The sequence below is a fragment of the Neobacillus ginsengisoli genome (assembly GCF_030813055.1).
Genome location: NZ_JAUSTW010000001.1, coordinates 115,041 through 230,383 on the forward strand (window position 1 = coordinate 115,041; position 115,343 = coordinate 230,383).

At 37.9% G+C, this 115,343-nt stretch carries 107 protein-coding genes, 2 tRNA genes, 1 other RNA gene, 3 pseudogenes, 1 riboswitch and 3 other annotated features (2 of these 117 cut by a window edge); of the genes and pseudogenes, 99 read left to right on the forward strand and 14 right to left on the reverse strand.

Translation table 11 applies throughout. From position 1 onward, the window contains the following. Positions 1-629: the 3' portion of an alanine dehydrogenase gene (gene ald / locus J2S10_RS00645; RefSeq protein ID WP_307403629.1), read on the forward strand. It extends 493 nt beyond the left edge of the window; 629 of the gene's 1,122 nt are visible here — the last part of the coding sequence; its start codon lies beyond the left edge, outside the window; its stop codon occupies positions 627-629. Positions 630-723: 94 nt separating this feature from the next. Here the strand turns inward: ald and ssrS are convergent. Beyond that, a non-coding RNA gene (ssrS, locus tag J2S10_RS00650) (6S RNA) lies at positions 724-919 on the reverse strand. Positions 920-982: 63 nt separating this feature from the next. Next, on the reverse strand, positions 983-2,080 hold the full coding sequence (locus J2S10_RS00655; protein ID WP_307403631.1) for a M24 family metallopeptidase: 1,098 nt from the start codon (positions 2,078-2,080) through the stop codon (positions 983-985). 196 nt (positions 2,081-2,276) lie between these two features. Here J2S10_RS00655 and J2S10_RS00660 point away from each other — a divergent pair, with 196 nt between their 5' ends. The 3 genes from J2S10_RS00660 (at position 2,277) to J2S10_RS00670 (ending at position 4,686) form a co-directional block, all read left to right on the forward strand. Next, on the forward strand, positions 2,277-2,957 hold the full coding sequence (locus J2S10_RS00660) for a metal-dependent hydrolase (protein WP_307403633.1): 681 nt from the start codon (positions 2,277-2,279) through the stop codon (positions 2,955-2,957). 81 nt (positions 2,958-3,038) lie between these two features. Continuing rightward, on the forward strand, positions 3,039-3,275 hold the full coding sequence (locus J2S10_RS00665) for a hypothetical protein (RefSeq protein ID WP_307403635.1): 237 nt from the start codon (positions 3,039-3,041) through the stop codon (positions 3,273-3,275). A 91-nt stretch (positions 3,276-3,366) separates the two neighbouring features. Beyond that, the gene (locus J2S10_RS00670) at positions 3,367-4,686 is read left to right on the forward strand and encodes a CBS domain-containing protein (protein WP_307403637.1); all 1,320 of its coding nucleotides are present in this window, start codon (positions 3,367-3,369) and stop codon (positions 4,684-4,686) included. A gap of 45 nt (positions 4,687-4,731) precedes the next feature. Here the strand turns inward: J2S10_RS00670 and J2S10_RS00675 are convergent, their stop codons facing one another. Next, on the reverse strand, positions 4,732-5,040 hold the full coding sequence (locus J2S10_RS00675; protein ID WP_307403639.1) for a YtpI family protein: 309 nt from the start codon (positions 5,038-5,040) through the stop codon (positions 4,732-4,734). 102 nt (positions 5,041-5,142) lie between these two features. Here J2S10_RS00675 and J2S10_RS00680 point away from each other — a divergent pair, with 102 nt between their 5' ends. After that, positions 5,143-6,084, forward strand: a complete 942-nt coding sequence (locus J2S10_RS00680; protein ID WP_307403641.1) for a DHH family phosphoesterase — start codon at positions 5,143-5,145, stop codon at positions 6,082-6,084. Positions 6,085-6,110: 26 nt separating this feature from the next. Here the strand turns inward: J2S10_RS00680 and ytrI are convergent, their stop codons facing one another. After that, a complete protein-coding gene (gene ytrI, locus J2S10_RS00685) occupies positions 6,111-6,635 on the reverse strand; it encodes a sporulation membrane protein YtrI (RefSeq protein ID WP_307403643.1) in 525 nt (174 codons plus the stop codon). Further along, positions 6,632-6,970, reverse strand: a complete 339-nt coding sequence (locus J2S10_RS00690; RefSeq protein ID WP_307403645.1) for a YtrH family sporulation protein — start codon at positions 6,968-6,970, stop codon at positions 6,632-6,634. Before J2S10_RS00690 ends, ytrI begins: the two co-directional genes overlap by 4 nt. Positions 6,971-7,196: 226 nt before the next feature. On the opposite strand from J2S10_RS00690, the gene dnaE reads away from it, so the two are divergent. The 8 genes from dnaE to J2S10_RS00730 all read left to right on the forward strand — a co-directional run bounded on the left by dnaE (position 7,197) and on the right by J2S10_RS00730 (position 18,164). Further along, the gene (dnaE, locus tag J2S10_RS00695) at positions 7,197-10,559 is read left to right on the forward strand and encodes a DNA polymerase III subunit alpha (protein WP_307403647.1); all 3,363 of its coding nucleotides are present in this window, start codon (positions 7,197-7,199) and stop codon (positions 10,557-10,559) included. A gap of 128 nt (positions 10,560-10,687) precedes the next feature. Next, the gene (locus J2S10_RS00700; protein WP_307403650.1) at positions 10,688-11,926 is read left to right on the forward strand and encodes an NAD(P)-dependent malic enzyme; all 1,239 of its coding nucleotides are present in this window, start codon (positions 10,688-10,690) and stop codon (positions 11,924-11,926) included. 56 nt (positions 11,927-11,982) lie between these two features. Next, positions 11,983-12,561, forward strand: coding sequence for a FadR/GntR family transcriptional regulator (locus J2S10_RS00705; protein ID WP_370876148.1), 579 nt, complete (start codon positions 11,983-11,985; stop codon positions 12,559-12,561). 209 nt (positions 12,562-12,770) lie between these two features. Next, positions 12,771-13,646 (forward strand): acetyl-CoA carboxylase, carboxyltransferase subunit beta, encoded by an 876-nt coding sequence (accD, locus tag J2S10_RS00710; protein WP_307403654.1) that lies wholly within the window; start codon positions 12,771-12,773, stop codon positions 13,644-13,646. Beyond that, a complete protein-coding gene (accA, locus tag J2S10_RS00715) occupies positions 13,640-14,617 on the forward strand; it encodes an acetyl-CoA carboxylase carboxyl transferase subunit alpha (protein WP_307403656.1) in 978 nt (325 codons plus the stop codon). The genes accD and accA overlap by 7 nt, the downstream gene beginning before the upstream one ends. Positions 14,618-14,929: 312 nt before the next feature. Next, positions 14,930-15,889: a 6-phosphofructokinase gene (pfkA, locus tag J2S10_RS00720; RefSeq protein WP_307403658.1), complete on the forward strand. Its 960-nt coding sequence runs from the start codon at positions 14,930-14,932 to the stop codon at positions 15,887-15,889. A 34-nt stretch (positions 15,890-15,923) separates the two neighbouring features. Beyond that, positions 15,924-17,684, forward strand: a complete 1,761-nt coding sequence (pyk, locus tag J2S10_RS00725; RefSeq protein ID WP_307405106.1) for a pyruvate kinase — start codon at positions 15,924-15,926, stop codon at positions 17,682-17,684. A 93-nt stretch (positions 17,685-17,777) separates the two neighbouring features. Further along, positions 17,778-18,164 carry an FxsA family protein gene (locus J2S10_RS00730; protein WP_307403660.1) on the forward strand — a complete coding sequence of 129 codons (387 nt, stop codon included), beginning with the start codon at positions 17,778-17,780 and terminating at the stop codon, positions 18,162-18,164. Between the two features lie 41 nt (positions 18,165-18,205). Here the strand turns inward: J2S10_RS00730 and ytvI are convergent, their stop codons facing one another. After that, positions 18,206-19,321 carry a sporulation integral membrane protein YtvI gene (gene ytvI, locus J2S10_RS00735; protein WP_307403662.1) on the reverse strand — a complete coding sequence of 372 codons (1,116 nt, stop codon included), beginning with the start codon at positions 19,319-19,321 and terminating at the stop codon, positions 18,206-18,208. A 245-nt stretch (positions 19,322-19,566) separates the two neighbouring features. Between ytvI and J2S10_RS00740 the strand changes: the two genes are divergently transcribed. From J2S10_RS00740 to J2S10_RS00850, 23 genes are all read left to right on the forward strand, one after another. Next, positions 19,567-20,028, forward strand: coding sequence for a DUF441 domain-containing protein (locus tag J2S10_RS00740; RefSeq protein ID WP_307403664.1), 462 nt, complete (start codon positions 19,567-19,569; stop codon positions 20,026-20,028). Between the two features lie 380 nt (positions 20,029-20,408). Further along, positions 20,409-21,527, forward strand: coding sequence for a citrate synthase (citZ, locus tag J2S10_RS00745; protein WP_307403665.1), 1,119 nt, complete (start codon positions 20,409-20,411; stop codon positions 21,525-21,527). Positions 21,528-21,680: 153 nt separating this feature from the next. Beyond that, a complete protein-coding gene (gene icd / locus J2S10_RS00750; RefSeq protein WP_307403667.1) occupies positions 21,681-22,949 on the forward strand; it encodes an NADP-dependent isocitrate dehydrogenase in 1,269 nt (422 codons plus the stop codon). A gap of 46 nt (positions 22,950-22,995) precedes the next feature. Then, on the forward strand, positions 22,996-23,934 hold the full coding sequence (gene mdh / locus J2S10_RS00755; RefSeq protein ID WP_307403669.1) for a malate dehydrogenase: 939 nt from the start codon (positions 22,996-22,998) through the stop codon (positions 23,932-23,934). Positions 23,935-24,015: 81 nt separating this feature from the next. Further along, positions 24,016-24,492: a MaoC/PaaZ C-terminal domain-containing protein gene (locus J2S10_RS00760; protein WP_307403671.1), complete on the forward strand. Its 477-nt coding sequence runs from the start codon at positions 24,016-24,018 to the stop codon at positions 24,490-24,492. A gap of 152 nt (positions 24,493-24,644) precedes the next feature. Then, complete coding sequence (locus J2S10_RS00765; protein WP_307403673.1) at positions 24,645-25,361, forward strand: response regulator transcription factor; 717 nt, start codon at positions 24,645-24,647, stop codon at positions 25,359-25,361. After that, entirely contained in the window at positions 25,358-26,758 is a 1,401-nt protein-coding gene (gene pnpS / locus J2S10_RS00770) for a two-component system histidine kinase PnpS (protein WP_307403675.1), read from the forward strand. Before J2S10_RS00765 ends, pnpS begins: the two co-directional genes overlap by 4 nt. Positions 26,759-27,034: 276 nt before the next feature. Beyond that, complete coding sequence (polA, locus tag J2S10_RS00775) at positions 27,035-29,671, forward strand: DNA polymerase I (RefSeq protein ID WP_307403677.1); 2,637 nt, start codon at positions 27,035-27,037, stop codon at positions 29,669-29,671. 13 nt (positions 29,672-29,684) lie between these two features. Beyond that, positions 29,685-30,512 (forward strand): DNA-formamidopyrimidine glycosylase, encoded by an 828-nt coding sequence (gene mutM, locus J2S10_RS00780; protein ID WP_307403679.1) that lies wholly within the window; start codon positions 29,685-29,687, stop codon positions 30,510-30,512. Between the two features lie 114 nt (positions 30,513-30,626). Further along, positions 30,627-31,265 (forward strand): sporulation membrane protein YtaF, encoded by a 639-nt coding sequence (gene ytaF, locus J2S10_RS00785; RefSeq protein ID WP_307403682.1) that lies wholly within the window; start codon positions 30,627-30,629, stop codon positions 31,263-31,265. Positions 31,266-31,283: 18 nt separating this feature from the next. Further along, positions 31,284-31,895, forward strand: coding sequence for a dephospho-CoA kinase (coaE, locus tag J2S10_RS00790; RefSeq protein WP_307403683.1), 612 nt, complete (start codon positions 31,284-31,286; stop codon positions 31,893-31,895). Positions 31,896-32,087: 192 nt separating this feature from the next. Next, the gene (locus J2S10_RS00795) at positions 32,088-33,119 is read left to right on the forward strand and encodes a glyceraldehyde-3-phosphate dehydrogenase (RefSeq protein ID WP_307403685.1); all 1,032 of its coding nucleotides are present in this window, start codon (positions 32,088-32,090) and stop codon (positions 33,117-33,119) included. A gap of 401 nt (positions 33,120-33,520) precedes the next feature. Further along, positions 33,521-33,895, forward strand: a complete 375-nt coding sequence (speD, locus tag J2S10_RS00800; protein ID WP_307403687.1) for an adenosylmethionine decarboxylase — start codon at positions 33,521-33,523, stop codon at positions 33,893-33,895. Positions 33,896-34,006: 111 nt separating this feature from the next. Next, positions 34,007-34,405, forward strand: a complete 399-nt coding sequence (locus J2S10_RS00805; protein ID WP_307403689.1) for a hypothetical protein — start codon at positions 34,007-34,009, stop codon at positions 34,403-34,405. 101 nt (positions 34,406-34,506) lie between these two features. Continuing rightward, complete coding sequence (nrdR, locus tag J2S10_RS00810) at positions 34,507-34,968, forward strand: transcriptional regulator NrdR (protein WP_307403691.1); 462 nt, start codon at positions 34,507-34,509, stop codon at positions 34,966-34,968. 49 nt (positions 34,969-35,017) lie between these two features. Next, on the forward strand, positions 35,018-36,415 hold the full coding sequence (locus tag J2S10_RS00815; protein WP_307403693.1) for a replication initiation and membrane attachment family protein: 1,398 nt from the start codon (positions 35,018-35,020) through the stop codon (positions 36,413-36,415). A 13-nt stretch (positions 36,416-36,428) separates the two neighbouring features. After that, positions 36,429-37,358, forward strand: coding sequence for a primosomal protein DnaI (dnaI, locus tag J2S10_RS00820; protein ID WP_307403695.1), 930 nt, complete (start codon positions 36,429-36,431; stop codon positions 37,356-37,358). Between the two features lie 127 nt (positions 37,359-37,485). After that, complete coding sequence (ytxC, locus tag J2S10_RS00825; protein ID WP_307403697.1) at positions 37,486-38,367, forward strand: putative sporulation protein YtxC; 882 nt, start codon at positions 37,486-37,488, stop codon at positions 38,365-38,367. A 98-nt stretch (positions 38,368-38,465) separates the two neighbouring features. After that, positions 38,466-38,723, forward strand: a binding site (T-box leader). An 82-nt stretch (positions 38,724-38,805) separates the two neighbouring features. Continuing rightward, positions 38,806-40,740, forward strand: coding sequence for a threonine--tRNA ligase (gene thrS / locus J2S10_RS00830; protein WP_307403698.1), 1,935 nt, complete (start codon positions 38,806-38,808; stop codon positions 40,738-40,740). A gap of 173 nt (positions 40,741-40,913) precedes the next feature. Continuing rightward, positions 40,914-41,046: a sequence feature (ribosomal protein L20 leader region), on the forward strand. Between the two features lie 148 nt (positions 41,047-41,194). Then, positions 41,195-41,698, forward strand: coding sequence for a translation initiation factor IF-3 (gene infC / locus J2S10_RS00835; protein ID WP_142292242.1), 504 nt, complete (start codon positions 41,195-41,197; stop codon positions 41,696-41,698). A 16-nt stretch (positions 41,699-41,714) separates the two neighbouring features. After that, a complete protein-coding gene (rpmI, locus tag J2S10_RS00840; RefSeq protein WP_307403700.1) occupies positions 41,715-41,915 on the forward strand; it encodes a 50S ribosomal protein L35 in 201 nt (66 codons plus the stop codon). A 36-nt stretch (positions 41,916-41,951) separates the two neighbouring features. Continuing rightward, on the forward strand, positions 41,952-42,311 hold the full coding sequence (gene rplT, locus J2S10_RS00845) for a 50S ribosomal protein L20 (protein ID WP_307403702.1): 360 nt from the start codon (positions 41,952-41,954) through the stop codon (positions 42,309-42,311). A gap of 57 nt (positions 42,312-42,368) precedes the next feature. Beyond that, complete coding sequence (locus tag J2S10_RS00850) at positions 42,369-42,638, forward strand: DUF1294 domain-containing protein (protein WP_307403704.1); 270 nt, start codon at positions 42,369-42,371, stop codon at positions 42,636-42,638. Positions 42,639-42,655: 17 nt separating this feature from the next. Here the strand turns inward: J2S10_RS00850 and J2S10_RS00855 are convergent, their stop codons facing one another. Beyond that, a complete protein-coding gene (locus J2S10_RS00855) occupies positions 42,656-43,036 on the reverse strand; it encodes a sigma-w pathway protein ysdB (protein ID WP_307403706.1) in 381 nt (126 codons plus the stop codon). A gap of 103 nt (positions 43,037-43,139) precedes the next feature. Here J2S10_RS00855 and J2S10_RS00860 point away from each other — a divergent pair, with 103 nt between their 5' ends. Together J2S10_RS00860 and J2S10_RS00865 are read left to right on the forward strand one after the other, a co-directional pair. Continuing rightward, entirely contained in the window at positions 43,140-43,631 is a 492-nt protein-coding gene (locus tag J2S10_RS00860) for a dUTP diphosphatase (RefSeq protein ID WP_307403708.1), read from the forward strand. A 70-nt stretch (positions 43,632-43,701) separates the two neighbouring features. Beyond that, entirely contained in the window at positions 43,702-44,787 is a 1,086-nt protein-coding gene (locus J2S10_RS00865; protein WP_307403710.1) for a M42 family metallopeptidase, read from the forward strand. A 180-nt stretch (positions 44,788-44,967) separates the two neighbouring features. Here J2S10_RS00865 and sspI read toward each other — a convergent pair whose 3' ends face one another. Continuing rightward, positions 44,968-45,177 (reverse strand): small acid-soluble spore protein SspI, encoded by a 210-nt coding sequence (sspI, locus tag J2S10_RS00870; RefSeq protein WP_307403712.1) that lies wholly within the window; start codon positions 45,175-45,177, stop codon positions 44,968-44,970. A 114-nt stretch (positions 45,178-45,291) separates the two neighbouring features. On the opposite strand from sspI, the gene J2S10_RS00875 reads away from it, so the two are divergent. From J2S10_RS00875 to pheT, 3 genes are all read left to right on the forward strand, one after another. Next, complete coding sequence (locus tag J2S10_RS00875; RefSeq protein ID WP_307403714.1) at positions 45,292-46,044, forward strand: TrmH family RNA methyltransferase; 753 nt, start codon at positions 45,292-45,294, stop codon at positions 46,042-46,044. A 61-nt stretch (positions 46,045-46,105) separates the two neighbouring features. Next, positions 46,106-46,347, forward strand: a binding site (T-box leader). Positions 46,348-46,440: 93 nt separating this feature from the next. Continuing rightward, entirely contained in the window at positions 46,441-47,478 is a 1,038-nt protein-coding gene (gene pheS, locus J2S10_RS00880) for a phenylalanine--tRNA ligase subunit alpha (protein ID WP_307403716.1), read from the forward strand. Positions 47,479-47,496: 18 nt separating this feature from the next. Beyond that, on the forward strand, positions 47,497-49,911 hold the full coding sequence (gene pheT / locus J2S10_RS00885) for a phenylalanine--tRNA ligase subunit beta (protein WP_307403719.1): 2,415 nt from the start codon (positions 47,497-47,499) through the stop codon (positions 49,909-49,911). Between the two features lie 529 nt (positions 49,912-50,440). Here pheT and rnhC read toward each other — a convergent pair. Next, positions 50,441-51,388: a ribonuclease HIII gene (rnhC, locus tag J2S10_RS00890; RefSeq protein ID WP_307403721.1), complete on the reverse strand. Its 948-nt coding sequence runs from the start codon at positions 51,386-51,388 to the stop codon at positions 50,441-50,443. Between the two features lie 126 nt (positions 51,389-51,514). Here rnhC and zapA point away from each other — a divergent pair, with 126 nt between their 5' ends. From zapA to J2S10_RS00955, 13 genes are all read left to right on the forward strand, one after another. Continuing rightward, a complete protein-coding gene (gene zapA, locus J2S10_RS00895) occupies positions 51,515-51,775 on the forward strand; it encodes a cell division protein ZapA (RefSeq protein ID WP_307403722.1) in 261 nt (86 codons plus the stop codon). 6 nt (positions 51,776-51,781) lie between these two features. Next, positions 51,782-52,336: a CvpA family protein gene (locus J2S10_RS00900; protein WP_307403724.1), complete on the forward strand. Its 555-nt coding sequence runs from the start codon at positions 51,782-51,784 to the stop codon at positions 52,334-52,336. Between the two features lie 74 nt (positions 52,337-52,410). Continuing rightward, positions 52,411-54,129, forward strand: coding sequence for a DNA polymerase/3'-5' exonuclease PolX (gene polX / locus J2S10_RS00905; protein ID WP_307403726.1), 1,719 nt, complete (start codon positions 52,411-52,413; stop codon positions 54,127-54,129). Positions 54,130-54,146: 17 nt separating this feature from the next. Next, entirely contained in the window at positions 54,147-56,504 is a 2,358-nt protein-coding gene (locus J2S10_RS00910; RefSeq protein WP_307403728.1) for an endonuclease MutS2, read from the forward strand. Between the two features lie 19 nt (positions 56,505-56,523). Next, positions 56,524-56,931 (forward strand): DUF350 domain-containing protein, encoded by a 408-nt coding sequence (locus J2S10_RS00915; protein ID WP_307403730.1) that lies wholly within the window; start codon positions 56,524-56,526, stop codon positions 56,929-56,931. Positions 56,932-57,170: 239 nt separating this feature from the next. Further along, positions 57,171-58,874, forward strand: coding sequence for a long-chain-fatty-acid--CoA ligase (locus J2S10_RS00920; RefSeq protein WP_307403732.1), 1,704 nt, complete (start codon positions 57,171-57,173; stop codon positions 58,872-58,874). Between the two features lie 192 nt (positions 58,875-59,066). Then, positions 59,067-59,657 carry a TetR/AcrR family transcriptional regulator gene (locus J2S10_RS00925; protein ID WP_307403734.1) on the forward strand — a complete coding sequence of 197 codons (591 nt, stop codon included), beginning with the start codon at positions 59,067-59,069 and terminating at the stop codon, positions 59,655-59,657. 24 nt (positions 59,658-59,681) lie between these two features. Further along, positions 59,682-60,455, forward strand: a complete 774-nt coding sequence (locus J2S10_RS00930) for an enoyl-CoA hydratase (protein ID WP_307403736.1) — start codon at positions 59,682-59,684, stop codon at positions 60,453-60,455. 110 nt (positions 60,456-60,565) lie between these two features. Next, positions 60,566-61,339, forward strand: a complete 774-nt coding sequence (locus J2S10_RS00935) for an electron transfer flavoprotein subunit beta/FixA family protein (RefSeq protein WP_307403738.1) — start codon at positions 60,566-60,568, stop codon at positions 61,337-61,339. Positions 61,340-61,378: 39 nt separating this feature from the next. Further along, positions 61,379-62,356: an electron transfer flavoprotein subunit alpha/FixB family protein gene (locus J2S10_RS00940; RefSeq protein ID WP_307403739.1), complete on the forward strand. Its 978-nt coding sequence runs from the start codon at positions 61,379-61,381 to the stop codon at positions 62,354-62,356. Between the two features lie 223 nt (positions 62,357-62,579). Next, a complete protein-coding gene (trxA, locus tag J2S10_RS00945; protein ID WP_307403740.1) occupies positions 62,580-62,894 on the forward strand; it encodes a thioredoxin in 315 nt (104 codons plus the stop codon). Positions 62,895-63,039: 145 nt separating this feature from the next. Beyond that, positions 63,040-64,812, forward strand: a complete 1,773-nt coding sequence (gene uvrC, locus J2S10_RS00950) for an excinuclease ABC subunit UvrC (protein WP_307403743.1) — start codon at positions 63,040-63,042, stop codon at positions 64,810-64,812. 70 nt (positions 64,813-64,882) lie between these two features. Then, positions 64,883-65,060, forward strand: a riboswitch (Lysine riboswitch). 115 nt (positions 65,061-65,175) lie between these two features. Then, positions 65,176-66,396, forward strand: coding sequence for an aspartate kinase (locus J2S10_RS00955; RefSeq protein WP_307403745.1), 1,221 nt, complete (start codon positions 65,176-65,178; stop codon positions 66,394-66,396). A 114-nt stretch (positions 66,397-66,510) separates the two neighbouring features. Here the strand turns inward: J2S10_RS00955 and J2S10_RS00960 are convergent, their stop codons facing one another. Beyond that, the gene (locus J2S10_RS00960; protein ID WP_307403747.1) at positions 66,511-66,963 is read right to left on the reverse strand and encodes a YslB family protein; all 453 of its coding nucleotides are present in this window, start codon (positions 66,961-66,963) and stop codon (positions 66,511-66,513) included. 454 nt (positions 66,964-67,417) lie between these two features. Between J2S10_RS00960 and J2S10_RS00965 the strand changes: the two genes are divergently transcribed. From J2S10_RS00965 to J2S10_RS00990, 6 genes and pseudogenes are all read left to right on the forward strand, one after another. Then, positions 67,418-68,026 (forward strand): succinate dehydrogenase cytochrome b558 subunit, encoded by a 609-nt coding sequence (locus tag J2S10_RS00965; protein ID WP_307403749.1) that lies wholly within the window; start codon positions 67,418-67,420, stop codon positions 68,024-68,026. A gap of 62 nt (positions 68,027-68,088) precedes the next feature. Further along, positions 68,089-69,840 carry a succinate dehydrogenase flavoprotein subunit gene (gene sdhA, locus J2S10_RS00970; RefSeq protein WP_307403751.1) on the forward strand — a complete coding sequence of 584 codons (1,752 nt, stop codon included), beginning with the start codon at positions 68,089-68,091 and terminating at the stop codon, positions 69,838-69,840. Positions 69,841-69,861: 21 nt separating this feature from the next. After that, a complete protein-coding gene (sdhB, locus tag J2S10_RS00975) occupies positions 69,862-70,623 on the forward strand; it encodes a succinate dehydrogenase iron-sulfur subunit (RefSeq protein WP_307403753.1) in 762 nt (253 codons plus the stop codon). 244 nt (positions 70,624-70,867) lie between these two features. Next, positions 70,868-70,966: pseudogene (locus J2S10_RS00980) on the forward strand (class D sortase); the annotation flags it as partial. Between the two features lie 246 nt (positions 70,967-71,212). Continuing rightward, on the forward strand, positions 71,213-71,368 hold the full coding sequence (locus J2S10_RS00985) for a helix-turn-helix domain-containing protein (RefSeq protein WP_307403754.1): 156 nt from the start codon (positions 71,213-71,215) through the stop codon (positions 71,366-71,368). A 472-nt stretch (positions 71,369-71,840) separates the two neighbouring features. Continuing rightward, on the forward strand, positions 71,841-72,374 hold the full coding sequence (locus J2S10_RS00990) for a hypothetical protein (protein WP_307403756.1): 534 nt from the start codon (positions 71,841-71,843) through the stop codon (positions 72,372-72,374). Positions 72,375-72,401: 27 nt separating this feature from the next. Here the strand turns inward: J2S10_RS00990 and J2S10_RS27365 are convergent, their stop codons facing one another. Next, a complete protein-coding gene (locus tag J2S10_RS27365) occupies positions 72,402-72,722 on the reverse strand; it encodes a GIY-YIG nuclease family protein (protein ID WP_370876149.1) in 321 nt (106 codons plus the stop codon). A 170-nt stretch (positions 72,723-72,892) separates the two neighbouring features. Between J2S10_RS27365 and J2S10_RS00995 the strand changes: the two genes are divergently transcribed. From J2S10_RS00995 to J2S10_RS01020, 6 genes are all read left to right on the forward strand, one after another. Next, positions 72,893-73,099, forward strand: a complete 207-nt coding sequence (locus J2S10_RS00995; protein WP_307403758.1) for a hypothetical protein — start codon at positions 72,893-72,895, stop codon at positions 73,097-73,099. A gap of 218 nt (positions 73,100-73,317) precedes the next feature. After that, a complete protein-coding gene (locus J2S10_RS01000) occupies positions 73,318-74,109 on the forward strand; it encodes a LysM peptidoglycan-binding domain-containing protein (RefSeq protein WP_307403760.1) in 792 nt (263 codons plus the stop codon). Positions 74,110-74,150: 41 nt separating this feature from the next. Further along, a complete protein-coding gene (locus J2S10_RS01005) occupies positions 74,151-74,579 on the forward strand; it encodes a hypothetical protein (protein ID WP_307403762.1) in 429 nt (142 codons plus the stop codon). Between the two features lie 172 nt (positions 74,580-74,751). After that, positions 74,752-76,524, forward strand: coding sequence for a DUF4209 domain-containing protein (locus J2S10_RS01010; protein ID WP_307403764.1), 1,773 nt, complete (start codon positions 74,752-74,754; stop codon positions 76,522-76,524). Between the two features lie 1,096 nt (positions 76,525-77,620). Next, positions 77,621-78,934 (forward strand): tyrosine-type recombinase/integrase, encoded by a 1,314-nt coding sequence (locus J2S10_RS01015; RefSeq protein ID WP_307403766.1) that lies wholly within the window; start codon positions 77,621-77,623, stop codon positions 78,932-78,934. A gap of 301 nt (positions 78,935-79,235) precedes the next feature. Next, the gene (locus J2S10_RS01020; protein WP_307403768.1) at positions 79,236-79,682 is read left to right on the forward strand and encodes a MerR family transcriptional regulator; all 447 of its coding nucleotides are present in this window, start codon (positions 79,236-79,238) and stop codon (positions 79,680-79,682) included. A gap of 48 nt (positions 79,683-79,730) precedes the next feature. Here J2S10_RS01020 and J2S10_RS01025 read toward each other — a convergent pair whose 3' ends face one another. Next, positions 79,731-79,901, reverse strand: coding sequence for a hypothetical protein (locus J2S10_RS01025; protein WP_307403770.1), 171 nt, complete (start codon positions 79,899-79,901; stop codon positions 79,731-79,733). 215 nt (positions 79,902-80,116) lie between these two features. Here J2S10_RS01025 and J2S10_RS01030 point away from each other — a divergent pair, with 215 nt between their 5' ends. The 3 genes from J2S10_RS01030 (at position 80,117) to J2S10_RS01040 (ending at position 83,144) form a co-directional block, all read left to right on the forward strand. Beyond that, a complete protein-coding gene (locus J2S10_RS01030; RefSeq protein WP_307403772.1) occupies positions 80,117-80,494 on the forward strand; it encodes a hypothetical protein in 378 nt (125 codons plus the stop codon). 206 nt (positions 80,495-80,700) lie between these two features. Then, positions 80,701-81,237, forward strand: a complete 537-nt coding sequence (locus J2S10_RS01035) for a tyrosine-type recombinase/integrase (RefSeq protein ID WP_307403774.1) — start codon at positions 80,701-80,703, stop codon at positions 81,235-81,237. 77 nt (positions 81,238-81,314) lie between these two features. Next, positions 81,315-83,144 (forward strand): hypothetical protein, encoded by a 1,830-nt coding sequence (locus tag J2S10_RS01040; RefSeq protein ID WP_307403777.1) that lies wholly within the window; start codon positions 81,315-81,317, stop codon positions 83,142-83,144. A gap of 117 nt (positions 83,145-83,261) precedes the next feature. Here J2S10_RS01040 and J2S10_RS01045 read toward each other — a convergent pair whose 3' ends face one another. Further along, positions 83,262-84,248: a restriction endonuclease PLD domain-containing protein gene (locus J2S10_RS01045; RefSeq protein WP_307403779.1), complete on the reverse strand. Its 987-nt coding sequence runs from the start codon at positions 84,246-84,248 to the stop codon at positions 83,262-83,264. Between the two features lie 166 nt (positions 84,249-84,414). Between J2S10_RS01045 and J2S10_RS01050 the strand changes: the two genes are divergently transcribed. The 11 genes from J2S10_RS01050 to J2S10_RS01100 all read left to right on the forward strand — a co-directional run bounded on the left by J2S10_RS01050 (position 84,415) and on the right by J2S10_RS01100 (position 97,081). Further along, positions 84,415-85,602, forward strand: coding sequence for a DNA cytosine methyltransferase (locus J2S10_RS01050; RefSeq protein ID WP_307403781.1), 1,188 nt, complete (start codon positions 84,415-84,417; stop codon positions 85,600-85,602). A 174-nt stretch (positions 85,603-85,776) separates the two neighbouring features. After that, a complete protein-coding gene (locus J2S10_RS01055; RefSeq protein ID WP_307403783.1) occupies positions 85,777-88,512 on the forward strand; it encodes an AlwI family type II restriction endonuclease in 2,736 nt (911 codons plus the stop codon). A gap of 131 nt (positions 88,513-88,643) precedes the next feature. Then, the gene (locus J2S10_RS01060) at positions 88,644-91,214 is read left to right on the forward strand and encodes a Z1 domain-containing protein (protein ID WP_307403786.1); all 2,571 of its coding nucleotides are present in this window, start codon (positions 88,644-88,646) and stop codon (positions 91,212-91,214) included. A gap of 1 nt (position 91,215) precedes the next feature. Next, positions 91,216-92,232 (forward strand): PD-(D/E)XK motif protein, encoded by a 1,017-nt coding sequence (locus J2S10_RS01065; protein ID WP_307403788.1) that lies wholly within the window; start codon positions 91,216-91,218, stop codon positions 92,230-92,232. 190 nt (positions 92,233-92,422) lie between these two features. Beyond that, complete coding sequence (locus J2S10_RS01070) at positions 92,423-92,845, forward strand: very short patch repair endonuclease (protein ID WP_307403790.1); 423 nt, start codon at positions 92,423-92,425, stop codon at positions 92,843-92,845. 76 nt (positions 92,846-92,921) lie between these two features. Next, positions 92,922-93,239 (forward strand): hypothetical protein, encoded by a 318-nt coding sequence (locus J2S10_RS01075; RefSeq protein ID WP_307403792.1) that lies wholly within the window; start codon positions 92,922-92,924, stop codon positions 93,237-93,239. A gap of 152 nt (positions 93,240-93,391) precedes the next feature. After that, the gene (locus J2S10_RS01080; protein WP_307403793.1) at positions 93,392-93,640 is read left to right on the forward strand and encodes a hypothetical protein; all 249 of its coding nucleotides are present in this window, start codon (positions 93,392-93,394) and stop codon (positions 93,638-93,640) included. Positions 93,641-94,244: 604 nt separating this feature from the next. Further along, positions 94,245-94,448, forward strand: a complete 204-nt coding sequence (locus J2S10_RS01085) for a hypothetical protein (protein WP_307403795.1) — start codon at positions 94,245-94,247, stop codon at positions 94,446-94,448. A 374-nt stretch (positions 94,449-94,822) separates the two neighbouring features. After that, a complete protein-coding gene (locus tag J2S10_RS01090; RefSeq protein ID WP_307403796.1) occupies positions 94,823-95,923 on the forward strand; it encodes a GmrSD restriction endonuclease domain-containing protein in 1,101 nt (366 codons plus the stop codon). Further along, positions 95,920-96,432 (forward strand): HEPN domain-containing protein, encoded by a 513-nt coding sequence (locus J2S10_RS01095; protein WP_307403797.1) that lies wholly within the window; start codon positions 95,920-95,922, stop codon positions 96,430-96,432. The genes J2S10_RS01090 and J2S10_RS01095 overlap by 4 nt, the downstream gene beginning before the upstream one ends. Before the next feature lie 118 nt (positions 96,433-96,550). Beyond that, positions 96,551-97,081 carry a hypothetical protein gene (locus J2S10_RS01100; protein WP_307403798.1) on the forward strand — a complete coding sequence of 177 codons (531 nt, stop codon included), beginning with the start codon at positions 96,551-96,553 and terminating at the stop codon, positions 97,079-97,081. 344 nt (positions 97,082-97,425) lie between these two features. On the opposite strand, the gene J2S10_RS01105 is transcribed toward J2S10_RS01100, so the two are convergent. Beyond that, positions 97,426-97,872 (reverse strand): helix-turn-helix domain-containing protein, encoded by a 447-nt coding sequence (locus J2S10_RS01105; protein ID WP_307403801.1) that lies wholly within the window; start codon positions 97,870-97,872, stop codon positions 97,426-97,428. 181 nt (positions 97,873-98,053) lie between these two features. Between J2S10_RS01105 and J2S10_RS01110 the strand changes: the two genes are divergently transcribed. The 19 genes and pseudogenes from J2S10_RS01110 to lon form a co-directional block, all read left to right on the forward strand. Further along, positions 98,054-98,203 (forward strand): hypothetical protein, encoded by a 150-nt coding sequence (locus J2S10_RS01110; RefSeq protein WP_307403803.1) that lies wholly within the window; start codon positions 98,054-98,056, stop codon positions 98,201-98,203. A gap of 37 nt (positions 98,204-98,240) precedes the next feature. After that, positions 98,241-99,863, forward strand: coding sequence for a recombinase family protein (locus tag J2S10_RS01115; protein WP_307403805.1), 1,623 nt, complete (start codon positions 98,241-98,243; stop codon positions 99,861-99,863). Positions 99,864-99,889: 26 nt separating this feature from the next. Continuing rightward, a pseudogene (gene gerE / locus J2S10_RS01120) lies at positions 99,890-99,973 on the forward strand (spore germination transcription factor GerE); the annotation flags it as partial. Between the two features lie 181 nt (positions 99,974-100,154). Next, entirely contained in the window at positions 100,155-100,604 is a 450-nt protein-coding gene (locus J2S10_RS01125; RefSeq protein ID WP_307403807.1) for a MarR family winged helix-turn-helix transcriptional regulator, read from the forward strand. A gap of 15 nt (positions 100,605-100,619) precedes the next feature. Beyond that, on the forward strand, positions 100,620-101,414 hold the full coding sequence (gene racE / locus J2S10_RS01130) for a glutamate racemase (RefSeq protein WP_307403809.1): 795 nt from the start codon (positions 100,620-100,622) through the stop codon (positions 101,412-101,414). A gap of 147 nt (positions 101,415-101,561) precedes the next feature. Further along, positions 101,562-102,608: a GerMN domain-containing protein gene (locus J2S10_RS01135; RefSeq protein WP_307403810.1), complete on the forward strand. Its 1,047-nt coding sequence runs from the start codon at positions 101,562-101,564 to the stop codon at positions 102,606-102,608. A gap of 140 nt (positions 102,609-102,748) precedes the next feature. After that, positions 102,749-103,501, forward strand: coding sequence for a ribonuclease PH (gene rph / locus J2S10_RS01140; protein WP_307405107.1), 753 nt, complete (start codon positions 102,749-102,751; stop codon positions 103,499-103,501). A 12-nt stretch (positions 103,502-103,513) separates the two neighbouring features. Continuing rightward, a complete protein-coding gene (locus J2S10_RS01145) occupies positions 103,514-104,125 on the forward strand; it encodes an XTP/dITP diphosphatase (protein ID WP_307403811.1) in 612 nt (203 codons plus the stop codon). Then, positions 104,122-104,640, forward strand: coding sequence for a metallophosphoesterase (locus J2S10_RS01150; protein WP_307403813.1), 519 nt, complete (start codon positions 104,122-104,124; stop codon positions 104,638-104,640). Before J2S10_RS01145 ends, J2S10_RS01150 begins: the two co-directional genes overlap by 4 nt. A 99-nt stretch (positions 104,641-104,739) precedes the next feature. Then, positions 104,740-104,813 (forward strand) — tRNA-Arg (locus J2S10_RS01155). A gap of 363 nt (positions 104,814-105,176) precedes the next feature. Next, the gene (locus J2S10_RS01160) at positions 105,177-105,368 is read left to right on the forward strand and encodes a hypothetical protein (protein ID WP_307403815.1); all 192 of its coding nucleotides are present in this window, start codon (positions 105,177-105,179) and stop codon (positions 105,366-105,368) included. An 885-nt stretch (positions 105,369-106,253) separates the two neighbouring features. Next, positions 106,254-107,096: a polysaccharide deacetylase family protein gene (locus J2S10_RS01165; RefSeq protein WP_307403817.1), complete on the forward strand. Its 843-nt coding sequence runs from the start codon at positions 106,254-106,256 to the stop codon at positions 107,094-107,096. 154 nt (positions 107,097-107,250) lie between these two features. Next, positions 107,251-107,322 (forward strand): annotated as a pseudogene (locus J2S10_RS27370) (excalibur calcium-binding domain-containing protein); the annotation flags it as partial. Between the two features lie 366 nt (positions 107,323-107,688). After that, positions 107,689-107,762 (forward strand) — tRNA-Arg (locus tag J2S10_RS01170). A gap of 180 nt (positions 107,763-107,942) precedes the next feature. Beyond that, entirely contained in the window at positions 107,943-108,968 is a 1,026-nt protein-coding gene (locus J2S10_RS01175; protein ID WP_307403819.1) for a tetratricopeptide repeat protein, read from the forward strand. A gap of 165 nt (positions 108,969-109,133) precedes the next feature. Then, the gene (tig, locus tag J2S10_RS01180; RefSeq protein ID WP_307403820.1) at positions 109,134-110,411 is read left to right on the forward strand and encodes a trigger factor; all 1,278 of its coding nucleotides are present in this window, start codon (positions 109,134-109,136) and stop codon (positions 110,409-110,411) included. 386 nt (positions 110,412-110,797) lie between these two features. After that, positions 110,798-112,063 carry an ATP-dependent protease ATP-binding subunit ClpX gene (clpX, locus tag J2S10_RS01185; RefSeq protein WP_307403822.1) on the forward strand — a complete coding sequence of 422 codons (1,266 nt, stop codon included), beginning with the start codon at positions 110,798-110,800 and terminating at the stop codon, positions 112,061-112,063. Between the two features lie 216 nt (positions 112,064-112,279). Then, positions 112,280-113,947, forward strand: coding sequence for an ATP-dependent protease LonB (gene lonB / locus J2S10_RS01190; RefSeq protein WP_307403824.1), 1,668 nt, complete (start codon positions 112,280-112,282; stop codon positions 113,945-113,947). Positions 113,948-114,145: 198 nt separating this feature from the next. Then, positions 114,146-115,343, forward strand: partial view of an endopeptidase La gene (lon, locus tag J2S10_RS01195; RefSeq protein WP_370876137.1) — the 5' portion only. It continues 1,148 nt past the right edge of the window; only the first 1,198 of its 2,346 coding nucleotides appear in the window; its start codon is at positions 114,146-114,148; the stop codon falls past the right edge of the window.

Here is a 115,343-nt window from a genome sequence, read left to right on the forward strand (position 1 = left end):
TACAAAGAGGAATTGTTACCATTATCGGGGGCGGGGTAGCAGGCACAAATGCAGCAAAAATGGCAATTGGCTTAGGAGCTAAAGTTACCATTATTGATTTAAATCCGGATCGCCTTCGTCAGTTAGATGATATTTTCGGATCAGATGTTACAACATTGATGTCAAATCCTTATAACATTGCAGAAGCAGTTAAAGAATCAGATTTAGTAATCGGTGCTGTTCTCATCCCTGGAGCCAAAGCACCAAAACTTGTGACCGAAGCGATGATACAATCAATGACACCCGGAAGCGTGGTCGTAGATATTGCGATCGACCAAGGCGGAATATTTCATACGACTGATCGGATTACCACACATGATAATCCAACCTATCATAAGCATGGGGTAGTCCATTATGCTGTTGCCAACATGCCTGGAGCAGTACCAAGGACCTCGACGATTGCCTTAACCAACGTCACTGTTCCATATGCCATACAAATTGCCAATAAGGGCTTTAAGCAAGCATGTCTGGCGAATGATGCCTTATTAAAAGGTATTAATACCCTCGCTGGCTTTGTTACCTATGAAGCAGTAGCAGAAGCACACGGTCTGGAATTCTTAGATACAAGGACACTGCTGGAAAAAATATAAACAAAAAGAGGAAGTGGATTTCAGGATCCGCTTCCTCTTTTTTGCTAAGAGAAATCCGGCTTCCAATGGAAGCCGGTTAAATATTCATTAATTTTAAGAAGCCGCATTTGCCGTATACATATAAGAAAGTTTTAAACCACCACTCCTCAAAGTGGGTGTTCGCAGAAACCTTTCTGCATGTCCTCCACGTCTTATAGACAGAGGCTTGTCATTCCAGTTTCGATAGTAAAACTCCCTTTTACAGCTTAAAGGTTAAAACTTTATTATCATTACGTACAACGCAGCCTGTATAAGTATCATACTGCATGTAACCTATTTATTCAATGTCAAAAGTAACCAAAGTAACTAAAAATTTATTTGACAATTTGAAGTTCTTTAGGGAACTTAGTCAATATCTTTACGCCATCGGCTGTAACGAAAACATCGTCTTCAATCCGTACACCGGCAACTTCCGGAACGTAAATACCAGGTTCAATCGTATAAACCATTCCTTCTTCTAAGACCAGTTGATTTTTTTCTGTCATTGATGGATATTCGTGAACACTAATTCCAAGTCCATGACCAAGACGATGAGGGAAGTATTCTCCGTATCCTGCATCTGCGATAATTTTACGTGCAGTAAGGTCGACTTCTGCTGCCGTTGCTCCGGGCTTGCTTGCTTCTAATGATGCCAATTGGGCTTTTAAAACAGTATCATAAATTTCTTTTTGCTTATCGTTAATGTCTCCATAGGCAACTGTTCTAGTGATATCAGAACAATACCGGTCTACAACTACTCCTAAATCAAATAAGACCAAGTCCCCTTTTTGAACCCTTGTTAATCCCGGATTCCCGTGCGGGGAAGCCGCGTTTGCTCCAGTCAAGACCATTGTAGCAAATGACATTTCGGATACGCCTTTTTTCTTTAGAGCGTATTCAATTGCCGAGAGAATTTCTAATTCCGTTTTACCTTCTTTAATTTCACTTACACCCACTTCAACAGCATAATCTGCAAGAGCACAGGCTTCTTCAATGATTTTTAATTCTTTTGCATCTTTAATCATCCGAAGCTTTCTTAATTTTTCTTCAGCTGAAACAAATACAGCACCTGAGAATAAGGTTGTAAGCTGTTCATAACGTTCCACATTCATATGTTCTTTTTCAATTGCAACCTTAGATACACCATTAATTCTTTTATTAATGGAATTCGAAACCAAGTCCCACGGATTTTCAATGTCGCTAAAACCGATGATTTCATGTTCCCAGCCGGAACGCTTTGCATCATGCACTTCCATACCAGGACAAACAAGAAACGGATCTTTCTCTTGAAATACCGCCAGTGCGAGTAACCTTTCATGAGGATTGGTATAAAACCCGCTTAAATAAAATACATTTTCAGAAGAGGTAACGAAGCTTACTTCAATATCATTTTCCTTCATCCATGCTTGAAGCTTTTCAACTCGTTGAGTCATATTTTCTCCCCCTAATAAATTAAATCCTATGAAGAGATTATCAATTTAAACCTGAATTGTAAACAATCTTATCTCTTGTACTTCATTAACAAAAGCAATGTATCCATTTGTTGGGTATAAGATAATTGGAAGAAGGAAATCTATCATTTGTATGGAAATAATAATTAAACAAATCGTTTTGAGAGGAGCTATTATAATGAAAGTTTCATATCACGGCCATTCCGTTGTCCAAATCAATACGAATGGGAAAACAATTTTAATTGATCCATTTATTAGCGGAAATTCGTTGACGGATCTTAAAGTGGAGGATGTTAAACCAGATGTGATTATATTAACGCATGGTCATGGTGACCATGTGGGCGATACAGTGGAATTAGCGAAAAAGAACAATGCACTAGTCGTTGCGAATGCTGAACTTTCTGCCTTCTTAAGCTGGCAAGGGGTAAACACCCATGCTATGCATATTGGCGGTGCCTATCAATTTGAATTTGGAAAGGTTAAATTGACACAAGCATTCCACGGCTCAAGTTTCATCACCGAAAATAACGAGATCATTTATTGCGGCATGCCAGCGGGAATTCTGTTTATGAATGAAGGGAAGACGATCTACCATGCGGGAGATACGGCGCTTTTTTCAGATATGAAGCTGATTGGCGAACGGCACCCTATTGATCTGGCGTTCTTACCAATTGGTGATAATTTTACAATGGGCCCTGAGGATGCAGCTTATGCAGCAAAGCTCTTAAATTCAAAAACGGTTGTGCCAATTCACTACAATACATTCCCGCCGATTAAACAGGATCCAACTAAATTTATAGATTTGCTTGAAGATAGCAATGGGAAAATCCTAGAGCCAGGTCAAGCTATAGAATTGTAAATGTTCTTGGGTTTTTATCTACTTTTTTTTCTTCCTTCCGCATAAAAATGAAACAAGCAGTTTAATAAGGAGGATAAAGAATTGAAAAAGAACCGATATTTACTATGTTTATTGCTTTGTGGATTCATGCTTTATTTTGCTGTTCCAAGATTATCCGTTACAGCTGAAGGTCCGCAAGGGATTTTTTCACTGTGCTGGCTGGCTTTTGCCCTGATTGTAATCGCCGGGAATTTAACCGGATTGCTTTATAGTCCTAAAAAGTCAATTCAAAAGGTTCAATCAGAGAGAGTAAAGAAGAAATCCCGTTCATTTCATTGATTATTCACGACAATTAAAGAATCCGCATTGTATCAAGGCTTTTAACTCTTTATAATGAAATTTAGGAATTCGAAAATAAAGGGTGAAGCTATTGGCTACAAAGCATGAACAAATCTTGCAATACATTGATGAACTCCCAATCGGTGAAAAAATTTCCGTCAGGCAAATCGCCAAGGCGATGAACGTAAGTGAAGGGACAGCCTATAGAGCCATCAAGGAAGCTGAAAATAAAGGATATGTCAGTACCATTGAAAGAGTCGGTACGATTCGAATTGAACGGAAGAAAAAAGAAAATATTGAAAAGCTTACATTTGCTGAAGTCGTAAATATTGTAGACGGTCAGGTTTTAGGTGGAAGAACCGGTTTGCATAAAACCTTGAATAAATTTGTTATTGGGGCCATGAAATTAGAGGCAATGATGCGTTACACAGAGGCAGGTAACCTTCTGATTGTCGGAAACCGGACGCAAGCACACGAGCTTGCATTGAAAGCAGGTGCTGCCGTACTTATTACCGGTGGTTTTGATTCAGAAGATCATGTAAAGAAACTTGCAGACAAGTTAGAACTGCCGGTAATTTCTACTTCCTATGATACTTTTACTGTTGCAACGATGATTAACCGGGCAATTTACGACCAATTAATAAAAAAAGAAATTATTCTTGTCGAAGACATCTTAACACCCCTGACGGATACCTTTTTTTTAAAAACGTCCGATAAGGTGTTAAAATGGCATAAATTTAATACAGAGACAACACATAGCCGTTATCCTGTGGTCGATCAAAATATGAAGATTCAAGGAATGGTTACGTCAAAAGATATTTTGGGACAGGATGCCGACACCTCCATCGACAAGATTATGACGAAAAACCCAATGACCGTTAATGGCAAAACAAGTGTCGCATCAACGGCACATATGATGGTTTGGGAAGGCATTGAAGTCCTTCCGGTTGCAGATGACTCTAACCGATTAGAAGGTATTATCAGCAGGCAGGATGTTTTAAAGGCTTTGCAAATGAACCAGCGTCAGCCTCAGGTAGGCGAGACTCTTGATGACATTGTTACCAATCAGATGGTACTAATGCGCGGGCGGGCAAAAGGCGAAGAAGTATACTCCTGTGAGGTTACCCCTCAAATGACAAACCATCTTGGAACCATCTCTTACGGTGTATTTACAACAATCGTATCTGATGCTGCCAACCGGGTACTCAGAAGCTATAAAAAAGGTGATCTTGTCGTTGAAAATATGACAATCTATTTTATTAAACCGGTTCAAATGGAAAGTACTTTAGAAATCTTTCCAAAGGTGCTTGAAGTAGGACGGAAGTTTGGGAAAGTAGATGTAGAAGTCTTTAATGATGGAATTCTTGTTGGTAAAGCAATGATGATGTGTCAACTGATAGACCGAAACTGATGGAATAAAGAAAGCCGCTTCCCATATGTGAAGCGGCTCAAGTTATTATTTTTGTGCCTCATACAATTCGGCTTCCTGGATTGCAAAGGGAAGGTAATGTTTGTATTTTTTGAAACCGATCCAGGTAAAAAAACCACCGTAAATGATAAATAATGCTGCTACAATATACGTCATCATTAATTGGGAAATGAATAATATATTAATCCCGAATATACTGACAAATAACCCAAGTGCAATACTGGATTTTGCAGAGAGCCATTTTTTTTCAACCGGACGGTTGCTTCGGATGTATTTTGTCTTATAGAATAAATAGAAAGCAAATAAAACGACAATCAATACCACAAGTACAGACATTTTTCTTCCTCCATGTATCAAAAATCTCTTAATTATTTTACATGTAATGATTGCAAAAAGCCACATTAGGTTAAAAAACAAGCAGCTAATAAAGGAGAAGTTATGAAAGAGAAAATACTGGAAACTATTAAACAATATGAAACAATCATTGTTCATCGACACGTTCGTCCTGATCCGGATGCTTATGGTTCACAAGGCGGGCTGGTTGAAATTTTAAAGGAATCCTTCCCGAATAAGAAGATATTTGCGGTTGGTCAAGAAGAACCTTCTCTCAATTATATGCGTCGGCTGGATTCCATTCAGGATGATGTGTATAAAGGAGCTTTAGTTATTGTCTGTGATACGGCTAATGAGGAAAGAATTTGTGACAAGCGCTATACATTGGGGGACAAGCTAATAAAAATCGATCATCACCCAAACGAAGACCCATATGGTGACTTATTATGGGTAGATACGAGTGCCAGTTCGTGCAGTGAAATGATTTACGAATTTTATTTATCAGGAAAAGATAAGGGTCTGAAAATGAGTGATGAAAGTGCAAGGTTGTTGTTTGGCGGAATTGTTGGGGATACGGGTAGATTTCTATTTCCAAGTACATCAGAAAAAACCTTTTTATATGCCGGTGAATTGATTCATTACAATTTTTCCCGCAATGAGCTGTTTGACAAAATGTATGAACTTAATCCAAATATCATTAAGTTGAACGGATATATTTTACAAAATTTCGAGCTTCAAGAAAACGGTGTGGGCTCCGTTATTCTCTCTAAGAAACTGTTAGATGAGTTTAATGCGAACCCCCCTGAGGCATCCCTTCTCGTTGGAACATTGGGGGATGTAAGAGGAATTAAAGCATGGGTCTTTTTCATTGAGGAAAAGGATCAAATCAGAGTGCGACTACGCTCTAAAGGCCCGGTAATCAACGGAGTAGCGAGAAAATTTAATGGCGGCGGTCATCCTTTAGCTGCCGGTGCTTCGATTTATTCATGGGACGAAGTGGACAATGTTTTAAAGGAACTTAGTGAAGTCTGCGAAAACCATTCTTGATTATTTTTAAAACATAAAGAACGGCTCTACTGCTTTAGAGCCGTTTTTTCATCCTCAAAATGTATTTCCAGTTCAATAGATAATGTAGTATAGATAACCATTTCCTTTATGGTAAGCTTGTACCGTTTATCATTAATTGTTACAGGTTTGTTTTCAATGATTTTTTTTATCAGTCCTTTACTTTTATAGGCTGTTTCCATATCCTTTGCGATTAACATACTTATGTCGTCTTTAACTGAGTCCTCTGTCTCCAGAACACTTAATGAATCGAGCTTATATCTTTCCGAGTTAATAATTTTAACACTGATTTTCTGAATGGTAAGCTTTTCAATGTTCCGCTTATTCATCTCCTTATATTCATCCTGCCAAATTTTTTTTTCTGAATGTAAGTCCTTAATTTCTTGTTTCTGAATTCCGATTAATTTTGTGTGCTTTTCCTCTAAGACTCCAAAAATATATATAAAAATACACCAGCTAATGGCACCGCCAATGGCCATACCGGAAAAGAATCGCTGCCATGAAGGTCTTCGATAAAAAGGGGGAATTCTCATGATGAAATATGCTCCTGTGTTAACCAGTTAATTAGCAGTGCACCTGTCTGTGCGCCTCCTAAAGCTGAAAGGATCAATAATATCTGTTTGAAAATATCCTTCGTTTCTGCATTGAATAATCCTTTCTCAAAGCTATAAACGGTATCGAAAGTTCCTCCAATGGCTGCTACAATTGCCCATATTCTTAGTGCCGATGACAAGCGGTAGACTGCGGTAAGCGGGGGTTGTCCCGTTAAGAAGGAGGCAATTCCTCCTATTAGTGCCCCGCCAAGCAAAACGCCTAATGCGATAAAATAGCTTTCAATAAAAGCAGGAAAAAAACCAATATCCTTCATCCTTTCAACCGCCCTTACCCATATTCAAATAACATATATATCATTTATATGGACTTAGCATGCCGATTATGTTTTTGTGAATATGAGAATTGTCCAGCTCCGGTGCCCAGCGACTAGTGTACTTCGCTAAACGGGCGCCTCCGCTTTTCCTTATGAGAACATACTTTCTTTTTTTGAAATTAACTTTATAATTAATAATAAAGATCAAGTTTAGAGGGGTGACAAAATGTCTTTTATTCACCTTCATGTATATAGTGCGTATAGTTTATTGACAAGTACCGCTTCTGTACCAGAGCTGATTGAAAATGCTCAAAGAAAGGGATTTTCAGCTTTGGCGGTAACGGACAAAAATGTGATGTACGGAACGATTGAATTTTATAAGCTATGTAAGAAAAACAATATTAAGCCCATTATTGGTTTAACGGTGGATGTTGAAAGTGAAATAACAGAAACAAAAACCTTCCCGCTAGTATTACTTGCAGAAAATAATCGGGGGTTTAAAAATCTTTTAAAGATATCCAGTGCAGTTCAAACGAAAGCAGCAAACGGAATTCCATTAAAATGGTTAAAGCATTATTCGGATGGACTTATTGCCATTACGCCAGGGACGGAGGGGGAAATTGAATCTTATCTTTTAGCCGATAAAGAAGATTCTGCAAAAGACCTTATTAAAAAGCTGGACTTCATCTTTGGCAGCGGCAATTTTTATTTATCCATTCAAGATCATCAGCTCGAACAGGAAACATTCATTCGTAACCAATTTCAGTTAATCGGGAAAGAATTAAATGTGCCGCTTGTTGCAACCAACCGGGTTCATTATTTAGAAAAAGAGGATATGTTTCCACATGAATGTTTGTTAGCCATCAAAAATGGGGATAAACTGCAGGACGAGCATAGAGAAAAATTGGGAAGTGACGAATTTTATTTAAAAACTGCAGAAGACATGGCAGAAAGCTTCTCCGAACTACCAGAAGCATTAGAAAATACTCTTCAAATCGCCGATAGATGTAATGTAAACATTGAATTAAATAAAACCTATTTACCTTCATTCCCAACAGAAAACGGAATACCCGCTGAAGAATATTTAGAAACGTTATGCAAGCAGGGGTTAAGTGAACGTTTTTCCTCTCTTTCAAAAGAATACATGGACCGTTTGTCATATGAACTAGAAGTAATCAAGCGAATGAAATTTAGCAACTATTTTTTAATTGTTTGGGATTTTATGAGATATGCCAGGGAAAACAATATTTTAACCGGGCCGGGCAGGGGCTCCGCAGCCGGGTCACTGGTTGCATATGTTTTGTTTATTACAGATGTAGACCCATTGGAACACAATTTATTATTTGAGCGGTTTTTAAACCCGGAACGGATCTCCATGCCTGATATAGATATCGATTTTCCCGACCAACGCCGTGATGAAGTGATTGAATATGTAGCTAAGAAGTACGGAGAATTACATGTTGCACAAATCGTCACATTTGGGACACTTGCAACTAAGGCCGCATTAAGAGATGTTGGCAGAGTATTTGGTTTGAATTCAAAGGAACTGGATCATTTATCCAGGCTAATCCCAGCGCGCCCGGGAATAAACCTGCTTGATGCTTACAATGAATCAGAGCGCCTTCGTTCCTTTATTAATGAGATTCCAATAAACCGAAAGCTTTATGAAACGGCTTTAAAGCTTGAGGGTTTGCCGAGACATACATCCACTCACGCAGCAGGCGTGGTCTTAAGCGAGAAACAGCTAATCGATTTAATCCCAATTCAACAAGGGTCTAATCATGTATATTTAACTCAATACTCCATGGAATATCTCGAAGAAATAGGCTTATTGAAAATGGATTTCCTTGGTTTGAGAAATCTATCATTAATTGAAGCAATTTTATCTTCTGTATATCGTAAAACCGGCAAGAAAGTTGATATCCGCTCGATTCCTTTAGAAGACGGCAAAACCTTTGAATTGTTAGCAAAGGGTGAAACCACGGGAATCTTTCAGCTGGAATCGGAAGGGATGCGTAAGGTATTAACCAGATTAAAGCCGTCCCGTTTTGAAGATATCGTAGCTGTTAATGCGTTGTATCGCCCGGGTCCTATGGAGAATATCCCGCTGTTTATTGACCGGAAACATGGCCGTGTGCAAGTAGATTATCCGCATCCGGATTTAAAACCAATCCTGGAAAATACCTATGGTGTAATTGTTTATCAAGAACAGATCATGCAAATTGCTTCCGCCATGTCAGGCTTCTCACTTGGTGAAGCAGATTTATTAAGAAGGGCAGTAGGGAAAAAGCAAAAAGAAGCCCTCGATCGTGAACGGGCTCACTTCGTCCATGGAGCCTTAAAAAAAGGTTATGAACGATCGCTTGCAAATGATATTTATGATTTAATCGTTCGATTTGCTAATTATGGTTTTAACCGGAGCCATGCAGTTGCCTATAGTATGATTTCCTACCAACTGGCTTACTTAAAAGCTCACTATCCAATAAATTTCATGGCAGGATTACTAACGTCTGCCATTGGAAATGAAATGAAAATATCTCAATATGTAATGGAAACAAGACAGAGGGAAATCTCAGTTCTTCCACCTTCAATTAACAATAGCGGATACTCATTTTTAGCAGAGCAACGCGGCATACGCTATAGTCTTGCTGCGATTAAAAGCGTTGGTGCTGCTGCATTAAAGGAAATTTTTCAAGCGCGAAAAAAGAAGAGGTTTGATGATCTATTTGATTTTTGCATAAGGGTATCTTCTAAAGCAATTAACCGTAAAACACTTGAGCAGCTTGTCCATTCAGGCAGCTTTGATGAGTTTGGCGAAGATCGTGCAGTTCTGCTTGCCAGTTTGGATGTCGCACTTGAGCATGCCCAGCTGTTTAAACCCAATGACTCAAACCAATTCGATTTATTTGAAGAAGAGATGGTGCTCAAGCCAAAATATGTTCAAGTGGACCCAATCAGGCTGGAGGACAAGCTGTTATTTGAAAAAGAAGCCCTTGGCTTTTACCTTTCTGACCACCCGGTTTCAATTTATGAGAAAGAACTGAAACAAAGCGGGGCCCATCTTTTATTTTCTTTGGGTGAAGACCTAAAGTGGGTTTCGACAGGAATTTATATTACGGCAATGAAAAAAATACGGACCAAAAAAGGGGATTCTATGGCTTTTATGACTGTCAGTGATTCAAGTGGAGATATGGAAGCGGTGGCATTCCCAAATGTATATAAAAAATATTCAAGCCTATTGGATCAGGGGAAATTTGCTTTAATTGAGGGTAAAGTGGAAGAACGTGAGGGGAAGCCCCAATTTATCATTCAACAAGTTTTCGAAATAGAACCATGGTTAAAAGCAAAGACTGTCAAAAAATCAGTGTTATATTTAAAAATAGAAGAGGATAAACAGGATGAGACATCGTTACAGCAATTAAACCGTCTTTTAAAAGAAAATAGAGGGACTACGGGTGTAGTTTTACACTATGAGGGCAGCAGGAAAACCGTACGCTTAGCGGCTGGGAACAATATTAATCCAAACGTAAAATTGCTTCATATATTAAGAGATTTTCTTGGCTCAAACAATGTTGTCCTAAAAGAATAATTCTTTACAACTTTCGAAGATATGTTATAGTGATAATGAGACAAGTGTGGTCTGACCACCCTTTTAGTCAAGGCAATTATTGTTGAATTTATCATTAAATTTCTTGTAAAATTTGAGGGGTGACGATCTTGACTTTACGTGAAGAAGCATTACATATGCACCGAATAAACAAAGGAAAATTAGAATCAAAATCGAAAGTACAAGTCCGAAATGCGAAGGATTTAAGCTTAGCTTATTCACCAGGTGTTGCCGAACCATGTAAAGATATTTATGAAAAGCCTGAAACAGTATACGATTACACCATGAAAGGGAATATGGTGGCTGTAGTTTCTGATGGAACAGCGGTCCTTGGACTTGGGAATATTGGACCTGAAGCAGCGTTGCCGGTAATGGAGGGTAAAGCCGTATTATTTAAAAGCTTTGCCGGTGTGGATGCGTTTCCAATTTGTTTAAATACAACAGATGTTGATAAAATTGTTGAAACTGTAAAGTTACTGGAGCCTACTTTTGGCGGGGTAAATCTTGAAGATATCGCAGCTCCAAATTGCTTTGTTATTGAAGAAAGATTAAAAAAGGAATCAAATATTCCAATCTTTCATGATGACCAGCATGGAACTGCTATTGTAACTGTAGCTGGTCTTGTTAATGCATTAAAACTTATCGGCAAGAAAATGACTGAAATTAAAGTAGTAGCAAACGGTGCAGGAGCAGCAGGAATCGCTATTATCAAGTTGTTATATAGCTACGGTGTAAGGGATATCATTATGTGTGATACCAAAGGTGCCATTTACGAAGGACGCCCTCAGGGGATGAATGCGGTAAAGTCTGAAGTGGCGAAGTATACCAATCGTGATAACCTAACAGGAAGTCTTGCGGATGTTATTAAGGGCGCCGATGTCTTTATTGGAGTTTCTGTCGCGGGGGCATTAACAAAGGAAATGGTAGCATCAATGAATCCTGATTCCATTATTTTTGCAATGGCCAACCCTGATCCTGAAATTATGCCTGACGAAGCAAAAGCAGCCGGGGCTAAGGTAGTTGGTACAGGACGATCTGATTTTCCTAATCAGGTTAATAATGTTCTTGCCTTTCCGGGAATCTTCCGTGGAGCACTTGACGTACGCGCAACACACATTAACGAAAAAATGAAAGTAGCTGCTGTTGAAGCAATTGCCAGCTTAATAAATGAAAATGAACTTAATGCAGACTATGTCATCCCGGGACCATTTGATGCAAGAGTGGCGCCGGAGGTAGCTGCTGCAGTGGCAAAAGCAGCTATGGAAACGGGTGTAGCACGGTTAAAGGTAGACCCGGAAGAAGTAAAAGAGAAAACAATGAGGCTCGCTATTATCGGTAAAAGTGAGTGATCCGGTAAGTGACTAATACCAAAGTATATATTGAGATTGTGAAGCAGTTACGGGAAATGATTACTGCCGATGGTCTTACGTCCGGAGATAAAATACCTTCTGAACGGGAATTGTCTGAGCGCCTGAATGTCGGGCGCTCTTCCGTTAGAGAGGCTCTTAGAGCCTTAGAATTGCTGGGCTTAATTGAGACCAGGCGCGGTGAAGGGACCTTTATCAGGGATTTTAGGGGACACCAGCTGGTACAGCTTCTCAGTACCTTTATTTTACAGGATGAAAAAGCGAAACGTGATGTGTTTGAAACAAAACAACTCATTGAAATAGATTGTCTAAGGCTGGCAGTTCAAAGAATTGATAAAAGAACTATTATTGAATTGAAAAAATGGTTTGATTCTGAACAGGTTATTGATGACGACGAAGTTTTTTATCGAATTATTAAGATTGCAGATAATCACTTATTTTTAAGAATGTGGTTAATTTTAAAAGATTATTACTATTCATTACATTTTCGTAAAGTAGTGTATAAAAGGAATGATTATCTTATCTTGCTTAATGGATTAGCTGAAAAAGACGAGGTAATAACACTTTCTGCTTATCATGAACTGCGAAATTTGTCTTTTTCTAACGACATAAACTAACAAATTTTACAGGCCGACTACTTTATAGTGGTTAAAACAAGCAAATTAGCCTGGGAAATTGGGTATTTATTCTATATCATCAAGTGGTCCGGCCGCTTCATTTGGGTGCCTAAGGTATGAAGTTGAGGTAGAATAGAAAGACTTTTCATTAGTAGATTGAAAAAACTTGCCGGGAGGCCCAAAGCACATCCGACGAGGGAGGTTTAATTTTGCTTAAAGAGCTTTTTATTAAAAATAATACAAAAAAGAAAAAATATGCGACAATACCATCTGAAACGGCAAAAGGTGAAGTACCTGAAGGGATTATGACTAAGTGCCCTTCATGCAAGAAAATTATGTATACAAAAGAACTAAATAAAAACTTAAAGGTATGTCTACATTGCGGGTATCATCATTCGATGAATTCATATGAGCGAATTGACAGTTTCCTTGATGAAGGCAGCTTTGAAGAGCTCAATAAGAATATGATTTCAGAAAATCCTTTGAATTTCCCTGAATACATTGAAAAGCTTGAAAAGGACCGTCAAAAAACGAAGTTAAATGAAGCGGTTGTAACAGGCATTGGAACAGTCAATGGTAAAAAAATAGTTTTGGCTATCATGGATTCTACCTTCCGAATGGGAAGTATGGGATCGGTAGTCGGTGAAAAAATAACTTTGGCAATCGAAAAGGCTGATGAGCTATCCGTACCTTTTATTATTTTTACAGCTTCCGGCGGTGCCAGAATGCAAGAAGGCGCATTAAGTTTAATGCAGATGGCGAAAACAAGTGTTGCCTTAAAGAGATTCAGTGATCGCGCCGGCTTGATTATTTCTATCATGACGAACCCTACCACAGGTGGCGTATCGGCAAGCTTTGCCTCATTAGGCGATTTTAACTTTGCAGAACCGGAAGCTTTAATTGGCTTTGCCGGTCGCAGAGTTATTGAACAATCGATTAGGGAAGAATTACCCGAAGATTTTCAAACGGCTGAGTTTCTTTTAAAACACGGTCAACTTGATGCAATTATCTCGCGCCTTGATTTAGTCGAAAAAATCACTAACATTCTAGAAATTCATCAGCCTGGAGGTGAGCTTGAATGGTAGGGGAATTAGAATTTGATCGTCCCGTAGTAGAGTTAAGAAAAAAAATTACCGAATTGAAAGAATTTACAAAAACAGCCGATGTGGATCTAAGCTCTGAGATTGAAAAATTAGAAACACGGCTCGAAAAACTCGAGAAGGATATATACGAAAATATTAAACCTTGGGATCGGGTGCAAATTGCACGTCATCCAAATCGTCCGACAACCCTTGATTATATTTCTCATATCTTTGATGATTTCTTCGAATGCCATGGAGACAGAAAATTTGGGGATGATGAAGCCATTGTGGCCGGGATTGCCAAATTTAAAGGATTACCTGTTACCATCATTGGTCATCAGAGAGGAAAAGATACAAAGGAAAATATTCGCAGAAACTTTGGGATGCCGCATCCTGAAGGTTATAGAAAAGCTCTTCGCTTAATGAAGCAGGCGGACAAGTTTAATCGACCTATTATTTGTTTTATTGACACAAAAGGCGCATACCCCGGGAAAGCAGCCGAAGAGCGCGGGCAAAGTGAAGCCATAGCTCATAACCTGTTTGAAATGGCAGGCTTAAGAGTGCCTGTTGTTTGTATTGTTATCGGCGAAGGTGGAAGCGGCGGTGCTCTGGCTCTAGGTGTCGGGAACCGCATATACATGCTGGAGAATTCCACTTATTCGGTAATTTCGCCGGAAGGGGCAGCAGCGATTTTATGGAAAGACTCAGCGCTTGCTAAAAAAGCAGCCGAAACAATGAAAATTACAGCTCCTGATCTTAAAGAACTAGGGGTTATTGATGATATCATTACTGAAATCAAAGGCGGAGCCCATAAAGATTCAAAATTACAGGCGGAAGAAATTGAAAAAGTATTAAAAAAATCATTACAAGAGCTTTTGAAATTATCAGAGGATGAATTAGTTGCAGATCGTTACAATCGTTTTAGGACAATTGGAGAATTTTCACTTGAAAATGATTTTATCGGTGTAAAATAACGTGCTCATTTTGGGCACGTTTCTTTTTTTCTTTTGTCCTATTTTCACAATAAATACATAAAAAAATCTTTAAAAATACAATGATTACGTTTACATTTTTAAATAAAACGCTTACAGTTATTTGATTATTCTGTCTATTAAAAATGATGGTGTGATACAGTTGTTATGCGCATTTATCCGTGTTATTTTATAAATATTCTAAGGTTTTATGTGAATAATAAAAGCAGTTGACCACGGGAATTTTTTTTGTTTATTTTTTTATTTTTCTTTTCGTTTATTATTAATTCTCAATTAATTAATGGGGTGATAAATATGAAAAAAATTGGTGTGCTTACAAGCGGCGGAGATTCACCAGGTATGAATCCGGCTATTCGTGCGGTTGTTAGAAAAGCAATTTTTCATAACGTTGAAGTTTTTGGTATTTATGGCGGGTATACAGGATTAATCACCGGTAATATAAAAAAGCTTGAATTGGGCTCTGTAGGAGATATTATCCATCGCGGAGGTACAATGCTGCATACTGCCCGCTGCCTGGAGTTTAAAACACACGAAGGACAGCAAAAAGGCATTGAACAATTAAAATCACATGGAATAGAAGGGCTTGTTGTTATCGGCGGAGACGGTTCTTACCGCGGAGCAAAAGCTTTGACTGAGCAAGGGTTCCCTTGTGTTGGGGTACCTGGAACGATTGATAATGATATCCCCGGGACAGAACTTACAATTGGCTTTGACACGGCTTTAAATACAGTTATTGATGCATTGGATAAAATCCGTGATACGGCTACTTCACATGAAAGAACATTTGTTATTGAAGTAATGGGCCGAAATGCAGGTGACATTGCTCTGTGGGCCGGGCTTGCCGGAGGGGCAGAAACCATTCTTATACCTGAAGAAAACTATGAAATGGCTGAAATCGCCGATCGTTTGCGTAAAGGCCAGGAACGCGGTAAAAAGCACAGTATTATTATCGTTGCCGAAGGAGTTTGCAGCGGTGTGGAGTTTGCAAAGCAGCTGCAGGAAACAACCAATTTTGATACTAGAGTATCAGTATTAGGTCATATTCAACGTGGCGGTTCACCGTCGGCAGCTGATAGGGTGCTCGCAAGTAGATTGGGTGCAAGAGCGGTAGAACTTTTGATTGAAGGAAAAGGTGGGCGTGCTGTTGGTATTGAAAAAAACACACTCGTTGACTATGACATTATCGAAGCCTTAGCTAGAAAGCACACTTTGGACCTTGCTCTTTACAAACTGTCTAAAGAATTATCTATTTAAGAATTTGAACGACCTTGAGGAGGAAATAAGGATGTTGCGAAAAACAAAAATCGTCTGCACGATTGGTCCTGCCAGTGAGAGTGTGGAAAAATTAACACAATTAATTGAATCCGGAATGAACGTGGCCCGTTTGAATTTTTCTCATGGTAATTTTGAAGAACATGGCGAGCGAATTAAAAATATTCGTGAAGCTTCAAGAATAACCGGAAAAACTGTGGCTATTTTACTTGATACAAAAGGTCCTGAAATTCGTACCCACAATATGCAAAATGGAGCGATTGAGCTTCAGTCGGGCGATAATGTGATTGTTTCAATGGCAGAAGTGGAAGGTACTACTGAAAAGTTTTCGATTACATACCCAGGTTTAATTGAAGATGTCCATGTTGGCTCAAAAATTTTATTAGATGACGGTTTAATCGGTCTTGAAGTAACTAATATTTATCATTCCAAAAATGAAATCCATACAAAAATTTTAAATAGCGGTACCTTGAAGAATAAAAAAGGCGTTAATGTGCCAGGGGTATCGGTTAATCTGCCTGGAATAACCGAAAAGGATACTCAAGATATTGTTTTTGGTATTGGACAGGATATTGATTTTATTGCAGCTTCATTTGTACGAAGAGCTAAAGATGTATTAGAAATCCGTCAGCTTTTAGAAGAAAATAACGCAACACATATCCATATCATACCTAAGATTGAAAATCAGGAAGGTGTAGATAACATCGATGAAATTCTTGAAATTTCCGATGGTCTGATGGTAGCCCGCGGTGATTTAGGGGTAGAAATACCGGCAGAAGAAGTACCGCTAGTGCAAAAAATGTTAATTAAAAAATGTAATTCATTTGGTAAACCGGTTATTACCGCTACGCAAATGCTGGATTCTATGCAACGGAATCCAAGACCAACGCGTGCAGAAGCCAGCGATGTAGCAAATGCCATATTTGACGGAACAGATGCCATTATGCTTTCCGGTGAAACGGCTGCAGGTCTTTATCCCGTAGAAGCAGTTCAGACGATGCATAATATTGCTTCCAGAGCTGAACAGGCTTTAGACCATAAAGAAATTTTATCGATCCGCAGTAAGGATACTGAACATAGCCTTACGGATGCGATTGGTCAGTCTGTTGCCCATACCGCATTAAATTTAGATGTAAATGCGATCATCACACCAACTGAAAGCGGCCATACTGCAAGAATGATTTCTAAATATCGTCCTAAGGCACCAATTGTTGCAGTAACAGCAAATGCTTCAGTTACCCGTCGTTTATCTCTAGTTTGGGGGGTATATCCGCAACCGGGCAGAGAAGCAACCACTACAGATGAAATGCTTGATTATGCAGTTGAAGAGAGTTTAAACAGTGGAATAGTGAAACATGGCAATTTAGTTATCATTACTGCAGGTGTTCCGATTGGTGAAACAGGTACAACCAACTTGATGAAAATTCATGTAGTCGGCGATATTATTACAAAGTCCCAGGGGATTGGCCGAAAGTCAGCTTTCGGTAAAGTAGTTATAGCCCATAATGCTCAAGAAGCATTAGAAAAAGTTAAGCCGGGAACGATTTTAGTGACCATCGGTACAGATCGCGATATGGTTCCGGCCATTGAAAAATGTGCGGCCCTTATTACCGAAGAAGGCGGATTAACAAGCCATGGTGCTGTGGTTGGATTAAATTTAAGTATTCCTGTAATTGTTGGTGTAGATAACGCATTGAGCCTGTTTAAAGACGGACAGGAGATTACCGTGGATGCAACAAGAGGAGTCGTTTATAACGGTCATGCAAGCGTACTATAATTAAAAGAAGGGGAATTTCCCTTCTTTTTTTGTAAAGAATTTTTCCAATCATAGTATTATAATATATACAAGCTGGTTGGAAGGGGATAAAAAATGCGTTATTTATTTTTATTAATTATTATCATCCCGGCTGCTGATATTGGGTTATTGCTTTTCTCAGGTAAATTGATAGGTGCCTGGCCTACGCTATTCCTTATTCTTTTTACAGGGGTAGTCGGAGCATATCTAGCAAAAAAGGAAGGCGTACAAACGATACGTAAGGCTCAGGAACAGCTGCGACATGGACAAATTCCCGGTGAAGCTGTCTTAGATGGCATCTGTATTTTAGTGGGTGCCACGCTTCTTATTACACCTGGATTCATCACGGATATTCTTGGATTTTTGATGCTTTTCCCGCCAACAAGAAAGCTCTTTAAATTTTTTATGAAAAATTCATTTAGAAGATGGATAAATAAAGGACGTTTCAAGATTATCAAATAGAAAAGAGGCTGACTCTTTGAGTCGCCTCTTTTGCAACAATCCTATATTTCCTTCCCGATAATAAATGCCCAAATATCATGAAAAACATGTGCACGATATAGAGTATTGATAATTACCAGAAGTACAGGACCAACGATTAACCCTAAAAATCCAATGATCTTAAATCCTACAAATAACGCAATTAATGTTGCTAAGGGATCAAGGCCGATACTGGAAGAGAGGATTTTCGGCTCAATAATTTGTCTTTGAGCTATAACAATAAAATAAAGGACCCCTAAACCAATGGCTAAGCTCGAATGCCCCCCTATCATTTCATAGATAATCCATGGTACAAAAACAACCCCTGTGCCAAGGTATGGAAGAATTTCTGCTACACCGGTTACCAGTGCAATCGTTATTGCATAATCGACACGTAAAACAAGCAATCCAATTAAAATAATAACAGCAGTAATCGAAACAAGCGTTAATTGTGTTTTTATAAAACCAAACAATGCCCTCTTTAGATCAATAAAAACTGTTCTTCCACTTACCTTTGCTTTCTCAGGTAATAATCTTGCCCCGAACGCAGAAAATTTGTACCAATCTTTACTTATAAAAAAGGTAGCCAATAAAGAGAAAATTAACACGGTTGCTGCATTTGGGAACCATGATAAGATATTCGGAATATTTTCCAAAAGATTTTTGATAAACGATCCAACAGTTGTACCAATTTTCTTGCCGACATTTTGGATATTTTCAATAATGGTTCCTTGCTGACCAGCATCAAGTTTGTTAAAGACACTCGTTAAATGATTATAAAGTGGAAGGATTTGAGCTGTAAAGACCTTCTCAATATAATTAATTAACGTATCAAGATGTTCCGGGACAGCACTTGCCAAATAATTGGCACCGGAAACAATTTCAGCAATTAGAAGTGTAATTAATCCTGCAAATAATGCGACAATAATGATGAGTGCGACAATAACAGCGAGTGCACGCGGCATTCTGCCCTTTTTTTCAAAAATAGTTACAAGGGGATTAATCATAAAGGCTATTAGCAGCCCAATTAAAAACGGATAGGTCACTGTTGACAAATAATAAAACGAAAAGAGTGACAAAACGGCTATACCAATTACAAATAAGAATCTCATTGTCCGGTATATGTAGGTGGTATTCAATGAAAGACCTCCTTTTGAAAATTTTCCAGTTAAATTAAATTAGTTACAGTTTAACATTTTATGTGCAATACTTCATAATTTTGCATTATATTAATTGCTATTATTATTCTATACGAGTATCGCAGGAAAAAGTTTCAAAATAGTAACAAAGAAAACCAGAATGTTTGTCTGTGACGATAGACTAGTTTTTATACATTGAAGAGAAATTATGGTACGATAATTTTAAGCAGGGAATGGTGTGAAATATGTTCAGTGAGTCATTTTTATTTTTATTCCTTTTATTGGTTATTGGATTTATCGCGAAAAACAGTTCTTTAATGATTTCGATTGCGGTGCTGATTTTGTTAAAAATCAGCGGCTTGGAAGCAAAGTCTTTTTCATTTTTACAAACTAAAGGTATAAATTGGGGAGTCACTATTATCACCATTGCAGTATTAGCACCAATTGCGAGCGGACAGATTGGCTTTAAAGATTTAACAGGTGCTTTTAAATCTCCCATTGCTTGGATTGCACTTATTTCAGGTATGTTAGTTGCATTACTTGCAAAAGGAGGTGTAACATTATTAGCAAATGACCCGCAAATTACTACAGCACTCGTATTAGGAACTATTTTATCTGTTTCAATCTTTAGAGGCGTGGCAGTGGGTCCATTAATCGGTGCCGGAATTGCATATACGGCAATGAAGATTTTTAATTTTTTCACATAGATTTTTTGTAAAATAATATTTTTTATATTTTCGAGACCCTTTTCATTCACAAAAATCTGATAATTGTTTATAATAGGACTTGTAAGCGTATCCTTAACTGCGTATATCACATCTAAAAGATGGTAACTTGTAAAATAGTTTATCTTTTGTGAAGGAAAGGCTTTTATTTGCGTATCGCTATCCCGAGCAAACGCTCAATCACTTTAAAAAAGGGAAGTTGAAAAGTAATAATTCAGCATTGGATAAGAAATTATTAACACTGCTAGTATGCCATTTCTTTCACTCATGCCGGAAACGATTAATCCTTTCGGCTGATCATCAATATGTATAATAAACACAAGGATATTGGGGAATTTTAGAAAGCAAAGGAGAGATTTATGATGACAGTAACACGCGGCCTTGAAGGGGTAGTGGCAACAACTTCCTCGATCAGTTCAATTATTGATGACACCTTAACGTATGCTGGCTATGACATCGATGATTTAGCGAAAAATGCGAGCTTTGAAGAAGTAATCTATTTATTATGGCACCGTCAACTACCAACAGCACTGCAACTGGAAGAATTGAAAAAACAGCTTTCAGAAAATGCTGCACTTCCACAGGAAGTGATTGAACATTTTAAAATGTATCCAATCCAAAAGGTTCATCCAATGGCAGCACTTCGTTCCGCTGTATCATTATTGGGCCTTTATGATGATGAAGCCGATCTTATGGACGAAGAATCAAATTATCGGAAAGCGATTCGACTTCAAGCAAAAATGCCTGCAATTGTTGCGACATTTGCAAGGGTTAGAAAAGGTTTAGAACCGATTGCGCCAAGACAGGATTTAAATTTTGCAGCTAATTTCCTTTATATGTTGACCGGAAAAGAGCCGGAAGCAATAGCTATTGAAGCAATTGATAAAGCGCTTGTATTACATGCAGACCATGAATTGAATGCGTCTACATTTACTGCACGTGTTTGTGTGGCAACATTATCGGATGTTTATTCCGGAGTAACTGCTGCAATCGGTGCCTTAAAAGGTCCTTTACACGGCGGAGCAAATGAAGCAGTAATGAAAATGCTTACTGATATCGGCACGATTGAAAATGTAGATCCATATATTCGTGGGAAACTTGAAAATAAAGAAAAAATCATGGGCTTTGGTCATCGTGTTTACCGCCAAGGAGATCCACGTGCCAAACACTTAAGGGAAATGTCTAAAAAATTAACAGAACTAACCGGCGAACCACAATGGTATGATATGTCGGTTAAAATCGAAGGCATCGTTACCGGTGAGAAGAAGCTTCCGCCTAATGTTGATTTCTATTCTGCTTCTGTTTATCACAGCCTGGGCATTGACCATGATTTATTTACACCGATCTTTGCGGTTAGCCGGGTATCAGGATGGCTTGCACATATTCTGGAACAATACGAAAACAACCGATTAATCCGCCCTCGTGCAGAATATACAGGTCCTGGAATGCAGAAATATGTTCCAATTGATCAAAGAGGTTAAATCTTTGAATTTTTCTTTTATTTAAATTATTGTTGTAATAAGATAGTAGAGGTTAGAGATAAAATGCTCTAACCCTTAATTCAGTCAATGGCAGGACCATGGTAATATCCATCCCTTGCCGGCTTTTTTACATAATAGGAGGGAGAACAACTTATGCAAGGCGAAAAAATCACGGTTAAAAACGGAGTATTAAACGTACCAAACAATCCAATTATTCCATTCATTGAAGGAGACGGTACCGGTCCTGATATTTGGGCAGCTTCATCCAGAGTGTTAGATGCAGCAGTAGAAAAAGCTTATAAAGGTGAGCGCAAGCTAGTATGGAAAGAAGTTTTAGCAGGTGAAAAAGCGTTTAACCAAACCGGGGAATGGCTTCCTTCAGAAACTCTTGATGTTATCAATGAATATTTGATTGCCATCAAAGGTCCATTAACCACTCCAGTCGGCGGCGGTATTCGTTCTTTGAACGTTGCTCTTCGCCAAGAATTGGATTTATTTGTATGCTTACGTCCCGTAAGATGGTTTGAAGGTGTTCCATCCCCTGTTAAACGCCCGCAAGATACGGATATGGTTATCTTCCGTGAAAATACTGAAGACATTTATGCAGGAATCGAATATGAAAAAGGTTCCGAAGCAGTTAAAAAAGTAATTGACTTCTTGCAAAATGAAATGGGTGTTAAGAAAATTAGATTCCCTGAAACTTCAGGTATCGGTATTAAACCTGTTTCTGAAGAAGGTACAAGCCGTCTGGTACGTTCTGCTATTAATTATGTAATTAAAGAAGGCCGTAAATCCCTTACAATCGTGCATAAAGGGAATATCATGAAATTCACTGAAGGTGCATTTAAAAACTGGGCTTATGAACTTGCTGAAAAGGAATTTAGCGATAAAGTCTTTACATGGGCTCAATATGACCGAATCAAAGAAGAACAAGGTGCTGACGCTGCAAACAAGGCGCAAGCGGATGCAGAAGCTGCCGGCAAAATCATTGTTAAAGATGCGATTGCCGATATCTTCTTACAGCAAATCCTTACTCGTCCTAAGGAATTCGATGTTGTCGCTACAATGAACCTAAATGGCGATTACATCTCCGATGCACTTGCTGCACAGGTTGGCGGTATCGGTATCGCACCGGGTGCGAACATTAACTATGAAACAGGACATGCGATTTTCGAAGCAACTCACGGAACTGCACCTAAATATGCAGGCTTGGATAAAGTAAACCCTTCTTCCGTCATTTTATCTGGTGTTTTAATGCTTGAGCATTTGGGCTGGAATGAAGCAGCAAAAATGATCGTTAAATCAATGGAAAATACCATTGCATCCAAAGTAGTTACGTATGACTTTGCCCGCTTAATGGACGGAGCAACAGAAGTGAAAACCTCTGAATTTGCTGACGAACTAATTAAAAATATGGAATAAGGAAAAGCGTACTTGATAAATTTCTCTAACAAAGGGGAGAGCTATAATGTCATTAAAACGTAAAAAGATTTCTGTAATCGGCGGTGGATTTACCGGGGCTACAACTGCATTTTTACTGGCACAAAAGGAACTTGGAGATGTAGTTTTAGTGGATATCCCTCAAGCGGAAAACCCTACAAAAGGAAAAGCATTGGATATGTTGGAAGCAAGTCCTGTTCAAGGATTTGATGCAAATATTACAGGTACTGCTAATTATGAGGATACACGTAATTCCGATATCGTCGTTATTACTGCCGGTATTGCCCGTAAACCGGGGATGAGCCGTGATGATTTGGTGCAAACAAACCAAAAGGTAATGAAAAGCGTTACACAGGAAATCGCAAAATATTCTCCTAACTGTACAATCGTTGTATTAACTAATCCTGTTGATGCGATGACTTACACAGTTTTCAAAGAATCCGGATTTCCTAAAAACCGGGTAATCGGTCAATCAGGTGTTCTTGATACTGCCCGTTTCCGTACCTTTGTTGCCCAAGAATTAAATCTTTCCGTTAAGGATGTTACAGGCTTTGTTTTGGGTGGCCACGGAGACGATATGGTTCCGCTTGTTCGCTATTCTTATGCCGGAGGTATTCCGCTTGAAACGTTAATTTCAAAAGATCGTTTGGATGCGATTGTTGAACGTACTAGAAAAGGCGGCGGAGAAATTGTTAACCTTTTAGGTAACGGCAGTGCATATTATGCTCCAGCTGCATCTTTAGTTGAAATGTGTGAAGCAATTCTTAAAGACCAACGCCGTGTTATTCCATCCATTGCTTATCTTGAAGGCGAGTTTGGCTACGAAGGAATTTATCTTGGCGTACCAACAATTCTTGGTGCAAATGGAATTGAAAAAATAATCGAGCTTGAACTAACGGCTGAAGAAAAAGCAGCATTAGATAAATCTGCTGAATCTGTTCGTAATGTAATGGCAGTTTTAGCATAATTTATAGGGAAATTCGGGGCCCCGGCCCCGAATTTTTTTCAAATAGTAAAATGAAATCGCTTACAATCAAGGGGGAATATGATGCTACTCGGTAAAAAAAGAAAGTTAGGAAGACAGATTTCAGAAATGACAGTCGGAGAAAAATTAGCATTAACTGAAAAAGTTGAAGATAGAGATCTCCTACTTTATTTAGGTCTTACAGATGATGCGAACCCGTTATTTATTCAGCATGACTATGCATCACAAACCCCATTTGAAAAACCGATTGTTCCGAGTATTATGCTCATGGGAATGATTACCTCAGCAATTTCTAAGTATTTACCCGGCCCGGGAAGCCATATTTTGAGCCAGGATATAGTGTTTCCCATGCCTGTTTATCATTACGGAACCATTCAATTTTTGTTTGAAGTAATTGAAGTGAATCATGAACAACATTATGTGGTAATCAATGTGGCAGGAAACAACGAAAAAGACGAAGTGGTAATAAATGGGCGATTGAAGGTGTGCCCTCCATACCGTTTAGAAGGGCTCGAGGGTCGGGCATTAGATAATTTTTGATTATTTTTTTTTGGGAATGTGAGTACATTCCTTTTTTTTTTTGCCAAATTGTGAAATGCTAAAAAGTGAGCATAATTTAAAATTTATATTATAATGAATATGGATACTTGGATATGGATGAAGGGGTTAATCTTTTATACACGGAGGATTTTATGAAGAATAAAGTACTTGTTGTGGATGATGAACAATCGATTGTAACCTTGCTTCAATATAATTTGGAGAAGGCAGGCTTTGATTGTCTTATTGCAATGGATGGCGAAGAAGGAAGAAGAATTGCCGAAACAGAGGCACCCGATATCATTGTATTAGATCTGATGCTGCCTAAATTAGACGGAATTGAAGTATGCAAGCAGCTTCGCCAGCAAAAGATTATGACCCCTATCTTAATGTTAACAGCAAAAGATGATGAGTTTGATAAAATATTAGGCCTTGAACTTGGTGCGGATGATTACATGATCAAACCGTTCAGCCCAAGAGAAGTAATTGCAAGAGTGAAAGCAATTTTAAGAAGAACACAAGTTACGGCCGAAAATATAGATGAAAGTTCCAAAGATGAGGAGCAGATTGAAATTGGGAAATTAAAAATTTTTCCTGAAAAATACGAAGCGTACTATATGAATGATCTTTTGGAATTTACGTTAAAGGAATTTGAATTGCTCGTTTACCTTGCTCAAAATAAAAATCGAGTTTTAACACGTGATCAATTATTAAGTGCGGTTTGGAATTATGATTTTGCAGGGGATACCCGGATTGTTGATGTTCATATTTCTCATTTAAGAGAAAAAATTGAGGAAGATACGAAAAAGCCTGCTTATATCAAAACGATTCGTGGTCTTGGCTATAAACTTGAGGAGCCAAAAGGAGAATGATAAAGTTTCGGACAAGGCTCCTAATTGCACTAATTACTTTCATTTGCATTGTATTTGTTGGATTAGGAATATTAATCGGTCAGTTATTTAAAAACACTTACTTGAATTCCTTTAATGACCGCCTTGTACTATCCATTAGTTTATGTATAGCATTAATCATTATTATTTTATTTGCCATTAGACTCACAACAAGATATACAAAACCAATAGAATCCGCGGCGAATGTTGCAATTGAACTGGCAAATGGAAATTATCGGGCCAGAACAACTGTTGACCGAATGGATGAAACCGGGAAGTTGGGTACTGCTATTAATATGCTGGCTCAAAACCTCCAAGAGATGGTAAAGGCCCAAGAAATGCAGCAGGACCGCTTAACTGCACTGATTGAAAACATGGGAGCGGGGTTAGTTTTAATTGATAGCCGTGGATTTATTAATCTTGTAAATAAGGGCTATATCGATATCTTCCATGTAAATCCAGTGGATTTATTATTTAAACTTTATTATGAAGTTATCGATCAAGAAGAAATTTGCCAGTTAGTTGCGGAAGTTTTTAGAACTGAAAAAAAAGTAAGCAAACAAATACTTGTACCGTTATTGATTGAGAGAAAATACTTTGTTGTTTATGGCGTCCCAATTATTGGATCAAACAATGTGTGGAAGGGAGTATTGCTCGTATTCCACGATATAACAGAATTAAAAAAACTTGAGCAAATGCGAAAGGACTTTGTCGCCAACGTGTCTCATGAATTAAAAACACCTGTCACATCTATTAAAGGCTTTACAGAAACTCTCTTAGATGGGGCCATGGATAATAAAGAAACTTTAGAAGCTTTTCTCTCAATAATTTTAAAAGAAAGTGACCGGCTTCAAACTCTTATTCAGGATTTACTTGACCTTTCAAAAATCGAGCAGCAAGGCTTCGAGTTAGCAATTCAGGAATTTGATTTACGCGTATTGCTTGAAGAGGTGATTACAATGCTCAATGGAAAGGCGGAAGCAAAGGAAATTCAGATTGAACTTATAAGTAAGCAGGAAAATGTACTAATCCAAGGTGATGTAAATCGTTTAAAGCAGGTATTCATCAATTTGATTGCCAATGCTATTACCTACACTCCATCAGGAGGGTTTGTAAAAGTCATCCTTCTCGAACACCGTGAAACAGTAAGGATACACGTGAAAGATTCCGGTGTTGGGATCGATAAAGAAGAAATTCCGCGTATTTTTGAACGCTTCTATCGAGTGGATCGTGCAAGAAGTCGAAACTCGGGTGGAACAGGCCTTGGCCTTGCGATCGTTAAACATTTAGTTGAAGCTCATCGTGGAATGATTAACGTACGAAGTGATGTTGGCGAAGGCAGTGAGTTTATCATTGAACTCCATAAATATTTAAAATGACTTTGGAGAGGGTTTTTGAAACATCATAAAATTTACAAAGGTTTTACAATTCCTTTATGCTTAATTAATATTCAAGTTTTATGATACTTATTGAAAGCCCCTATCCAAGGAGCCATGAAAAAGACAAAAGCAGACCCCGCTTTTGTCTTTTTCACTTTCATGAAGCAATCCAAAAAGTCCGTTATTTTCTTTTCCATTTCATCTCGTGATAAAATGGAAAAGAAAATAACGGACTTTTTTAGTACATAATTTGTGATTTTATAAATGGAGGAAAATATGGATAAAAAGAAACTTGTGCTAATTGACGGGAACAGTATTGCTTATCGTGCTTTTTTTGCACTGCCCCTGCTAAATAATGATAAAGGAATTCATACGAATGCTGTTTATGGTTTTACCATGATGTTAATGAAAATTATTGAAGATGAAAAGCCCACCCATATACTCGTTGCATTCGATGCCGGAAAAACGACGTTTCGCCATAAAACCTTTGGAGAGTATAAAGGTGGAAGGCAAAAAACACCACCTGAATTATCGGAGCAATTTCCGTTTATCCGTGAACTTCTAGATGCATATGGAATTTCAAGATATGAGCTAGAAAATTATGAGGCGGATGATATTATTGGTACCCTTTCTTTGACAGCTGAAAAAGATGGATATGAGGTAAAAGTTATTTCCGGAGACAAGGATTTAACACAGCTGGCTTCTGATAAAACGACTGTAGGGATTACAAGAAAAGGGATAACTGACATTGAAGAATATACACCGGACCATGTACAAGAAAAGTACGGTCTTACCCCTCTTCAGATTATTGACATGAAAGGCCTAATGGGTGATACCTCTGACAATATTCCAGGAGTTCCCGGTGTGGGTGAAAAAACAGCAATTAAGCTGTTAAAAGAGTATTCCACACTTGAAAACTTGTTAAATTCTATTAATCAAGTTAATGGCAATAAGTTGAAGGAAAAGCTGGAAGAATTTAAAGACCAAGCGTTAATGAGCAAAGAACTTGCTACCATCGAAAGGGAAGCCCCTGTAGAAATTTCATTCGAAAATATTGAATATGAGGGCTTTACGAGAGAGAAAGTGCAGCCTTTATTTAAAGAATTGGGCTTTCATTCGCTGCTGGACAAGCTTGGAGAAGATCACGCTGTTCCTGAATCGTATGACCTTGAAGAGATCGAATATCAGATACCTCATGAAATTACTGCAGAAATATTTGCGGACGATAATTATTTTTATGTTGAAATCCTTGATGATAATTATCATTATTCAGATATTATCGGCTTTTCGATAGTAAATGAAAAAGGCCATTTTTATTTACCGACTGAAAAAGCATTGCAATCAGTAGCGTTTAAAAAATGGGCGGAAGATGCAGGGAAGAAGAAAACGGTTTATGATGTAAAGCGGTCGGAAGTATCCCTTAGAAGGCAGAACATTCATTTAAGGGGCGTTGAGTTTGATACCTTGATTGCCTCCTATATTATCGATGCGTCCGAGAACATCGAAGGTCTCTCATCGATTACAAAAAGATACGATGTGCAAACTATCCAATCGGACGAATCGTTTTATGGAAAAGGTGCGAAGCGAAGAATTCCTGAAACGGCTAAGCTTGCTGAACATTTGGTTCGTAAAAGTTTAGCGATGTCCGATATAAGAGATAAATTGGAAAATGATTTAAGGAGAAATGAGCAATACGAGTTATTTGCAGAGTTAGAAATGCCTTTAGCCCTCATATTAGCAGATATGGAATCCTGTGGAGTGAAAGTTGATCATAATCGTCTGCGCTTGATGGGAATTGAGTTAAATGAGCGGCTGGTAGAAATCGAAAAGACGATTCACAGTTTGGCAGGTGAGAAATTTAATATTAACTCGCCGAAACAATTAGGGGTTATTTTATTCGAAAAATTAAACCTTCAATCCTTTAAGAAAACGAAAACTGGTTATTCGACATCTGCCGATGTGCTGGAAAAGTTGGCTCCTGACCATGAAATCATTGAGCATATTCTCCTTTATAGACAACTGGGAAAACTTCAGTCAACCTATATTGAGGGCTTACTGAAAGTAATCGATCCGAAAACGGAAAAGGTTCATACTAGATTTCAACAAACATTAACAGCAACAGGTAGGTTAAGTTCAATTGATCCCAACCTGCAAAACATACCAATACGTCTTGAGGAAGGCAGAAAGATTCGTCAAGCGTTTGTACCTTCTGAAAAGGACTGGGTTATTTTTGCCGCTGATTATTCGCAAATTGAACTGCGTGTACTGGCGGATATTGCAGGTGATGAGAAGCTCATTCAGGCATTTAAAGATGACCTGGATATTCACACAAAAACTGCTATGGAAGTTTTCCATGTAAACGAGGAAGAGGTAACCTCTAATATGAGGCGTCAGGCAAAAGCGGTTAACTTTGGAATTGTTTACGGAATCAGTGATTATGGGCTATCACAAAGCCTGGGGATTACACGGAAGGAAGCTGGCAAATTTATTGAGCGTTATCTAGATAGTTATCCAGGTGTAAAAGAATACATGGATGATATTATTCAGATAGCAAAACAAAAAGGCTATGTTTCTACCTTGATGCAAAGAAGGCGATATATTCCTGAAATAACTAGTCGTAATTTTAACCTGAGAAGCTTTGCTGAAAGAACGGCCATGAACACTCCGATCCAAGGAAGCGCCGCTGATATTATTAAAAAGGCAATGATTGATATGGATGCTGCGTTAAAAGATCAAGGACTAAAATCCCGTTTATTACTTCAGGTACATGATGAATTGATTTTTGAAGCACCGCAGGATGAGGTGGAAATACTAAAGAAATTGGTTCCTGATGTGATGGAGAATGCCTTAGAACTTAAAGTACCTTTAAAAGTGGATTATGCTTATGGCGCAACGTGGTTTGATGCAAAATAAAAGGGGGATCTGAATGCCTGAACTGCCTGAGGTTGAGACTGTCAGAAAAACGCTAATAAAGCTTGTTTCTAATAAAAAAATTGAGAATGTAACGGTCTATTGGCCGAAAATCATAAAAAATCCTGTAGAGGCAGAACAATTCATCGATGCCTTAAAAGGGGAGACTATTGAGGATGTGGGCAGAAGAGGGAAATTTTTAATTCTCTATACTGAAACTTATGCCTTAGTATCCCATTTGCGTATGGAAGGAAAATACGGGTTATACTCAAAAGAAGATCCATTTGATAAGCATACCCATGTTATTTTTCACTTTACGGATGGTACCGAATTAAGGTACAGGGATGTTCGTAAATTTGGAACGATGCACTTATTTAGAAAAGGGGAGGAATTTCAAAAGCCTCCGTTGCTCGAGCTTGGCCCTGAACCGTTTGAAGAAAGATTTACTCATGATTATTTGGGAAAAAAGCTTGGAAAGACCAATCGGAAGGTAAAACCGGCCCTATTGGATCAAAAAATCCTAGTCGGTCTTGGCAATATCTATGTGGATGAGGCTTTATTTCGCGCAGGAATACATCCGGAGAGACCTGCTAATACACTAAATGAAGAAGAAATAGCCACCCTTCATCGAGAAATTGTTAAAACATTAAATGAAGCAGTCAAAAAGGGCGGAAGCACCATCCGTTCCTACGTGAATTCTCAGGGAGAAATCGGTATGTTTCAGCTCGAGTTATATGCATACGGCCGAAAAGGCAAAGAATGCAAAAGGTGTAGAACCCCGCTTGAAAAAACGACAGTTGGCGGCCGGGGAACCCATTTTTGTCCGAATTGTCAGAAGCTATAAGCCCGGAGAATAGTCTTCTATAGTGCACCGTACACTTTCGCTTTTCTTATTAACATAGGATAGGCTCCTTCCATATACTATCGTAGTGATTGACAGGAAGGAGCCCAAAACATTATGTTTCAATTGTTCTCACTTCTTATACTAGCTTTCGCTCTCAGTCTTGATAGCTTTAGTGTAGGATTTACTTATGGATTGAGGCAAATGGTAATGCCATTTAAGTCTGTGCTCATTATTGCAAGCTGCTCGGCTATTTCCATGATGCTTGCTGTGTCAATCGGACATGGTCTCGCGAAAATTTTATCACCGGGCATCACGGCAAGTCTGGGCGGAGTTATTCTTATAGCTCTAGGTGCCGGAGTTTTGTATCAATTTTTTCGGCCGGAGAAGGAAAAGGATAAGCAAGAACATGAAAAAACTATTGTAAATTTGGAAATTCGCTCACTTGGTTTAGCTATAAATATATTAAAAAAACCAATGTCTGCCGATTTTGATAAATCTGGGGCAATAACAGGAATTGAAGCACTAATGCTTGGTTTTGCTTTGTCACTTGATTCCTTCGGGGCAGGAATTGGAGCGTCTCTGCTTGGATATTCTCCATACTATTTGGCATTCACAGTCGCAATAATGAGCTCATTATTCGTTCTATTAGGGATAAAAAGCGGAGCATTTTTCCACCGTTTTGAGTGGATTCAAAAGTTTACCTTTTTACCCGGAATTTTATTAATGTTGATTGGAATTTGGAAAATATTTTAACCGAGAAAGGAAGAGCACATGTCCCTAGTGATTGGTTTAACAGGCGGAATAGCCAGTGGAAAAAGCACAGTATCAAATATGTTAAAGGAAATGAACATTACAGTAATCGATGCAGATGTCGAAGCACGCCTTGCAGTTCAAAAGGGAGAACCTGCTTACACTAAAATTATTAATGTGTTTAGTCATGATATTTTACTGCCGAATGAAGAAATAGACAGGCAAAAGTTAGGCTCAATCATATTTCATGATAGTGAAAAAAGACAGCAACTAAATGAAATCGTTCACCCGGAAGTTAGAAAAAGAATGAAACGGAAAATTGAAGATGCCAATCAGAACCGGGAAGAAATAGTTGTCTTAGATATTCCTCTTTTATTTGAAAGCAAATTAACGTATATGGTAGATAAAACACTCCTTGTCTATGTGGATAGAAGCATTCAACTGCAAAGATTAATGGAAAGAAATAACCTATCAGCCACGGAAGCTGAGGCCAGGGTGAATTCCCAAATGCCGCTTTCAGAAAAAGTTGGTTTGGCCGATGCCGTTATTAACAATAACGGCTCAATCCAAGAAACAAAGGAACAACTACATGAAGTGTTTAATCAATGGAAAATTAATAAGAAAAATAGATAGTTTAAAAGGAGAAGAGACAGCCTCTGCTCCTTTTTTTGTCCATAAAAAGGAGTATTTCCATGCCGTTAAAAAATCTGAATTATAAAACATTAAAAATCCGCAGTTTATTTATCGCATTTTAGATTAAATATGTTATACTAATTATAATAAAACAAGTTAAAAGTATAACATTAATGCGGAAGGGGCCGTAAAATGAAAACAAGAATAGCAATTAACGGTTTTGGGAGAATCGGAAGGATGGTTTTTAGAAAAGCGATCCTTGAAAATAAACTTGAAGTTATAGCCATTAATGCGAGCTATCCTGCAGAGACTTTAGCTCATTTAATTAAATATGATACAAACCATGGACCTTTTGATGGGGAAGTTATCCCATTTGATAATGAGTTAATTGTAAATGGAAAAAGAATTAAGTTATTAAATTATCGAAATCCAGAGGAACTTCCATGGAAAGAATTAAACATCGATTTGGTTATAGAAGCGACTGGAAAATTTAATTCTCGCGATAAGGCTGCGCTTCACTTGGATGCAGGGGCAAAAAAGGTTATCCTTACAGCACCAGGTAAAAATGAAGATGTTACAATTGTTATGGGTGTAAATGATGAAATGCTTAATATCGACCAACATGATATTATTTCAAATGCATCCTGTACAACCAACTGCCTGGCGCCTGTTGCAAAAGTATTGGATGAAAGATTTGGCATTGAATGCGGATTAATGACGACAATCCATGCCTACACCAATGATCAAAAGAATATTGATAATCCACATAAAGATTTACGTAGAGCGAGGGCTTGCGGACAAAACATCATCCCGACAACGACAGGCGCTGCAAAAGCCTTGTCACTGGTAATGCCGCAGTTGCAAGGTAAGATGCATGGAATGGCGCTTCGAGTACCAACACCAAATGTATCTCTTGTGGATTTAGTTGTAGACCTTAAGCAGGATGTCACTGTGGACGACATTAATAATGCCTTTATTGATGCTTCACATAGCTCGTTAAAAGGCATTCTCGAATTTACAATGGAACCGCTTGTGTCAGTCGATTTCAATACCAATCAACATTCAGCTATCATAGACGGGCTGTCAACGATGGTAATGGGAACAAGAAAAGTTAAAGTATTGGCTTGGTATGACAATGAATGGGGATATTCGTCACGTGTAGTCGATCTAGCCCTATATGTTGCAGAAGAAATGGCAAAAACCGCTCAGGTTAAGGTTGGTTAAATAAAAAAGCTTGGGCGGCAGTCCAGGGCCTTTTGACTTGAGCCTAAAAGCGAAGCTAGGAAAAAATTGCTGTCGATAGACAGCTTTTTTTCGTAGCTAAAAACACAAAACAGAATAAAATAATTTTGAAAGTGTTATTTTTTTTGTAGAAAAATGAAGATAATGCCATTCGATCTTCGTTACATTATTAGACTTTTAAAAATTTTAGTTTGATAGGTTGCAAAAAAAATATAAACAAAGTATACTAGTCATCGTGAACTTCTTGAAATTAGGTAGCGATTAATTACTTAAAGGGTTAGGACCTCTCTGGACTAACTTTCCCCCGTGGTAGTTACTTTGGTACCGTCAATAACAGGATTTCAAGATCGAAGCGGAAAAAGGTTAGAGGGGGAAATAAGAATATGGAAACAATGGGACGTCACGTTATCTCTGAATTATGGGGATGCGATTTTGAAAAATTGAATGATATGGATTTTATTGAACAAACTTTTGTTGAAGCAGCACTTAAATCAGGGGCGGAAATCCGCGAAGTAGCTTTTCATAAATTTGCACCTCAAGGTGTGAGCGGTGTTGTTATTATTTCTGAATCGCATCTAACAATTCACAGCTTTCCTGAACATGGTTATGCAAGCATTGATGTGTATACATGCGGCGATTTGAATCCAAATGTTGCTGCTGATTATATTGCTGAAGCACTTAATGCTCAAACCCGTGAAAATATTGAAATCCCGCGCGGTATGGGTCCTGTAAATGTAAAACAGGCAAAAGTTCTTTAATTAATTATAAAAATGACCCTACAAAGAGGTGTATGAAACCATACATCTCTTTTTATTTTCTCTCCGAATGTGTAAACTAAGAAAAAAGGGATTAACTATTGGAGGAAAGTCATGGCTATTTTTGGGAACTTATTTTTACGATTCAGTAAACAAATTGAAACGTCTGATTCATTTTCGGATGAACAGCTAAAGACACATTATTATAAGGCGAACTTTAACCAGCTTTTTCAAACAGTTGAAAAGCTGTTTCATGATGATGCGGATTGCCGTATAACCACCGTTTCAAAAGAACATGGAGAAATCGCTGTTGAAGTCACTAAACCTTTTTCCTGTTTTCTTATCGTTACTGTTGTAACTGAAAGACCTTTGGAGACTGCTGTAGACTTCAAAATTTCAACAGAACGCTTTTCAGTAGGTGGTAATTATCCCGCTTTAAAGAAGCGGATTATCTCCTATTATGAACGGCTAAACCAACTACATACATTTATAAGAACAGGAAAAAACAGATAATACTTGTACTTGTGTTCGGATTTTCTTTTTAATAAGATAATAGTAAGAATACTGCTATGGTTTTATTCGGATTTACCGGATAGATTTGGAGCTGATTAATCATGAAATGCCCATCATGTCAAAATTACGGTACACGTGTCCTTGATTCCCGCCCTGTTGATGAGGGGCGAGCAACAAGAAGAAGACGGGAATGTGAAGAATGTGGCTATCGCTTTACAACATTTGAGAAGATTGAAGAAATCCCGCTGATTGTTGTAAAGAAAGAAGGTACAAGAGAGGAATTTAGCCGTGATAAAATCTTAAGAGGCCTTATTAAGGCATGTGAAAAGCGTCCTGTTGCCTTAAAGGAATTAGAAGATATAACCCAAGGTGTTGAAAAAGAACTACGTAATCAAGGAGTTTCTGAGATAAAAAGTGAGTTAGTTGGGGAAATGGTAATGGACAGGCTGGCACATGTAGATGAGGTCGCATACGTCCGCTTCGCTTCTGTTTACCGTCAATTTAAGGATATTAACGTATTTATTGAAGAATTAAAGGAATTGATAAAGAAAGAGAAATCTTAAGGAGCTAAAGCGGTCTTTAGCTCTTTTTTATAGGAAAGGTTTGAAAAATATGGTGCAGCATTGGCAGGAACTCGTTCCTATCGACCGTTATATTGTAGCGGCAAATGGTTTGCTGCATGAATATGATCGCAAAGTGCTGACGTTTTTATATCAGCCTTTGATTGGATCAGTTTGCTTTAGTTTGTATATGACTCTATGGGCAGAACTGGAGGAAAATCGCTTATGGTCCGAATCCTCAACCCATCATCTTTTAATGAATCTATTAGGATTGAATTTAAGGGATATTTACGAAGCACGTTTGAAATTGGAAGGAATTGGGTTGCTAAAAACGTTTGTCAAAACAGATGAAGGAGAACGATCATTTATTTATGAGCTTCATCCACCATTAAACCCTGAGCAGTTTTTTCTAGATGGTATGTTAAATATTTATTTATACAGAAAAATTGGGAAAAATCATTTTGCAAGACTTAAACGATTTTTTAGCGATCAACAAAAACCTAAGGAAATTGAGTTTATTGATGTCACAAGAGCATTCCAAGATGTGTTTGAATCAGCCACTCCGGGCAGTCTCCAATATCTTCAGGACATCTCCGGGGAATTTGAAGCCAATGTGAATCAGCAATTTATTGGCAGAAAGGATCCTCAGTCAGTGCAAATTAATACCAATACCTTTGATTTTGATCTGCTGATGGCTGGTTTAAATGAATCGCTTGTTCCTAAAAAGGCTCTGACTCCAAAAATTAAAGAGGTAGTTAGCAATCTTGCCTTTCTTTATACCATCGATCCCATTCAAATGAAAAATATCATATTGGGTGCCATTAATGAAAACAGCGAAATCGATATCGACGAATTGCGAAAAGGTGCCCGGGACTGGTATCAATATGTAAACTATGATCAGTTACCTAACCTTATTGAGAGGACACAGCCTTCCAAACATCAAGTTCAATTAACAGAGCCGAAAACACAGGAAGAAAAATTAGTACGCTACTTGGAAACCACCTCGCCGCTTCAATTTTTAAAGGATCTCTCAGGCGGTGGAGAGCCTTCTCGTTCTGATATTCAAATCGTCGAAGATGTGATGTTCAAACAAAAGCTTTTACCTGGTGTTATCAATGTGTTGATTCATTTTGTGATGTTAAGAACGGATATGAAATTCACAAAAGGTTATGTTGAAAAATTAGCCGGTCACTGGGCAAGAAAACAGGTTAAAACGGTAAAAGAGGCAATGGACTTGGCGAAGAAGGAACATAACACCTATGTTGGCTGGGGCGATGGAAAAAAAACCGGGAAATCTACAAAACAAAAGCCTATTCGGACAGAGGTTCTTCCTGATTGGTTTGATGAGAATTCTAAAGAAGCTGTTAAAGATACTACAAATGGGACCAATTCTGAACTTGAAGCAAAAAAGCGAGCCATTGAAGAAAAATTAAAGGCATTCCGAAAATAGGCGGTGATGAAATATGGAAAGGATTAACCAAACATTGAAACGTTTAGCCTCAAATGAAAACTTTCAAAAACGTTATGAAAAAATGCGTAATGACACACTAAAGCATCCTGATATCAATGCTTTTTTAACAAAGCATCAGAATTTAATTTCCCAACAGATGATTGATAAAAGCTTGATTAAATTGTACGAGTATACCAATCAAAGTAAGGAATGTGACAGTTGCCCAAGTCTTGAGGGATGTATCAATATTATGAAAGGGTACCACCCTGAATTAGTATTAACACGCAATACAATCGATGTTGTTTATGAACGTTGTCCAAGAAAAATCATGGATGATGAAAAAAGGAAAAATCAACAGCTAATTCGTAGCCTGTATGTACCTAGAGACATTTTGGAAGCTTCGTTTGAGGACATTGAAGGAGATTCCGGCAGGCTCGATGCAGTCGACAAGGCCGCCACTTTTTTAATGAATTACGAGATAAATAAAAAGCAAAAAGGCCTATATCTCTATGGGAAGTTTGGAGTAGGGAAGTCTTATTTGTTAGGCGCAATCGCAAATGAGCTTGCAAAAAAACGTATTTCATCCATGATTGTCTATGTTCCGGAGCTATTGAGAGAGATGAAAAGTGCTATCGCCGATTCAACTTTAAACGGAAAAATAGAAGCCCTAAAAAAAGAGCCAATCCTCATGTTTGATGATATAGGCGCTGAAGCTGTATCCAGCTGGACCAGAGACGAAGTTTTAGGCCCGATTTTGCAATTTCGGATGCTTGAAAACCTTCCAACCTTTTTCACTTCGAATTTTGACTTTCAAGAACTGGAGCATCATTTAACCTATAGCCAGCGCGGGGAAGAAGAGAAAATGAAAGCAAGGAGAATCATGGAAAGAATTCGAAGCTTAAGCGAACCGGTTTTAGTAGACGGCCCGAACCGACGGACTTAAGGTTAATAGAATTATGAATTAGGATTGCCGAACAAGGTCGGCAGTCCTTTTTCTTTTGTGCCAACTTCTATTTTGGTCAAGTTCCCCATATATATTAAAACAAGATTTGGTCTAAGGGGGGATTTGGTTGGCAGAAATCATCTTCCAAAGCAAGATGGATGCAATCAGGTTTTATAATCACTTGCTGAAGTGTTTATCATATAATCCGGCAAATAATGAAATTCTTCTTTATGAAGATCGAAATATAGTGAAAATTATGGATGGCAACCTGTCTTTGGCTGTAATGAAAAAGACGAAGGATGCATTTTACGAGTTTATTATGAAAATAAAGCAAGATGATTGGCTAAGAGGCATCTTAAAGGAACATTATTACTATGAGGATCCGGAAGAGCAGCAGCAAATATTGGAGATTATCTATACCATCCTTGAAGGGCAAAGAGAGGATTTAGCTGCCTTCTTAAAAGAAACCAGCGAAGAGCCGAATATCAGAGCTGCCATTGAGCAAATTTTTCATGACAATGTTTCGTTTTCTGTTGATTCCTTTCTTAAGTTCCGCTTACGCTCTTACCTTCAGAGGTTGAAAAATTATGTGGAAATTTCGATTGATGAATATAAGATGGAGCAGGAATATCAAATGTTTGTTCAAACACTCAGGGAATTCTTAGCAAACCGTGAACCTAAAATGGACATTCTTCATTTATTGTTTGATGAAGAAATTACCTTTTACACTGAAGAATTTGATGAAATCAAACGGGGAGAACTAATCAAAATGGTGGATCGCAAATTACTGGTTAATCATCCGGTTTATGTTGATTCCGTTTCGATTGCACCGTTATTATCGCTTGCACCGACGACGATTTTTCTTTATGCAAAAAATCCTGATGAACCGCTCATCAGAACAATTAAAAATATCTTTGAAGAAAGAGTCACAATTAAATCATTTGATGCTCTCCGTAGTACAAAGAAGTTGCTTCTTAAAGACGATACTGCATCGGAGAATCATGGATAAAAACTAAAAAATATTGCAATAATGAAAATTATCAGGTTTAAGTCCCTTGATTTTTAAAATGTTAATTATTATAATAAACTACATAGTCAATAATTACAGCAAAAGTAATGATAAGGAAAACAGTATTTTTTTACGGATATTAGAGAGGGAGAGCTTGGCTGAAAATCTCCTATCACGGAATCAATACTTACCACCTTTAAACTTCGGCAGTGAACACTTCAGAATGATCATGGGGTAAGTAATCGCTGACGGCCACAACCGTTACCTGACCTAAAGTCAATTTTAATGAGTATTTTTCATTTTTTAAAATTGAAAAATTGGGTGGAACCACGTGTTAATCAAAACTCGTCCCTTTTCCAGGGACGGGTTTTTTTATTTTTAAAGCGATATTTGGGCTCTGTTCTACAAATTACGCTTAATTAAAAAGGAGGAATTACCATGTCAGACGTTGTTAAGATTTCGTTTCCGGATGGGGCAGTAAAGGAGTTTCCAAAAGGGACAACAACGGAAGATATTGCTGCATCCATTAGCCCGGGCTTAAAGAAAAAAGCAATTGCAGGTAAATGGAACGGTCAAATGTTTGATCTTCGCCGTCCAATCCTTGTAGACGGTTCAATAGAAATTGTTACAGCTGATTCAAAGGATGCGCTAGAAGTTTTGCGCCATAGTACAGCACATCTAATGGCTCAAGCGATTAAAAGATTGTATCCAAAAGTAAATCTTGGTGTGGGTCCGGTCATTGAAGGCGGTTTTTATTATGATATCGATCTTGACGAATCGTTAACTCCTGAAGACCTGCCGAAGATTGAAAAAGAAATGGCGAAAATCGTCAATGAAAACATTGAGGTTGTTCGCAAAGAGGTCAGCCGTGCTGAAGCGGTTCAGCTTTTTAAAGAAGCTCATGATCCATACAAGCTGGAACTCATTGAAGCGATTCCTGATGAGGAAACAGTAACAATCTATGAACAAGGTGATTTTTTTGACCTTTGCCGTGGAATCCATGTACCGTCAACCGGTAAAATCAAGGAATTTAAACTATTGAGTATTGCGGGTGCTTATTGGCGCGGAGACAGCAATAATAAAATGCTGCAGCGGATTTATGGCACAGCATTCTTTAAGAAAGAGGAGTTGGCGGAGCATCTCCGCTTGTTAGAAGAGGCGAAAGAGCGGGACCATCGCAAGCTTGGTAAAGAGTTAAACCTTTTCACAAATTCACAAAAGGTAGGACAGGGACTTCCAATCTGGATGCCTAAAGGGGCAACAATTCGCCGGATCGTCGAGCGTTATATTGTCGATAAAGAGGTACGCCTTGGCTATGACCATGTCTATACTCCTGTGATGGGAAGTGTCGATCTTTATAAAACTTCCGGACACTGGGATCATTACCAAGATGATATGTTCCCTGTTATGGAAATGGATAATGAACAACTTGTCCTTCGTCCAATGAACTGTCCTCACCATATGATGGTTTATAAAAATGGTATTCACAGCTACCGTGAGCTTCCGATTCGGATCGCCGAGCTTGGCTTAATGCACCGTTATGAAATGTCCGGTGCTCTATCCGGCTTGCAGCGCGTTCGCGGAATGACATTAAATGATGCCCATATCTTCGTACGCCCGGATCAAATTAAAGAAGAGTTCCAACGCGTTGTTCGGTTAGTGTTGGATGTTTATAAAGACTTTGATTTAAAGGATTATTCTTTCCGATTATCTTATCGTGATCCTCAGGATAAAGCGAAATATTTCGATGATGATTCGATGTGGGAAAAAGCACAAAGTATGCTTAAAGAAGCAATGGATGATCTTGGTTTAGATTATTTCGAAGCAGAAGGAGAAGCGGCATTCTACGGCCCTAAACTCGATGTTCAAGTAAGAACGGCTTTAGGTAAGGATGAAACACTTTCAACTGTTCAATTAGATTTCTTGCTTCCTGAACGATTCGATTTATCCTATGTTGGCGAAGATGGTAAACAGCATCGCCCTGTTGTTATTCACCGTGGTGTCGTTTCCACTATGGAACGTTTCGTTGCTTTCCTTATTGAGGAATACAAAGGGGCATTCCCAACCTGGCTTTCTCCTGTTCAGGTACAGGTGATCCCTGTTTCGCCGGGAGTCCATTTCGAGTATGCAAAGCAAGTTCAGGAACAGCTTCAAAATGAAGGATTCCGGGTAGAATTAGATGGCCGTGATGAAAAAATCGGCTATAAAATCCGTGAAGCACAAATGCAAAAAATTCCATATATGCTCGTTGTCGGTGATAAAGAAGTGGAAGATAATGCCGTTAACGTCCGCAAATATGGGGAGCAAAACTCAGAAACAAAGCCATTTGCAGAGTTTCTTGCTTCGTTAAAAGCAGAAGTTTCAAGAGGATAAAAATAAAAAGAAGAGAGGGCAGCCTCTCTTCTTTTATGAAAAAATAAAAATAAACCTATTGAATAATTCTATTATTTTTGCTACAATACATTTCGTTGTCATATAAATATTCGTTTGACATTACGTCTTTGTTTATGATATAGTAACTAAGGTATAAAAATAGAATACGATTTTGGGAAAAGAAGAAGCACCCGCTTCTCACCTGATTGACGCGAATAGGCAGTTGGCAGGTTATTACGTGAACAATTGATTCATTAATGATGTTTCGTAAAGTGTGGGTGTTTTCATCCGCACTTTTTTGTTTGTGTATTTAAACAAAGCACTGCTTAATATTTGTCGATTCAGCAAGGTGTCAAGTGTCAGGTTTGAAAAGGGAGCCTTTTCTAAAAGCACCATCTTGACCCTTTCGTTGTATTCACATTAACCTTGGAGGTGGCTAATTATTAGCAAAGACATGTTGTTAAATGAAGGCATTCGCGCTCGCGAAATTCGCCTAATTGATCAAAATGGCGAACAGTTGGGGATTAAAACCAAAACTGAAGCCTTGGAGATTGCCGGACGAGTGAATCTTGATTTGGTACTTGTAGCACCAAATGCAAAGCCTCCGGTAGGCCGCATTATGGATTATGGCAAATTTAAATTCGAGCAGCAGAAGAAAGAAAAAGAGGCTCGTAAGAATCAAAAAATCATTACTACTAAAGAAGTTCGTCTAAGCCCGACAATTGATGAGCATGACTTTAATACAAAGCTTCGCAATGCCATTAAGTTTTTGGAAAAAGGCGACAAGGTAAAAGCTTCAATCCGTTTCAAGGGCCGGGCGATTACCCATAAAGAAATCGGTCAACGTGTTTTAGATCGTTTTTCTGAAGCGTGCAAAGAAGTGGCGACCATCGAGTCACATCCGAAAATGGATGGACGGAGCATGTTCCTGGTTTTAGCACCTAAAATCGACAAGTAATAAGGAGGATATCCCAATGCCAAAAATGAAAACTCACCGTGGCGCTGCAAAGCGTTTCAAGAAAACTGGTTCTGGTAAATTAAAGCGTGACCACGCTTATACAAGTCACTTATTTGCAAACAAATCCACAAAAGCAAAGCGTAAGCTTCGCAAATCAGCACTTATTTCTAAAGGCGATTTCAGACGCATTCGTCAATTATTAACTTACATGAAGTAAAACTAGAAGTGATCGATTTATATAGGAGGGAATTACATGCCACGTGTAAAAGGCGGTACAGTTACGCGCAAGCGTCGTAAAAAAGTTCTTAAATTAGCAAAAGGTTATTACGGTTCCAAACATACATTATATAAAGTTGCTAACCAACAGGTTATGAAATCATTAATGTATGCATTCCGCGACCGTCGCCAGAAAAAACGCGACTTCCGCAAACTTTGGATTACTCGTATCAATGCAGCAGCTCGTATGAACGGTCTTTCTTATAGCCGTTTAATGCATGGCTTAAAGCTTGCTGGTATCGAAGTAAACCGCAAAATGCTTGCTGAATTAGCAGTAAGTGATGCAAACGCATTTGCTGAATTCGCAAATGTTGCAAAACAACAATATAACAAGTAATTTTTTAAAAAGCCATTCTCTAATCGGGAATGGCTTTTTCTATAAGGGGATTGGAGAATGGATATAAAGACATTACTATTCGTGGCATATTTGCTGATGAACATAATTGGACTTTTTATCATGCAGATTGATAAAAATAGGGCCATAAAGCACCAGTACCGAATTCGTGAGAAAACGCTATGGCTTGTCGCATTATTTGGCGGCGCAGTTGGAACTACCATGGGGATGCAGATATACCGCCATAAAACAAAGCATTTGTCGTTTAAAATTGGTTTTCCGTTGCTTGCAATAGTTGAAATAATTCTTTTCATCTATTTTTCTGTTTAAAAGCCGCTGAAATGCGGCTAATTTTTTTGCAGTAATTCATTAACTGGAATTTTCCAAATGATTTCCGCTTTAGGATAGTGCACATGGATTTTTTTCTCCATAAAATTAAAGTCTTCTTTGACTAACCCCTTTAATGAGGATGTGTTTTGCGGCCAAATCGAAATGGAGACTACATCGAAGGTGTCATCAGTTGCCCCCAGATATTTCTCACCGGCAAATACAACACCCTTATAGGTAAGCAAAAAATTCTTTCTGACATCTTCATTGTCAAGAAGCAAAAAACGTTTTTGCCTTCTCGCAGTCTCGAACCTTCTATTAGAAGTAAAAAAAGGTTTTAAGGTAAAATAAAAAAAGAAAATAATGAAGGACAATAAGACAATGCGCAGCAACCAAATCATTGGTTAAGCCTCCCAGCCATTTTTCCTTTCATACGATTCGCAAAGTAAAAAGTTTCAAAAGTTTTTTGTTTTGATATAATTTTTAAAAGGAGTGATAGAAATAATGCAGCTTGAAAAATTGTTCAAAATGCAAAAAGCATTAGATGCTCATATTGAAGAAAAGCATCAGCTTCAGGATGAGGATTTATTTAACAGAAAGGTTCTTGCATTGCTTGTTGAAATCGGAGAATTAGCAAATGAAACCCGGTGTTTTAAGTTTTGGAGTGTAAAACCTTCTTCAGCAAAAGAAGTGGTTTTAGAGGAGTTTGTCGATGGCATTCATTTTATTTTATCGCTCGGGATTGAATGCGGGTTCGATGAAAAATCAGTTCTTTTGGAAGAAAAACAGCTGCTTGCAAATGTAAACGAGCAATTCCTTCTGGTTTATGAAATGATTTGCAGTTTTCGCACGAGCAAAGAGATTAATGATTTTATTCGATTGTTCGAAGCATATTTCCATTTGGCCTCACTACTTGGATTGACAAAGAAAGAAATAGAACAAGCATATTTTAAGAAAAACGAAGTAAATTATGTAAGACAGCAAAATAACTATTAGCAGAAAAATTTGTAAATAATTCGGTTAAATCTGTATAATGAATGCGTACATACATAAAGGAGGCGAAACAATGGCAAATTTAGATGAAACGTTAACAATGCTTAAAGACTTAACCGATGCCAAGGGGATTCCCGGCAACGAGCGTGAAGTTCGTGAAGTCATGAAGAAATACATAGCGCCATATGCGGATGAAGTTACAACAGACGGTCTTGGAAGTTTAATCGCTAAAAAAGTTGGCAAAGAAGGCGGCCCGAAAATCATGGTTGCCGGCCATTTGGATGAAGTAGGCTTCATGGTTACGCAAATCGATGACAAAGGTTTCCTTCGCTTTCAACCGGTTGGCGGCTGGTGGTCACAGGTTATGCTTGCACAGCGAGTCACCATCGTTACGAAAAAAGGTGATGTGATCGGGGTTATCGGTTCAAAACCTCCGCATATCCTATCGCCGGAAGCCCGCAAAAAACCGGTAGAAATAAAAGATATGTTTATTGATATTGGAGCATCAAGCCGTGAGGATGCAATGGAATGGGGCGTACGTCCCGGAGATATGGTTGTGCCTTATTTCGAATTTACAGTGATGAATAATGAAAAAATGCTTTTAGCAAAAGCATGGGACAATCGCATTGGCTGTGCAATTGCCATTGATGTGTTGAAACAATTAAAGGGTACTGACCATCCTAACGTCGTTTACGGTGTTGGAACGATTCAAGAAGAAGTAGGGCTTCGCGGCGCCCGTACATCCGCTTCTAAAATTGAGCCGGATATTGGTTTTGGTGTAGACGTTGGTATCGCCGGTGACACACCGGGAATATCAGAAAAAGAAGCAATGAGTAAAATGGGCAAAGGTCCGCAAATTATTTTATACGATGCTTCCCTTGTTTCTCATAAAGGCTTACGTGATTTTATAACAGATCTTGCCGATGAGCTAAACATCCCATATCAATTTGATGCAATCCCGGGTGGCGGTACAGACGCCGGTTCCATCCATATGACACATAACGGTGTCCCTGCACTCGCAATAACGATTGCAACCCGTTATATTCATTCACATGCTGCCATGCTCCATCGCGATGACTACGAAAACGCAGTGAAGTTGATTGTCGAAGTGATTAAGCGCTTAGACCGCGAAACGGTAGATAAGATTACTTTTGAATAAAAGTTGTAAATCCTCAGCAAATTTGCCGAGGATTTTTCTTGTTTTTAGATTCGCGAATAAATCATATCGAATCGCAAATAAAATTATTTTTTCCGTAAATAAAATGGTTCAATTCGCAATTAGAATCATTAATTCGAAAGAAGAACTGCTGATCGATTGATCAGCAGCACCGGCCAAAACCTATTGCTTTAACCCGCTCTCGAGGGATCCAAGCATTTCTTTTTTCTCATCTTCCGATGAATTTTTCCAAATGATTTCAAATAACACGCCAAGGCCTGGGAGCATTTTTTCTTCGCCGTTTTGAATGGCATCAACAATTGTATCTTCTAATTCTTCTTGTGAGTTACCGGATACATTGTGAATAATGGCATTTCGTAAATTTAAATTCATGAATGCACACTCCTTTTTTAACCTGTATTTCTATACTATCTTTCCTTTATTTGGTTTTATTATGTATCTAAATTAGGCTATAATGAAAAAATCAAAATAAAAGGAGCATAAGGTTTGAAGCATATTCAATCTATCAATAATCCACAGGTTAAACAATGGAAAAAGCTATTAACAAAAAAAGAGCGGGATAAAACGGGAATGTTCATTGTTGAAGGCTTTCACTTAGTTGAAGAGGCGCTCAAACAAAGTGAACAAGTTGTAGAAATCATCGTTTCCGAACAAGTGGGTCTGCCGCCGCGCTGGGATTCAGGTGCCACAGCTGTAACAGTTGTGACCGAGGATATTTCCAATTCCCTTTCGGATACAGAAACTCCGCAGGGAATTTATGCAGTTTGCCGCCAGTTAAGTATGGAAACAGCTGATCATGCGAAAACGTTCCTTCTAATTGATGCGGTCCAAGATCCCGGTAATCTCGGTACGATGATCAGAACAGCCGATGCAGCAGGAATCGATGCTGTAATCGTCGGACGTGGCAGTGTTGACACCTTTAATTCAAAAGTACTTCGATCGGCCCAAGGAAGCCATTTTCACCTACCTGTCATTCGCGGTGACATCAATGAATGGACCCGGAAGCTAAAGGAAAAAGAGATACCGGTATACGGAACTGCCCTTGAAAATGCTTCCGTTTATACCGAGACTTCTCCAACCGACCACTTTGCGCTTATTGTAGGGAATGAAGGTAACGGTGTTAGCAAGGATATACTTGTTAACACAACAGCGAACCTTTATATCCCGATCTTTGGGAAAAGTGAATCGTTAAATGTCGCGGTTGCAACCGGCATCCTTCTATATTATTTAAAAAAATAAGCGCTAACTGATTTGAAACAAAAGAAAAATTATTATATAATAATCAACAATATTGATAAAATTAAAAACGATGACGGAGAAAAGTATTTTGCCTAACACCATTTAGGGAGAAAGTGCCACGACTGCAAGCATTTTTATGGGAATGGCAGAAGAAGTTCACCTCCCGAGTTGGCATCGGGACCATTTCTTATAGAAATGTAAAGATGCATCGGCCTGTGCCGTTATCCAAATGAAGCGAACACATGTGTTTTTACATAAGGTGTTTACAAGGGTGGTACCGCGAATATAAACCTCGTCCCTTTCCAGGGATGGGGTTTTTTTATTTGTAAAAAAGTTCATTCGAAAAAAGTATGGCCAAACCAAGGTCTTATTTTACGAAATTAAGGAGGAATTCCAATGCAAGAACGATTAAAGGAATTGCAGGAAGAGGCTATTCAAAAAATTGAACAGTCTTCGAGCTTAAAGGAATTAAATGACATTCGTGTCGCATATTTAGGCAAAAAAGGTCCAATTACAGAAGTATTACGAGGCATGGGTAAGCTTTCAGCTGAAGAGCGCCCAGTCATGGGGGCGCTCGCAAATGAAGTCCGTGAAGCAATTTCCGTAAAAATGGAAACAAAGCAAAAGGATTTGGAAGAAGCAGCCGTGTTTGAAAAATTAGCTTCTGAAACAATTGATGTTACCCTTCCCGGACGCCCGGTGAAAGTAGGAAACCACCATCCATTAACACGTATCATCGAAGAAATTGAAGATTTATTTATTGGCATGGGCTACCAGGTAGCAGAAGGGCCCGAGGTAGAGCAAGATTATTATAACTTCGAAGCTCTCAATTTACCGAAAGGGCACCCAGCCAGGGATATGCAGGATTCCTTCTATATCACAGAAGAGATCTTACTTCGCACGCATACATCACCGGTTCAAGCACGGACAATGGAAAAGCATCAAGGCAAGGGCCCGATTAAAATTATTTGCCCTGGTAAAGTGTACCGCCGCGATAATGATGACGCGACCCATTCCCACCAGTTTATGCAAATCGAAGGTCTTGTGGTCGGTGAGAATATTCGCATGAGTGACCTGAAAGGGACGTTAGAGGTTTTTGCAAAGAAAATGTTCGGTGAAGACCGCGAAATTAGATTACGCCCAAGCTTCTTCCCGTTTACAGAACCGTCTGTAGAAATGGATATCTCCTGCAAAATTTGCGGCGGAAAAGGCTGTAACGTTTGTAAGAAAACTGGCTGGATTGAAATTCTTGGAGCCGGTATGGTTCATCCAAACGTACTGGAAATGGCCGGCTATGATTCGAAAAAATATACTGGATTTGCATTTGGGATGGGACCTGAGCGTATTGCAATGTTGAAATACGGTGTTGACGATATTCGTCATTTCTATACAAATGATGTTCGGTTCTTAAAACAATTTGCTAAACACGAATAATTAAGGGAGGATTACGACATGTTTGTTTCATATAAATGGCTTCGGGACTATGTTGATTTATCCGGAGTAACGGCAACAGAATTAGCTGGAAAAATTACCAAAAGCGGAATCGAAGTAGAAGGGGTAGAAGTGCTAAACGAGGGCATTAAAGGTGTTGTAATTGGCTACATCCTTGAACGCGAGCAGCATCCCAATGCTGATAAGTTAAGCAAATGCCTTGTTGATGTTGGGGGAGAAGCACCGGTTCAAATCATTTGTGGTGCATCCAATGTGGCAAAAGGTCAAAAGGTTGCGGTGGCAATGGTTGGTGCTGTATTGCCGGGCAATTTTAAAATTAAGCGTGCAAAGCTCCGCGGCGAAGAATCAAATGGAATGATTTGTTCGTTAACAGAGCTTGGAATGGAAGGGAAAATTGTTCCGAAAGAATATTCAGAAGGAATCTTTGTTTTTCCTGGTGATGCAGAGGTTGGAACGGATGCATTAGCATTATTAAACCGAGACGATGAAGTGCTGGAACTTGGATTAACGCCGAACCGATCTGACTGCTTAAGTATGTTGGGCGTAGCTTATGAGGTCGCGGCGATTCTTGGCCGGGAAGTGAAACTTCCGGAAATTAGCCTACAATCCACAAATGAAAATGCGACTGACTATATTAAGGTTACCGTAGACGCTTATGAGGACAACCCTTTATACGTGGCCAAATTAATTAAAAATGTAAAAATCGGACCTGCACCATTATGGATGCAAACGCGATTAATGTCGGCCGGGATCCGTCCACACAATAATGTAGTCGATATTACGAACTACATTCTTTTGGAATACGGTCAGCCGCTGCATGCATTTGATTATGACCGTTTAGGATCAAAAGAAATCGTTGTTCGCCGTGCGACAGCCGGTGAAAAATTTGTTACCCTTGATGACGTTGAGCGTACTTTATCATCCGACCATTTAGTGATTACGAATGGGACTGAACCTGTTGCTCTTGCAGGTGTTATGGGCGGAGCTAATTCCGAAGTTACTGCCGACACAACAACAGTACTTTTGGAAGCAGCTTATTTTAATGGTGCGGCAGTTCGAAAAGCTTCGAAGGACCATGGTTTAAGAAGTGAAGCAAGTGCCCGTTTTGAAAAAGGCGTAGACCCAAATCGGGTTCGAGCAGCCGGTGAGCGTGCTGCTTACCTGATGGCTAAATATGCGAACGGTGAAGTATTGGAAGGTGCCGGAGAAGTTGATACACTTACCGTGGAGCCTGCGGTTGTTTCGATTACATTGGAAAAAATCAATCGTGTTTTAGGGACAGATATAAACATCCATGATGTAAAAGCCATCTTTGACCGCTTACAATTTGCTGTAACCCTTGAAGAAGGTATAATCACTGTAACTGCTCCAACGCGGCGCGGTGATATTAAAATTGAAGAAGATTTGATTGAAGAAGTAGCTCGTCTTTACGGCTATGACAATATTCCTAAAACCTTGCCATTTGGTTCTACTACACCCGGTAAGCTTTCTGACTACCAGAAAAAGCGTCGGGTTGTTCGCCAATACCTTGAAGGGGTCGGCTTGTATCAAGCTGTTACTTATTCTTTAACAAGTGAAGAAAAAGCAGCGCAATTCGCACTTGTAAGCAGGGACTATATCCGCCTTGCGATGCCAATGAGTGAGGATCGGAGTATTCTCCGTTTAAGCATCATGCCACAGCTGTTGGAGGTTTTAAAATACAACAGTGCCCGTCAAAACGATAGCTTAGGAGTATATGAAACAGGCGCAGTATTTTTAGCAAATGGCAAGGATGTACTTCCCGTTGAAGAAGAGCATTTAGCAGCAGCGATTACCGGTCTCTGGCACGCTCATTCGTGGCAAGGAGAAAAAAAGGCTGTTGACTTCTTCGTATTAAAAGGAATTTTAGAAGGATTATTTGCTAAATTGGGTCTTGCTGAACAAATTGCTTATGTGCAAGCAAAAGTGGAAGGAATGCATCCGGGACGTACAGCAGAAATTCACTTAAATGGAAAGAAAATCGGATTCGTCGGTCAGGTACATCCTAGCGTGCAAAAAGAGCTTGATCTTAAAGACACCTATGTGTTTGAGCTTTCTTTAAAAACAGTACTTGAAGAACAAACTCCGCCATTGCAATATGAATCCATTCCGCGTTTCCCGTCCATCACGAGAGATATTGCACTTGTGGCGAACACAGAAACGGTATCCGGAACATTGAAGGATATTATTTTAACTGCGGGCGGACAGCTTCTTAAAGAAGTGCATGTCTTTGATTTATATGAGGGTGAACGGATGGAAGAAGGAAAGAAATCCATTGCCTTCTCATTAAAATATGCCGATCCGGAACGGACCTTGACAGATGAAGAAGTCACAAAGGTTCACAATCAGGTGCTAGAAGCCTTGAAAGAACAGGCAGGAGCGGTTTTACGCGGTTAAATAAAAGAAGCTAGTTAGGAAAGGTCGTTAATTATGACCGTTTCTTGCTGGCTTTTTCTTTTTTTATTTTCTGTTGAATCATGTTGGGAATTTCCGATTCGCTGATAAATATATATTTTGATTCGAAAATTACGAATCAGCAGTTTCGAAAACTTTGCCAATTAAAAACACATGATACATCAAAACGATTACTGCTTACTGTAAATCTTAATTATTCAGGAACAAACAAGGGAAGGGTTTACTTTCCTATGACCTTCCCTTGGGAAATTACAATTCACTGATAAACTCTAATTTTCGCTGATAAACCTCACTGATTCGCTGATAAACCTGTTAGTTTCGCTGATAAACTCCTCAAATTCGCTGAAAAATAAAAGGGTGCATTCTATAAAGAACTACAGCTGATGCTCAATAAATTGGTTGGAAATTAGACAGCAAATTCATTGGGAAAAAATATCGTATTCGGGAATTTTTAAAGGGCGATGCTTTTATATTGTCAATCTCCAAGCCAAATATATTTATTTCAAACCATTTATATGCGTTTTTTATTGACAATTGCCAGTGCTTTATCTGTATTGGCGAAGTGAAGCTTTACAAATGATGGCAAAATCTCGCGGCCTTTTTTCAAAATTAACTTTGCAGCCGCTTGGTCGACTTGTGCACCTGCTCCTTTTGGAATCGTAAAACCTGCCGCCGCACTTAATGTATCAATATACTGAACAAATGCATATCGGGCCAGGATAGAAGCTGCAGCAACCGCGATATGGATTCCTTCTGCTTTTGTACTGAAATAGACATTTTCTTTCGCAATCGCTTTTTGGCTTTTTACATGCTGGAAATACGTACTTCCTTGGACGAATTGATCGATTAATATGGCTTCGGGTTTTTGGGGAGCGATTTTATCTAACACATTTAAGATTGCTTGATTATGAAGGATGGCTTTCATTTTTCCCTGCGACATTCCCGATTGCTGCAGCTTATTATACTTTTCATTTTTTAATGTTAACAGGCTATACGGGACTATATCCTTAATTACCTTTGCAATCGCTATGATTTTTTCATCGTTTAAATCCTTTGAGTCTCTTACGCCCAGTTCCTTAAGTAACGGTATATTTTCTTTTTTTACGTAGGTCGCAACAACTGTAATCGGTCCAAAAAAATCTCCTGTCCCTACTTCGTCTGAACCGATCGCAGACATTTTTCCAATACCCTCAGGGAGGTCACCCTTGGCTGTTTTTGCTTTAGAAGAAGCTGTTTTTTTTGCTGAAGGTGTGCTGGCACTTCCCCATTTGCCAGCCTCCTTTTCACTGTCATTCCCTTGAAATAATACTTTACCTGATTTATAGGCTGTTATCATGCAGGAAGGAGTTTTGGCTGCAAAAACGCTTCCTTGGGGGTTTTTATCGATTAAAAAGGATCGATAATGATTTTTCATTTCCATAATTTCATTCAGAGTTCGATTTAAAACTACATTACCCAAAATAAAAGCACCACTTTTCTACTAAATATTTTATATATTAAACTAGGCTAAAAACTGTTTGACTTTTCCACTCATATGCGTTCGTGTTATGATATGGAGTAGGATTCTTGAATGGAGGCATTTACGTTGTCAAATACAAACAAAAATAGAACGACTGTCGATATTTTCGGACAGCAATATGTCATTTTAGGTACCGAAAGCACTGGCCATATTCGGCAGGTGGGTGCATTGGTACACAATAAAATGCGTGAAATCAGCTCCAAGAATCCATCTCTTAACATAGATAAGCTAGCTGTTTTAACAGCAGTCAATGCCGTCAATGATTATCTAAAAGTGAAAGAACAATTGGAGCGTCTGCAAAAGGAACTTCAAAAAGAAAAGGATTGAAATCGAATGTTGGATATTGCAATTATTATTTTATTAATTATGGGATTTTTTGTCGGCCTTAGACGAGGCTTTATTCTACAGCTTGTTCATATAACAGGTTTTATTATTGCATATACGATCGCAAATTTATACTATATGAAACTGGCTCCTAAACTTACATTATGGATTCCTTATCCAAACTTTGGAAACAGCTCAACTTTAAAACTTTTAACCGACAGCACTAACATGGAAGCTGCATTCTACCGTGCCATTTCTTTTGTTATTATCTTTTTTGCCGTTAAGATTTTACTGCAAATTATCGGTTCGATGCTTGATTTTATCGCCCATTTGCCTATTCTCAGGCAGTTAAATGTCTGGGCGGGAGGAATTCTCGGTTTTTGTGAAGTCTATTTAATTATCTTTATTTTATTATATATTGCGGCCTTAATTCCAATGGGAGTTTTCCAGAATTCTTTGGATCAATCATTTTTGGCAAAAGCAATTGTAAATCACACTCCTATCCTTTCCGGGCAAATAAAGAGTTTGTGGATTGAATATTCAGCTGCTTTAACTTCTCTGTAGCAGAGAAGTTTTTTATTCGGAGAGAAATAATATGGAAAAAATGACAATGCTAATCTCATGGGCAGGTGTTTATGATGGAAGTAAATAAAAAAGATTTAATAAGGTTATTAGAAACAATCGCGGTCTATTTAGAGCTGAAAGGGGAAAATCCTTTTAAAGTATCTGCATTTCGTAAGGCTGCAACCGCATTAGAAGGCGATGATCGCAGTTTAACAGACATTGAAGATTTTACGGCTATCTCCGGGATCGGGAAAGGTACCGCTGCGGTTATTGATGAATACATAAAAGAAGGTTTTTCTTCAGTGTTAAAAGAGCTAAAAGAAGAAGTTCCTCCAGGGTTAATTCCGCTCCTGCAATTGCCGGGGCTCGGCGGAAAGAAAATTGCCAAACTGTATCAGGAGCTGGGAATTGAGGACGTATCCGGCTTAGAAGAAGCCTGTAAGTCAGGACTCGTTCAAGCATTACCCGGTTTTGGGAAGAAAACAGAAGAGAAGATTTTAAGTGCCATTCAAAATATCGGCACAAGGCCGGAACGACTGCCGCTAGCTTATATGCTTCCGATAGCGGAACAAATCGAGTCCCTTCTTGAAACATTTACTGATATTCAGCAATTTTCAAGGGCAGGCAGCTTGCGGAGAATGAGGGAAACAATTAAAGATCTAGATTTTATCATTGCTACCAATCAACCGGGAGCCGTGAAACAACAGCTTCTGGAACTGCCGAAAATTAAAGAGGTTATCGGGGCAGGAGATACAAAGGTTTCGGTAACATTCGAATTAGAATATGATATTTCTGCTGACTTTCGTCTTGTTAAACCAGAGGAATTTACGACAACTCTGCACCACTTTACAGGTTCAAAGGATCATAATGTCCGGATGAGACAGCTTGCCAAAGAACGCGGTGAGAAAATTAGTGAGTATGGAGTCGAGAATATTGAAACAGGTGAAATATTAACCTTTTCCTCTGAGGAAGAATTTTTCAAGCATTTTGACCTGCCGTTCATTCCTCCGGAAATTAGAGAGGACGGAAAAGAGGTCGAAGAATATTCGACCGCGGAGGAATTAATCGAACTAAAGGACATTAAAGGTGACCTTCACATGCATTCGACTTGGAGCGACGGGGCCCATTCGATTGAAGAAATGGCTGAAGCCTGCCGTGCTAGAGGATATCAGTATATGGCGATTACGGACCATTCCCAGTATTTAAAAGTGGCGAATGGGCTTACGCGGGAAAGGCTATTGATGCAGCGGGAGGAAATCAGGAAATTAAATCAAAAATACGATGATTTTATTATTCTTTCAGGTGTGGAAATGGATATTCTTCCTGATGGAACATTGGATTTTGAGGATGACTTGTTAGCGGAAATGGATTTCGTCATCGCCTCCATTCATTCTGCTTTTTCCCAGCCACAGGAAAAAATTATGGCACGGCTTAAAACAGCTCTCGAAAATGCGCATGTCGATTTAATCGCCCATCCAACCGGCAGAAAAATTGGCCGCCGTGAAGGATATGACGTGGACATCGATTTACTCATAGAATTGGCTAAAGAAACTAATACAGCTTTAGAACTAAATGCGAATCCAAACCGGCTTGACCTGGCAGCTGAATATTTGAAAAAAGCGCAGGATGCAGGTGTAAAAATTATCATCAATACAGACGCCCACAAAATGGATACCTTAACCCATATGGAAATCGGTGTTTCCGCAGCCAAAAAAGGTTGGATTAAAAGGTCAACCGTCTTAAATGCAATGGACAAAAATGATTTACTTGAATTTATTCACAATCGACAGTAATTAGGAGGGTTCTCTCCATGCAAGCAAGAGCCTTAAAGGTATTAGAATTTACGAAAGTGAAGGAGAAGCTGTTAGAGCATGCTGCATCCTCACTTGGAATAGAAAAAATAAAACATTTAATCCCTGCAACAAATTTTGATGAAGTAGTAAAGCTCCAAGCAGAAACAGATGAGGCAGTAACTGTTTTGCGGATAAAAGGGAATGTTCCGCTATCAGGTATTTATGATATCCGTGCCCATATAAAACGATCGGTCATTGGCGGTGTGCTCAGTCCGTTCGAGTTGGTTCAAATTGCCAGTACCATCCATGTAAGCCGTCAAATGAAACGATTTATTGAAGATTTAGCGGATGAGAGAACGGACATTCCAATTTTATTAGAACAGGTAGAACAAATAATCCCGCTTACCAATCTGGAGCAGTCAATAAAATATGCGATCGATGAGAGCGGCGAGGTCCTTGATGGTGCAAGTGAGCTGTTGCGCTCATTAAGGCATCACCTCAGGTCGAATGAAGCGAGAGTCCGTGAAAAATTAGAGAGCATGATTCGCTCATCAAGTGCGCAAAAAATGTTATCGGACGCGATCGTTACGATTCGAAATGACCGCTTTGTTATTCCTGTAAAACAGGAATACCGCGGCCATTACGGCGGCATCATTCATGACCAAAGTTCTTCAGGGCAAACCCTATTTATTGAGCCGCAGGCAATTGTTCAATTAAATAACCAGCTGCAGGATATTCGCGTAAAAGAACAGCTTGAGATTGAGCGCATCTTGACTGAGCTGTCGGCGAATGTGGCTGAACATGATTCCGAATTGCAAACAATCGTCGCCTGCTTAGCAAATTTAGATTTTATTTTTGCAAAAGCAAGATTCAGCCGTAGTATTAAAGCATCAATGCCGAGAATGAATAATGAGGGACGGATCGCTCTTTATAAAGCAAGACACCCATTAATTCCAATCGAAGAGGTAGTAGCAAACGATATTCTTCTCGGGAAGGATTATACGACGATTGTGATTACCGGCCCGAATACGGGCGGTAAAACGGTAACGTTAAAAACATTAGGCTTATGTTCTTTAATGGCACAGGCAGGTTTACAAGTACCTGCCCTTGACGGTTCGGAGCTCGCGGTATTTGACTCTGTATTTGCCGATATTGGTGATGAGCAGTCGATTGAGCAGAGCCTTAGTACCTTCTCCTCCCATATGGTAAATATTGTTGAAATTTTAAATAAAGTAGATTTTAAAAGTCTTGTCTTGTTTGATGAGCTTGGTGCCGGCACTGACCCGCAGGAAGGTGCAGCGTTAGCTATTTCGATTTTGGATGAAGTGCACAGCAAGGGAGCAAGGGTCATTGCAACAACGCATTATCCGGAATTAAAAGCTTACGGCTATAACCGTGAAGGAGTTCTAAACGCCAGTGTCGAATTCGATGTCGAGACATTAAGCCCAACCTATAAGCTGCTGCTTGGTGTTCCGGGACGAAGCAATGCTTTTGAAATATCGAAACGATTAGGGTTAAATGAAAGGGTCATTGAAGCTGCCCGTTCGCATGTAAGTGAAGATACGAATAAAATCGATCAAATGATTGCATCCCTTGAACAAAGTAAACGGCAGGCAGAAATCGAACAAGTTGAGGCCCGTGATTACTTAAAGCAGGCGGAAAAGCTTCATCAGGATTTGCAAAAGCAAATGATTGATTTTTACGAAAACAAGGATTCCATGCTTGAAAATGCAGCTGAAAAGGCAGCAGAAATCGTTGAAGAGGCGAAAGCTGAGGCTGAAAAGGTAATTCGTGATCTCCGAAAAATGAGGACTGAGAAGCATGCCGAAATTAAAGAACATGAATTAATTGATGCAAAAAGACGTCTGCAAGAAGCAGCACCGGAAATAAAGAAATCTGAGAAGCTAATAAATAAGAAAAATAAGAAGCATACCTTTATGCCCGGTGATGAAGTAAAAATTCTTACCTTTGACCAAAAAGGCATTCTCCTTGAAAAAGTATCCTCTGGTGAATGGCAGGTCCAGATTGGAATTTTGAAAATGAAGGTTAAAGAGAAAGACATGGAATATATCAGCACTCCGAAACAAGTAGAAACAAAGCCGATGGCGATTGTGAAAGGCAGAGATTCATTCGTAAAATTGGAGCTGGATCTACGTGGGGAAAGATATGAAGATGCCCTTCTAAAAGTAGAAAAATATATTGATGACGCCCTGCTTTCAAGCTATCCCCGTGTATCGATTATTCATGGTAAAGGCACAGGGGCTCTAAGGCAGGGAGTTCAAGAATATTTAAGGAATCACCGTTCTGTTAAAAAAATTCGCTTTGGAGAAGCCGGTGAGGGTGGATCAGGCGTTACCGTAGTTGAGTTTAAATAATGTACGGGGAGATTAGGGAATGGACCAGTTTTGGGAGAACGAGTATATTCAAATTGCTGCCTATTATAGTGTTGTCATTTTATGTATGATTGTCTTTTTGGCAATTTTTGAAGTGGTAACTAAATATAAAAATTGGGAAGAAATCAAAAAAGGAAACTTGGCCGTCGCAATGGCAACGGGAGGGAAAATATTTGGAATTGCGAATATTTTTCGCTATTCCATACAGCAGCATAATACATTGCTTACGATGATTAGCTGGGGGATTTTTGGATTTGTCCTCTTATTAGCCGGATATTTTATTTATGAATTTTTAACACCGAAATTCAAAATTGATGAAGAAATACAAAAGGATAATCGGGCAGTTGGATTAATTTCTATGGTCATTTCCATCGGTTTATCGTATGTGATTGGAGCAGGAATTTCATAAGGAGAGAAAAAAAGTGGAGACATTGGCTAAAGTACTTCTTGGATTATGCGGCTTGTTTTTGCTAATTGGTTTGGTATATATGGTGTTTTTTTCTTAATCAAAAACCATCGCTGTGTGTATTACAGCGGTGGTTTTTTAATCCCTGTTTCTAATTGTCACATTGTTTAAAAAATAAGCCTATATTATAATAAGGAGTAGAAATTAGAATTTTTTTAAAATTTCTAAAAGGGGGGGTTAAAATGTCTGAATTAAAACCATGGCTTCAGAATTACCCTGAAGAAATCCCAACCCAACTTGAATATTCACGAGAGCCTGTACAACAATACTTAGTCAATGCTGCAGAAAACTTTCCGGAAAAAATCGCGATTCATTTTATGGGAAAAGAAATCACCTATAAAAAACTTCATGAGGAGGCGCTTATCTTTGCCGGTTACCTGCAGAAAATAGGTATTTTCAAAGGGGACCGAGTGGCAATCATGCTCCCGAATACTCCACAGGCAGTAGTCAGCTATTATGCGGTATTAATGGCGGGAGGAATTGTCGTTCAAACAAATCCGCTATATACGGAGCGAGAACTGGAGTACCAAATGAAGGATTCCGGGGCAAAAGCAATTATCACCCTTGAAATCCTTTATCCTCGCGTTTCTAAAGTACTACCGCAAACAAATTTACAGAATATTATAGTAAGCTCCATCAAGGATTATTTACCTTTTCCTAAAAATTTGGTTTATCCTTTTATCCAGAAAAAGCAATATGGACTTGTCGTCAAGGTAAAACATGAACGCAGCACACATATACTCTCAGAAATAATAAAAAATCAGCCGGAAAAATTAATTATGCATGAAATAGATTTTGAGGAAGATTTGGCACTTTTGCAATATACAGGCGGTACTACTGGTTTTCCGAAAGGTGTTATGTTAACACATAAGAATCTGGTTTCGAATGCTGAGATGTGCCAGGCTTGGCTATATAAAAGTAGACCCGGTGAAGAATCGGTGCTGGGAATTCTCCCCTTTTTTCACGTCTACGGGATGACGACCGTACTGATATTATCCGTAATGCAGGCACAAAAAATGATTCTATTACCGAAATTCGATGTTGAAACAACCTTAAAAACGATTCAAAAACAAAGGCCTACCCTTTTTCCGGGTGCACCCACAATCTATATAGGATTATTGAACCACCCGGATTTGAAAAAATACGATCTCTCTTCAATTAAAGCCTGTATTAGTGGTTCCGCTGCGCTCCCGGTTGAAGTTCAGCAAAAATTTGAAGAAATAACCGGCGGGAAATTAGTGGAAGGATATGGCTTAACGGAGTCCTCTCCAGTAACACATTCCAATTTCTTATGGGACCGCCCAAGGATAAAAGGGAGTATTGGGGTTCCATATCCTGATACAGATGCAGCAATTTTCTCGTTAGATTCCGGTGAGCGCTTACCTGCCGGTGAAGTCGGTGAAATTGCCATAAAAGGACCGCAAGTGATGAAAGGCTATTGGAATCGCCCTGAGGACACAGCTCAAACACTTCGAGACGGATGGCTGTTAACAGGTGACCTCGGGTATATGGATGAGCAGGGATATTTTTATATAGTGGATCGTAAAAAAGATATGATTATCGCCGGCGGCTATAATATCTATCCAAGAGAAATAGAAGAAGTTTTGTATGAACATCCGGATGTTCAGGAGGTAGTTGTTGCCGGTATACCCGATCCATATCGAGGAGAAACCGTGAAAGCGTATGTTGTATTAAAAGAAGGAGCAACAGTTACCCAAGAGGAAATGAACCAATTTGCAAGAAAACATCTTGCTGCCTATAAAGCTCCGAGAATTTATGAATTTAGAAAAGAATTACCAAAAACAGCAGTTGGAAAAATTTTACGCAGAACGCTTGTTGATGAAGAAAAGAAAAAAATAGAAGAAGATCGCCCTAAACATGCCTAACTTTGTAAGGCCGTAGACTCGGCTTTTTATTTTTGAATATTTAAGCTTGTCTCTAAATGGGAATAGTATTAAAATGTGCATAAGTATTTCTTGACAGAAATGCGTTCAAAAATTAATATAAAATTATGAATGACTATTCATTCATTTTTATATTTAAATCGAATGAAGTTTTCTTCAAAGGGGGGACACTTAGTGAATAAAAGTAAGCCGAAATACATGCAAATTATTGATGCGGCGGTCATAGCAATCGCTGAAAATGGTTACCACCAAGCCCAAGTTTCTAAAATTGCCAAACAGGCCGGCGTGGCCGATGGAACCATCTATCTTTACTTTAAAAACAAAGAAGACATACTGATCTCCCTCTTTGAAGAAAAAATGGGGACTTTTGTTGAAAAAATTAATGAGAAAATAGCAGGAAAAGAGACGGCGGCAGAGAAGTTATTAATGTTGATCGAAACTCATTTTAGACTGCTTTCAGAAGACCATCATCTTGCTATCGTGACCCAGCTCGAAATACGTCAATCTAATAAAGAGCTCCGTTTAAAGATAAATGATATTCTAAAAGGGTATTTATCAGTTATTGACCGTATTTTGATTGAAGGTAAAGAGACTGGAGAGTTTTCAAGCGATCTTGATGTACGCCTTGCTCGGCAAATGATTTTCGGTACGATCGATGAAACTGTAACATCCTGGGTAATGAATGAGGAAAGATATGATTTAAACGCACTTACCTTCTCGGTTCATCGTTTATTGATTAATGGATGTGGAAGCAGGGACAAGTAGCATTTTATGATAGGAGGAGTTAATTTGGAATTTTTAAAATGGTCTCACCAAGACAACATTGCCACCATTACCATTTCGCGGCCGCCGGCTAATGCCCTTTCAACAGGTTTAATAAGGGAATTGTCTATCGTGCTTGATGAAATTGAATCCAATCGTAATCTAAAAGTTATTGTTATTCATGGGGAAGGCCGCTTTTTCTCTGCGGGTGCCGATATTAAAGAATTTACTACGGTTGCTTCATCTGAAGACTTTTCAAAGCTTGGAAAATTTGGTCAGGATTTGTTTGATCGAATGGAAAAATTCCATATCCCAATTATTGCTGCTATTCATGGTGCTGCCTTAGGAGGCGGTCTTGAGCTGGCAATGGCCTGCCACATCCGTCTTGTAAGTGAAACCGCAAAGCTTGGCCTCCCTGAGCTGCAGCTTGGATTAATTCCCGGTTTTGCGGGCACACAGCGATTGCCAAAATACGTTGGAGTCTCAAGAGCGGCGGAAATGCTGTTTACTGCCGAGCCGATTACAGGAGTTGAAGCCGTTCAATACGGATTAGCCAACCATGCCTATCCCGAAAATGAAGTATTAAATCAGGCCTATATTCTTGCAGGAAAAATTGCCAAGAAAAGCCATGGCTCTTTACGTTCTGCTATTATATTATTAAACTATGCAAAGACTGAAGAGTTCTATGCAGGCTCAGACAAAGAGGCAAAATTATTTGGTGAAGTATTCATGTCAAATGACGGCAAAGAAGGCATTCAAGCCTTTATTGAAAAACGTGAACCTCATTTTAAAGGTGAGTAAATTTACCAAAGTGGGTTCTCCATTTTTTGTAAATTTATATAAAATTTTTTCGAAAAAATTTTCTCAATCTTTCAAACTGAGCGAATGCTCGAAATTTTAGGAGGGAAACCATGAACATTTTTGTGTTAATGAAAAGAACCTTTGATACTGAAGAAAAAATCACGATTTCCGGCGGGAAAATCAATGAGGATGGAGCAGAGTTTATCATTAATCCTTATGATGAGTATGCCGTTGAAGAAGCTATCCAAGTCCGCGATGCCAATGGCGGAGAAGTAACTGTCATTTCCGTAGGCAATGAGGAAACTGAAAAGCAATTACGTACTGCGCTTGCAATGGGAGCTGACAAAGCTGTCCTTATTAATATTGAAGATGAAATTGAAATTGGCGATCAATTTACCACAGCAAAAATCCTCGCTGAATACTTAAAGGATAAAAATGCTGACTTGATTTTAGGTGGAAACGTTGCTATTGATGGCGGTTCCGGTCAAGTAGGTCCGCGTGTAGCTGAACTGCTTAATATTCCTTACGTTACAACTATTACTAAGCTTGAAATCAATGGAACTAAGGCAACTGTAACCCGTGATGTTGAAGGGGACTCTGAAGTAATTGAAACTAGCCTTCCATTGTTAGTGACTGCTCAACAAGGTTTAAATGAGCCACGCTACCCATCATTACCGGGAATTATGAAAGCGAAGAAGAAACCGCTAGATGAATTAGAATTGGATGATCTAGATCTTGAAGAAGAAGATGTAGAAGCAAAAACAAAAACAATTGAAATTTATTTGCCGCCTAAAAAAGAAGCCGGAAAGGTTCTCGCAGGCGATCTTTCTGATCAGGTAAAAGAACTTGTTCAACTTCTTCATACTGAAGCAAAAGTAATTTAATCGGTTTTTTTACAAAAAAGTTTGCAGGAGGTAAAGGGAATGTCTAGAAAAGTATTGGTATTAGGAGAAGTCCGTGAAGGATCATTACGTAACGTTTCTTTCGAAGCAATTGCTGCAGGAAAAACAGTTGCAGAGGGCGGGGAAGTTGTAGGAGTTTTAGTTGGCCAAACTGTAAGCGCTTTAGGTGCTGAATTAATCCAGTATGGCGCAGACCGTGTTGTGGTAGTTGAAGATGAAAAATTAACTCAATATACCTCTGACGGTTTTTCTCAAGCGCTTTTAGCTGTAATTGATCAGGAAAATCCGGAGGGCTTAGTTTTAGGGCACACAGCACTTGGTAAAGATTTATCACCTAGAATTGCCGGAAAACTTTCATCCGGTCTGATTTCAGATGCAACAGCTGTTGAATCAGCAGGCGGAAATATCGTTTTCACAAGACCTATCTATTCCGGAAAAGCATTTGAAAAGAAAATTGTAACGGACGGTTTAATTTTTGCAACCGTACGTCCTAACAATATTGCTCCACTTCAAAAAGATGAAAGCAAAACGGGTGAGGTGACATCCCTTTCAGTGGAAATTAAAGACCTGCGTGCCATCATTAAAGAGGTTGTTCGTAAAGCTAGCGAAGGCGTAGACCTTAGTGAAGCAAAAGTGGTAATCTCGGGCGGCCGCGGTGTAAAAAGTGCTGAAGGATTTGAGCCGTTAAAAGAATTGGCACAAGTATTGGGAGGAGCAGTCGGAGCTTCACGCGGTGCATGTGACGCTGATTATTGTGATTACTCGCTGCAAATCGGCCAAACCGGAAAGGTAGTAACACCTGACCTATACATTGCCTGCGGAATCTCCGGTGCGATTCAGCATTTAGCGGGGATGTCAAATTCTAAAGTCATTGTAGCAATCAATAAAGACCCTGAAGCAAACATCTTTAAAGTAGCTGACTATGGAATTGTCGGCGACTTATTTGAAGTAGTACCATTGTTAACTGAAGAGTTTAAAAAACTTAAAGTTCACTCATAATAAGAAGAGCTAAAAGAAAACGAGCGGTGGAAAATCCGCTCGTTTTTATTAGCTTCCGATTAGTGGTAACTCCGGCTTTAACATCTCGATTTTCCCAACAATCAAGGAGAATACTTGCGTGTTTTTCGGGAAAATTACATGCGAAACAAATTATTAGCATGATTTTACAATGGGTGATATACTTTCGTTAGTATTTCAGTATTAATTAGGAGGGTATTTCAAAATGGCTATTTCTCATGTAACAGATCAAAATTTCTCTGCTGAAACAGGTTCAGGCCTTGTACTTGCAGATTTCTGGGCACCATGGTGCGGACCTTGTAAAATGATAGCTCCCGTTCTTGATGAACTTGATTCAGAAATGGGAGATAAAGTTAAAATTGTTAAGCTGGATGTAGACGAGAACCAAGAAACCGCTGCAAAATACGGTGTCATGAGTATCCCCACATTATTAGTTTTTAAAAATGGTGAAGTCGTTGATAAAGTTGTCGGCTTTCAGCCAAAAGAAGCTTTAGCAGGTGTTTTAGAAAAACACGTGTAATTGATAGAGTGAATTCAAACCTTAGCTTGGAACTTTCCTGCTAAGGTTTTTATTTTCCAAAAGAGAGTACTTTTCTTTCCGACTCGTTTGTTTTAAAATTTTTAAAGATAAACATAAAAAACTTGGACGGAGTGGGTTGGCCGGAATGAATGAAACAATTAAGCAAAAGCTAACACTGTTACCTGATCAGCCTGGCTGCTATTTAATGAAAGACCGTCAGGGGACAATCATTTATGTGGGGAAAGCAAAGGTATTAAAAAACCGCGTTCGTTCCTATTTCACAGGTTCTCACGATGGTAAAACCTTACGGCTTGTAAATGAGATTGAAGACTTTGAATATATTGTTACCTCCTCGAATATAGAAGCACTTATTCTCGAATTAAATTTAATCAAGAAATACGACCCCAAATACAATATCATGCTGAAGGATGATAAAAGCTATCCGTTTATAAAACTTACCGCGGAACGGCATCCAAAGCTAATCATCACAAGGAAAGTGAAAAAAGATAAAGGCAAATATTTTGGTCCTTATCCGAATGTGGGGGCAGCCAATGAGACAAAAAAGCTGCTGGACCGACTTTATCCATTACGGAAATGCGCAACCCTACCGGATAGGGTGTGTTTATATTACCATTTAGGACAATGTCTCGCACCTTGTGTTAATGACATCCACGAAGAACAATATAAACAAATGACTGATGAAATTACCCGCTTTTTAAATGGCGGTTATAACGAAATAAAAAAAGATCTTACTGAGAAAATGAACAGTGCGGCTGAGGAATTAGATTTCGAGAGAGCTAAGGAATTTCGCGATAAAATCATCCATATTGAAACGATTATGGAAAAACAAAAGATAACGATGACGGATTTTACCGACCGTGATGTCTTTGGCTATGCCGTTGATAAAGGGTGGATGTGTGTCCAGGTCTTTTTTGTCCGTCAGGGGAAACTGATTGAAAGAGATGTTTCGACGTTTCCGATCTACAATGAACCGGAGGAAGAAATTTTAACCTTCTTGGGCCAGTTTTATTCGAAACCGATCCACTTTAAACCAAAGGAAATTCTAATTCAGGATGAAGTCGACCTGAATTTAACTGAGCAGCTTCTTGAGGTAAAAGTATTAAAGCCCCAGCGCGGACAGAAAAAAGACCTGGTTAAAATGGCTATTAAAAATGCCAAGATTGCCCTTAATGAGAAATTTTTGCTTATTGAAAAAGATGAAGAAAGAACAACAAAGGCGGTTGAAACATTAGGGAATATCCTTGGTATCTATACACCACATCGAATCGAGGCCTTTGATAATTCCAATATCCAAGGAACAGACCCTGTTTCGGCCATGGTTGTGTTTATTGATGGTAAGGCAAATAAACGGGAATACCGCAAGTATAAAATTAAATCGGTTCAGGGTCCGGATGATTATGAATCGATGCGGGAAGTTACGAGAAGAAGATACTCCAGAGCTTTGAAGGAAAATCTGCCGCTGCCTGATTTGATTATCATTGACGGCGGAAAAGGACATGTAGAGGCTGTAAGAGATGTCTTGGAAAATGAACTCGGTTTGGACATACCATTATCAGGACTTGTCAAAGATGAGAAACACCGGACATCGCAGTTGCTTTACGGTAATCCCTTGGAGATAGTTCCGTTAGCAAGAAACAGCCAGGAATTTTATTTGCTGCAAAGAATTCAGGATGAAGTCCATCGATTTGCGATTACCTTTCACAGGCAAATTCGCGGGAAAAGTGCTTTCCAATCCCTTCTGGATGATATTCAGGGAATTGGCGAAAAAAGAAAAAAATTATTATTAAAACAGTTTGGCTCTGTAAAAAAAATGAAGGAAGCCAGTATTGAAGAGTTTACGGCACTCGGAATCCCCGTCAATGTAGCAGAAGAATTAATAAATAAACTACGGACATAGTGATTGTCAGGAGAAACAGGCTATGTTATAATAGGTGAAAATTTAATTTACTATCACTTTTACGTGTTAAAGTGAAGGTAGAGGTGCGAGCTTCAAAAGTAAAGGTTCTGAGAAGGATGAGCTTCAAGGAAGAACTTTGAAAGGGAATGTTCGCCGAAGTGAAGAAAGCCTCATTTCTTTCTTTGCTGGTCCTGTATTGAATAAATGCCGGATTGTCAAGACGATTGTCTTGGAGAGCTATCTTACATTGTCTGCACAAATTTTTTTTGTGTTTTCCAAGCAATGAGATGCCCTCTCATTGCTTTTTTTGTTTTTTAGAGAAAACTAATGCTTAAGCATCAATTGAAAGAAGGGGAAACATCAATGGGATTAATAGTTCAAAAATTCGGTGGAACTTCCGTTGGAAGTGTTGAGAGAATTTTAAATGTAGCAGAATGTGTTAAGCAAGAAACGGAAAGAGGCAACAATGTTGTTGTCGTTGTTTCAGCAATGGGGAAATCAACAGACCAACTCGTAAAGCTAGCAAAGGAAATTTCTCCTCAGCCTGATAAAAGGGAAATGGATATGCTTTTAACGACCGGAGAACAGGTGACAATCGCTTTGTTGTCAATGGCGTTAAATCAAAAAGGACTGCAAGCCGTTTCTTTTACAGGTTGGCAGGCAGGAATCGTCACAGAACCTGTACATGGTAATGCCCGAATAACGAAGATTGATACTGTGGCAATTGAGAGTCAGATATCTGTCGGAAAGGTTGTGATTGTTGCCGGCTTCCAGGGAATCACGGAAAATGGTGAAATTACCACTCTTGGTCGCGGCGGATCAGACACAACTGCTGTAGCATTAGCAGCGGCATTAAAAGCAGATAAGTGCGATATCTATACCGACGTAACCGGGGTTTTCACAACAGACCCAAGGTTTATCAAAAAGGCACGCAAACTATTATCTGTCTCCTATGATGAAATGCTTGAACTGGCTAATTTGGGAGCAGGTGTGTTACATCCAAGAGCAGTTGAGTTTGCTAAAAATTATAATGTTCGGCTTGAAGTTCGCTCAAGCATGGAGAAAATTGAAGGAACAGTCATTGAGGGGGAAGCAACTATGGAACAAAATCTAGTGGTTCGCGGAGTGGCATTTGAAGAGGAAATTACCAAAGTAACTGTATTAGGCTTAGCCAATTCTTTAACAAGCCTATCAACCATCTTTACAACATTAGCCGGAAATCATATAAATGTTGATATTATCATTCAAAGCACAACAGAAGCAGAAACAGCAAATCTTTCCTTCTCTATTAAAACGGAAGATTTAATGGAAACCTTACGCGTTCTAGAAGATAATAAAGAATCTTTGAACTATGAGCAACTTGATGCCGAAAACAAATTAGCAAAAGTGTCAATTGTCGGCTCAGGAATGATCTCCAATCCAGGGGTAGCGGCAAGAATGTTCGAAGTCCTGGCAGCAAACAATATCCAAGTAAAAATGGTCAGCACATCAGAAATCAAAGTCTCAGCCGTCGTCGAAGAAAAAAACATGCTAAAAGCTGTAGAGGTCCTGCACGAAGCGTTCGGACTTTCACATAGTGCCTGACACCCTCAATGGACATTTTCACAAAAATGTCCACTGAGGGTGTACAAATCCAAAAAGAAAAGCTTTCATGTGGAGAGTCAATTCTCACATGAAAGCTTTATTCTTTTTACCTGTTTATACCTGATCTTTTGTATCCCATTTGACGGTGAATTGTACTTTGTTTGATTTTTTGACAGGGTGCTCAAAGGTTTCGGCAATGACTTCTTTCTGAAGTTCAAGTTGTTGCGCTAAAAATCCTGCTTCAAGTTGAAAAAAGTGTTCTGCTTTCGATTGGACACGCGACACGATGAGAGGGCTCATTAGTTCAAATTCCATTTCATTCTTATTTTCGCTTTTAATCTCTAACTGGCCCCATGAGGCTGAGGAGAAAAATTCAATTATTTCTTCATAAGAATGCAAAGGATATTTTCTCGCTATTCGCTTTCCGGCCCAGTAAAGGATTTCCGGAGTATCTTTGCCCAGAATCTCAGGTAAAACGGTTTCTCTGATTAATTCATAACCAAAGATTGAAATAGTTCTAGATTCATCTGAATTGATATCACGTTCTATAACTGTACTATCTTTCAAAAGTCTCCCCTCTTTCTATCATTCTATTATATACAATTTGTTTTTTTTTTCATTACAGTTTTTTCGACAAATCGAAAAAAGAAATTTTACTGAAATTTTGTTATGTTACAATACCTTATTATGTTTTTCATTATACCTATGTTTCCCGTTTAATGAAGTAATTTTTCTTTCTGGTTGTTGGTAAATAATTGTATCATGATTGTTCTTTTCTTCAATGAAAAACGCTTTGCATTTTGTGATTTTACCAGTATTTTATAATATCAATATATTTAAAAAACTAAATAATAATATATACTTTTGTGTATACGTTTTCTTGACGCTATATGTCGATGGGAGTAAAATGGACATGTCACATAATTGTCACAGTGATGCTAGGTTTATTAAAACTTTTGAAAAGGGTACATTAAAAAGGAAAACCTTAACATCATGTTTACAAATTAAAGGGGGGTATAAAATGGCGGGTAATCGAGAGTTTTTTTATCGAAGATGGCATTCATTGCTGGGTGTCATTCCAATTGGCTTATTTCTGATCGTGCACCTTACAGTCAATCATTATGCAACAGGGGGAGTAGAATCTTTTAACAAGGCAGCAAATTTCATGGAGAGTCTGCCGTATCTGAAAGTCCTGGAAATTGTATTAATTTTCTTACCATTATTATATCATGCAATCTATGGACTATATATTGCTTTTACTGCTAAAAACAATACTGGCAGATATGGCTTTTTTAGAAACTGGATGTTCCTGCTGCAGCGCATAACGGGTGTAATAACACTTATCTTTTTGGCATGGCATGTTTGGGAAACACGTATAGCTATGGCATTTGGTACAGCACTTAACTTCCAAATGATGCAAAATATTTTGTCTTCACCTTTCATGTTTGGTTTTTATTTAGTCGGAATCCTGTCAGCAATTTTCCACTTCTCAAACGGGTTATGGTCATTCATGGTAAGCTGGGGAATTACAGTAACGCCACGTTCGCAAGTGATTTCTACATACGTGACAATTGTAATTTTCGTTCTGTTGTCCATTATTGGAATACAAGCACTTATAGCTTTTGTTTAATAACTGATAAATTTGTCGAACGGAAAAATTTTGGATTTTTTGGATTAAGGGAGTGAGTCACGATGAGTAAAGGCAAGGTGATTATAGTCGGCGGCGGTTTAGCTGGCTTAATGGCAACGATAAAAGTTGCAGAACATGGAACACCGGTAGAATTATTTTCTCTTGTTCCGGTTAAACGTTCTCACTCTGTTTGTGCCCAAGGTGGTATTAATGGAGCTGTTAATACAAAAGGTGAAGGGGATTCCCCATGGATTCACTTTGATGATACGATTTATGGCGGCGACTTCTTAGCGAATCAGCCTCCTGTCAAAGCAATGTGCGATGCTGCACCGTTTATTATTAATTTATTTGACCGGATGGGTGTTATGTTTAACCGTACGCCTGAAGGATTATTAGACTTCCGTCGTTTCGGCGGCACTCAGCACCACAGGACTGCTTTTGCAGGTGCTACGACCGGTCAGCAATTGCTATATGCATTAGATGAGCAAGTTCGCCGTCATGAAGTAGATGGTTTGGTTACCAAATATGAAGGCTGGGAGTTCTTGGGCGCAGTAGTGGATGACGATGGCGTATGCCGCGGAATCGTTGCGCAAGACTTAAAAACCATGGAAATTAAGTCGTTTGCGGGGGATGCTGTTATCATGGCAACCGGCGGACCCGGAATCATTTTCGGTAAGTCGACGAACTCTATTATTAATACAGGTTCTGCAGCGTCTATCGTCTATCAACAGGGTGCTCATTATGCAAACGGCGAAATGATTCAAATCCATCCTACTGCCATCCCTGGTGATGATAAACTGCGCTTAATGAGTGAATCAGCGCGTGGTGAAGGCGGCCGGGTTTGGACCTATAAAGACGGTAAACCATGGTACTTCCTGGAAGAAAAATATCCTGCCTATGGAAACCTTGTACCACGTGATATAGCTACACGTGAAATTTTTGATGTTTGTGTCAATCAAAAATTGGGTGTAAACGGTGAAAACATGGTTTTCCTTGATTTATCACACAAGGATCCACATGAATTGGATGTAAAACTTGGCGGAATTATTGAGATTTATGAAAAATTCGTGGGTGATGATCCTCGGAAAGTTCCAATGAAAATATTCCCTGCTGTACACTATTCCATGGGTGGACTATGGGTTGATTATGACCAGATGACTAGTATCCCGGGTCTATTTGCTGCCGGAGAATGTGATTATTCTCAGCACGGTGCGAACCGTCTAGGTGCCAATTCCTTGCTTTCAGCAGTATTCGGAGGAATGGTTGCAGGTCCAAATGTTGTCAAATATATCGAAGGACTTGAAAAGAGTTCAGAAGCTGTTTCTTCTTCAGTTTTTGACCGCCATGTTAAAGATCAGGAAGAAAAGTGGAACTCCATCATGACCTTAAATGGAACGGAAAATGCTTATGTTCTTCATAAAGAGCTTGGCGAATGGATGACAGATAATGTTACGGTTGTCCGCTACAATGACAGGCTATTAAAGACGGATGGAAAAATCCAGGAGCTATTAGAACGCTACAAACATATAAACATTAATGATACTGCTAAATGGAGCAACCAGGGAGCAGCCTTTACAAGACAATTACAAAATATGCTGCAATTGGCACGTGTCATTACGCTTGGTGCTTACAATCGTAATGAGAGCCGCGGTGCTCACTATAAACCTGAGTTTCCTGAACGGAATGACGAGGAATTCTTAAAAACAACAATGGCGAAATTTGTTGATTCTAATACTGCTCCAGCTTTCCATTATGAGGATGTAGATATATCCTTACTTAAGCCACGGAAGCGCGATTATACTACAAAGCACTAGAAGAAAGGGGAGTAGGAAAAAATGGCTGAAAATAAAACAGTTAAATTTATTATTCAACGTCAGGATAACGAAAATTCTGCCCCTTATGAGGAGGAATTTGAAGTTCCATATCGCCCGGGTATGAACGTTATTTCGGCTTTAATGGAAGTTCGCAGAAACCCTGTAAATGCAAAAGGACAAGCTTCAACTCCAATCACATGGGATATGAACTGTCTGGAAGAGGTTTGCGGTGCTTGCTCAATGATTATCAATGGCAAACCGCGCCAATCTTGTTCGGCGCTTGTCGATCAGCTTGAACAGCCGATCCGATTAGCACCAATGAGTACATTCCCGGTTGTCCGTGATCTTCAAGTGGACCGCAGCAGAATGTTTGATGCCTTAAAGAAAGTAAAAGCATGGATTCCAATCGATGGAACGTATGACTTAGGACCCGGTCCGCGTATGCCCGAAACAAAACGTCAATGGGCTTATGAGCTTTCTAAATGTATGACTTGTGGTGTTTGCCTTGAGGCTTGCCCAAATGTCAATAGTAAATCAAACTTTATTGGTGCCCAGCCGCTTTCCCAAGTTCGTCTTTTCAATGCACATCCAACTGGTGCAATGAATAAGGCTGAACGTTTAGCTGCAATTATGGAAGACGGTGGACTTACCGATTGCGGGAACTCACAAAACTGTGTACAATCGTGTCCAAAAGGTATTCCATTGACGACCTCGATTGCCGCATTAAACCGTGATACGACCATCCAGGCATTTAGAAACTTCTTCGGAAGTGATCATGCATAGAAAAGCGGAATTGCCCGTTTAGCGCACGATAGGGCTGGACCGCTCCGTATAAGATAAAGGAGACACGAATCGTGTTTTTTGCGATTTGATGTTGACGTATCGAGGAGGAGAGGGAAGTCCACTAGTCGCTGGGCGATGGAGCTAGACATTTATCGAAGTTCAAATATTATTCTTTGTTTCAAAAAAGCCTTCTTTTCGATAGTGGAAAAGAAGGTTTTTTCTTCGTGAGTGCGAATTTAAGTGACAACACACGCAAGAAGAGTTAATTTTAACTACCTGTTACCCTTTTCATTATGTAGGAAACGCTCCAAAACGGTATATTATATATACTAAGCCTAAATAATATTTGACTGCCTTTAAAGTTCCTATTCCACTCGTAGGGACTTTTTTATTTTTTGTTTGCCAATATGGACTAAGTAAATAAGGACCATAAAAAAATTTAATTTAAAAAATGAACATTTTTTTACAAATTCATTATCCTTGAAGCAAATATAGTCACTTCATATGTATTGTTCACATATGATATGGTGACTAAATATATACCCACCCCACGGTTCATAACTGGCGAAGGCAAGGAGGGTCACAATACTTGAAGGAGAATGATTATACTCACAAGCCGTTACTCACCAAACGTGAAAGAGAAGTATTCGAACTGTTAGTACAAGACAAAACAACTAAGGAAATCGCTGGTGAATTATTTATAAGCGAAAAAACGGTTCGAAATCATATTTCAAATGTAATGTAGTTTGAATGCATAACTGTAAAACGCACTCAAGTCAAGGGGTGCGCTTTTTTTCTGTAACTTTTTATTTGTTTTGTGCGCATAGAAAAATCCCTCAGTCATATTGTGAAGTAAGAGGTGAATAATCATTAAGAAGCAGCAACCATTAGACCAAGAATTATTATCCCTTTACGATTCATTCACTGATGAACTTGGGATGCTCTGGATATTCAGCGAGAAAGAAAAAAGATTTATTTGGGTAGGAGATGCACCATGATGTATCCGTATCTGGAAGATGAGACCAACAGTCAAAGCATTCATTTAGACCACAGGGGGAAATTGTGGCTAAGAGAGGGCTCTACGATAAACAGACTCCTCTAACCTGTTTGGGAGTATAAATAAATACAGTTTATATAACAAGTCCTCTTTTCCATAGAGGATTTTTTGATGTTCCTGTCGAAATAAGGATGTCTAGCAGACTAAAGGAGGAACACCAATGGAAGAACGTTCATTTGCTCGGTATATAAAATGGATAGAGAACGGAGCAGGAATAGTAACCCTTCATGCAACAGCCAAAGGATCAAAAGAGGAAAAAAAGAGATTTGTGGAATTGGCTTGTGCTAAAGAAATAGATGTTGATTATAGAGGTATCCTATTTGAATTAAGTGATAAAGAGGAACAAGTTAGTTTATATAAACTGCTTCTTGGAACAAAAGAAGAACAAAAAGACATGAAAGAAAAAATCCAATATGAAATAGATGAAAAGAATGCGAAGGCGGAAAAAGAATACAAGGAACAAATTCAGAAAGAGATCTTTTATAATATTTCTGAAGGTAATGGACCAAATGGGTCACATTATTATGTAAGTATCGGAAAAGCTGAAAATCTTGGACAGATGATAGGTATAGGAGACAGTTACCAAATAGTTCCCAAAGGTAGAGATAGTACGTTTTTTAATACCCTAGAGGAAGCAAAACATTATATAAAAGAAATGAAAACAACAAAATATCCATCATTAAAAAAATGGTAAAGGGAATTTCCCTTTACCATTTTGTGTTTATGACCTTAGTAGAATTTCGGGAGGTACATTCTTGGTGTTAAAGGAGTATTCATAACTCTTCAGGGCAAAAATCAGTCGTCTCTCCAGCTCCAGTATTTCAGTCTTTTCCCAGTTTGGCGTCTCCACAAGCTGTACGAACTCCAATTCGTTCCCTTTGTTAAATGCCTTCTGTAACCCTTCTGAGATGTGTTTGTGATTCTTCAAATGATGAATGTGATTCAAGACCCTCAAATAGCATGAACTTGAACTTGCACCAACATAATACTTTCGTTCATCACGGTCGCAAATCATATAAATGCCAGGTTTATCTGAAATCATCAAATGCTTGTATCATCCTCCTGTCGGTATACTTCCCATCAATTAAGAAAATATACCTAATTTTGTAAATTAATTTCTAAAAAAAATGTTAATTTTTAAATTTACTATTTGGACAGCCGATTTTTGATGATAGACTACCAGTGAAAATAAATATCAAGGGAGTAAAAAACATGAAAAGTAAAGTATTTGAAAATGATGAGGAAATGTTTATAGAGGAAGAGGAGTTTTTTGGGGGAGATGAAGATAAAGAATTTGAAGAGATATTTCAGAAGTGGAAAGACCTTGGGAAGGTTCCTGAAAACGAAGATGATAAAGATGATGCGTATTATACAGCTTTCTGTGAATTTATTATAGAATATGGAAAACAGTTCAATTAGAAAAAATTGGATTTTAAAGTAGCCTTTATGGCTACTTTTTTAGTATTGTGTACCAAAATATATACTTCAATGAAAAAATCTAGATCTACATCGATATAAACATAAATAAAGAAGGATAATTTTACCTTTTTTGTGGAAAACTAACTTAGCAAACTTTATTATTAATATAAAGCAATTTTTATAATTTATAAACTAAAAAGAAAGAGGTAACATTATTTATGGGTCCAAAGGATGATGGGATTAAAAGAAATGGGAATAAGTTTTCGGAAAATGAAAAAGAATTCTTAATAAATATAGAAAACTTTATTGATTCGATAAAAAAAGAGTTTGATTTTTTCATATTAGTAAATGAAAACAATTATGAGGCACTGAATAAACCAGATTCTTTTATTAAAATGATTGCTCCAATGAATAACAAAAAAATTGACACGTTAGAACTTTATCTCGATTCTGAAGTTATTAAACTAGTTGAGGTTTTAGAATTACTTAATGCCGTAAATTATATATACCATAAAGCAACAAGGGCTTTAGGGTTTAATCCCTCCGACTTTCCACTTGAGTTAACGAAAATAGAAAAAGGTTCTTTGATAGTATGGTTAAGAGGGAAAAAGGATGCAATAATGCTAACCGCTACAATTATTCAAGCAATCCTTGCAGGCGCTACTTTCGGATATGAGTTATGGAAAGACCATTACAAACAAAATGCACCAATGGTACAGTGTTCTGTACCAACTGAAGTTTTTATAAAAGGCAAAAAACTTAGTGATAATTTTAATATGGAATATGAGTGTAATACAAGTGAAAAAACTAATACTATTAAATTTAAGGTTAGTAGTAAAGAAGTGGTAAATAAAAACGATATTAAAACTTATACTGTGAGAGAAGGAGATACTTTAAGTTCAATTGCAATAGAACAAAATATTGATCTAAACACTCTTTTACAGGATAATAATTTAAAACTTGGTGATATTATTATGCCAGGTCAAAAATTAAAAATTAACAAAAAATAGGAAGAAGATAATCTAATGTATTAGGAAAAGAGGAGAATACATTGATTCTTAGGCATGTAACTAGAAATACAGCCTTACCAAGCATAATTAAGAGTGATTGTTTAGATCCAGAATTTCTTCAAAGGGAACATGATAGGGGCCATATATCCTTTGAACTTAACCCTAAAACAGAATTATTGACTAAGTATTTCCATGTAATTAAGGGGTGGAATCAAGATGAACCCTTTGAATTACTTTTTGATGGTGAAGAGCTTCTTCAAGATAATTATGAAATTCTTCATAGTATAGAGGGGATAAAATTCAACAAAGAGGTAGATATTGGATGGAAATTAAGGGATGCTAAAATTCCTTACCTCAAAGAGGATGTAGATAACATCGAATATTGTTTTATAAAAGGCAAAGTACAATTAAAGTATCTGACCGAAGAATCCAAACGTAAGCTTAGTGAATGGGCGGATAAAAATATCTAGTAAAAATAAGCACTTCCAAAGGAAGTGCTTATTTTTACTAGATTACCAATTTATAGTTGCCAAAACATAGGGTGAAACAGCTAACCAAATATTATAATAAGGCTGATTTAATGCGGTGTTCAAGGTATTATTAATACCAATAGAAGCAAATTTAATGAAGGGGAATAAAGAGATGAATCAAAGAATTGAGGAAAAATTAAAACAAATCGAGGATACAGATTACTTTGAATATATCTTTGAGGCTGGAAGCATGTTTCAAGAAGTTATTCATTTATCCGAAGAATATAAAGAGCCTAAAGTAAAAAAGATGGCAGAAACTGAAATTAAACTATTAAATATAAATGTCTATACCCCAATGATTTATACAAATTATATTTCTCGATTTGATAAAAGAATTATTGAACAATGTTCCGTTTCACAGGAAGAAATTTTATACTTTGAGGGTAGATTAAAAGAGAGTTTAAACATTTTTTTAAAATGTAGATATGCAGATTTCTTATATGAATATGGACAAGGCATCTGCTCTATAAATAAGTATCAAATTGGTACCTATTTAGTTAGTTTTATGTTAAAAACAGCTAGATTACATTTTAATCATGAGAACCCAATTAATTGTTTGGAAGATTCTGCCCGTGCAGTTTTTGTATCATTACAACTAAAGAATAAGGTAATGATTGATGAATGTAACAATTTCTTATTTGAACTTCTGTTAAATTTTGAGGGAAGCAATTTAAGATGGGTTTTAGAGCTAGCCGAAATTTTCCATAATATCCTACTTAGTCCATTAAAGTCCTCCCTAGACAATGATAAAAGACAGCTCGTTTTAGAAAAATTGGAACAGGCTCGTAGTTATTATTGGGAAAATAAAGAGCATCATTTACACCGTTCAGTCTGTGGAGAATTAATTGAATGGGCAAAAGTGAATAAAATGAATGAAAAAATTACGATGAAGTATATAAAAGAAATTGGGGCCTCTTATGAAGAAGAAGCGGAACACCAACAAGGTAGGGAAGAAAAAAGTGAAATCGTAAAAGCTTCGTTTTTGGAAAAAGCATTGCAGCACTATATGAATTACGGAATTAGTGAAAAATTTGACCCACTAAAAATACAGATTAAGGCTTCGTATGAAAACGCAGTGTCTCAAGGTGAATTTAAATTAATGTCTTCATCAGTGAAAATTTCACAAGAGGAGATAGACAGAGAAATACAACCGTATTTAAATGTGCCTTTAGACGAAGCTTTATTACATTTTGCAAGAGAAATTAGCTTTATTCCTAACGTAAGTCAAATAGAAGAAAATACCAAAAAACAAATGAAGGAATCATTTTCGCTTAGAAATTTTTTTGGGGGGTCAGTGGTTTCCGATGGTAAGAAAATTTTTCAAACAGTTGATGATCAAGACACATTTAAAATAAATTTCAATCAGTATTATATGATGGCAATGGAAATCATAGCGAATGTAATTATGGTACCACTTTTCGAAAGATTAGTTGATAAAGGACTAAGTGCTACTCATATTATAAATTTATTAAAATTTTGGGGGTACATTGACGAACAAAGTGGGGTGTTTATTAAGATTGGAATTGAAAAGTTCTTCGAAAGGGACTACATAAGTTCAATGCATATCTTAGTACCACAACTGGAAGCACTGGTTAGAAACTTTTTTGGTAGTATTGGTTATGCTACAACAGTAATCAAGAAGGGAACTGTACAACAAGAACAAACCTTTAATGAATTCTTGGAACGTAAGGATATTAAAGAATCCATGCCAAAAGAAGTACATAAATATTTGGTAATGTTAATGGTAGAGCAAACAGGGTGCAATTTTAGAAACAAAATTGCACATGGATTAATTCATCCAGCGGAGTGTAATAAAACGAATAATATGCTTATTCTTCATTTTTATTTGCTAATGACCAACTTCAAATTAGAAGTAGATGCTTAATGAAGAACCGTCCTGGTTATTGCTCATTTGGACCAAATCGGAAATGATGAGCTAAATAAAAAATACACGTGACTGTACGTTCAAAACGTACAGTTTTTTGATAGATAAAATGCAAAGGACGAGAGATTCATTCAGGTTTTCCTTTAACGAATTCTTTTCCATTTATCTGTGGATTTATCATTTTCCAGGGTGTTATTATACCGACGGCAAAATAAAAATTGAAATTTGGGCAGGTTTTGAAAGTCAAATTTTCCCGATATAGTCGATAAACACAAGTGGAGTCAAAAAAAAGGTTGTCATTTGGGAAATACTGGTTATTATTTAAATGTGTACAACACAAAGTAAGTCCTTTGAAGACTGAACATCCTTATTGCAACTTCGAAAAAAAGAACACATTTGGTGTTCCCATTTGCGTTTCTACAAAAATTCGAATGCAATAAGCTATGACATTATGATGGATAAGCATTATGGACGAAAGTCTAATTCAGCAGGAGAGCTGATTTTTCAACAATTGTTGAATTGTATGTAAATGATTTGGTTTTAAAAATAAACGGTTAAAAATTTCCCAAAGAAACAAAAAAGAAAACGCCAGGTTCTAGTAACCATGACGGGCTGGAAACTTTTTTAAAAAATTCCGATACGTCAAATAAACCTTGTATCTTAGATGCTGCGTGAAAAACGTACATCAAGAACATGCGGAACATATGTAAGTAGGATAGTTAGAGTTTCCGTAAAACTTACAAAGGGAAGTAGGTGCTGCTTCTAAAATAGGCATATTGCAATCATGGGAAGTTGCAATGAAAGATTAATCACAACTGAAAATAATAAAAATTCAGCGGAATCATTCACACGGTTAAGTGGCAGATTTTAATTTGGCGGATATGCCAAATTCAAAATGCGACTTAACCAGTGTGAAACGCTGGTCAGGGGACCCGTTTGCGTAATTTTTGTTAACGAAAATGACAGCGGAGTCAGTTATATCAGGGCTGAGATGTATCGAAGCACTGATTAACTGGACGAGCAGGGCATCGAGTTTACAAAAATAGCAAGAATGGGGTTGGTTTTTTCCTTGTCCTAAAAAAGGGAGGTGTTTTATTTGGACAAAAATAAAAATAAAAAAAACAAACCAGAAAAAATGAAAATTGAAAATAAAAAAACAGATTCAAATAAGATGGAACATTCATTGAAACAGATTTGGAATGTATTTAAATTGGCTCAAAAAAAGGGAGTTTCTCCAGGGCAGAGAGTCAATCGAAAAACAGGCGAAAAAGAAGAAAAACGGGTGAATTTTAAAACGATTGAATCTTACGTTGGGATGATGGAATCACTCGGCAGAGATTACAAAGAAAAATACGGCGTTTCCGATTACCGAAAATGGCAGCCAGAGAAAATTGAAGAGTTGATTCGTGATCGATTCGATAATTTCCATAAAGGCAACACAAGTGAAGCTTATAATGTGAATTCTCTTCTTTCCGCTTTAAAATTTTACAACCATGCGGTCGAAAACATTTCGTCTTTGCAAAAAAAACATAGAACTCTCGTGGATACCAATAAAATGAGAAAAGAAAAAAATGAAAAAAACGTGATTCGTTATAGCAAAGCTTCGAAAACATTGCGAGCAACACCTGACCAAAGTGTGCAGGTTCTACAAAACATCGCGCAAGATGGATATAAAGTACCTACCAGAGAAATGGCGTATCATGTCGCAAAAATCGCTCAATTAACAGGTGGCCGCCATACTTCGGTTTTAAATTTGAAAGCAGAAGACATCACGATTGATAAAAAAACGAACAGTGTTTATTTCCATAAAGATAAGGGCGGCTTGAGTAGAAGCGTTAAAGTGGATGAAGATACAGCCGCATATCTTGTTGCACTGAAAGAGGAAAAAGGAACAGAAGAAGGCCGTCTGTTTGTGGCTAAAAGAAAAGATGGCACATTCATGTCTGTAAAAGAAACAAGGAAAGAAATCAGTAGGATAGTCACTGATGCTGGCAAACATTTAACAACAACAAAAATGATCACGATAAAAGATGAAAACGGTGAAAAAAAAGAAGTAGAAATCGAACAAAAATTCAGTATGCACTCCTTCCGAAAATCCTTCGCACTCGAACGTACTCACCAATACATCAAACAATTCACCTCGAAGCATCAAGTAGATAAATATTTCGCCCAATTAATCGAAGAAGAAAAAGCATTTTCAGGAGAACCACGTTTAAAAGAAAAATTAGATACGCTTTATGAACGGATCAACAAAGACCGAGAACATCCGCGGGATATTACATTGGTTGAATATGCGATATTTGCGACCAGTTTGGACCTTGGTCATTTCCGCAATGATGTCATCACTCAATTCTACACAGATTTCAAGGAAGTCCGAAAATATTATGAAGAAGATTACCCTCAGGATTAAAAAAGACGCTTTAGCGTCTTTTTTAAGGCGGATTAATCCTCAGGATGAAAATCCGCTTCGAATTCGTTGTTGGAACAGGCTGAATGAACGATTTTCGAACAGTGGTTTATTAAATAGAGAAAGAAATGTGATAAAACTTTGAACGTATTTAAAAAACGCTGTATTTTAATCAATAATGTGATTATTGATTTGAAGGATATAAAACTCAATAAAGAAAACGGAAAAGTAGTTTCCATTTGTGACTAAATACTTAGAAAAAAAGATTTTATAATTACTGATTTTAAGTAAGGAGGTGGAAATTTTGGATATAAATCAGGAACGGCTATATACACCAAAGGAGGTAGCCGAACATTTAGACATCACTCCCGATCTGCTAAGAAAGTGGGTTGAAGAGTTTAATATTCATACCGAAAAAACGGAAAAAGGGCATCGTCGATATACAAAAGTAAATATCGAATTGTTAATGCAGATCAGGCAGAAGCTTCAAGTCGAAAGTTGGAGCTGGAAGCAGGTAGGTAGATGTCTCAAAGGTGAAAAAGAAGAGTTTATGCAATCAGTAAATACAAACAAAATTGAGGAGCAATTAAACATAATTTTAGCTAAATTAGAGCAACATGAACTATTTAACAGAACCTTGTTGCAACGGTTGGAACAATCCGAAAGGATACATCATGAATTCTTGAATTACGTACGGAAAAATAGGCTTATGTCATTCTTAAATTGGATAAAACGAAAATATAAGTTATAAAATGCTGGTACCATATTATGTAACCAGCATTTTTCTGCTTAGATCTCCCTACCAAAGATGAATCCTGTCGTCCATATTATCCAGTGTTGCGACAAGATTTGTTAAGTCATCCACCAACATTTCTCTCTTGTATAAATCGTCCTCTAAAACCATATTTAAGATTTTCAATACCGATAATTTTATTTTAATTATTTCTTCTTTACGATTTAAATCAATCATTGAACGTCCCTCCTTTTTCAGTATTAGCATTGTACAAATCATGATGTTTTCAATCATTTACAGAAGTAATGAGGTACTATAACAAATTTTAAAAGAATATTTTAGAAATTTATTTATATTAATTGAACATAATTCTTTTACTTTTTTTAAAAGGTCTTTGGATTTAAAAATTCTATGGTATCCTACATGCGATTAAGAATTTGGAGGAATTGCTAATGTACTTTTTAAATGAAGAGCACAAAAAAAATTTTGAAATTTTATTAAGGCTTTATATGTTATCACGCGGTGAAGACAGGCAATATGAGGCAACTATTTATGTAGCGGCAGTTCCATCTGTTTTTTATTTAATAAATAATAAAGAAATTGATACGACTTGCAGTCCATTATACGAGTTAATGAAATGGGACGAAGAAAGAGAAAAATGGAAGTTTGTATCCCCAGGATTAACTGGAGCCACGACTAGGATGTGTGAATTTGCCCTTTCCTTATATAACGGTTACGAAGTAAAACTTGATGATGTTTTTGGAACCGTTGTTTCAAGGGAATTTATTGATGTCTTGCTCCAAGCAATAAAAATTCGTTCAAGATATTAATTAAATGTTTTATAGCTTACAGAATATTTTTAAATTATCAAAGTTACCGACCCAAGGGAGGTAACTTGTTTTCAATAAAGATACAAAAAGGCGATTAAGTAGCCAGGAAAAAGTTTATTTTTCCTAAAGGATTATTAAATTAGTTCCGTAATATAAAAAAAGCAACAAAAATTGAAAAAATGTTTCTAAATGCGGAGGGATAAACAATGGTTTGTGAGCCAATAAAAGACAAAGAAATTGTTAAGGAAATTTTAGAAGCTTTACGTATGCGACGAAATGGATTCAGAGATGCATTATTTTTTGAGTTTTTACTATCTACTGCGCTTAGGGTATCTGATGCATTAAGTATTCCAAAGAAGGATATTGATTTTATTGAAGGGACAGTCAGGGTCCATATAAGCAAAACAAAGGGCTTTAAAATTATTAAACTCAATCCACCTATTCTAAAAGACTTGCATCAATACACTAAAGACATGAGGGATACCGATCTTATTTTCCCTTTCAAAAGACAATGGGCGCATAAAATGATGAAATGGGCATGTGAAATGGTGGGACTTGATAAATCCCGTTACTCAATTCATTCAACCAAGAAAACTGCGGGTTGGTTTTTTTATATTTCTCAATTTGATATTGTTAAAACCATGCATTTTTTAGGACATCGTGATACCAAAGAAACAATGGCTTATCTAATGATTCATGATGAAGAGGTTAACCAGCAGCTAGCTGGAATGAGTTGGAGATAAGAGATAAAAATAAAAAAATGTATTTTTTTAGGAGGTGGTCTTTTTCTGAAAAATTCTTAATTAGGAAGGGGAGTTTTATGTCAAAGGTTTCAGAAGCATTATTATTTTCTAGTGAGTGGGGAATTTCCTTCTTTCGAACACAAAAAGAAATGAAAAATATAGTTCAGGAGGATAAAAGAACCCCTTTTGGAAATAGAACACATTTAAATAATGTCGGTAAAAGTATTTCAGAAATAAAATGGCGGATTAAGCCTAAGCGTTTTAGTTCTCCGAGTACACAAGTAGAATTATATTTTAATTGGTTAAATTTGGTGTCAGATGAACGGACAAGAAGAATAATCGCAGCAAGTTTGATAGATTATTATATTCCTGTTTCAGATGAAGAATATGAAAAACTTAAAAAGAAAAAAGACATCGAATTCAAATATATAAGTACCTTTGCTCTTCATTTTGATTTGAGAAAAATGCCAAAAGAAAGGAATTCTCTTTGCTATGATGCAGAAATGGAAGAAATGACAGACGAACCATTTATAACGTATAAACAATGGGTAGAAGAAGGCACAGAAGAACAAAAATTCTTTGCCTTAACATATGGCAGAATTGAAGAAGTAAAAATTCCTTTGGTGAAAAGAAAATCCATGAGCCATCGTTTTTACACACTTTCAAGAGCAAAAAAATACATATCAAAAGACTTTAGCGATTTACATGATAGTTATTTAAATACCAGCATGACCTATCAGATTCCATCTAAAAAGGATTTCCGTAGATTAGCTGAACGTGTAACTGAATATTGCCTCCTTTTCGCAGAACTTGATTACTACAAAATAGACAAATACAAAGATAAAACACAAAAAGAAATGCTAAAACTGATTTATAAAGAATTGGACAAGCAAGGATTTCCTCATCCAACTGAGGTCATTTTTCCCAGGGGTCTTCATCTGGTTTGGAAAATCAGCCCGATAGCTGCATACCGTTCCTTTGAGTGGGAATTGATGCAAAAGAAAATACACTCAATATTAGAACCATTTGGTGCGGATAAACAAACCGTAACGGATAAAGTAAGGCTACTTCGTATTGTTGGCTCAGTACACAGCAAAACAGGGAAAAAAGTATGGGGACATAGTTTTACAGATGACCGCTATCTGTTTGATGAATTAATCAATACATTCTATCCTGGCGAAGTGGAAAGAGAAAAAGAACGAAGAAGAAAAAACAGAGAAAAATATTTGAAAAAGCAGGAACAAAAGTTTGAAGTGCTAAAAGGAGGATTATCTCAATATTTAAAAGGAGAAAGAAAAGAAAAAAAGGATGAAAACTATACAAGTAATTATGTAGGAAACATTATTCATGAAAAATACAGACGTGATCTGATAAAATTAATTGATTTGCGTCACGGAAAAATGAACGGATACCGTGAATTTTGCTGTTTCTTGATTCGGTATTGGACTCTTTGCATTACAGACGGAAAAAGCGTAAAAGCCATCAATGAAACGGAAAAATTGTATTATTCAATGGAAATAGAAGGTGATTATTCGCTTCAGGATATTATTTCTTATACTTCTTCTGCTGAAAGTGCATTTAAGAAATGGAAAGTAAACTGGACAAAAGGCTATAATTACCGAAATGATACGCTCGTAAATTTTTTGAACATCACAAAAGAAGAACAAAAACAAATGTGGATTCTTATTGATGATGAAGAAACCAAAAGACGTGACGCGGAACGTCATAAAGAAAAAAGAAAAGAAAACGGTGCGGTTGGTCATAATGAAAAACGAGAATTGATTGTAAAAATAATCAAGGAAAACCCATCGTTATCTAATGTACAGATCACCAAACAAGTGACTGAAATCTTAGGGAAATGCAGTAGAAACACTGTTATTGCGGTTAGAAAAGAACTCTACATTTAGGGGTGTTCATTTTCGTCCCCCTATATTATTTATTATAGGTATTAAAGGTAAGGTGAAATGTAATAAAATATAAAAAGTAGCGAATGACTCCTTCTATTAATCATTCGCCTTAAATTATTACCTGGCATCCGCAACGGAGCTAACACCAAAATCCATAAAATACGTTTCTGAGTCCATTTTATAGACTCTCACACTTGTCCTGCCATAGTTGAGGACATCTTGTACATCCACTCTCTCGCCTAAAGGAACACCAAGACGATTTCTGAAATATTTTCCCATGATACTGTTGTTTTCAGTGGTATGAATGGCTTTACGGTTTGCTTGAGCCATTTTGCAGATAAGCTGTTGCCCGTCATCTGTCAGCATGGTAAATGACTGCTCCAATGGAGGGAAGAAGTCAGGGTGCACGTTGTTGAATGGCGTAGGAACTTTTATGTATGCCTGATTTTGCTCACGTCCAGGACGCTGTCCCCAGTTCAACCCTGCTTTTTCTTGTATGGCGGTATCATTTCTAATCAGAAGTGGCAGGTCAACATAACCCAAGTTTTGAAGATCAGGAGTTTCTGTATCTTCACCTTCCAGCCTTAATTGAACGATTTCATTCGTTCGAGGTCTTCTTTGTACGGTAACATGATGGAAACTAATATGGTCTTCCACATCAGCGTCTGTGCATAAAATCGCATCGGTTACATTAAAGACATCATCAACATTATCAAAATAGCAAGGCGCCAATAATTCATTTTGATCCCTAAATCCGTTCCATGAGAAATTGGCGGAGCCGATAAACGTAGTGGAATCATTTAACAGTCTGCCATTTGACCAATGGTAGATTTTAGTATGTACTCCTGGAAGTATTTTATGATAGCTGATAGTAATGTTCGGATTGTCATTCATGATTCGCTTGTACTGTTCATGGTCCCATCGTCTGATGCCGTCTTTTTTAGCCATTCCTATGACAAGTTCAATTTCTAAATCGGGAAACTTTGTCAGAATGTGCGTTAAAAAAGCGGATGAAGCGTATCCTGAAAGGATGCTAAGTGTTCTATACCCTTGTTCATATGGTGCATCAAAAGCGATATGTTCCAAGTCGGCAACGTGATACATAATACTTTCCTCCTGTTTTTTAAATTGTTAAATTAACAATATCAAAAAATGGAAATCACGTCACCAACCACAATTGTGTCTGTTTGATGACACACTTATCGTGTCATTTTTCGACACATTCCTGTATAATAGGGACATGCAGCAAAGAAAATGGAGTTGTCCCAATATGATATTTAAAAAAGGTGAACTGTTCTGCGGCCCTGGAGGCTTGTCTTTAGGAGCAAAACTTGCAGAAGCAGTAAATGAAGACGGAGAAGTGTTTCGCGTTGAACATGAATGGGCAAATGACTATCATGAAGAAACATGCGATACCTTTCGCCTGAATATATGTCCCGATAAACCCGAATCTGTTATTTGCGGAGATGTCCGTAAATTAGATATTAAGAGCTTGCCCCCAATCGACGCCTTCGCATTTGGCTTCCCGTGCAATGATTACAGCATTGTGGGAGAAACCAAAGGGCTGGAAGGCGAATATGGGCCCCTTTATACGTACGGCATTAAGGTATTAAAGCACCATCAGCCGAAATTTTTTATTGCCGAGAATGTAGGAGGGCTTGAAAGCGCAAATGAGGGAAAAGCGTTCATCCAGATCTTAAAGGCTATGGAGGATGCAGGATATAACATTACCCCTCACTTGTATAAATTCGAAGAATATTCATTGCCTCAGGCGCGCCACCGAATCATAATAGTGGGAATTCGGAAAGATTTGGGATGGAAATTCCAGGTGCCCAAGGCTCCCTATAAAAATCAGCCAGAAAAATGGACTTCTGCAAAATCGGTAATTGAAAATCCACCGATTTCAGAGAATGCCCTCAATCATGAATTTACCAACCATGCACAGAAGGTTGTGGATATGCTTACCATCATCAGGCCAGGAGACAATGCATGGGCAGATTACATTCCTGAAGAATTGCGTTTGAAGGTCAAGGGTGCAAAAATGTCCAACATCTACAAAAGGCTTGATCTTAAATCGCCTGCCTATACAGTAACGGGAAGCGGTGGAGGCGGAACTCATATGTACCACTACGCTGAGCCAAGAGCATTGACGAACCGTGAACGGGCAAGGCTTCAAACGTTCCCAGACTGGTATGAATTTGTCGGAAAGAAAGAAAGCGTCCGCCGTCAGATTGGAATGGCTGTTCCTGTTGACGGAGCAAAAATCATCATCCAAGCCATTCTGGATTCTTTTGCAGGCAACGAGTACAAAACAGAGCCTTCCAAATGGGAAGATGAGCTGGCTGAGATGCTGGAGACAGGAAAGAAAGCAAAGAAGAAAAAGCGTACTGGAACAACCAAAAAGAAAAAAGAAGAGGCGCCAGAAAACCAAACAGAGTTAGAGTTGCCCATCCAATAGAGACCCTTGTGGTCTTTTTTTGTTTTGATTAAAGATTTAATTTTGTCAAATTTGATGCAAATTCCCCATATTTTTTTTTTTTTTTTTTTTTTGAAGAAATTTACAATAGGTGCAGGCTAAAACCTTTCAATGTCGAATTTGTTTATAGTGAAAAAAGCGTTGGGAGGGAAAGAAGTGATAAATAACTGGCAGGTTCCACGCAATAAACGAAAGCTTTACCCAGTCGTAGATATTTTATCATTATTTACGCTTCAAAATCTTGGAGAGACTTGGAATCACGATTTGGTAAGACAATTAGATTTTGAATCTGAATTGGAGCGGTTTGGCTTAAAACGTTCTGGAGAAAGACGTGACAGACGTGCTGGGGGAGCAAGAACATACGAATCGTGGTTATATGCTTTAGGACTTATTTATGAGGAAACAAATTCAAAAGTAATACGAACTACACTTGCTGGTGAAGCGTTGCTTGCAGGGGAACCACCTGTGCCTATTCTTGCAAATCAATTATTGAAATTGCAGTATCCATCCCCCTATTCAATTCGAGCGGGTGTAAACATTCATCCTAGGTTTCAAGTGAGACCATTTCGATTTGTATTACAACTCCTTCAAGACTCAAGACTAAGAACTCAAAATGGTAGACCCGAATTAACCAAAGAAGAAATTGGCCTTTTTTGTTTAACAGAAGGGGAAAATGAAACTCGTCATTGCCTTAATCATGTTGTTAATCGCATTTTAGATTACAGAGCTAATGGTGATTATGTAATTCCTTTAGACTTTGGTGAATTATATCCTAGTAGAACAACTGGAATACGTACAAGAAAAAAAACGGTGGAAGCATTAGTCGATACTGCTAACGTTTTTATTAATTTCTTAGAATACTCTCAATTAATAGAACGTGATACACCAGATAGTCCTATATATATCCCTGTTCATAAAACGGAAGAAGTCCAGGGAAGGTTAAATGATAATACCCGTTTAAGAACCATTGATTCTAACAATCTATATGGAATAGAAAATTTCCAGCGGAATTACGGGCTTTCGCCTAATACTGTCAGAGATAATCGTAATTTTGGTGGTCAAGTAATTACGGACCAAATATATCGTTCAAGACGTGTACAAAGTGAATTATTACATTTTGCTTCAATAAGACCAATACCAACCATTTCATCTGATATTATTGATGAAATTTCCCAGATAACAGGGTATACTCCTGAACAAGTTGCGGAAGGTTTGCAGAATTTTAGACCAAATACTTTTACATTATTTGAAAGTAACTATATGAACATGTCATCAAGTGGAACTGAATTTGATACGGAGTTTGAAATAGCCACAATTGAAATATTTAATCAGCTTGGTTTTACTTCTAACCATACTGGATTCCTTCCACTTAATCCTGATGGAGTGGTAATTTCCCCAGAAGATTACAGTGGGATTATTGACACAAAAGCATATAGGAAATATTCAATTACTAACGACCACCGAAATAGAATGTCGGTGAACTATATACCAACATATCAAGCTTCTCATTCAAATCTAAGCTTTTTTCTATATATTGCTCACGGATTTATTTCAAATATTGGTGACCAAATAAGGAGAATTGCAATAGACACGGGTGTCAATGGTGCAGCAATTACAGCGGAAGCAATGGTTCAGCTCTATCGTATAAATCAAATTAATTCAATTTCTCACCAAGATTTATTTCGGATTTTTTCTTCAAACTCCTTAATAACCGTAGATGATATTAATCGTTACCCTTTTAGGGGTCAAAGGCCTGGGGAAGAAGCAAATGTAAAAAGGATATTTAAAATAGGTGAACTCTTCTGTGGCGCAGGAGGATTAGCTTTAGGAGCAAAACTAGCGGAAGCAGTTAGCAATGATGGGGAAAAATTGAAGGTCGAGCATGAATGGGCAAATGACTATGATGAAGATTCATGTGAATCATTTCGTCTAAACATATGCCCTGATAGAGCCGAATCGGTTATATGGAGTGATGTTCGAGATTTAGATGTAACCTATTTGCATAAGATAGATGCATTTGCATTCGGGTTTCCTTGTAATGATTTCAGCAATGCAGGAAAAGCAAATGGAGACGAAGGAAATTTTGAACCTCTTTATACCTACGGAATTAAGGTATTAAAACACCATCAGCCCAAATTTTTTATTGCTGAAAATGTATGCGGTCTTGAACGTGCGAATGGGGGGAGGACATTCATCGAGATTCTTAAGGCGATGGAAGATGCAGGATACAACATTACCCCTCACCTGTACAAGTTTGAAGAATATGGTCTGCCACAAGCGCGTCATCGAATCATTATTGTGGGAATCCGTAAAGATTTGGGATGGAAATTCCAAGTGCCAAAAGCTCCTTTTAAAAATCAGCCAGAAAAATGGACTACGGCAAAAGAGGCAATTGAAAATCCACCGATTCCAGAGAATGCATTCAATCATCAATTTAATATTTTAAGTGAAAAAGTAATAAATATGCTTTCCATCATCCGTCCTGGGGACAATGCATGGGCAGAATACATTCCTGAAGAATTGCGATTGAACGTAAAGGGAGCAAAAATGTCCAACATATATAGAAGACTTGACCCCAATTTGCCTGCCTATACCGTAACAGGAAGCGGCGGAGGTGGAACGCACATGTACCACTACAAGGAGCCAAGGGCATTGACGAACCGTGAAAGGGCAAGGCTTCAAACATTTCCTGACTGGTATGAATTCGTGGGTAAAAAAGAAAGTGTGCGTCGCCAGATCGGAATGGCTGTTCCTGTTGAAGGGGCAAGAATTATCGTGGAAGCAATTTTAAAATCATTTGCAGAAATATCTTATGAAACAGAGCCTTCTAATTTGGAACATAGATTGGTAGAAATGGTTGAACCCATAAAATTAAACTCTAGACATAAATGATCACAAAGGATCTAGGAGGAAAATGAGCTTTATATGGGGGAGATATCGATTAAAGGTCTCTTTCTTTTAGGTATCTGAATTATATGAAATTTCCTTTTAATATATACTAAAAATATACAGGAGGTAGTTGCATGGATAGATTAATAATTGCAATTTCTGTTATTGTTAGACAGTTGCAGCGTGGCATAGGAACTCTTGAAGAACTATTAGACCGATACGTTGACCCAGTTGACGCTGATGCTTTAACTGAAGAGGAAAAGGAAGAAATTGCGCCTCAAATCCTAAGAAAAAGGGAATTTGAAGACGCAAGAAGATTCTCTGAAACAGAAGACCCCGCTTTAATAGTTGACCCTGAGGGACATGAAGAATGGTTTGGGAATTGGTTATTGGAAAATAATTCAGAAACAAAGAGGTACCACTGGAACAGATTGGAGAAGTTTTTGGAGAAAAAATTTACCCAGAAAATGTCCCCTAAACAAGCTGGGGAAATCATTAATTCCATTGATAATGCATCAAATAAAGTGGTTGAAAGGCTTGAAAACCCTACAAGGGCTTCTTTTACCACAAAAGGCTTGGTAATAGGTCACGTGCAAAGCGGAAAGACAGCAAATTTTACAGCAGTTATAGCTAAAGCAGTAGATGCTGGTTACAGATTTATTATCGTTTTTGCAGGGCTACATAACAATTTACGATCTCAAACTCAATTGAGATTAGACAGTGAGCTGACAGGAGAACCATTCACTGAAGATGTTGAGCATGTTGAAATCCCACAACTTGCAAATAGGCAATGGGTACGGCTAACAGATGAAGGGGACTTTACTGATAGAACTACACTTCGTCTCGATACACTTGCCCAGTCAGGTAGACCCATACTGGTTGTTATGAAGAAAAAACCACAAATTATGAGAAAATTATTAAGGTGGATAAAAAAAGCTCCTGAGGAAGTAAGGAGAACTATTCCTCTTTTGGTGATTGATGACGAAGCTGACCAGGCTAGCACTGATACGGGTAGAAATGGGAAAACTTCTCCTACCAATGCTCACATCCGTTTAATTTTACGTTATTTTACTAAGCATGCTTATGTAGGGTATACTGCAACTCCATTTGCTAATCTTTTAATAAACATGAAAACCAATTCAGAAGAATTACGCAGAGATTTGTATCCAAGAAATTTCATTGTTTCATTACCAAGACCTAATGATTACATAGGGGCAGAGCAAATCTTCAGTAAGGGACAAGCTAAATATTTTGTACGTTATGTTCCTGACGTTGAGGTTGCTAATTTTAATGTAAAAAAAGAGAAAGATTCAGAACTTCGAAAATCAATACTTTCATTCTGTTTATCAGCTGCTGCAAGATACCATAGGAATCACAAGCATAAACCTATGACAATGTTAATCCATACTACACACTTGCAAGACGGTCACTCCACCATGAAAGAGATTGTTGAGGATTACAGGCAGGAGTTAATAGATAAGTTAGAAAGTCAAAATCCAGAGACAATTTATTCTGAGTTTGAAAAACTTTGGACTGAAGACTTTGTGCTGACAACTCATCAGCTATATCCTAGTCGAAATATTGATTTTAATGAAATAAAGCCCTTCATATTAGAATTTTTAAATGATTTGGATATTCTTGAATTAAATGCAAGGTCAACTGATGTTCTTGATTACACCCAAAAAACGGATTTAAAAGTCATCGCCATTGGGGGTAATACTTTATCCAGAGGCTTAACTTTAGAGGGGTTAATGACCAGTTATTTCATTAGAAAGAGCAACGCATATGATACGCTACTCCAAATGGGCAGATGGTTTGGCTATCGGGAAGGTTATGAGGACCTTACAAGAGTCTATACGAGTAAAAAACTAGCAGGTTATTTTGAAGACCTAGCCATTGTGGAGCAAGAGATTAGAGAAGAACTATACCGTTATGATGAGGATGGCGTAACACCTGCTCAAGTTGCAGTGAAAATTCGCGCACATAAAGAAATGAAAATAACAGCTCCAAATAAAATGGGTGCTGCCAAAACTGTCGAGCCAACATATAGCGGTAAATTAGCACAAACAATTTGGTTGCCTTTAGATAATCCAGAAATCTTAAGATATAATTTAGCTGTGGCTGAAGAATTTATTGCGGAAATATCATCAGCAGAAACATGGATTCAGGAAAAGGGGAATCACTTAGTTTATGGTATTCATGTCAATAAAATCATAAGGGTATTGGAAAGTTTTGACTTTACTAACCAATCAGGTTTTGATACAGATGCTATTATTTCCTATATTAGAAGAGTTTCAACTGAGTTCCAGCAAAAAGAGTTAACAATTTGGAACGTGGGTATTCCTGGAAAACAGAATGAGGAGCCCTTAGGAAATAATAAAATATCTTTTAATAATATTGAAATGATTCCAGTGACTCGTTCTAAAAGAAAAGGTGAATCCAAAGTTGGGGTACTGACAGGTGACGAGGATTTGTTCATGGATAATTATGATGGGTCAGACCCTCATAAACGCGATAATCCTTTGCTGTTAATATATAGAATCTGGAAAAATTCTGTGCCAGAAAGGAATAAGTTAGGAAGACTGGAATCATTATTTAACGAATCACAAGAAAAAGAGGATGTAATAGGCTTAAGCATAGTTTTTCCTAAGAGCAGAAATCAGCCAGAAGATTACGTTGCTCAACCTGTCGAAAGTAGAGGATAAGATGTATTATACTAATTTAACTTCAACAGTATGGGAAGAATTAGCCCAAAAATCTGCCGCTAATCCAAATATGGTTGTATGTATGCAGATGCTATCAATAACAGGAGAAGACACACCATTTTTTTGTGTTTTTGTGTCATCTGATAATAGCCTGCATTTTTTGTGTGAATTCAATAAGGAAAATAATAACTTTGAGATTGCAAACCCAAATGTGGCAGGGCTTGAATTGAAAGTTATTAAAAACCATTTTATATTGGATCGTGAACGGCAAAATTATTATGATTTAAGGTGTACTGGGGACCATCACACGGAAGAATTCACCAATATGATTAAGGAAATATGCGGTTTAGTATTCAATGAGAAATATAGTATACCAAAAGCCATTGTTACGGTTATTAGGAGGAGTACAAGTTTTTGGGGCAGACCCAAAAACATTATTCTTAATGAAGAATTTCAACGAGGATTATTTGGGGAATTATATGTCCTAAACGAATTAATAATATTAGGTATGGAAGAAGCGGTCCATTACTGGACAGGTCCCCTTCAAAATAAACATGATTTCCAATTCAGGGAATTTTCCCTTGAGGTGAAAACCACGCTTGCATCTAGGCACAAACACATAATAAATGGGTTAGAACAACTAGAACAAGATGAAAATGGAAAGGACTTGCTAATTGTTTCCCTTAAAATAAAAAACTCGGAAGATGGTAAAAGCATTTTTTATTTTGTCCATCAAATAAGGCAGGAAATGAACCAAAGACCAGATTTAATTGAAGAGTTTAACACTTTGTTAGCGTCGCTTGGTTATAACGACAATCATGAGGATTATTATAGTTGTTATATTTTAGAGGAGCATGCAGTTTTTCCTGTAAATGAAAGTTTTCCAACCTTAACAAATAAAAGTTTAAATGAGCCTGTTCCTACGAGAATATCTAAGATTAATTACATATTAGATATGGAAGGGTTATATAGTTTTAAATTGAAAGACAAAAATTTTGAGGAATATTACATGAGATAACTTCTTTAGGACATTAGCCTATTTTGTTTAAACCAGCTCTAAGGAGTTGGTTTTTTTACGTTTTAAACGGAAACAATGAAATTTATTAGACTGTATGGTATAAAATATGAAAATTCAATCATTAAATACAAAAAAAGGATTAAAAATTAAATCATTTGTCTATTTTACTGATAGATGAGGGGTGGTCAAATTGGCAGATAAAATTACAAAAGAACAAAGATCCTCCAACATGAAAGCCATAAAATCTATATCCAAGCTTGAGAACAGGGTATCAAAAGCTTTATGGGAAAAGGGAATCCGATTTCGGAAGAACAGCAAATTGTTCGGGAAGCCCGACATCTCGATCCAAAAATATAAAATTGTGATCTTTATTGACTCATGCTTTTGGCATGTATGCCCCCTCCATTCTAACATGCCAAAGTCCAATCAGGACTATTGGATAAAGAAGCTGAATCGAAACCAGGAGCGGGACAAGGAAGTAAACGAATATTACTATGAGAAGGGCTGGCATCTCTTGAGGGTGTGGGAGCATGAGCTGAAGGAGGACTTTAGCGGAATGGTTGATAAATTAGAGCAGTTCATAAATCAAATCAAACATATGTCAATAATTTGACAGTTTCATGAGTTGGTAGGCTTTTTCGAAATTGTTGTCGAATATTGCAGGGAATCCAAAAATAAGGAGTGCTTCTATGTCCAATGTCAGCTTTATCATCGACAATGATTTATTGGAAAGCATGCAGTTTGAATCGTTTTTGATTAGCCCTCACTTGCCCAATACAGGCGTCTTTCTCATGTCTGAAAACAGCAGCCCTTTCTCAGAAGCCGTTACCATCAAAATGTATCGATTGGGAAGAACCCATGAAGAGGAAGGATTCCAAATGAAAGATGACATGGGTTCCATTTTATTGTCAAGTTCCGTAGACGCGAAGCTGTTCATCGAAGAATTTCCCCATATGTCAGCCATCGAGCTTTTGCTTTTGCAACAACTGGACACCATGATTCAATAAAATGTATAAATCTTTGAAACTGGTACATCCTACCAATAGGAGGATGATAGTTTATAGCAACAGTAGACCAAATTAAAGAAGGGCTTTTAAGGGAGTTGTTTCGGCTATTAAGTTTTTATTCGGATGTGGAAGTGACGAAGGAAAAGCTTTCGTTGAACACCAGAACCATTGTGTTTTTCCCTTTTTTCAAAGTATCAAGGGCGGAGCAGATGCAGCTGGAGAATCTTCTATTGGGAATAAAAAGCTATGTGATGGATGAATTTAAGGCATTCGTCCCCCTGACGCACCCAACCATGGCTGCCCTTCATGAATTTCCAACTTTGATGGAAATCTTTGATTATTTCTACACTGCTACCATCGATGATTTGCTCGCATCTGAAACTTATGAATACGGGAGTTGATCCCGTATTCTTTTGAATACAAAGAAAATTGTTATGCAAATCATGAATCCCGTATATCGTTATTTTTATTTTACACTTGAAGTTCCAACCTTACCTTAATGTCGTTGCTTTATTTACTATTGGCTTACAGAAATTGCAGGGTTCCCACGAATTACCCCGTTGCTCTTTTACAAAGTCCATCAGTTCTTCAAGGTTATCGGAACAAACCTTTTCATACTTTGTTGTTCTTTTTCCTTCATCACTTTTTCTGCGAAGATACAGGCAATCTGCAATAGGACTTTATTTATTTTCGATTGGTTTTCTGTTCCGTCAAATTAATTCAATACATATCCTTTCTTATTTGCATTGAACCACGCTTCATATATAGCTTCTTTATTGAAAAAACGTTCTACCATTTGGCCTTCTACCCCTTTATTATTAATGTCATATTCAATACAATTAATATTCGAGGACGTATTTTCAAACCCTGCAAAGTAGCCTAGAAAACGGATATAAAATTTGGTAAACATTCATCTTAAATAATAAAAGTTAGAAAAATAAATGTTATAAAATATAATAAAAAAGTTAAATAAAGAAAAATAGAGATTGAAAGGAGAAATTTGGAATGATTTGCAATGAATGCGGTGGCATATTAAATGTTATTCGTGTGGAAGAGTATCCTGAAGGGGTGAAAGACAAAATTAACTATGACCGTTTGTGCGATGTAGAGTGCCTTGACTGTGGGAAAGTGTTTTATTCACTGCCATACGACTTCGGAAAGAAAATTAATGCCGTTAAAGATTTATCACAGATCAAAAAGAGTAGATGACATCTACTCTTTTGCACACAACTCTTCTCTTAAGCTATCTGACACAATTCGAAGGAGATTCACATGAACATTCAGCCTTGTTGGCTCATCTTCAATTTGCTTAATTGCAAATTCTAGTGCTTTAAGAAGAAGCTGGATGTAATCTGCTCGCGTAACAATTCTATGAATATCAAAATCCAATACAATTTCCAATATCTCTTTAACCGTATCTGTGCTTTCGTTTTTGATAAAGGGATTCCTCGCTTTCTACTCTTCATTATTATGTTTTTTCTCAAATTTTATGAAGTCAATTATTTTCCTAACTCCAATAATTTAAAAGTATGTAAAGTAATAATATGCTATAATTTTCCTATAAATAGAGAGGGGAATTTATAGTGAAAATTGAGGAAGAATACAAGATTAAAGAGGACAGCACGGAAAAAGATTTGGAAGAAACACCAATAGAAGATGTTGAGGAGGAAACAGTCCCCGTTAATTATTCAATTAGTAGTTATGGGGCGGATTATCCTATTGACAGTTTAATAAAACGTATTACAAGAGGAGTTATTTTTGTTCCAAATTTTCAACGTGGGTATGTATGGAAACCTGAACATGCTTCAAGGTTCATTGAATCTTTACTTTTAGGTTTACCTGTACCTGGGATATTCTTGGCAAAGGAATCAGAAACAGAAAAGCTTTTAGTAATTGATGGGCAGCAAAGATTGTGGTCCTTACTATATTTTTATGAGGGGCGCTTTCCTGGAGGAAGAAAGTTTGCATTAAAAGGTGTAAATACAGAGTTTGAAGGACATACATATGAATCACTTCCAGAAAGTTTTAGAACTCACTTGGATGATTGTATTATCCATGCAACAGTAATTAAACAGGAAGAACCAAACGATGATAATACAAGTATTTATCACATATTTGAAAGACTTAATACTGGAGGAGTAAGATTACAACCTCAAGAGATTAGGGCTTGTATATATCACGGTCCTTTAAATGAAATACTCCATGAACTAAATAATAACGATTCGTGGAGAAAATTGTTTGGTCCAATAAACAAAAATATGAAAGATCAAGAATTAATTTTACGATTTTTTGCTTTGAATTTTTTAGGTCATGAGTATAAAAATCCATTAAAGGAATTTTTAAATATTTATATGAGTAAAAATAAAAATTTCACATTACATAAACCTGAAATATTATTTTTAACTTTTGAAAGAACTGTTGATGAGATATTAAATTATATTGGTCCTTCTGCGTTCAAGCCAAATCGTGCGCTAAGAACAGCGGTATTCGATGCTGTAATGGTAGGGATTTCCAAGAGGTTAGAGAAGGGCGAAATAAAAAATAAAGAAGAGATAAAATTAAAATATGCTGAGTTATTAGAAGATGAGGAATTTCAAATTGCGACTCGTTCTTATACCACTCAAGAAGCTGCGGTTAAGAAAAGGTTAGACTTAGCTATTAAATTTTTCGGTGAAATTGAATGAGAAATATTGAAATAGTCCGATACAAACAAAAGTTGGATAACTTATTTAAAGTGTATGATCAATTACCTGAAGGAAATGATTTAATAAAGTCCCACTGGTCTAGATATTTATGTATCTTAACTTCAGGGTTTATTGAGCATTCATTACGTCAGATATTAATAAGCTATATAGAAAAAACTTCATCTCGAAAAACATCTAGTTATGCGATAAAAAACATTAGCCAATTTCAGAATGCTAAGATGACTAAAATATATGACATTTTAAAGCTTTTCTGTAATGAATGGGAAGAGCAAATTAAGGAAAAAACTCAGGGGCAACTACAAGAACATGTAGATAGTATTGTAAACAACAGACACAATATTGCACATGGAAAAGATGTTGGAATTTCATATGTTGTAATTAGTAACTACTATAAAAGTGCAGTTTCAGTCATCCAAATAATTGAAGATATTCTATACCCAGAGGAAGCACAAGTAGAAGTCCAAGAAGAATTTGCAAAAGTTAATTAAAATTTTTATGTTGTATAGGAATTGAATCCAATACTTAAATGAGTAACTATAAAAGTTACTCATTTGTCATTTATTTTAAAAATAAAAGTTGAACCTTATTAACGGGGGCAAAAATAAGATGATTAATTGGCAGTTCTATCCTAAATCTCAGCGTATAACAGCTGATTTAGAACAAGTATTAAAAGTATTTTATAAACATTCAGAAACGATTAAATCTCCTGAAAGAATGTTAAGTAGTAATGACGTACTACGAGTGATAAAAGAAGACCTGGAAATACTTCATTATAAAGTGGAAAGTGGAAAAGGTAATATGGTTCGAGTTCCAGTTCTATATGGTAAAAATGGAGCACTAGAAAAATCATTTAACGCGGACGCATTTAATGAAAGTTTAGGGATAGTGATAGAAGTTGAGGCAGGGAGAGCTGTTGACAATAATCAGTTTCTCAAGGATTTATTTCAAGCCTGTATGATGGATGGGGTTTCTTATTTAGTTATTGCTGTTAGAAATTTTTACCGTACTAAGGCAAACAATTCTAAAGGATATAAAGAGGATAAGGATTTTGAAGATATAAATTTGTTTTTTGAAACTTTATATGCAAGTGCAAGATTGGATTTACCCTTGTCTGGAATATTAATAATTGGATACTAATATGTTTAATTTTTTTCCTCTGTTTGTAGAGCAGTGCAAACACATCTCCAAAATAATAATGACAAAGTATTCTAATATCCAGGAAGAACTTGAATAAAACAGAAAAATTTCACACACAAAAAATGCACCTAAAAATAGGTGCGTTTTTTGTGTGTGAAAACTTAAGTGAAAAGCCATATTCCGAGCAAAAAAGGAGGTAATGTTTAAAATATCATTTTCCCAAGAAAAAGCATTTCTTCGTAAAACCAAGCAATTCTTATTTTACAATTGCATAATATGTTCTATACCTATTGTTTATGCATCTGAATTCAAACATGGACAAAAAACAGCAAACAAAATCGTTTTTATCCTCTTTTATCTTTCCTGTCTAAATAGAACTCTGTAAACAATATCACTTCATCCAATAATTCCTTTCCTCCGCGGCTGAATAAAGAAAGCAGTTCACGGTGCGTGTGCGTGACATCCCAAAGTCCATCAATTTCTTCTATATCGAGTGTCTCTATGGCATTGTCAATCTCTTTCCTTAAGACCATCATTTTTCGGAGAGCTTCCTTCTCAAATACCTTGTCTAACCCTTCATTCTCTCCGACTACCTGGTAGCGAATCAGTTCATTTGGATCGATGTCGAGCTCTTTAAAAATGCGGATAATCATATCTTTCGTTGGATTTTCGAATTTCCCACTCTCAAGTAGCGACACATAGGCATTGCTTGCGCCAATCTTCTCCGACAATTTCCTTGCGCTCATTCCCTTTTTCAATCGCTGCTGCTTGATAAAATGCTGCAATTCCATTCCTAAACCACCACCAGCTAAAAAAAAATAAAAAAAAATAAATTTATTTTTCAGTTTTCCTTTGATTTGAGTATATCACAGTGTATCCTACAAAAAACAAAATAAACACTAATCGAAAATTGATTATTTTTACATAGGACAATTAATAGATACATAGAGTAATAGTACGGGGGGAAGGAACATGAAAAAGTTCAAATTCAACTTCAAGCCTTCTGATTCGGGTAAACAAGCAGAGGAAATCATCCAGGAACTCGTCGAGCAAACCATCAAAAAAGTCTTAGCGGAGCAGGAAACAAAGTATTATAATAGATTGAAAGAACATACCTCTTAGGAAGCTAAGAGGTATTTTTTTGTATTGGAGGTTTTCCATGAGTAATATTGCAGCCATTTATGTTCGTGTATCGACGCAAAAAGAAAGTCAAAAGGATTCACCAGAACACCAAAAAATGCTCTGTGAAGAAAAAGCAAAAGATCTGGGTCTGCAAATTCAATATGTATATGAAGACCATTCCTCTGGAACAAGCATCATAGGTCGTCCTGAAATTATCAATATGCTGGCTGATGCCCAAAGAGGGTATTTTTCCACCATAATATTTGCATCACTTTCCCGTTTTGCGAGGGATACCCAGGACGCCCTTGATTTAAAAAAGAAATTTGTCGATGTATTAGGAATTCGCCTGATTTCAATTGAAGACGTGTATGATTCAAAAACAAATAATAATGAAATGATGTTTACAGTTATTAGCGTCATCAACCAAGAACTGTCCAAGCAAATAAGTGTTGCATCAAAGCGTGGTATTCAAAAAAGCGCATTGAGAGGGAATTTTACAGGAAGCACTGCTCCTTTTGGCTATAAAAAGATATTGATTGATGTAGGGGGCGAAAAAAGAAAATCTCTCGAAATTCTTCCCGAACAGTCAAAATGGGTTAAGATGATTTTTGGCTTATATGTTCATCAAAACATGGGAGAAAAAGCGATTGTCAATTACTTAAACAATGAGGAAGTTCCTGCTCCAAGATCAGGTGCTTGGGGATATAAAAAAAAGGGGGTACTTCAGCAAGATGGAGTTTGGGGAACTACAACCATTCAAAGGATTCTCCAAAATGAAGCCTATACAGGAAGAAATGTATTTAATAAGTATGAATCAAAAATCATTTACCCAGATATTCATAATACAAGAAACAAGAAAAAAATATTACGGCAAAGAAATAAAGAAGATTGGATTCGGATGGAAGAGCCATTATGGGAAGCACTCATAGATGATGAAACGTTTCAAAAAGCGCAGGAAATAAGATTGCTTCGTGGAGGAGGAACACGTGGAGGCATCAGAAAATTAACCGTAAATGCCTTTGCTGGAATTGCAAAATGCGCCCACTGCGGCAGCAATTTTGTTTCCATGAAAAGCGGGAAGGTTGGAAAAGAAGGTCAGGAGTACCGATATTTAATCTGTTCCCGTCGAAGAAGGCTTGGGGTCAGCGGATGCGAAAATGAGCTATGGGTTCCGTATGAAAAATTTCGGGATGAACTCCTGACTGAATTGACGCTGTTCCTAAGGGATGCCATTGACGTAGAAGCCATAGCAGAAGAAGTGAAAGTCCCTACCTATAATAAAGAAGATGATGGGAAGCAAAAAATAGAAAAGCTTGAACAGCAAATCAATGAAAACCGCAAATTCATTTTTGAACTGCGAAAACAGTACATGAGAGGGGACATTAAAGACGAAACGCAGTATCTTTATGAAAAAGGGCTTTTTGAAAAAGAAATTGAAGACCTTTTAAAGAAGCAACAAGCGATTACAGTCCGTGAACTTCCAAAACCACCAAGTAATGAAGAGGTAAAAGAGTCAATAAAAAAAGCTTTAGAGGAGCTTCAGCATTTAAACTTTTCAGATGTCAAAACTTTGCAGATGACGTTGCAGCAGCTTATTCATAAAATTGAAATTTTTAAAGATGGATCAGTGGATGTATATACTCCACTTGGAAAATTATAGGGTGAGTTATGCCACCATATCCAACTTCGAATGCCATGCAAAAGCTTGGTGTCAAGGGGCGTTCACAAGCAGTTGTAGAGCTCCTTCGAATGGGAGAGCTAGAACTTTAATCATGACCGGCATCCTTATGGGAGGCCGGTTCATTATTTATCCGGGAAGATTCCGCTTGAAATTTTGGCGAAAAAAGTAGAAAATAAGAGAAAAGCTTTAAGACAATCAACTGTTATTAATATATTTTTTTATGCAAGAAATGGTCTTGAGGGGAAAGCCTATTTTAGGGGTGTTTTATAGATGGAACTCGAAAATATACAAAAAGTGAACGGTGATATTGTCGCTAATATTGAAAAAGATTTACGCTACATATCCGGGATTATTAAGCAAAAGGGTAGAGAAATGCTGAGTAATTATAAAATTACTCCACCGCAATTTGTTGCATTGCAGTGGCTTTTTGAAGATGGAGATATGACCATCGGAGAGCTTTCAAATAAAATGTTTCTAGCCTGCAGCACAACGACCGATCTGGTTGATCGGATGGAGAAAAACATGTTGGTCATCCGGGTAAAAGATCCGAGTGATCGCCGTGTAGTTAGAATTCACTTGCTAGAAGAAGGCGAAAGAATCATTGATGAAGTAATTAAAAAACGCCAAGTGTATTTGGAAGAAGTGCTAAAGAATTTCTCTACTGAGGAAATTCAATTTTTCCAAAGCAATTTGATGAAATTGCATCAAGAAATGCGTTAGAATGAGGCGAGAGGTTTGAAACAACCAATAGGTGTTATTGACTCCGGTGTTGGTGGATTAACTGTAGCAAAAGAGGTCATGAGGCAGCTTCCAAATGAAAAAATAATCTATTTGGGGGATACAGCTAGGTGCCCATACGGCCCAAGATCTCTTAAGGAAGTAAAAAGGTTCACTTGGGAAATGACATCTTTTTTATTAGAAAAAAAGATAAAAATGCTTGTGATTGCGTGCAATACGGCAACTGCCGCCGTGCTTGATGAAATTCGCAGGGAACTGAGAATACCGGTGCTCGGGGTAATCAATCCCGGTGCACGTGCGGCAATCAAGCGGACAAAGAACTACCGGGTTGGGATTATCGGCACAGAAGGAACCGTTAAAAGCGGTGCTTATGAAAAGGCATTAAAATCGTTAAATAGCAGACTTTTTGTAAAAAGCCATGCATGTCCAAAATTTGTTCCTCTTGTTGAGAGTGGAGAATATGATGGACCAATTGCAGAAAGAATTGTCGACGAAGCGTTACAGCCCTTACTTCAACAAAATTTAGATACGCTTATTTTAGGGTGCACCCATTATCCATTGCTTGAACCGTTGATTAAAACTGTAATGGGGGATCAAGTCCATGTCATTAGTTCAGGTGATGAGACTGCAAGAGAAATCAGTGCAATCCTTCAATATAACAGCTTGCTTGATTCGGATGAGGACGAGCCGGACCATGATTTTTACACAACCGGTTCAACCGCTATTTTTTCAAAAATTGCTTCGCAGTGGCTTGGGATACCCATTAATAATGTAAATAAAATCAAATTATAAACAGAGGCCCCATGGGCTTCTGTTTTTTTGTAACAATTTCATTGAAAATATTTTTAAAAGAATTTTTTCATTTCCGTACATAAAAAGGTCTAATTTTCTCTAAGGCTCGTATATATGATAGTACAAACTGTCTTGGGGGGAATAAATATGTCTAAAAATAAAGCTATAACCCTGGTTACGGCTATGTTTGCTTCTTCCGTATTATTATCAGGGTGCGGACTATTTGGCAGTGAAGTACAAAAGAAAATAGATCCGCCAAAAAGTGTCGCAGTCACCGATAAAAATGTTAACAAGGATACTGCTTCTAAAAAGGAAAATGCCCAAGGGCTGGTAAAAACAGAACTATATCTTATTGATAAAAATGGCTATGTGGTTCCACAAACGTTAGCACTGCCAAAAACAGCTTCTCCTGCCAAACAGGCTTTGGAATATCTAGTTACCAATGGCCCCGTTTCTGAAATGCTGCCAAATGGTTTTAGGTCCGTTTTACCTGCGGATACATCCCTTTCTGTGGCCATTAAGGATGGGGTTGCAACCGTTGATTTTTCAAAAGAATTTAAGAATTACCAAGCTGCAGATGAATTGAAGATTCTTCAATCGGTGACCTGGACACTGACTCAATTTAATACTATCAAGCAAGTTAAGCTCCAGATGGCGGGTCATGAATTAACAGCAATGCCTGTAAAAGGGACTCCAATCAGTGAAAATCTATCAAGAGCGAACGGTATCAATATTGATACGGCTGATGTTACGGATATTACCAATACAAAACCTGTCACAGTTTATTATATTGGCGGTGTTGAAGGTTCGTACTACTATGTTCCGGTTACCCGCAGGGTTAGTAATAATGAGAAGGACAATATTGTTGCGGTGGTAAATGAATTAATTCAAGGGCCTAGTGAAAAATCTAACCTTTTATCTGAGTTTATGTCAGATGTAAAACTACTTGGGACACCGAAGTTAGAAAATGGGAAGGTTACCCTGGACTTTAATGAGAATATTTACGGCAGCTTTAAGAAAAATATGATTTCACAGCATTTATTAGATACCCTGGTTTTATCACTGACAGAACAAAATGGAATTAACCAAGTGGCTGTAACAGTAAAAGGTAAAGCAGGATTAGTCAATGAAAACGGAAAAAAATTAACAGCACCTGTTACGCGTCCGGAAAAAGTAAATACGGGTAGTTTTTAAAAAAATATTTTTGTTATACTATATAGTGACCATGAAAGAGGTTGGCTTTAATGCTGCCTCTTCTTTATTTAGTTTAGCTGCCGGCCGAAATGCCGGTTAGAGAAGTGGGGGACTACCTCACAATGAAGGAGGAAGTTTTTGTGCGTGTAGATGGAAGAGAACCATTGCAATTAAGGCCCATACATATTGAAACAAATTATTTGAAGCATCCTGAAGGTTCTGTCCTTATTTCTGTGGGTGATACAAAGGTGATTTGTACAGCAAGTATTGAAGATAGAGTCCCGCCTTTTATGAGAGGGGAAGGAAAAGGCTGGATTACCGCCGAATATTCTATGCTTCCCCGGGCAACGGAATCTAGAAATATAAGAGAGTCTTCAAAAGGAAAAGTTTCAGGCAGAACGATGGAAATACAACGATTAATTGGACGAGCTCTAAGAGCAATTGTCGACCTGGGGGCAATTGGGGAAAGAACAGTTTGGATTGATTGCGATGTCATTCAAGCAGACGGAGGGACCCGAACTGCATCGATTACAGGCGCATTTGTCGCGATGGCTCTTGCATTAAATTCTTTAGCAGAAAAAAAGTCGCTTAAGTTTCCGATCACCGATTATTTAGCAGCCACAAGTGTTGGTATCTTAAAAAATAGCCGGACAGTTCTCGATTTAAACTATGCTGAAGATTCAAAAGCACAAGTGGATATGAATGTTGTCATGACCGGTAATGGTGAATTCGTTGAGCTTCAGGGAACTGGAGAGGAATCTACCTTCTCTTATTCACAGCTTCAAGAGTTATTACATGCAGCCCAAGAGGGGCTAATGGAGCTTTTTGAACAACAAAAATTAGCTCTTGGTGATGAGATTGTCAAAAAAATAGAAGAGAGAAGAAAGAAATAGAGGAGACCCGAAATGAAAGAAGTTATTATTGCGACAAAAAATCCCGGAAAAGCGAAGGAATTTGAGCATATTTTTGCATCAAGGGGAATTACGGTTCGTACCTTGTTGGATTTCCCGGAAATCGCGGATGTCGAAGAAACAGGTACTACGTTTGAAGAGAATGCCATTCTAAAAGCAGAGGCCGTTTCACGTTTATTAAATAAAATGGTAATTGGTGATGATTCCGGACTAATTGTCGATGCTCTTGATGGTCGGCCGGGAATATATTCGGCACGCTATGCAGGAGAGCATAAAAATGATCAGGAAAATACCGATAAAGTGCTTCGAGAATTAGCAGGGGTTTCCGAGGCAGATCGAACAGCTCGCTTTTATTGCGCTTTAGCAGTTGCTTTACCGAATCAAGAAGTAATAACTGTCTCAGGAACCTGTGAAGGTCGAATACTTGAGGAACGAAGGGGTTCCAATGGTTTTGGTTATGACCCTGTTTTTTATGTGCCGGAAAAAGGGTTGGCTATGGCAGAGCTGCCATCCTCAGAAAAAAACAAAATTAGTCATCGGGCAAATGCGTTGAAAAAACTGGACACGGTTCTTGATTCAATTCTTGAAAGAGCTAATCAATCATGAACAAAATTTTAATCGTTAGCGATAGCCATGGATTGACGAAAGAGCTCGAAATTCTACGTGAGAGGTATATTCAGGATGTCGATTTAATGATCCATTGCGGGGATTCACAGTTGATGCCTGATGAGAAACCCATTACCGGTTACTTAACGGTACTGGGAAATTGTGATTTTGGCGGCTATCCAATGGAAACAGTCACAGAAATTGGTGAGCGCAAAATCTTTATTACCCATGGCCATAAGTATTCTGTTAAAACGTCTTTAATGAATTTAAAATATAAAGCCCGGGAATATAAAGCAAATATTGTTTGTTTCGGTCACTCTCATGTCTTAGGTGCTGAAGTAATAGACGGGATTCTCTTTTTAAATCCGGGAAGCATAAGGCTGCCACGGGAGCGATTTGAAAAGACATATATGATTCTGGATTTATTTGAAGATAAGATAAAGCTTTCTGTGTTTGAGTTGAATGGGCGGGAAATCGCTGATTTAGCACGGGAATTTATATTACCAAAAAGATAGAGGATTTACCCCTCTATCTTTCTTGAAAAAATAATGAAAACCTGTTGACTTTTAACTATTAGGATTATATAATAAATCTTGTCTTCAATAACTTGATATGTCCCAGTAGCTCAGCCGGATAGAGCATACGCCTTCTAAGCGTACGGTCGGGAGTTCGAATCTCTCCTGGGACGCTTAATGAAACTACATACCATCGCTATATATAAGTCTTCTAGAACGCCAAATGAAATGGTCAGTGCATCGGTCAATACCGAAAACGACTCGAAATTAGGCGTAAGCTAGGAGGTTATTTTTGTTTTGACGAAAAAGAAAGTTATTCTATCTATTTCAGAAGATTTGAGCGGTTTGTTTTCGGAAAATCCTATGCCAAGTGCAACGGTCAATTTTTAAACGGATTGCTTTCGAGGATGTTATCGGAGTGAGGGTATTAGACTAGATATTCACGACAGATGAACTTAGGAGTGCCCATCCGTATAAATTTGTCTTTCACTTTTCGCATATTTCTGTTAGAATCACTCGCAACAGGAGGTGTTATTATGGCTATTAACATAACAGAATTACTAGGCGATCCATACAATAATCTAATTGAAGCGAAAGTAGATAAAAGTCCGAGCGAAATCGTGATTACGGATAACGGTGGCGAAACGTATTACATTGTTACACCTGAAATATACGAAAACGGTCCAAAACAAAGTGGTTATGAAATCGTAGTGTCTGAAGGAGAGTAATTTTCTCTCTGTTTTTTATATCGAAGACTTTTTTTAGCAATGTTAATATCACTAACCTTCACGTCATGCTCATCGATATATTCCACCACTTTAAGGAATCGTACAATCGCATGATCCTTATCTGATATTTTGACCGAAGTTCTCCTGCTTAAACCAGATTAAATCGTGCTTTTTACTTTAGGAAGATTTTATATTTAAATACGCAGCCATTTAGGTTGCGTCTTTTTTACTTTCGAAAATATTTTGGAACAAACTCGGGAATGGAAAGGTGAGCGGATCACTGCAACAGAGGCGATGAGAAGGGCGGATATGAAGCGGACAACGTTCTATAAGTTGGTAAAGGAATATAAGGAACACTGGGCGAACTAATGACAGTTCGCTTTTTGTTTGTGAAAGTTTCGAGATTAACGGAGGGGGCTACCATATCACGAAATTGACCCCATATGTATACCGATATGTGCTTAGTGATGGATGAACATGGACGAGGAATTAGAAACCCTGACGAGTTATACCCCGCTGGATTACTTAAATCTGTCGGTCCAAATAGTTAAATCCGTTTTTTAAAATTTTTTTTAGATTTGGAAACCTCGGGGTCATTTCAAGTGATCGACCAACCTCGTCTAAATGGCGATCTTTTTTGTAAGTTAGCTTTTACTCCTCAAATGACTAATTATTTTCCTTACTTTTAGAAAGTAGTTGTTAAACATTAATCATAAACTTTCCCCCTAAAAATGTTTTCTTCATAATAGCAATCTTTAATTTAATAGCAGAAGAGTTTCATAAACAGCTAAGTACTTGGTTTCCTGAAAGGATAATAAAAGAATTAATTTGCTTTGGAGAGGAAACACTATACAGGTATTACACTTCCAATGGATAGGTGATTTTATGAATCGACGTAAAATAACATTGATATCCTGTTTTCTCTTGAGCATGGCTGCTCTCTTCGCCTGTACACCCGCACAGAAAAAGGAGAGTGCAAACGATCTAATAGTAGCACAGAAAAAGGAGAGTGCAAACGTTGGGCAAGTAGCACTTAAAAGCTGGAAAGAGATCGATTACAGATTACCAAACGTACCGCATCGCCAGCAGGTGCAAAGCCTTTCTCAGCAGTTTCCAGGTGTGGTTATCTACAAGGGAAATTCCCACCTGAAACGGGTGGCGCTCACATTCGACGATGGGCCGGATAACTACTATACACCAAGGATTCTGGACATTTTGCGTGCAAAAGGAGTCCCAGGAACTTTTTTTATGGTTGGAAAACAAGCCAAAAGTTTTCCAGATATGGTGAGGCGTATTGTGGAGGAAGGCAATGCTATTGGGAATCACTCTTGGGATCACCCGAAACTGTGGACACTTACCAAAGAACAGGTTACGCAAGAGATCGTCTCCACAGAGAACGAGATTCAGCGGATTACGGGTCGTCGATCCAAATTGTTTCGACCGCCTTATGGAAGGGTGAATCCAGCAGAAGTGGTTCTGATCCACAATCTTGGGTATCGCATCATTGACTGGTCCGTTGACACATTAGATTGGAAAGGAACTCCAGCTCCAACCATACTCCAGTCAGTAAACAAGGAGGTTTCACCAGGGGGGATCATTCTCGAACACTGCCTTGCCGGGCGTCCGGGAGAACTGAATGGGACCCTTCAAGCTCTGCCGCAAATCATTGATCATTTACGGGCAAAAGGCTACAAGTTTGTTACTGTACCAACACTAATTGGTCAATGATTCAGGCTATACATAGTCGTGTGACAGCTGAACCAAGACATTTTCTTGACCGATTTAGAGAACGAAATGGATGTAATAAATGCTCAACTAGAAATGTCTGGTTGATATTATAATACGAATGGGTGCGAGAGTTTAAATATTATGGTGATCCCCGAAAGGACATCCTGCCTATCAAGACAAATTGGTTAGGGACAAAGATGGATACGCTTGTGAAAAAACTAGATGAAAAACAAAAAAGCGGTGAGGTGAATTTCTCATCGCTTTTGCTTTTAGAACACAGTTTGGATATTTCTTTCTTAACTCAGTGCAATTAGCGAAAGTTTCTTTCCCAACACTACTTGGAGCCGGAGTAGTTGAAGTATGAGAAGTAGTGGTAGTTGTTCCATTTTCAGTTGTTGTTTTCAAAGTCGAATTTACGTCTGCCTAATTTTGTAGAGTGGGCGTAAATTCGTCCGCTCTTATTATTGCCATGAAATTGCGTAAATTTCACCTCTTTCCTACTATATATATATCGTGCTATAATGAAAATGGTCGAAAGTTCGGCAAATGACCTTTTCAGTGCGAGAATCAAAAAGCGTTCATATAGCGATATGTCCCAGTAGCTCAGCCGGATAGAGCATACGCCTTCTAAGCGTACGGTCGGGAGTTCGAATCTCTCCTGGGACGCTAATTAAAAAGTGCTTACGGGCACTTTTTTTATTTTAACCTCTTATTTCGAATGATTTAAGAGGTTTTTTGTTATGAACTTTTTTAAAATATTTGCCTTCCCCTCACTGCAAGTTTTTTGTCTTTTCTTTTTTTCCGTGCTACACTATTTTCCAATACGAATTTAAGGACGGTTTGTTTATGAAAAAACGGGAAAAACCACAAAGAAAAGATAATGTAATCTTCTTTCCCGGACTCGAAAAAAGATTAGCAGACAAAGGCTTAGAAAGCCTGCAAAAGAAAAATTTTGCAGAAGCTATTACCCTTTTGGAAGAGGCAAGGGAACTTGATGCGGAAAATGGTGACATTCTAATCGGGCTTGTGCTCGCATATTTTGAAGCGGCTTCTTTTCATAAAGCAAAAGTGTTGACTAATGAGATGCTGTTGAAGGGGATTGGTGACTATTTTCAGTTGGTCGACCTGTATTTGACGATTCTCATTCAGCTTCATGAATATCCGGAAATCGTGTCGACAATTGAAGCACTATTAGAAGAAAAAGAAATTCCACCGGAAAAACAGGATCATTTCTTAACCATCCTTCAGTTCAGCCGTCGTATGGCGGAGAATATTCAGCCCGAGTTAACTGAAGATTTACCGGAGGAAAATGATAGTAAAAAGCTAAACCTTTTTTCCTTTCATAATCTAAATCAACAAATGCTGGTAATAGCAAATCTTGCAGAAAAAAATGTCCGGCCGTATATTCCTGAAATCCAAGATTACTTAATCGCGGAAGACGGCCATCCTTTTCTGAAAACGATGCTGCTGACTCTTTTAAAAGAGCAGGAATATGACAAAGAATTAACGGTTAACAAATTTAATCTCCTGCAAAAAGTTATTCCAACTGAACTCCCGGAAATTAATTTACAAACAAGAATGAAAAAAATAGAAGAATTAATAGGAGATAGATTGGAAAATAGCAATCCTGTTCTTTTTGAAAATATTATTGGGATGGTAGAACGGATTTTTTTTATTAGTTATCCTTTTGACCTTCAACCGGAAAGCCCCGATGCATGGGCTGCAGCCTTTCACTTACTGGCACATGATTATCTTGGAATAGAGCCAAAGATAAACTCGATTTCTGGCGAATATCAGGTTTCCAGTGATAAAATTGAGCTGGCAATGGCTAAAATTAGGGAAATTGAAGAAATTTCATATCCTAATATATAGGTATTGCTGTTGAAAGAAAAGAAACCTATGTTATAATGAAGGGGTTGCACCCGCGTAAAAATTAATATTTTACAGCAAAAGAGGATAGTGATCTTGATAGACAAGACATATTCCTACTAATTCGTTAAGAATGAAATGAGAATAGATTGTTGGAGGGAAATAAGTATGACTGCAAAGTGGGAAAAGTTAGAAGGAAACCGCGGAGTTCTTACAATTGAAGTAAGTGCAGATGAAGTAAGCAAAGGCTTAGACGCGGCATTCCAAAAAGTGGTTAAACAAGTTAGCGTTCCGGGTTTCCGTAAAGGAAAAATGCCCCGTGGGATGTTTGAAAAGCGTTTCGGCGTTGAATCACTTTATCAGGATGCATTAGATATTATTCTTCCGGAAGCATACGGAAATGCAATTGACGAAGCAGGTATTGAGCCGGTTGACCGTCCTGACATCGACATCGAGCAAATGGAAAAAGGCAAAGAACTTATTTTCAAAGCAACTGTTACTGTTAAGCCGGAAGTAAAATTAGGCGAGTACAAAGGCTTAGAAGTAGAAGAATTTGATACAAATGTAACAGATGAAGATATCCAAGCTGAATTATCAACTCTTCAAAACCGCCAAGCAGAGCTAGTGGTAAAAGAAGAAGGTACTGCTGAAAACGGTGATACAGTTGTAATCGATTTTGAAGGTTTCGTTGACGGCGAACCATTTGAAGGCGGCAAAGCGGAAAACCACTCATTAGAATTAGGTTCAGGATCTTTCATTCCCGGTTTTGAAGAGCAACTGGTAGGACTAGCTGCCGGAGAATCTAAAGACGTAGAAGTTACATTCCCTGAAGAATACCATGCTGCTGAGCTTGCAGGCAAACCAGCAACTTTCAAGGTTACAGTACACGAAATCAAAGGAAAAGAGCTTCCTGCATTAGATGACGAGTTTGCAAAAGATGTAGATGATGAAGTTGAAACATTAGATGCATTAAAAGAAAAAATCAGAACTCGTTTAACAGATAGCAAAAAGCATGAAGCTGAACACCATGTTCGTGATTCAGTAGTAGAAAAAGCTGCTGAAAATACAGAGGTTGAAATTCCTGAAGTTATGATTGAAAACGAAGTAAACCGCATGTTGCAAGAATTCGAACAACGCTTACAAATGCAAGGTATGAACCTTGAGCTTTACTTCCAATTCTCAGGTCAAGATGAAAAAGCTTTACGCGAGCAAATGAAAGAAGAAGCTCAGAATCGTGTACGTGTGAACTTAACACTAGAAGCGATTGCTAAGGCTGAAAATCTTGAAGTTACTGAAGAAGATGTCAATGCTGAGCTAGAAAACATGGCTGGAATGTACAACATGACTGTTGACAGCATCAAGAAAGCGCTTGGCGGTCTTGAAGGCATTAAAGCGGATCTTAAACTTAAAAAAGCAGTTGACTTTCTTATTGAAAACAAGAAATAATATATAAATAAAACAGGGCACGATTTTTATCGTGCCTTATTTTATACAATTTTTGAATTACATATTATAATGAGGAAAGGGAAACCTTTTTAACAATGGACAGGAAGGAAAATGACAATTACATAGCGAATTCATTAATTCCCGGCAATTTAAAGATTTATTTTTAAAAATTATGGTTAAGCTTAATGAGTACATAAGTTTTCTTTTGAAGTGCGGTTTCAAATAAAAAAATAAGACATAATAGGGTAAAGCTTTTTATTTCCAGTCCATTGGCTTTATGTGTTACAATGCAGTACATACACAAAAAATGTTTTGAAGAAGACTCGGATTTATTTGTAATTCCAGAGCTTTAATAAGGTATTAACAAGGTCCAAGGGGTGAAAAGATTGTTTAAATTTAATGATGAAAAAGGACAATTGAAGTGTTCCTTCTGTGGTAAAACACAGGATCAAGTCCGTAAATTAGTTGCCGGGCCGGGAGTTTATATATGTGACGAGTGTATCGAGCTTTGCACAGAAATCGTTGAGGAAGAACTTGGAACAGAAGAAGAAGTGGAATTTAAAGACGTTCCAAAACCAAAGGAAATCTGTGAAATTCTTGATGAATACGTTATCGGTCAGGATCAGGCAAAAAAATCGCTGTCAGTTGCGGTTTATAATCACTACAAGCGTATCAATTCCAACAGTAAAATTGACGACGTTGAACTCTCCAAGAGTAATATTTGTATGATTGGACCGACAGGAAGCGGTAAAACGCTTTTAGCGCAAACATTGGCTCGTATATTGAATGTACCATTTGCGATTGCCGATGCTACTTCTCTTACCGAGGCAGGGTATGTAGGGGAAGATGTTGAAAACATTTTATTAAAATTAATTCAAGCTGCTGATTATGATGTTGAAAAAGCAGAAAAAGGTATCATTTATATTGATGAAATTGATAAAATTGCCCGTAAATCTGAAAATCCTTCGATTACAAGAGATGTATCAGGTGAAGGCGTTCAGCAGGCATTATTGAAAATTCTTGAAGGTACGGTTGCAAGTGTTCCTCCTCAAGGCGGAAGAAAGCATCCGCATCAAGAATTCATTCAAATTGATACAACCAATATTTTATTTATTTGCGGCGGAGCCTTTGACGGAATCGAACCAATTATTAAGCGCCGCTTAGGTCAAAAAGTTATTGGTTTCGGATCTGATTTGAAGACGCAAGAAATTGGACAAAAAGAACTTCTTTCGAAAGTGTTGCCTGAAGACTTACTCCGCTTTGGATTAATTCCTGAATTTATCGGTCGCCTTCCGGTTATTGCAAGTCTTGAACAGCTTGATGAAGATGCATTGATTGAAATTTTAACGAAGCCAAAGAATGCTTTAGTTAAACAATATCAAAAAATGCTTGAAATCGATGATGTGGACTTGGAATTTGAAGAAGGCGCACTAAAAGAAATTGCCAAAAAGGCAATAGAACGTAAAACGGGTGCCCGCGGTTTACGTTCTATCATAGAAGGAATCATGCTTGACGTCATGTTTGACCTTCCATCGCGTGATGATATCACAAAGTGTATTATTACAAAGGAAACGGTTGTGGATAACAGCATTCCGAAATTAGTTTTAGAAGATGGAACGGTTGTTGATGAAGAGAGAAAAACATCTGCATAATATTAAGGACCCGGCTTTTAGCCGGTCTTTTTTGATTAAAATTAAAGTGAAAATTTTTGAACTTAGATAACAATCTAGTTTAAGCGCCCAGCGACTAGTTTACTTCGCTAAACGGGCGCTTTCGCTTTTCTAATTTTTCTGGTTTATTCCAACCCTCTGCAGGAAATACTTATTAATATCTATAAGAGTTTTGAGTTTCAGGAGGAGGGCATTTATATGAGTTGGACGGGGATTGCCTTATTTATACAGCTTTTTTTCGGAATTATTATTGGGCTGTATTTTTGGAATTTGCTGAGGAATCAGCGGACACAAAAAGTCTCTATTGATCGGGAATCCCGAAAAGAAATGGAACAGTTGCGAAAAATGAGATCCATTTCATTAACAGAACCATTGGCTGAAAAAGTACGTCCTACAAGCTTTCAAGATATTGTTGGCCAGGAGGATGGAATTAAATCGTTAAAAGCAGCTTTATGCGGACCGAACCCGCAGCATGTGATTATTTATGGACCGCCTGGAGTAGGAAAAACAGCAGCTGCCCGATTAGTACTCGAGGAAGCGAAAAAGAATCAAAAATCACCATTTAAACCTGCATCCGTTTTTATTGAATTGGATGCGACAACCGCAAGATTTGATGAACGGGGTATTGCCGATCCGTTAATCGGTTCTGTTCACGACCCAATCTATCAAGGGGCGGGTGCAATGGGACAAGCGGGAATTCCACAGCCGAAGCAAGGGGCTGTAACAAATGCCCATGGCGGTGTGCTATTTATTGATGAAATCGGGGAATTGCACCCGATCCAAATGAATAAGCTTTTAAAGGTTTTGGAGGATCGGAAGGTGTTTTTAGAAAGTGCTTATTATCATGAAGAAAACACCCAAATCCCAACGCATATTCATGATATTTTTAAAAATGGTCTTCCAGCCGATTTTCGCTTAATCGGAGCAACAACAAGAACGCCAAATGAAATTCCACCGGCCATTCGTTCACGCTGTATGGAAGTTTTCTTTAGGGATCTAAATCAGGAGGAAGTCCTTATCGTCGCCAAAAAAGCTGCTGACAAAGTGGGCCTAGCTATTAGTGAAACAGGCGTAGAAACACTTTCCAATTATGCCAGAAATGGGCGGGAAGCAGTAAATATGGTACAAATTGCCGCTGGACTGGCCATAACAGATGACCGTAATTTTATAAAGGATGAAGAAATTGAATGGGTTATCCATTCCAGCCAAATGACGCCAAGGATGGAAAGAAAGATCAACGATATTTCACATATTGGTCTTGTGAATGGCCTGGCAGTCTATGGACCAAATTCCGGTGCTCTTCTTGAAATAGAAGTAACCGTCATACCTGCAAAAGAAAAAGGCTCAATCAATATAACCGGAATTGTTGATGAAGAAAGTATTGGCGGGCAAGGAAAATCAATTCGCCGCAAAAGTATGGCCCGCGGGTCGATTGAAAATGTTATTACAGTACTAAGATCAATGGGTGTTCCAGCGGATGATTTTGATATTCATGTCAACTTTCCGGGAGGGGTACCGATTGATGGACCGTCAGCGGGAATCGCGATGGCGACAGGAATTTATTCCGCTATTTATAAAATCCCGATTGATAATAAAGTAGCGATGACAGGTGAAATTAGCATTCATGGGAATGTTAAACCAATCGGCGGCGTATATCCAAAGGTAAAGGCAGCGAAAAAAGCCGGGGCAAAGACTGTTATTATTCCTGAAGAAAATATGCAGTCTATCTTAAACGAAATTGACGGAATCAATATTGTTCCGGTCAACCATTTACACGAAGTTTTCGAAATTGCTCTCGTAAATGATTTAATAAAAAATAATGCAATTCCGGCTTCCATCGAACTTTCAAAAAAAGAAACGATATAAATAAAAACTTCGGTTTGTGAATGTTTTCGGCAAACCGGAGTTTTTTCTTGTTGAAATCTATTTTAAACTTAGGAAGATTTCCTTATGTTTGGGAAAAATAAATCATATAAAAGAAGTGATTCTTTATAATTAGACACTTTTTTGCAAATGAGATAGAATTGTACAAAGACTATTCCTAGCAGGAAAAATGAATTTTGCATGTGGAGGTGCAGTAATTTGGCGAAAAATAACGAATTGATCGTCCCCCTCCTGCCGCTTCGAGGGTTACTTGTATATCCGACGATGGTCCTTCATTTAGATGTTGGCCGTGAAAGATCGGTACAGGCTCTGGAAAAAGCGATGGTAGATGACCACTTAATTTTTTTAACAACACAAAAGGATGTTTCTATAGATGAACCTTCCGAGGAAGACCTTTATAAGCTTGGAACCTTAACGAAGGTTAAACAAATGCTAAAACTGCCTAACGGGACAATCAGAGTTTTGGTTGAAGGATTAAACAGAGCGGAAATCGTAACATTTCATGATGATGACGATTATTACGCAGTTACTATTAAAACGTACGAGGATCCGGACACAAAAGATGTAGAAGACCAAGCCTTGATGAGAACAATGCTTGAATATTTCGAGCAATACATAAAATTATCCAAAAAAATCTCGGCAGAAACCTTTGCATCCGTTACAGATATTGAGGAGCCGGGGAGAATGGCCGATATCATCTCCTCACATTTGCCAATTAAGCTGAAGGACAAACAGGAAATCCTGGAAACCATCGATGTTAAAGAGCGGGTAAACCGGGTTATTGATACGATTCATAATGAAAAAGAAGTATTAAATCTTGAAAAGAAAATTGGCCAGCGTGTTAAGCGGTCCATGGAAAGAACGCAAAAAGAGTATTATTTGCGGGAACAGATGAAGGCTATTCAAAAGGAATTGGGCGATAAAGAAGGTAAAACAGGGGAAATAGCCGAACTTACTGAAAAAATTGAGCAGGCAGGAATGCCTGACCAAGTTCGCCTTACCGCATTAAAGGAGCTTGACCGCTATGAAAAGGTTCCTTCCAGCTCCGCAGAAAGTGCAGTAATCCGAAACTATATTGAATGGTTAATCACCATACCTTGGTCGAAAAAGACGGAGGATGATATTGATATCCTTCGTGCCGAGCGAATTTTGGATCAAGATCATTATGGACTTGAAAAAGTAAAGGAACGTGTATTGGAATTTTTAGCTGTTCAAAAACTTACCAACTCTCTTAAAGGACCTATTCTCTGTCTTGCCGGACCACCGGGAGTCGGGAAAACAAGCCTAGCCCGGTCGATTGCAACATCGCTCAATCGTAATTTTGTTCGTGTGTCGCTTGGCGGTGTTCGTGATGAATCTGAAATTCGCGGTCACCGGA

Bases quoted from the DNA above. Each gene is read 5' to 3' on its own strand.
- J2S10_RS00655 (WP_307403631.1), bottom strand. From the start codon at position 2,080: ATGACTCAACGAGTTGAAAAGCTTCAAGCATGGATGAAGGAAAATGAT.
- J2S10_RS00660 (WP_307403633.1), top strand. From the start codon at position 2,277: ATGAAAGTTTCATATCACGGCCATTCCGTTGTCCAAATCAATACGAAT.
- J2S10_RS00675 (WP_307403639.1), bottom strand. From the start codon at position 5,040: ATGTCTGTACTTGTGGTATTGATTGTCGTTTTATTTGCTTTCTATTTA.
- J2S10_RS00680 (WP_307403641.1), top strand. From the start codon at position 5,143: ATGAAAGAGAAAATACTGGAAACTATTAAACAATATGAAACAATCATT.
- ytrI (WP_307403643.1), bottom strand. From the start codon at position 6,635: ATGAGAATTCCCCCTTTTTATCGAAGACCTTCATGGCAGCGATTCTTT.
- J2S10_RS00690 (WP_307403645.1), bottom strand. From the start codon at position 6,970: ATGAAGGATATTGGTTTTTTTCCTGCTTTTATTGAAAGCTATTTTATC.
- dnaE (WP_307403647.1), top strand. From the start codon at position 7,197: ATGTCTTTTATTCACCTTCATGTATATAGTGCGTATAGTTTATTGACA.
- J2S10_RS00705 (WP_370876148.1), top strand. From the start codon at position 11,983: ATGATTACTGCCGATGGTCTTACGTCCGGAGATAAAATACCTTCTGAA.
- accA (WP_307403656.1), top strand. From the start codon at position 13,640: ATGGTAGGGGAATTAGAATTTGATCGTCCCGTAGTAGAGTTAAGAAAA.
- pfkA (WP_307403658.1), top strand. From the start codon at position 14,930: ATGAAAAAAATTGGTGTGCTTACAAGCGGCGGAGATTCACCAGGTATG.
- J2S10_RS00730 (WP_307403660.1), top strand. From the start codon at position 17,778: ATGCGTTATTTATTTTTATTAATTATTATCATCCCGGCTGCTGATATT.
- J2S10_RS00740 (WP_307403664.1), top strand. From the start codon at position 19,567: ATGTTCAGTGAGTCATTTTTATTTTTATTCCTTTTATTGGTTATTGGA.
- citZ (WP_307403665.1), top strand. From the start codon at position 20,409: ATGACAGTAACACGCGGCCTTGAAGGGGTAGTGGCAACAACTTCCTCG.
- icd (WP_307403667.1), top strand. From the start codon at position 21,681: ATGCAAGGCGAAAAAATCACGGTTAAAAACGGAGTATTAAACGTACCA.
- mdh (WP_307403669.1), top strand. From the start codon at position 22,996: ATGTCATTAAAACGTAAAAAGATTTCTGTAATCGGCGGTGGATTTACC.
- J2S10_RS00760 (WP_307403671.1), top strand. From the start codon at position 24,016: ATGCTACTCGGTAAAAAAAGAAAGTTAGGAAGACAGATTTCAGAAATG.
- J2S10_RS00765 (WP_307403673.1), top strand. From the start codon at position 24,645: ATGAAGAATAAAGTACTTGTTGTGGATGATGAACAATCGATTGTAACC.
- pnpS (WP_307403675.1), top strand. From the start codon at position 25,358: ATGATAAAGTTTCGGACAAGGCTCCTAATTGCACTAATTACTTTCATT.
- polA (WP_307403677.1), top strand. From the start codon at position 27,035: ATGGATAAAAAGAAACTTGTGCTAATTGACGGGAACAGTATTGCTTAT.
- mutM (WP_307403679.1), top strand. From the start codon at position 29,685: ATGCCTGAACTGCCTGAGGTTGAGACTGTCAGAAAAACGCTAATAAAG.
- ytaF (WP_307403682.1), top strand. From the start codon at position 30,627: ATGTTTCAATTGTTCTCACTTCTTATACTAGCTTTCGCTCTCAGTCTT.
- coaE (WP_307403683.1), top strand. From the start codon at position 31,284: ATGTCCCTAGTGATTGGTTTAACAGGCGGAATAGCCAGTGGAAAAAGC.
- J2S10_RS00795 (WP_307403685.1), top strand. From the start codon at position 32,088: ATGAAAACAAGAATAGCAATTAACGGTTTTGGGAGAATCGGAAGGATG.
- speD (WP_307403687.1), top strand. From the start codon at position 33,521: ATGGAAACAATGGGACGTCACGTTATCTCTGAATTATGGGGATGCGAT.
- J2S10_RS00805 (WP_307403689.1), top strand. From the start codon at position 34,007: ATGGCTATTTTTGGGAACTTATTTTTACGATTCAGTAAACAAATTGAA.
- nrdR (WP_307403691.1), top strand. From the start codon at position 34,507: ATGAAATGCCCATCATGTCAAAATTACGGTACACGTGTCCTTGATTCC.
- J2S10_RS00815 (WP_307403693.1), top strand. From the start codon at position 35,018: ATGGTGCAGCATTGGCAGGAACTCGTTCCTATCGACCGTTATATTGTA.
- dnaI (WP_307403695.1), top strand. From the start codon at position 36,429: ATGGAAAGGATTAACCAAACATTGAAACGTTTAGCCTCAAATGAAAAC.
- thrS (WP_307403698.1), top strand. From the start codon at position 38,806: ATGTCAGACGTTGTTAAGATTTCGTTTCCGGATGGGGCAGTAAAGGAG.
- infC (WP_142292242.1), top strand. From the start codon at position 41,195: ATGTTGTTAAATGAAGGCATTCGCGCTCGCGAAATTCGCCTAATTGAT.
- rpmI (WP_307403700.1), top strand. From the start codon at position 41,715: ATGCCAAAAATGAAAACTCACCGTGGCGCTGCAAAGCGTTTCAAGAAA.
- rplT (WP_307403702.1), top strand. From the start codon at position 41,952: ATGCCACGTGTAAAAGGCGGTACAGTTACGCGCAAGCGTCGTAAAAAA.
- J2S10_RS00850 (WP_307403704.1), top strand. From the start codon at position 42,369: ATGGATATAAAGACATTACTATTCGTGGCATATTTGCTGATGAACATA.
- J2S10_RS00855 (WP_307403706.1), bottom strand. From the start codon at position 43,036: ATGATTTGGTTGCTGCGCATTGTCTTATTGTCCTTCATTATTTTCTTT.
- J2S10_RS00860 (WP_307403708.1), top strand. From the start codon at position 43,140: ATGCAGCTTGAAAAATTGTTCAAAATGCAAAAAGCATTAGATGCTCAT.
- J2S10_RS00865 (WP_307403710.1), top strand. From the start codon at position 43,702: ATGGCAAATTTAGATGAAACGTTAACAATGCTTAAAGACTTAACCGAT.
- sspI (WP_307403712.1), bottom strand. From the start codon at position 45,177: ATGAATTTAAATTTACGAAATGCCATTATTCACAATGTATCCGGTAAC.
- pheS (WP_307403716.1), top strand. From the start codon at position 46,441: ATGCAAGAACGATTAAAGGAATTGCAGGAAGAGGCTATTCAAAAAATT.
- pheT (WP_307403719.1), top strand. From the start codon at position 47,497: ATGTTTGTTTCATATAAATGGCTTCGGGACTATGTTGATTTATCCGGA.
- J2S10_RS00900 (WP_307403724.1), top strand. From the start codon at position 51,782: ATGTTGGATATTGCAATTATTATTTTATTAATTATGGGATTTTTTGTC.
- polX (WP_307403726.1), top strand. From the start codon at position 52,411: ATGGAAGTAAATAAAAAAGATTTAATAAGGTTATTAGAAACAATCGCG.
- J2S10_RS00910 (WP_307403728.1), top strand. From the start codon at position 54,147: ATGCAAGCAAGAGCCTTAAAGGTATTAGAATTTACGAAAGTGAAGGAG.
- J2S10_RS00915 (WP_307403730.1), top strand. From the start codon at position 56,524: ATGGACCAGTTTTGGGAGAACGAGTATATTCAAATTGCTGCCTATTAT.
- J2S10_RS00920 (WP_307403732.1), top strand. From the start codon at position 57,171: ATGTCTGAATTAAAACCATGGCTTCAGAATTACCCTGAAGAAATCCCA.
- J2S10_RS00935 (WP_307403738.1), top strand. From the start codon at position 60,566: ATGAACATTTTTGTGTTAATGAAAAGAACCTTTGATACTGAAGAAAAA.
- J2S10_RS00940 (WP_307403739.1), top strand. From the start codon at position 61,379: ATGTCTAGAAAAGTATTGGTATTAGGAGAAGTCCGTGAAGGATCATTA.
- trxA (WP_307403740.1), top strand. From the start codon at position 62,580: ATGGCTATTTCTCATGTAACAGATCAAAATTTCTCTGCTGAAACAGGT.
- uvrC (WP_307403743.1), top strand. From the start codon at position 63,040: ATGAATGAAACAATTAAGCAAAAGCTAACACTGTTACCTGATCAGCCT.
- J2S10_RS00955 (WP_307403745.1), top strand. From the start codon at position 65,176: ATGGGATTAATAGTTCAAAAATTCGGTGGAACTTCCGTTGGAAGTGTT.
- J2S10_RS00965 (WP_307403749.1), top strand. From the start codon at position 67,418: ATGGCGGGTAATCGAGAGTTTTTTTATCGAAGATGGCATTCATTGCTG.
- sdhA (WP_307403751.1), top strand. From the start codon at position 68,089: ATGAGTAAAGGCAAGGTGATTATAGTCGGCGGCGGTTTAGCTGGCTTA.
- sdhB (WP_307403753.1), top strand. From the start codon at position 69,862: ATGGCTGAAAATAAAACAGTTAAATTTATTATTCAACGTCAGGATAAC.
- J2S10_RS00990 (WP_307403756.1), top strand. From the start codon at position 71,841: ATGGAAGAACGTTCATTTGCTCGGTATATAAAATGGATAGAGAACGGA.
- J2S10_RS27365 (WP_370876149.1), bottom strand. From the start codon at position 72,722: ATGATTTCAGATAAACCTGGCATTTATATGATTTGCGACCGTGATGAA.
- J2S10_RS00995 (WP_307403758.1), top strand. From the start codon at position 72,893: ATGAAAAGTAAAGTATTTGAAAATGATGAGGAAATGTTTATAGAGGAA.
- J2S10_RS01000 (WP_307403760.1), top strand. From the start codon at position 73,318: ATGGGTCCAAAGGATGATGGGATTAAAAGAAATGGGAATAAGTTTTCG.
- J2S10_RS01010 (WP_307403764.1), top strand. From the start codon at position 74,752: ATGAATCAAAGAATTGAGGAAAAATTAAAACAAATCGAGGATACAGAT.
- J2S10_RS01025 (WP_307403770.1), bottom strand. From the start codon at position 79,901: ATGATTGATTTAAATCGTAAAGAAGAAATAATTAAAATAAAATTATCG.
- J2S10_RS01030 (WP_307403772.1), top strand. From the start codon at position 80,117: ATGTACTTTTTAAATGAAGAGCACAAAAAAAATTTTGAAATTTTATTA.
- J2S10_RS01035 (WP_307403774.1), top strand. From the start codon at position 80,701: ATGGTTTGTGAGCCAATAAAAGACAAAGAAATTGTTAAGGAAATTTTA.
- J2S10_RS01040 (WP_307403777.1), top strand. From the start codon at position 81,315: ATGTCAAAGGTTTCAGAAGCATTATTATTTTCTAGTGAGTGGGGAATT.
- J2S10_RS01045 (WP_307403779.1), bottom strand. From the start codon at position 84,248: ATGTATCACGTTGCCGACTTGGAACATATCGCTTTTGATGCACCATAT.
- J2S10_RS01050 (WP_307403781.1), top strand. From the start codon at position 84,415: ATGATATTTAAAAAAGGTGAACTGTTCTGCGGCCCTGGAGGCTTGTCT.
- J2S10_RS01060 (WP_307403786.1), top strand. From the start codon at position 88,644: ATGGATAGATTAATAATTGCAATTTCTGTTATTGTTAGACAGTTGCAG.
- J2S10_RS01065 (WP_307403788.1), top strand. From the start codon at position 91,216: ATGTATTATACTAATTTAACTTCAACAGTATGGGAAGAATTAGCCCAA.
- J2S10_RS01075 (WP_307403792.1), top strand. From the start codon at position 92,922: ATGTCCAATGTCAGCTTTATCATCGACAATGATTTATTGGAAAGCATG.
- J2S10_RS01085 (WP_307403795.1), top strand. From the start codon at position 94,245: ATGATTTGCAATGAATGCGGTGGCATATTAAATGTTATTCGTGTGGAA.
- J2S10_RS01095 (WP_307403797.1), top strand. From the start codon at position 95,920: ATGAGAAATATTGAAATAGTCCGATACAAACAAAAGTTGGATAACTTA.
- J2S10_RS01100 (WP_307403798.1), top strand. From the start codon at position 96,551: ATGATTAATTGGCAGTTCTATCCTAAATCTCAGCGTATAACAGCTGAT.
- J2S10_RS01105 (WP_307403801.1), bottom strand. From the start codon at position 97,872: ATGGAATTGCAGCATTTTATCAAGCAGCAGCGATTGAAAAAGGGAATG.
- J2S10_RS01110 (WP_307403803.1), top strand. From the start codon at position 98,054: ATGAAAAAGTTCAAATTCAACTTCAAGCCTTCTGATTCGGGTAAACAA.
- J2S10_RS01115 (WP_307403805.1), top strand. From the start codon at position 98,241: ATGAGTAATATTGCAGCCATTTATGTTCGTGTATCGACGCAAAAAGAA.
- J2S10_RS01125 (WP_307403807.1), top strand. From the start codon at position 100,155: ATGGAACTCGAAAATATACAAAAAGTGAACGGTGATATTGTCGCTAAT.
- J2S10_RS01135 (WP_307403810.1), top strand. From the start codon at position 101,562: ATGTCTAAAAATAAAGCTATAACCCTGGTTACGGCTATGTTTGCTTCT.
- J2S10_RS01145 (WP_307403811.1), top strand. From the start codon at position 103,514: ATGAAAGAAGTTATTATTGCGACAAAAAATCCCGGAAAAGCGAAGGAA.
- J2S10_RS01150 (WP_307403813.1), top strand. From the start codon at position 104,122: ATGAACAAAATTTTAATCGTTAGCGATAGCCATGGATTGACGAAAGAG.
- J2S10_RS01160 (WP_307403815.1), top strand. From the start codon at position 105,177: ATGGCTATTAACATAACAGAATTACTAGGCGATCCATACAATAATCTA.
- J2S10_RS01165 (WP_307403817.1), top strand. From the start codon at position 106,254: ATGAATCGACGTAAAATAACATTGATATCCTGTTTTCTCTTGAGCATG.
- J2S10_RS01175 (WP_307403819.1), top strand. From the start codon at position 107,943: ATGAAAAAACGGGAAAAACCACAAAGAAAAGATAATGTAATCTTCTTT.
- tig (WP_307403820.1), top strand. From the start codon at position 109,134: ATGACTGCAAAGTGGGAAAAGTTAGAAGGAAACCGCGGAGTTCTTACA.
- lonB (WP_307403824.1), top strand. From the start codon at position 112,280: ATGAGTTGGACGGGGATTGCCTTATTTATACAGCTTTTTTTCGGAATT.